Source organism: Streptomyces sp. Da 82-17 (genome assembly GCF_046098215.1).
Classification (GTDB): domain Bacteria; phylum Actinomycetota; class Actinomycetes; order Streptomycetales; family Streptomycetaceae; genus Streptomyces.
This window is the reverse complement of the sequence record NZ_JBJURH010000008.1, coordinates 170,579-284,929: the sequence shown is the minus strand read 5'-3', so window position 1 is coordinate 284,929 and position 114,351 is coordinate 170,579. Positions and strand designations below refer to the sequence as shown.

The 114,351-nt window shown below is 73.1% G+C and carries 93 protein-coding genes, 5 tRNA genes and 3 pseudogenes (1 of these 101 running past the window's edge); 62 read left to right on the top strand and 39 right to left on the bottom strand.

Annotation, left to right across the window (positions count from 1 at the left end; genetic code table 11):
* Window positions 1-753: the 3' portion of a peptidoglycan-binding domain-containing protein gene (locus ACIDOF_RS16790; RefSeq protein ID WP_409006669.1), read on the top strand. The gene continues 231 nt to the left of window position 1, outside the view; 753 of the gene's 984 nt are visible here — the last part of the coding sequence; the start codon falls outside the window, past its left edge; its stop codon occupies window positions 751-753.
* Between the two features lie 176 nt (window positions 754-929).
* On the opposite strand, the gene ACIDOF_RS16785 is transcribed toward ACIDOF_RS16790, so the two are convergent.
* Both ACIDOF_RS16785 and ACIDOF_RS16780 read right to left on the bottom strand, forming a co-directional pair.
* Window positions 930-1,607, bottom strand: a complete 678-nt coding sequence (locus tag ACIDOF_RS16785; RefSeq protein WP_409006668.1) for an HAD-IA family hydrolase — start codon at window positions 1,605-1,607, stop codon at window positions 930-932.
* A gap of 260 nt (window positions 1,608-1,867) precedes the next feature.
* Window positions 1,868-2,449, bottom strand: a complete 582-nt coding sequence (locus ACIDOF_RS16780) for a TMEM165/GDT1 family protein (protein ID WP_409006667.1) — start codon at window positions 2,447-2,449, stop codon at window positions 1,868-1,870.
* Window positions 2,450-2,843: 394 nt separating this feature from the next.
* Between ACIDOF_RS16780 and ACIDOF_RS16775 the strand changes: the two genes are divergently transcribed.
* The 4 genes from ACIDOF_RS16775 (at window position 2,844) to ACIDOF_RS16760 (ending at window position 8,187) form a co-directional block, all read left to right on the top strand.
* Window positions 2,844-3,530: an HNH endonuclease family protein gene (locus tag ACIDOF_RS16775; RefSeq protein WP_409006666.1), complete on the top strand. Its 687-nt coding sequence runs from the start codon at window positions 2,844-2,846 to the stop codon at window positions 3,528-3,530.
* A 74-nt stretch (window positions 3,531-3,604) separates the two neighbouring features.
* Complete coding sequence (locus ACIDOF_RS16770) at window positions 3,605-5,308, top strand: alkaline phosphatase D family protein (protein WP_409006665.1); 1,704 nt, start codon at window positions 3,605-3,607, stop codon at window positions 5,306-5,308.
* A gap of 216 nt (window positions 5,309-5,524) precedes the next feature.
* The gene (locus ACIDOF_RS16765; protein ID WP_409006664.1) at window positions 5,525-7,684 is read left to right on the top strand and encodes an FAD/NAD(P)-binding protein; all 2,160 of its coding nucleotides are present in this window, start codon (window positions 5,525-5,527) and stop codon (window positions 7,682-7,684) included.
* 62 nt (window positions 7,685-7,746) lie between these two features.
* Window positions 7,747-8,187 (top strand): DoxX family protein, encoded by a 441-nt coding sequence (locus ACIDOF_RS16760; protein ID WP_409006663.1) that lies wholly within the window; start codon window positions 7,747-7,749, stop codon window positions 8,185-8,187.
* Here ACIDOF_RS16760 and ACIDOF_RS16755 read toward each other — a convergent pair.
* Complete coding sequence (locus ACIDOF_RS16755; RefSeq protein ID WP_409006662.1) at window positions 8,174-8,725, bottom strand: superoxide dismutase family protein; 552 nt, start codon at window positions 8,723-8,725, stop codon at window positions 8,174-8,176. The two genes, ACIDOF_RS16760 and ACIDOF_RS16755, sit on opposite strands and share 14 nt — an antisense overlap.
* A gap of 278 nt (window positions 8,726-9,003) precedes the next feature.
* Between ACIDOF_RS16755 and ACIDOF_RS16750 the strand changes: the two genes are divergently transcribed.
* Entirely contained in the window at window positions 9,004-9,636 is a 633-nt protein-coding gene (locus ACIDOF_RS16750; RefSeq protein WP_409006661.1) for a DedA family protein, read from the top strand.
* Between the two features lie 63 nt (window positions 9,637-9,699).
* Here ACIDOF_RS16750 and ACIDOF_RS16745 read toward each other — a convergent pair whose 3' ends face one another.
* Window positions 9,700-9,945, bottom strand: coding sequence for a DUF2277 domain-containing protein (locus ACIDOF_RS16745; RefSeq protein WP_409006660.1), 246 nt, complete (start codon window positions 9,943-9,945; stop codon window positions 9,700-9,702).
* Window positions 9,946-10,050: 105 nt separating this feature from the next.
* On the opposite strand from ACIDOF_RS16745, the gene ACIDOF_RS16740 reads away from it, so the two are divergent.
* Window positions 10,051-10,413 carry a hypothetical protein gene (locus ACIDOF_RS16740; protein ID WP_409006659.1) on the top strand — a complete coding sequence of 121 codons (363 nt, stop codon included), beginning with the start codon at window positions 10,051-10,053 and terminating at the stop codon, window positions 10,411-10,413.
* A 16-nt stretch (window positions 10,414-10,429) separates the two neighbouring features.
* Here ACIDOF_RS16740 and ACIDOF_RS16735 read toward each other — a convergent pair whose 3' ends face one another.
* Complete coding sequence (locus ACIDOF_RS16735; RefSeq protein WP_409006658.1) at window positions 10,430-10,975, bottom strand: PadR family transcriptional regulator; 546 nt, start codon at window positions 10,973-10,975, stop codon at window positions 10,430-10,432.
* Window positions 10,976-11,099: 124 nt separating this feature from the next.
* Window positions 11,100-13,160 carry an FAD-dependent oxidoreductase gene (locus tag ACIDOF_RS16730; protein WP_409006657.1) on the bottom strand — a complete coding sequence of 687 codons (2,061 nt, stop codon included), beginning with the start codon at window positions 13,158-13,160 and terminating at the stop codon, window positions 11,100-11,102.
* A 281-nt stretch (window positions 13,161-13,441) separates the two neighbouring features.
* Here ACIDOF_RS16730 and ACIDOF_RS16725 point away from each other — a divergent pair.
* Window positions 13,442-13,516 (top strand) — tRNA-Trp (locus ACIDOF_RS16725).
* A 109-nt stretch (window positions 13,517-13,625) separates the two neighbouring features.
* On the opposite strand, the gene ACIDOF_RS16720 is transcribed toward ACIDOF_RS16725, so the two are convergent.
* Window positions 13,626-13,697: transfer RNA gene (locus ACIDOF_RS16720), tRNA-Val, on the bottom strand.
* A gap of 176 nt (window positions 13,698-13,873) precedes the next feature.
* On the opposite strand from ACIDOF_RS16720, the gene ACIDOF_RS16715 reads away from it, so the two are divergent.
* From ACIDOF_RS16715 to ACIDOF_RS16700, 4 genes are all read left to right on the top strand, one after another.
* On the top strand, window positions 13,874-15,277 hold the full coding sequence (locus tag ACIDOF_RS16715) for a hypothetical protein (RefSeq protein WP_409006656.1): 1,404 nt from the start codon (window positions 13,874-13,876) through the stop codon (window positions 15,275-15,277).
* A 159-nt stretch (window positions 15,278-15,436) separates the two neighbouring features.
* Window positions 15,437-15,994, top strand: a complete 558-nt coding sequence (locus ACIDOF_RS16710) for a DUF4383 domain-containing protein (RefSeq protein WP_409006655.1) — start codon at window positions 15,437-15,439, stop codon at window positions 15,992-15,994.
* 41 nt (window positions 15,995-16,035) lie between these two features.
* Window positions 16,036-16,257 carry an FmdB family zinc ribbon protein gene (locus ACIDOF_RS16705; protein WP_409006654.1) on the top strand — a complete coding sequence of 74 codons (222 nt, stop codon included), beginning with the start codon at window positions 16,036-16,038 and terminating at the stop codon, window positions 16,255-16,257.
* Between the two features lie 68 nt (window positions 16,258-16,325).
* Window positions 16,326-17,018, top strand: a complete 693-nt coding sequence (locus ACIDOF_RS16700) for a DedA family protein (protein ID WP_409006653.1) — start codon at window positions 16,326-16,328, stop codon at window positions 17,016-17,018.
* On the opposite strand, the gene ACIDOF_RS16695 is transcribed toward ACIDOF_RS16700, so the two are convergent.
* The 3 genes from ACIDOF_RS16695 to ACIDOF_RS16685 are packed head-to-tail and all read right to left on the bottom strand — an operon-like array spanning window position 16,930 to window position 21,490.
* Window positions 16,930-17,748: an HAD family hydrolase gene (locus tag ACIDOF_RS16695; RefSeq protein WP_409006652.1), complete on the bottom strand. Its 819-nt coding sequence runs from the start codon at window positions 17,746-17,748 to the stop codon at window positions 16,930-16,932. The genes ACIDOF_RS16700 and ACIDOF_RS16695 overlap by 89 nt on opposite strands.
* Entirely contained in the window at window positions 17,745-20,267 is a 2,523-nt protein-coding gene (locus ACIDOF_RS16690) for a phosphoribosyltransferase (protein ID WP_409006651.1), read from the bottom strand. The genes ACIDOF_RS16695 and ACIDOF_RS16690 overlap by 4 nt, the downstream gene beginning before the upstream one ends.
* Before the next feature lie 47 nt (window positions 20,268-20,314).
* On the bottom strand, window positions 20,315-21,490 hold the full coding sequence (locus ACIDOF_RS16685) for an HpcH/HpaI aldolase/citrate lyase family protein (RefSeq protein ID WP_409006650.1): 1,176 nt from the start codon (window positions 21,488-21,490) through the stop codon (window positions 20,315-20,317).
* A gap of 186 nt (window positions 21,491-21,676) precedes the next feature.
* Between ACIDOF_RS16685 and ACIDOF_RS16680 the strand changes: the two genes are divergently transcribed.
* Window positions 21,677-22,549, top strand: a complete 873-nt coding sequence (locus ACIDOF_RS16680; protein ID WP_409006649.1) for a TerD family protein — start codon at window positions 21,677-21,679, stop codon at window positions 22,547-22,549.
* 28 nt (window positions 22,550-22,577) lie between these two features.
* Here the strand turns inward: ACIDOF_RS16680 and ACIDOF_RS16675 are convergent, their stop codons facing one another.
* The 6 genes from ACIDOF_RS16675 to ACIDOF_RS16650 all read right to left on the bottom strand — a co-directional run bounded on the left by ACIDOF_RS16675 (window position 22,578) and on the right by ACIDOF_RS16650 (window position 27,052).
* Window positions 22,578-23,324: a Tellurium resistance gene (locus ACIDOF_RS16675; protein WP_409006648.1), complete on the bottom strand. Its 747-nt coding sequence runs from the start codon at window positions 23,322-23,324 to the stop codon at window positions 22,578-22,580.
* 104 nt (window positions 23,325-23,428) lie between these two features.
* Complete coding sequence (locus ACIDOF_RS16670; RefSeq protein WP_409006647.1) at window positions 23,429-24,577, bottom strand: DUF475 domain-containing protein; 1,149 nt, start codon at window positions 24,575-24,577, stop codon at window positions 23,429-23,431.
* Between the two features lie 76 nt (window positions 24,578-24,653).
* A complete protein-coding gene (locus ACIDOF_RS16665; RefSeq protein WP_409006646.1) occupies window positions 24,654-25,229 on the bottom strand; it encodes a TerD family protein in 576 nt (191 codons plus the stop codon).
* Window positions 25,230-25,319: 90 nt separating this feature from the next.
* Window positions 25,320-25,895, bottom strand: coding sequence for a TerD family protein (locus ACIDOF_RS16660; RefSeq protein WP_409006645.1), 576 nt, complete (start codon window positions 25,893-25,895; stop codon window positions 25,320-25,322).
* A 132-nt stretch (window positions 25,896-26,027) separates the two neighbouring features.
* Window positions 26,028-26,495, bottom strand: a complete 468-nt coding sequence (locus tag ACIDOF_RS16655; RefSeq protein WP_409006644.1) for a peroxiredoxin — start codon at window positions 26,493-26,495, stop codon at window positions 26,028-26,030.
* A 116-nt stretch (window positions 26,496-26,611) separates the two neighbouring features.
* A complete protein-coding gene (locus tag ACIDOF_RS16650; protein ID WP_282516175.1) occupies window positions 26,612-27,052 on the bottom strand; it encodes a DUF3052 domain-containing protein in 441 nt (146 codons plus the stop codon).
* Between the two features lie 379 nt (window positions 27,053-27,431).
* On the opposite strand from ACIDOF_RS16650, the gene aceE reads away from it, so the two are divergent.
* Both aceE and ACIDOF_RS16640 read left to right on the top strand, forming a co-directional pair.
* Complete coding sequence (gene aceE, locus ACIDOF_RS16645; protein ID WP_409006643.1) at window positions 27,432-30,164, top strand: pyruvate dehydrogenase (acetyl-transferring), homodimeric type; 2,733 nt, start codon at window positions 27,432-27,434, stop codon at window positions 30,162-30,164.
* Window positions 30,165-30,235: 71 nt separating this feature from the next.
* Window positions 30,236-31,048 (top strand): potassium channel family protein, encoded by an 813-nt coding sequence (locus tag ACIDOF_RS16640; protein ID WP_409006642.1) that lies wholly within the window; start codon window positions 30,236-30,238, stop codon window positions 31,046-31,048.
* Here ACIDOF_RS16640 and ACIDOF_RS16635 read toward each other — a convergent pair.
* Both ACIDOF_RS16635 and ACIDOF_RS16630 read right to left on the bottom strand, forming a co-directional pair.
* Window positions 31,029-31,421 carry a peptidase inhibitor family I36 protein gene (locus ACIDOF_RS16635; protein WP_409006641.1) on the bottom strand — a complete coding sequence of 131 codons (393 nt, stop codon included), beginning with the start codon at window positions 31,419-31,421 and terminating at the stop codon, window positions 31,029-31,031. The two genes, ACIDOF_RS16640 and ACIDOF_RS16635, sit on opposite strands and share 20 nt — an antisense overlap.
* 181 nt (window positions 31,422-31,602) lie before the next feature.
* Complete coding sequence (locus ACIDOF_RS16630; protein ID WP_409006640.1) at window positions 31,603-33,228, bottom strand: MFS transporter; 1,626 nt, start codon at window positions 33,226-33,228, stop codon at window positions 31,603-31,605.
* A 152-nt stretch (window positions 33,229-33,380) separates the two neighbouring features.
* Between ACIDOF_RS16630 and ACIDOF_RS16625 the strand changes: the two genes are divergently transcribed.
* The 8 genes and pseudogenes from ACIDOF_RS16625 to ACIDOF_RS16590 all read left to right on the top strand — a co-directional run bounded on the left by ACIDOF_RS16625 (window position 33,381) and on the right by ACIDOF_RS16590 (window position 41,775).
* Entirely contained in the window at window positions 33,381-34,052 is a 672-nt protein-coding gene (locus ACIDOF_RS16625) for a TetR family transcriptional regulator (protein WP_409006639.1), read from the top strand.
* A gap of 187 nt (window positions 34,053-34,239) precedes the next feature.
* Window positions 34,240-35,451: an alpha/beta hydrolase gene (locus tag ACIDOF_RS16620; protein ID WP_409006638.1), complete on the top strand. Its 1,212-nt coding sequence runs from the start codon at window positions 34,240-34,242 to the stop codon at window positions 35,449-35,451.
* 85 nt (window positions 35,452-35,536) lie between these two features.
* The gene (locus tag ACIDOF_RS16615) at window positions 35,537-36,391 is read left to right on the top strand and encodes a DUF4429 domain-containing protein (RefSeq protein ID WP_409006637.1); all 855 of its coding nucleotides are present in this window, start codon (window positions 35,537-35,539) and stop codon (window positions 36,389-36,391) included.
* Between the two features lie 177 nt (window positions 36,392-36,568).
* Window positions 36,569-37,864: a sensor histidine kinase gene (locus ACIDOF_RS16610; protein ID WP_409006636.1), complete on the top strand. Its 1,296-nt coding sequence runs from the start codon at window positions 36,569-36,571 to the stop codon at window positions 37,862-37,864.
* Window positions 37,861-38,541, top strand: a complete 681-nt coding sequence (locus ACIDOF_RS16605; protein ID WP_409006635.1) for a response regulator — start codon at window positions 37,861-37,863, stop codon at window positions 38,539-38,541. Before ACIDOF_RS16610 ends, ACIDOF_RS16605 begins: the two co-directional genes overlap by 4 nt.
* A gap of 197 nt (window positions 38,542-38,738) precedes the next feature.
* A pseudogene (locus ACIDOF_RS16600) lies at window positions 38,739-39,440 on the top strand (alpha/beta hydrolase); the annotation flags it as partial.
* Window positions 39,441-39,842: 402 nt separating this feature from the next.
* Window positions 39,843-40,424, top strand: a pseudogene (locus ACIDOF_RS16595) (alpha/beta hydrolase); the annotation flags it as partial.
* A 25-nt stretch (window positions 40,425-40,449) separates the two neighbouring features.
* Window positions 40,450-41,775 carry an acyltransferase family protein gene (locus ACIDOF_RS16590; protein ID WP_409006634.1) on the top strand — a complete coding sequence of 442 codons (1,326 nt, stop codon included), beginning with the start codon at window positions 40,450-40,452 and terminating at the stop codon, window positions 41,773-41,775.
* Window positions 41,776-41,822: 47 nt separating this feature from the next.
* Here ACIDOF_RS16590 and ACIDOF_RS16585 read toward each other — a convergent pair whose 3' ends face one another.
* Window positions 41,823-42,857 (bottom strand): aldo/keto reductase, encoded by a 1,035-nt coding sequence (locus tag ACIDOF_RS16585; RefSeq protein WP_409006633.1) that lies wholly within the window; start codon window positions 42,855-42,857, stop codon window positions 41,823-41,825.
* Window positions 42,857-43,357, bottom strand: coding sequence for a MerR family transcriptional regulator (locus tag ACIDOF_RS16580; protein ID WP_409006632.1), 501 nt, complete (start codon window positions 43,355-43,357; stop codon window positions 42,857-42,859). Before ACIDOF_RS16580 ends, ACIDOF_RS16585 begins: the two co-directional genes overlap by 1 nt.
* A gap of 95 nt (window positions 43,358-43,452) precedes the next feature.
* Here ACIDOF_RS16580 and ACIDOF_RS16575 point away from each other — a divergent pair, with 95 nt between their 5' ends.
* Together ACIDOF_RS16575 and ACIDOF_RS16570 are read left to right on the top strand one after the other, a co-directional pair.
* Complete coding sequence (locus ACIDOF_RS16575) at window positions 43,453-43,935, top strand: GNAT family N-acetyltransferase (protein WP_409006631.1); 483 nt, start codon at window positions 43,453-43,455, stop codon at window positions 43,933-43,935.
* 348 nt (window positions 43,936-44,283) lie between these two features.
* Entirely contained in the window at window positions 44,284-45,099 is an 816-nt protein-coding gene (locus ACIDOF_RS16570; protein WP_409006630.1) for a serine hydrolase domain-containing protein, read from the top strand.
* A gap of 67 nt (window positions 45,100-45,166) precedes the next feature.
* Here the strand turns inward: ACIDOF_RS16570 and ACIDOF_RS16565 are convergent, their stop codons facing one another.
* On the bottom strand, window positions 45,167-45,841 hold the full coding sequence (locus tag ACIDOF_RS16565) for a pirin family protein (RefSeq protein WP_409006754.1): 675 nt from the start codon (window positions 45,839-45,841) through the stop codon (window positions 45,167-45,169).
* Window positions 45,842-45,902: 61 nt separating this feature from the next.
* Between ACIDOF_RS16565 and ACIDOF_RS16560 the strand changes: the two genes are divergently transcribed.
* The 5 genes from ACIDOF_RS16560 (at window position 45,903) to fabF (ending at window position 50,834) form a co-directional block, all read left to right on the top strand.
* Window positions 45,903-47,102 carry a PucR family transcriptional regulator gene (locus ACIDOF_RS16560; RefSeq protein ID WP_409006629.1) on the top strand — a complete coding sequence of 400 codons (1,200 nt, stop codon included), beginning with the start codon at window positions 45,903-45,905 and terminating at the stop codon, window positions 47,100-47,102.
* A gap of 89 nt (window positions 47,103-47,191) precedes the next feature.
* On the top strand, window positions 47,192-48,112 hold the full coding sequence (locus tag ACIDOF_RS16555; protein ID WP_409006628.1) for an ACP S-malonyltransferase: 921 nt from the start codon (window positions 47,192-47,194) through the stop codon (window positions 48,110-48,112).
* A gap of 17 nt (window positions 48,113-48,129) precedes the next feature.
* Window positions 48,130-49,161, top strand: a complete 1,032-nt coding sequence (locus ACIDOF_RS16550) for a ketoacyl-ACP synthase III (protein ID WP_409006627.1) — start codon at window positions 48,130-48,132, stop codon at window positions 49,159-49,161.
* Window positions 49,162-49,253: 92 nt separating this feature from the next.
* Window positions 49,254-49,502 carry an acyl carrier protein gene (locus ACIDOF_RS16545; protein ID WP_409006626.1) on the top strand — a complete coding sequence of 83 codons (249 nt, stop codon included), beginning with the start codon at window positions 49,254-49,256 and terminating at the stop codon, window positions 49,500-49,502.
* Between the two features lie 69 nt (window positions 49,503-49,571).
* Window positions 49,572-50,834 (top strand): beta-ketoacyl-ACP synthase II, encoded by a 1,263-nt coding sequence (fabF, locus tag ACIDOF_RS16540; protein ID WP_409006625.1) that lies wholly within the window; start codon window positions 49,572-49,574, stop codon window positions 50,832-50,834.
* A 61-nt stretch (window positions 50,835-50,895) separates the two neighbouring features.
* Here fabF and ACIDOF_RS16535 read toward each other — a convergent pair whose 3' ends face one another.
* Window positions 50,896-51,390 (bottom strand): DUF3145 domain-containing protein, encoded by a 495-nt coding sequence (locus tag ACIDOF_RS16535; RefSeq protein WP_409006624.1) that lies wholly within the window; start codon window positions 51,388-51,390, stop codon window positions 50,896-50,898.
* Between the two features lie 273 nt (window positions 51,391-51,663).
* Here ACIDOF_RS16535 and ACIDOF_RS16530 point away from each other — a divergent pair, with 273 nt between their 5' ends.
* Window positions 51,664-52,608 carry an SGNH/GDSL hydrolase family protein gene (locus tag ACIDOF_RS16530; protein ID WP_409006623.1) on the top strand — a complete coding sequence of 315 codons (945 nt, stop codon included), beginning with the start codon at window positions 51,664-51,666 and terminating at the stop codon, window positions 52,606-52,608.
* Window positions 52,609-52,677: 69 nt separating this feature from the next.
* Window positions 52,678-53,940, top strand: coding sequence for a pyroglutamyl peptidase (locus ACIDOF_RS16525; RefSeq protein ID WP_409006622.1), 1,263 nt, complete (start codon window positions 52,678-52,680; stop codon window positions 53,938-53,940).
* Between the two features lie 23 nt (window positions 53,941-53,963).
* Here the strand turns inward: ACIDOF_RS16525 and ACIDOF_RS16520 are convergent, their stop codons facing one another.
* A complete protein-coding gene (locus ACIDOF_RS16520) occupies window positions 53,964-54,827 on the bottom strand; it encodes an EI24 domain-containing protein (protein WP_409006753.1) in 864 nt (287 codons plus the stop codon).
* Between the two features lie 205 nt (window positions 54,828-55,032).
* Between ACIDOF_RS16520 and ACIDOF_RS16515 the strand changes: the two genes are divergently transcribed.
* A complete protein-coding gene (locus ACIDOF_RS16515; RefSeq protein WP_409006621.1) occupies window positions 55,033-57,411 on the top strand; it encodes a M14 family zinc carboxypeptidase in 2,379 nt (792 codons plus the stop codon).
* A gap of 104 nt (window positions 57,412-57,515) precedes the next feature.
* On the opposite strand, the gene ACIDOF_RS16510 is transcribed toward ACIDOF_RS16515, so the two are convergent.
* Both ACIDOF_RS16510 and ACIDOF_RS16505 read right to left on the bottom strand, forming a co-directional pair.
* A complete protein-coding gene (locus ACIDOF_RS16510; protein ID WP_409006620.1) occupies window positions 57,516-57,941 on the bottom strand; it encodes an organic hydroperoxide resistance protein in 426 nt (141 codons plus the stop codon).
* A gap of 71 nt (window positions 57,942-58,012) precedes the next feature.
* Complete coding sequence (locus tag ACIDOF_RS16505; protein WP_409006619.1) at window positions 58,013-59,032, bottom strand: NADP-dependent oxidoreductase; 1,020 nt, start codon at window positions 59,030-59,032, stop codon at window positions 58,013-58,015.
* Between the two features lie 133 nt (window positions 59,033-59,165).
* On the opposite strand from ACIDOF_RS16505, the gene ACIDOF_RS16500 reads away from it, so the two are divergent.
* The gene (locus ACIDOF_RS16500; RefSeq protein WP_409006618.1) at window positions 59,166-59,603 is read left to right on the top strand and encodes a MarR family winged helix-turn-helix transcriptional regulator; all 438 of its coding nucleotides are present in this window, start codon (window positions 59,166-59,168) and stop codon (window positions 59,601-59,603) included.
* 18 nt (window positions 59,604-59,621) lie between these two features.
* Here the strand turns inward: ACIDOF_RS16500 and ACIDOF_RS16495 are convergent, their stop codons facing one another.
* From ACIDOF_RS16495 to ACIDOF_RS16485, 3 genes are all read right to left on the bottom strand, one after another.
* Window positions 59,622-60,278 (bottom strand): hypothetical protein, encoded by a 657-nt coding sequence (locus ACIDOF_RS16495; RefSeq protein WP_409006617.1) that lies wholly within the window; start codon window positions 60,276-60,278, stop codon window positions 59,622-59,624.
* A 68-nt stretch (window positions 60,279-60,346) separates the two neighbouring features.
* Window positions 60,347-61,630 carry a helix-turn-helix domain-containing protein gene (locus ACIDOF_RS16490; RefSeq protein ID WP_409006616.1) on the bottom strand — a complete coding sequence of 428 codons (1,284 nt, stop codon included), beginning with the start codon at window positions 61,628-61,630 and terminating at the stop codon, window positions 60,347-60,349.
* A gap of 5 nt (window positions 61,631-61,635) precedes the next feature.
* The gene (locus ACIDOF_RS16485) at window positions 61,636-61,788 is read right to left on the bottom strand and encodes a hypothetical protein (protein ID WP_409006615.1); all 153 of its coding nucleotides are present in this window, start codon (window positions 61,786-61,788) and stop codon (window positions 61,636-61,638) included.
* Between the two features lie 274 nt (window positions 61,789-62,062).
* On the opposite strand from ACIDOF_RS16485, the gene ACIDOF_RS16480 reads away from it, so the two are divergent.
* The 15 genes and pseudogenes from ACIDOF_RS16480 (at window position 62,063) to ACIDOF_RS16410 (ending at window position 85,409) form a co-directional block, all read left to right on the top strand.
* The gene (locus tag ACIDOF_RS16480) at window positions 62,063-63,022 is read left to right on the top strand and encodes a DUF3068 domain-containing protein (protein ID WP_409006614.1); all 960 of its coding nucleotides are present in this window, start codon (window positions 62,063-62,065) and stop codon (window positions 63,020-63,022) included.
* Between the two features lie 312 nt (window positions 63,023-63,334).
* On the top strand, window positions 63,335-64,501 hold the full coding sequence (locus tag ACIDOF_RS16475; protein WP_409006613.1) for a glycosyltransferase family 4 protein: 1,167 nt from the start codon (window positions 63,335-63,337) through the stop codon (window positions 64,499-64,501).
* A 98-nt stretch (window positions 64,502-64,599) separates the two neighbouring features.
* Window positions 64,600-65,322, top strand: a complete 723-nt coding sequence (locus ACIDOF_RS16470) for a class I SAM-dependent methyltransferase (protein WP_409006752.1) — start codon at window positions 64,600-64,602, stop codon at window positions 65,320-65,322.
* On the top strand, window positions 65,319-69,713 hold the full coding sequence (locus tag ACIDOF_RS16465; RefSeq protein ID WP_409006612.1) for an alpha-(1->3)-arabinofuranosyltransferase: 4,395 nt from the start codon (window positions 65,319-65,321) through the stop codon (window positions 69,711-69,713). The genes ACIDOF_RS16470 and ACIDOF_RS16465 overlap by 4 nt, the downstream gene beginning before the upstream one ends.
* Window positions 69,714-69,894: 181 nt before the next feature.
* Window positions 69,895-71,247, top strand: coding sequence for a condensation protein (locus ACIDOF_RS16460; RefSeq protein ID WP_409006611.1), 1,353 nt, complete (start codon window positions 69,895-69,897; stop codon window positions 71,245-71,247).
* Entirely contained in the window at window positions 71,244-71,978 is a 735-nt protein-coding gene (locus tag ACIDOF_RS16455; protein ID WP_409006610.1) for a class I SAM-dependent methyltransferase, read from the top strand. Before ACIDOF_RS16460 ends, ACIDOF_RS16455 begins: the two co-directional genes overlap by 4 nt.
* A gap of 1 nt (window position 71,979) precedes the next feature.
* Window positions 71,980-72,897 (top strand): annotated as a pseudogene (locus tag ACIDOF_RS16450) (hypothetical protein); the annotation flags it as partial.
* A 494-nt stretch (window positions 72,898-73,391) separates the two neighbouring features.
* Window positions 73,392-73,631 carry a Trm112 family protein gene (locus ACIDOF_RS16445; RefSeq protein ID WP_409006609.1) on the top strand — a complete coding sequence of 80 codons (240 nt, stop codon included), beginning with the start codon at window positions 73,392-73,394 and terminating at the stop codon, window positions 73,629-73,631.
* The gene (locus tag ACIDOF_RS16440) at window positions 73,628-74,449 is read left to right on the top strand and encodes an FkbM family methyltransferase (RefSeq protein WP_409006608.1); all 822 of its coding nucleotides are present in this window, start codon (window positions 73,628-73,630) and stop codon (window positions 74,447-74,449) included. The genes ACIDOF_RS16445 and ACIDOF_RS16440 overlap by 4 nt, the downstream gene beginning before the upstream one ends.
* Window positions 74,450-74,531: 82 nt before the next feature.
* Window positions 74,532-75,146 (top strand): hypothetical protein, encoded by a 615-nt coding sequence (locus ACIDOF_RS16435; protein WP_409006607.1) that lies wholly within the window; start codon window positions 74,532-74,534, stop codon window positions 75,144-75,146.
* Window positions 75,147-75,281: 135 nt separating this feature from the next.
* Window positions 75,282-76,784 carry an acyl-CoA synthetase gene (locus ACIDOF_RS16430; RefSeq protein ID WP_409006606.1) on the top strand — a complete coding sequence of 501 codons (1,503 nt, stop codon included), beginning with the start codon at window positions 75,282-75,284 and terminating at the stop codon, window positions 76,782-76,784.
* A 424-nt stretch (window positions 76,785-77,208) separates the two neighbouring features.
* Window positions 77,209-77,598, top strand: coding sequence for a CU044_2847 family protein (locus ACIDOF_RS16425; RefSeq protein WP_409006605.1), 390 nt, complete (start codon window positions 77,209-77,211; stop codon window positions 77,596-77,598).
* Window positions 77,595-79,337 (top strand): trypsin-like peptidase domain-containing protein, encoded by a 1,743-nt coding sequence (locus ACIDOF_RS16420; protein WP_409006604.1) that lies wholly within the window; start codon window positions 77,595-77,597, stop codon window positions 79,335-79,337. The genes ACIDOF_RS16425 and ACIDOF_RS16420 overlap by 4 nt, the downstream gene beginning before the upstream one ends.
* A 59-nt stretch (window positions 79,338-79,396) precedes the next feature.
* Window positions 79,397-80,440: an AAA family ATPase gene (locus ACIDOF_RS16415; protein WP_409006603.1), complete on the top strand. Its 1,044-nt coding sequence runs from the start codon at window positions 79,397-79,399 to the stop codon at window positions 80,438-80,440.
* The gene (locus tag ACIDOF_RS16410) at window positions 80,430-85,409 is read left to right on the top strand and encodes an SAV_2336 N-terminal domain-related protein (protein WP_409006602.1); all 4,980 of its coding nucleotides are present in this window, start codon (window positions 80,430-80,432) and stop codon (window positions 85,407-85,409) included. The genes ACIDOF_RS16415 and ACIDOF_RS16410 overlap by 11 nt, the downstream gene beginning before the upstream one ends.
* Before the next feature lie 44 nt (window positions 85,410-85,453).
* Here ACIDOF_RS16410 and ACIDOF_RS16405 read toward each other — a convergent pair whose 3' ends face one another.
* Entirely contained in the window at window positions 85,454-86,743 is a 1,290-nt protein-coding gene (locus tag ACIDOF_RS16405; protein WP_409006751.1) for an MFS transporter, read from the bottom strand.
* A gap of 79 nt (window positions 86,744-86,822) precedes the next feature.
* Complete coding sequence (locus tag ACIDOF_RS16400; protein ID WP_409006601.1) at window positions 86,823-88,340, bottom strand: helix-turn-helix domain-containing protein; 1,518 nt, start codon at window positions 88,338-88,340, stop codon at window positions 86,823-86,825.
* Window positions 88,341-88,867: 527 nt separating this feature from the next.
* Between ACIDOF_RS16400 and ACIDOF_RS16395 the strand changes: the two genes are divergently transcribed.
* From ACIDOF_RS16395 to ACIDOF_RS16360, 8 genes are all read left to right on the top strand, one after another.
* Window positions 88,868-89,905: a rod shape-determining protein gene (locus ACIDOF_RS16395; protein ID WP_409006600.1), complete on the top strand. Its 1,038-nt coding sequence runs from the start codon at window positions 88,868-88,870 to the stop codon at window positions 89,903-89,905.
* A 19-nt stretch (window positions 89,906-89,924) separates the two neighbouring features.
* A complete protein-coding gene (locus tag ACIDOF_RS16390; RefSeq protein WP_409006750.1) occupies window positions 89,925-90,176 on the top strand; it encodes a CBU_0592 family membrane protein in 252 nt (83 codons plus the stop codon).
* Window positions 90,177-90,726: 550 nt separating this feature from the next.
* On the top strand, window positions 90,727-92,226 hold the full coding sequence (locus tag ACIDOF_RS16385; RefSeq protein ID WP_409006749.1) for a GAF domain-containing protein: 1,500 nt from the start codon (window positions 90,727-90,729) through the stop codon (window positions 92,224-92,226).
* 148 nt (window positions 92,227-92,374) lie between these two features.
* Complete coding sequence (locus tag ACIDOF_RS16380) at window positions 92,375-93,109, top strand: D-Ala-D-Ala carboxypeptidase family metallohydrolase (protein ID WP_409006599.1); 735 nt, start codon at window positions 92,375-92,377, stop codon at window positions 93,107-93,109.
* 173 nt (window positions 93,110-93,282) lie between these two features.
* Window positions 93,283-94,347 (top strand): class I SAM-dependent methyltransferase, encoded by a 1,065-nt coding sequence (locus ACIDOF_RS16375; RefSeq protein WP_409006598.1) that lies wholly within the window; start codon window positions 93,283-93,285, stop codon window positions 94,345-94,347.
* 37 nt (window positions 94,348-94,384) lie between these two features.
* A complete protein-coding gene (locus tag ACIDOF_RS16370; protein WP_409006597.1) occupies window positions 94,385-97,192 on the top strand; it encodes a SpoIIE family protein phosphatase in 2,808 nt (935 codons plus the stop codon).
* A gap of 52 nt (window positions 97,193-97,244) precedes the next feature.
* Window positions 97,245-97,433: a hypothetical protein gene (locus ACIDOF_RS16365; protein ID WP_409006596.1), complete on the top strand. Its 189-nt coding sequence runs from the start codon at window positions 97,245-97,247 to the stop codon at window positions 97,431-97,433.
* Window positions 97,434-97,521: 88 nt separating this feature from the next.
* Window positions 97,522-97,710, top strand: coding sequence for a DUF6381 family protein (locus tag ACIDOF_RS16360; RefSeq protein WP_409006595.1), 189 nt, complete (start codon window positions 97,522-97,524; stop codon window positions 97,708-97,710).
* Between the two features lie 24 nt (window positions 97,711-97,734).
* Here the strand turns inward: ACIDOF_RS16360 and ACIDOF_RS16355 are convergent, their stop codons facing one another.
* Window positions 97,735-98,559: an HAD family acid phosphatase gene (locus tag ACIDOF_RS16355; protein WP_409006594.1), complete on the bottom strand. Its 825-nt coding sequence runs from the start codon at window positions 98,557-98,559 to the stop codon at window positions 97,735-97,737.
* Between the two features lie 296 nt (window positions 98,560-98,855).
* On the opposite strand from ACIDOF_RS16355, the gene ACIDOF_RS16350 reads away from it, so the two are divergent.
* On the top strand, window positions 98,856-99,818 hold the full coding sequence (locus ACIDOF_RS16350; protein WP_409006593.1) for a hypothetical protein: 963 nt from the start codon (window positions 98,856-98,858) through the stop codon (window positions 99,816-99,818).
* A gap of 58 nt (window positions 99,819-99,876) precedes the next feature.
* On the opposite strand, the gene ACIDOF_RS16345 is transcribed toward ACIDOF_RS16350, so the two are convergent.
* The 3 genes from ACIDOF_RS16345 to ACIDOF_RS16335 form a co-directional block, all read right to left on the bottom strand.
* A tRNA-Ile gene (locus ACIDOF_RS16345) sits at window positions 99,877-99,953 on the bottom strand.
* Window positions 99,954-100,120: 167 nt separating this feature from the next.
* Window positions 100,121-100,193: transfer RNA gene (locus tag ACIDOF_RS16340), tRNA-Asn, on the bottom strand.
* A gap of 5 nt (window positions 100,194-100,198) precedes the next feature.
* A tRNA-Asn gene (locus ACIDOF_RS16335) sits at window positions 100,199-100,271 on the bottom strand.
* A 146-nt stretch (window positions 100,272-100,417) separates the two neighbouring features.
* Here ACIDOF_RS16335 and ACIDOF_RS16330 point away from each other — a divergent pair.
* The 4 genes from ACIDOF_RS16330 to ACIDOF_RS16315 all read left to right on the top strand — a co-directional run bounded on the left by ACIDOF_RS16330 (window position 100,418) and on the right by ACIDOF_RS16315 (window position 106,019).
* Window positions 100,418-100,720, top strand: coding sequence for a YtxH domain-containing protein (locus tag ACIDOF_RS16330; protein WP_409006592.1), 303 nt, complete (start codon window positions 100,418-100,420; stop codon window positions 100,718-100,720).
* A gap of 90 nt (window positions 100,721-100,810) precedes the next feature.
* Window positions 100,811-102,247 carry an FGGY family carbohydrate kinase gene (locus ACIDOF_RS16325; protein WP_409006591.1) on the top strand — a complete coding sequence of 479 codons (1,437 nt, stop codon included), beginning with the start codon at window positions 100,811-100,813 and terminating at the stop codon, window positions 102,245-102,247.
* A gap of 110 nt (window positions 102,248-102,357) precedes the next feature.
* The gene (locus ACIDOF_RS16320) at window positions 102,358-104,091 is read left to right on the top strand and encodes an ABC transporter ATP-binding protein (protein WP_409006590.1); all 1,734 of its coding nucleotides are present in this window, start codon (window positions 102,358-102,360) and stop codon (window positions 104,089-104,091) included.
* A complete protein-coding gene (locus ACIDOF_RS16315; protein ID WP_409006589.1) occupies window positions 104,091-106,019 on the top strand; it encodes an ABC transporter ATP-binding protein in 1,929 nt (642 codons plus the stop codon). The genes ACIDOF_RS16320 and ACIDOF_RS16315 overlap by 1 nt, the downstream gene beginning before the upstream one ends.
* Before the next feature lie 13 nt (window positions 106,020-106,032).
* Here ACIDOF_RS16315 and ACIDOF_RS16310 read toward each other — a convergent pair whose 3' ends face one another.
* The 5 genes from ACIDOF_RS16310 to ACIDOF_RS16290 all read right to left on the bottom strand — a co-directional run bounded on the left by ACIDOF_RS16310 (window position 106,033) and on the right by ACIDOF_RS16290 (window position 113,245).
* The gene (locus tag ACIDOF_RS16310) at window positions 106,033-107,196 is read right to left on the bottom strand and encodes an RNA polymerase sigma factor (RefSeq protein WP_409006588.1); all 1,164 of its coding nucleotides are present in this window, start codon (window positions 107,194-107,196) and stop codon (window positions 106,033-106,035) included.
* 299 nt (window positions 107,197-107,495) lie between these two features.
* Window positions 107,496-109,397 (bottom strand): DNA primase, encoded by a 1,902-nt coding sequence (gene dnaG / locus ACIDOF_RS16305; protein ID WP_409006587.1) that lies wholly within the window; start codon window positions 109,395-109,397, stop codon window positions 107,496-107,498.
* A gap of 70 nt (window positions 109,398-109,467) precedes the next feature.
* A complete protein-coding gene (locus ACIDOF_RS16300; protein WP_409006586.1) occupies window positions 109,468-110,733 on the bottom strand; it encodes an NAD(P)/FAD-dependent oxidoreductase in 1,266 nt (421 codons plus the stop codon).
* 160 nt (window positions 110,734-110,893) lie between these two features.
* On the bottom strand, window positions 110,894-112,237 hold the full coding sequence (locus ACIDOF_RS16295; protein WP_409006585.1) for a deoxyguanosinetriphosphate triphosphohydrolase: 1,344 nt from the start codon (window positions 112,235-112,237) through the stop codon (window positions 110,894-110,896).
* 66 nt (window positions 112,238-112,303) lie between these two features.
* The gene (locus ACIDOF_RS16290) at window positions 112,304-113,245 is read right to left on the bottom strand and encodes a sirohydrochlorin chelatase (protein WP_409006584.1); all 942 of its coding nucleotides are present in this window, start codon (window positions 113,243-113,245) and stop codon (window positions 112,304-112,306) included.
* Between the last annotated feature and the right edge of the window lie 1,106 nt (window positions 113,246-114,351).

Here is a 114,351-nt window from a genome sequence, read left to right as displayed (position 1 = left end):
AAAACGCCCACTGCGGAGACCGCGACAGCCCCTTTGCTCCCGCCCGAGGGCCCGATGCTCCCGCCCAAGGGCCCGATGCTCCCGCCCGAGGAGCCGAATTCAGCCACAGCACCGCCCCTCCCCGAGACCAAAACACCCCACCGCCCCGCCGGAAAACACCACCGCCCGCGCCGGAAAACGCTCCTCGCCGCCACAGCGGCAGCCCTCACCGTGACAGCGGTGGCGGCAACAGCGACCACCCTGTTCTCGGACGCACCGGAGCACGAGTACGCGCTCCCCGACCACCCCACGACGGCCCCGACAACGGCCCGTACGGCGACACAGCCCACCAGCCGTACGCCGTCGCCGTCCCGGTCGCCGAAAGCGGTGGCCGAGGCGTCGCGGTCGGGGGCGGAGCGGCCCACCCGCTCGGGCACGCCGACCCGTACCGCGCCGGTCACGCCGGAGCCGCCGACCGCGTCCGCGACGGGCTCGATCGGCACGCCGAGGTCACCGCGGCCGCCGGTGCTGCGGGAGGGCGACGAGGGCCCCGAGGTGCGCGAACTCCAGAACCGGCTGAGCCAGCGCTACTTCTACGCGGGTCCGGAGCACGGCAGGTACGACGTACTGGTGGAGGACGCGGTGGCGCGCTACCAGTACGCGGAGGGGATCACGGGCGACCCGCAGGGCGTGTACGGGCCGGCCACCCGCAGGGCCCTGGAGGCGGAGACGCGGGAGCCGGACGGGACGCCGAGCGCGACCGCGTCACGCTGACGCCCCCGGCCTCAGCCCCGCTGAATGTGCCTCCCTGTCGAGGCGTCGAGGGAAAGCCGGGACTCCGCGTCGAGGGAACCCGTAACTCCCCCGTCGAGCGAAAGCCGGGACTCCCCGCCCAGGGAACCCGGACCTCCCGTCGCAGGACCCCGAACTCCCCGTACAGGGAAGGAAGTTCAGCCCGCCAGAACCCGCACCTGCAGCGTCCCCGAGCCGTCCCCCGTCGCCTCGACCTCGATCTGGTCGAGATCCAGGACGTGGGCGTCCGGGCCGAACGCGGCGGCGCGGGGGCCGACGCCGACGACGCGCATGCCGGCGGCGCGGCCCGCGGCGATCCCGGCCTCGGAGTCCTCGAAGACGATGCAGTCGGCGGGCTCGACGCCGAGTTCGGCGGCGCCCTTCAGGAAGCCCTCCGGGTCCGGCTTGCTCGCGCCCACGCACTCGGCGGTGACCTGGATCAGCGGCATGTCGAGCCCGGCGGCGCCCATGCGGGCCTTGGCGAGCGCGGCGTCGGCCGAGGTGACCAGGGCGTGCGGCAGGCCGGTGAGGGAGGCCATGAACGCGGGGGCGCCGCCGATCGGGACGACGCCCTCGACGTCGGCGGTCTCCTGGGCGAGCATCTCGCGGTTCTCGGCGTGGTTCTCGGCCATGGGGCGGTCGGGCAGGAGCACCGCCATGGAGGCGTAGCCCTGGCGGCCGTGGACGACCTTGATGACCTCGTCGAAGTCGAGGCCGTGCCGCTCGGACCAGCGGCGCCAGCAGCGCTCCACCACGGCGTCGGAGTTGACCAGCGTGCCGTCCATGTCGAGCAGGAGTGCGCGGGCGGTCAGAACGGTGGCAGGCGTGGCCGTCATCGGCAGGCTCCTGGACGGGCGTGGGGAAGCCCGAGGGGCGCGGAGCCCCACGGGCCGGAAGGTCCAAAGGGTCCCGCCCGCCGGTCAGGGAGAACAGGCGGGAACCACTTTGTTCCACCAACATACAAAACGAGGGCGGCCCTACGCCACCGCCCTGCCCGATTCCGGCCCGCACGCCCCGCCCGGGCGCAGCCCACAACCTCGCCCGAAGCCCCGACGGCAGCGACGTCCGCGCAGGTCAGCGCGTCAAGAACGACGGCTTACGGTGCCACGGCCTCGTACAGGCTGAACCCCGCGAGGGCGAGCATCACGATCGCGGCGACCTTGGTGACGAACCGCAGCGGCACGCGCTTCAGGACGGCCTGGCCGCCGACGATGCCGAGGCCCGCGACCGTCCAGAGCGCGAGCACCGCGCCGAGGCCGACCGAGAGCGGGTCGTCGTAGCGGGCGGCGAGGTTGGCCGTCATGATCTGCGTCAGATCGCCGAACTCGGCGACGAGGACCACCATGAAGCCCGCGCGCGAGACCTTCCAGAAGCCCTGGTTCTCGGGCTGCCTGAGGCGCTCCTCGTCCTCGTCGCGCTTCATCAGGAGGATCAGCGCGCCGCCGAGGAAGAGCACCCCGGTCAGCGCCTGGAGGATGCGGTTGGGCAGCAGAGTGAGGACGCTGCCTGCGGCGATGGCGAGCGCGACGTGCACGAGGAACGCGGCGGCGACCCCGGCGAAGACGTACGAGGCGCGGTAGCGCGTGCCGAGCACGAACCCGGCGAGCGCCGTCTTGTCGGGGAGCTCGGCGAGGAGGACGACGCCGAACACGAGCGCCGTGACACTGAAGCTGATCAAGGGTTCCTCAATCGGTCGGGCCGAAGGTCTCGCCCACGGCGGCCGGCCGGGCCGCTCCCCTTCCGCACCTCCAGCCTACGGGACCCCCTGCCGCCCCCTCCCGCACGGGACGCCACACAGGAAGCCGGACAGGAAGCCGCGCCGGACGCCGAGCCGGACCCCGCGGCCGAACCCGGGCCGAACCCCGGGCCGACAACGCCCGCTTCCCACCGCAATATCCGGATAAGGCTCAACTCCCTTACGGGCACGCCACGGTGACGATTCGGCAGAACTCTTGATGTGTGCGCGCCATTGACGGGACCCTGTCATCCGGCGCTCACCCCACGGAAACCCCGGAGCGCCACCATGACTTGGCCCGGAACGGCCAACTACCCCCCACCCCAAGGGAGTTCGCATGTCAGGTGTCTACGCGCGTCGACGCACCGCCGCGCACCGCAGCCCTCTCCTCAGCCCCCGCCGCATCGCCGTGCTGGCCTCGGCCGCGGCCCTCGTCGCCGGCACCGCGCTGCTGTCCGGCACCCCCGCGCAGGCCGCCCCGCCCACCCCGGTCGACGCGGCGACGGCCCGTACGTACCTCGGTGAGCTGACCGAGCGGGCCGAGGGCTCGTCGGACGGCTACAGCCGCGAGAAGTTCCCGCACTGGAGCACCCAGGAAGGCGCCTGCAACACGCGCGAGGTCGTCCTGAAGCGCGACGGCGAGAACGTCGAGCAGGACTCCAGCTGCGCGGCCACGTCCGGGAGTTGGTTCTCGGAGTACGACGGCGCGACCTGGACCGCCGCGTCCGACGTCGACATCGACCACGTCGTCCCGCTCTCCGAGGCCTGGAAGTCCGGGGCGAGCTCCTGGACGACCGACCAGCGGGAGGGCTTCGCCAACGACCTGACCCGGCCGCAGCTGATCGCCGTCACGGACAACGTCAACCAGTCCAAGGGCGACCAGGACCCCGCGGAGTGGCTGCCTCCGGAGTCCTCGTACCACTGCATGTACGCCCGGATGTGGGTGGACGTGAAGCACCACTACGACATGACCGTGGACTCCGCGGAGAAGCAGGCCCTGGAGGGCATCCTCAACGGTTGCTGAGCTGCAACAGCCGGAACCTGTCCACTCCCCTCCGTCGTTCCGTACCGTACGGGGCGACGGAGGAGAGTGATCGAATGGCCGAGCTGCGCCTGGGACCGCTGCTGCGGTACGTGGACGGGGAGACGGCGACCGTCTGGGTCGAGTCGGACCGCCCGTGCACGGCCGAGGTGCGCTGCGCCGACGGCGCGAAGGGCTCGACGCCCACGTTCCGCGTGGCCGGGCACGACTACGCGCTGATCCCGGTCGAGGGCCTCGCGCCGGGCACGGAGACGGCGTACGAGGTGCTGCTCGACGGCGAGCGCGTGTGGCCGCTGCCGGACTCGCCGTTCCCGCCGTCCACGATCCGCACGCCCGCCGACCCGGCCGACGAGGTGCGGGTCTCCTTCGGCTCCTGCCGCTGGGCGATCTCCCCGACCGGCGAGAAGGACCCGATGGGCCCGGACGCCCTCGACACCCTCGCCGTCCGGCTCGCCGCCGACCCGCGGGCCGAGCGCCCCGACGTCCTGGTGCTGCTCGGCGACCAGGTGTACGCGGACATGACGTCCCCGGCGACCAAGCGGTGGCTGGCCGAGCGCCGCGACCTGAGCGAACCCCCGGGCGACCAGGTGGCGGACTACGAGGAGTACGCCCACCTCTACGACGAGTCCTGGCTCGACCCGGAGGTGCGCTGGCTGCTCTCCACGGTGCCCAGCTGCATGATCTTCGACGACCACGACGTGATCGACGACTGGAACACCAGCGCCGCCTGGCTCGCCGAGATGCGCGCCACCCCGTGGTGGAACGAACGCCTCCTGAGCGGCCTGATGTCGTACTGGGTCTACCAGCACCTGGGCAACCTCCCGCCCGCCGACCTGGAGACCGACCCCGTGTACGCGGAGGTCCGCGCGAGCGCCGACGGCACCGACGCGCTGCGCGCCTTCGCGGCCCGCGCGGACCAGGACCCGCCCACCCGTCTCCCGGCCACCGCCCCTCAACGACAGCGCTCCGCGCCGGCCCCCTCTGAATGCCGCTGGAGCTACCGCCGCGACTTCGGCCGCGTCCGCCTGCTGATGGTCGACACCCGGGCCGCGCGGGTCCTGGACGAGTCGCGGCGCGCGATGCTCGACGAGGCGGAGGCCCGCTGGCTGCGCGAGCAGGCCCTGGACGAGCCGGGCTCCTACGACCACCTGCTGCTCGGCACGTCCCTGCCGTGGCTGCTGCCGCACCTCGTGCACGACGCGGAGGGCTGGAACGCGGCGCTCGCGCGCGGCGAACGCGGCCCGCGCTGGGCCAGGTTCGCGGAGGACCTGCGGCGCCGCAGCGACCTGGAGCACTGGCCGGCGTTCCCCGAGTCGTTCGCCGCACTGACCGACCTGATCGCGGAGGCGGGCCGCGGCCCGGACGCCCCGGCGTCGATCTGCGTGCTCTCCGGCGACGTGCACCACGCGTACGTGGCGGAGCCGACGTGGCCGCGCGGCGACGGTCCGCGCTCCGACGTGCGGGTGCTCCAGCTGACCTGCTCGCCGATGCACAACTCCATCCACGTGGCGATACGGCTCGGCTTCCGCTTCGGCTGGAGCCGGGCCGGGCGCGCGCTCGGCCGCCGCTTCGCCCGGCACGGCCGGACGGCCCGCGCGAAGGTCGACTGGCGCCGGACGGGCGGCCCGTGGTTCGGCAACCACCTCATGACGCTGACGCTGCGCGGCCGCCGGGGCGCCCTGGCCCTCGACCGGGCCCGCGCGGGGCGGGACGGCTCGGCGCGACTGGAGCGGGTGCGGGACTCGGTCATCTCCGGGTGACCGGCGCGGGGTTCACGCCCGGGACCGTCACCGGGTGACGGCCCCAGGTTCGCGGGCCGTGATGCCGCCGTACCCAGGTGTGACGTGAGGGGCGTGATCCGGCCCACAACGGCGGGGGTTGGCTCGTCCAGGGGTTCGACAGATCCCGATCCGGCGGCATGATGAGCCGGACCATCCGCTTCCAGCACTCCGGTCACGCCGAACGCCCCGGCAGCGATGGTCACAGGAGCCTCATATCGCCCATCCGCCCCGGGAGTTGCACCTTTGTCCGCGACCGCACATCTCTCCGTCGCCGTCGTCGGCGCGGGGCCGCGTGGCACCAGCGTCCTGGAACGGCTGTGCGCGTCCGCCCCGGAACTCCTGCCTCCGGACGCCCGGCTCACGGTGCACATGGTGGACCCGGCGCCGCCCGGCGCGGGCCAGGTGTGGCGGACCGCACAGTCGGACGAGCTCCTGATGAACACCGTCGCCTCCCAGGTCACCCTCTTCACCGACCAGAGCGTGACCTGCGAGGGCCCGATACGCCCGGGGCCAAGCCTGCACGCATGGGCATCCGGAGGCCGGGGCGCAGGGGCGGACGCGCACCCTGAGGCGCCGGACTCGGCGGAGCTCGGCCCCGACGCCTACCCGACCCGCGCCGAGTACGGCCGCTACCTGGAGTGGGTCTTCGCCGAGGTGCTGCGGCGGGCCCCCGGGCAGATCCGGGTCGAGGTGCACCGGGCCCGCGCGGTCCGGCTGACGGACGAGACGGCTCCGGCGGACGCCCCGCTCGTCCCCCGCCAACGCCCCGAGCCCGCGCCCCGCCCCGGCGCCTTCGGTCCTGCATCCCGCCCCGCCGACCTCGCGTCCGGCCCCGACGTCGCCCACCCCGCGCCGCGCTCCGCCGCCCAGCGCCTCACCCTCGACGACGGCACCGAACTCGTCGGCCTGCACGCCGTCGTCCTCGCCCAGGGGCACCTTCCGGCGACCGGCGGCCCGGCGCAGCAGCGGCTCGCGGACCACGCCGCGCGCCACGGACTGCGCTACGTCCCGCCGGCCAACCCGGCCGACCTGGACCTCTCGTCCGTCGAGCCCGGCTCGCCCGTCCTGCTGCGCGGACTCGGCCTCAACTTCTTCGACCACATGGCCCTGCTGACCTCGGGCCGCGGCGGCCGTTTCGTCCCCGGCCCGGAGGGCGGCCTCGCGTATCTCCCGTCGGGCCGTGAACCGCGGCTGTACGCGGGCTCGCGGCGCGGCGTCCCGTACCAGGCGCGCGGCGACAACGAGAAGGGCGCGTACGGCAGGCACGAGCCGATGGTGCTCACCGGGACCGTGATCGAGGGCTTCCGGAAGCGCGCGGCGGACGGCGATCCGCCGGACTTCCTCGACGAGATCTGGCCGCTGGTCGCCAAGGAGGTCGAGACCGTCCACTACGAGGCGCGGCTCCGCGCCGACGGACGCCCCACCGAGCCGTTCCGCGAGCGGTTCCTCGCCACCGCGCACGGCTCGCCCCAAGAGGCCGACGTCCTCGACGAGTTCGGTTTCCCGCCCGCCGCCCGCTGGTCCTGGTCCCGCATCGCCGAGCCGTACGAGGGCGTGGAGTTCGCGGGTCCGGAGCACTTCCGCGGCTGGCTCCTGGGGCAGCTGCGCGAGGACGCCGCGCAGGCCGCGCTCGGCAATGTGTCGGGCCCGGTCAAGGCCGCCCTCGACGTGCTGCGGGACCTGCGCAACGAGCTGCGGCTCGTCGTGGACCACCGGGGCATCGGGGGCCGTTCGCGGCGGGAGCATCTGGACCGCTGGTACACGCCGCTGAACGCGTTCCTGTCGATCGGGCCGCCGCGCCGCCGGATCGAGGAGATGACGGCGCTGGTCGAGGCGGGCGTGCTCGACGTGGTCGGCCCGCGCATGGAGGTGCGCGCCGGGGCGGACGGGTTCACGGCGCACTCCCCCGACGTGCCGGGTTCCGAGGTGTGCGCGGGGACGCTGATCGAGGCGCGGCTGCCGGAGGTGGATCTGCGGCGCACCGGGGACGCGCTGCTGGCGGAGCTGCTCGCGTCCGGTGGCTGTCGGCCGCATGTGGTGGACGACCACGAGACGGGCGGCCTCGATGTGACGCCGAGCCCGTACCTGGTGGTGGACGCGCTCGGCCGGGCGCACCCGGCACGTTTCGCGCTCGGCGTCCCCACGGAAGGAGTGCACTGGGTGACGGCCGCCGGAGCACGCCCCGGCGTCGACTCGGTGACCCTCTCGGACGCGGACGCGGTGGCGCGAGCGGTGCTGCGTACGGCCTCCGGCGCGGCGCCGGGAGCCGGGCGCGCGGCGAGGTCGGGAGCGGAAGCGGAGGCGGGACCGGGGCGCGAAGGACGACCGAATGTTGAACTTGCAAGTATTGATTAGGTCTGCCTAACCTGTGGCCTCCGATCGGTTGCCGTCCCCCGACCGAACGAAGGAGTCCCCCCATGAACGAACGCCTCAACAGCGCACAGCCGTACGCCCTGGGGCTTTTCCGCATCGTGATCGGCCTGCTGTTCGCCTGCCACGGCGTCTCGAAGCTCTTCGGCGTCCTCGGCGGCGAGACCACGGCCCCCCTCAGCTGGCCCAGCGGCTTCTCCGCGCTGATCGAGGTCGTCTGCGGCGGCCTCGTCCTGATCGGCCTCGGCACCCGCGCGGCCGCGTTCCTCGCCTCGGGCTCGATGGCGTACGCCTACTTCACCGTGCACCAGCCGATGGGCCTGTGGCCGCTGGAGAACAGCGGTGAGAGCGCCGCGCTGTTCTGCTGGGCGTTCCTGCTCCTCGTCTTCACCGGCTCCGGGGCCTTCGGCCTGGACCGGCTCGTCGGCCGCAGCACCGCCGCGGCCGACAGGTCCGGCCGGACCGAGGCCGACCTCACGCCCGCGTAGGTGCGAACGGGACGCTGAAGCACGCCAACCGGTCGCCCGCTCCGCCGTGTTCGGCGTGCAGCACGACCGAGGCGGCCTCTCCGGCACGGAAGTTCCAGCCGTGCCGGGAGGCCGCCGCCCCCGTTCCGCTCCGGTTCGTGGTGAAGTCGAGCCACACCTCGTTGCGCGGGTTCACGTACGCCGGGTTCGTGGACGGCTGCACCGGGTCCTTGCGGTGCTGGTAGTGGCCGCCCGCATCCGTGGGCTGCGCGCCGCACGGCTTCTGGTGCACATGCACGCCGTACGGCCGGTCCGGCTTCAGGCCGTCGACCTTGAGCGTGACCACGTTGCCCGTCGGCCCCGTCACCTGCGTCACCTCGATGTGCGCGCCCGCCGGCACGAGACTCATGTCGTACGTCTTCGCGTCGGACGCGATGAACGCGTTCGGCGGCGCGAAGTCCGCTGCGGCGCGCACCATGTGACTTTCGCCCGGCACCGGGCCGCCGCCCGCCATCAGCACCGCCGCCGCGCTCGCCGCGGCGACCATCCCTGCCACCATCGCCCTCTTCCTCACCCTCACCGTGCGCCCTCGGCCCCTCGGGCCCGTACTTCTCGTTCGTACGGGAACGGGGCGCCGGGTGTCGCACCGGAAGCGGCACGCGGGTGAACGGGCGTGAGGGTGTGCGAGGCCTGTGCGAAGCGGTTGGGGCGCACCCGCCGGACTCCTCCCGAAGTGCCGGGCGTACGCTGTACAGCTGTCTGACAGGCCGCCCCTGCCGCTCCCCGCGACACGACGGTCGCAGCTCTGTGCAGGAACCGGGGAGTCAGGGAGTAAGGGTGCTCGACAGTGTGGGGCTGCTGACCGGCAGTCCCTGGATCTACGCCATCGTGGCCGCCTCCATCGTCCTCGACGTCTTCCTTCCGCTGCTGCCCAGCGGGCTTCTGGTGGTCACCGCGGCCACCGCCACCGCAGGATCCGGCGCCGCGGGTGCCGCGGGCGCCGCAGCGGCCGACCGCATGGCCCATCAGGTTCCCGACCTGCTGCTGCTCGGCGGCTGCGCGGCCCTGGCGTCGGTGCTCGGCGATCTCGCCGCGTACCGCCTGGCGTGGCGCGGGGGCGCTCGTCTGGACCGCGCGATCGCCCGCTCACGCCGCCTCACCGTCGCGCAGGAACGGCTCGGCGCCGCGCTCGCGCGGGGCGGCGGCGCGCTCGTGGTCGTCGCACGCTTCGCTCCCGCCGGGCGCTCGGTGGTCTCGCTCGGCGCGGGCGCGGCGCATCGCGCGATCCGCGAGTTCCTGCCCTGGTCGCTCACGGCCGGGGTGGCGTGGGCCGCGTACAGCGTGGGGCTCGGGTACTTCGGCGGGCACTGGTTCGGCGCGGGCTGGCTCGCCACGGGCGTCTCGCTGCTCGCCCTGTTCGCGGCGGGCACCGGCGCGGGCTACCTGATGCGGCGCCCGCGCACGCGCTGAGCCGGTCGCGACCGCCGCCTGCTGCTCCTGGGCGGCAGCTGCCCACTCCCGGGCTGTCGCCGCCTACTCCTGGGCGGCCGCCGCCGCGGGCTGCGGCTTCTGGCCGCGCACGACCAGATCGTCCAGAAGCTCCTGGGTCGCCCGGGCCACCGCGTCCACGGCCCGGTCGAACACTTCTCTGTTGTGGGCGGCGGGCGCGCGGAAGCCGGAGACCTTGCGGACGTACTGCAGGGCGGCGGCGCGCACTTCGTCTTGGGTGGCCTCTTCGGGGATGGCCGGCGGACGGAGGGTCTTGATGCTTCGGCACATACGAACAGTCTGCAGCAACGGACCCCCATCGAGGAACACACGTTCGGGTGAGCTTGCCGCGATGAATCTCGCTTCCGCAATTCGAACAGGCGTAGCATTGCGGTCGTGGCTGAGACCTTTGAATTCCCCGAAGACCTCCTCGCAGGTCAGGAGGAGCTGCATCAGGTCCGGGCCGAGCTTCTGGCTCTGCTCAAGCGGCTCCCCTGGTCGGTCACGCCCCTCGACGGCTTCAGTGACATAGCCGGCTGGCGCAAGGTGGAGCGTCCCGCCTCCCCGGGCTGGAGCGCCGACGAGCAGGCGGAGGTGGAGAAACTCCGGCAGCGGGAACGGGAGTTGGCGGTGTTCGTCACCTGCCATCGGTACTGGAGCGAGTTCTCCGGCCCCGAGCTGGTGGACCACCGCATGCGCCTGAAGCACGTCAAGGGCGGCGAGTACGGCCGGCACGCCCAGGAGGGCATACGGGACTGACGGTCCGACGACCCCGTCAGTCCTGCTCGGGCAGGTTCTCCATGGCGTCGAGCGCCTCGGTGATCCAGCCGATCCAGAACGTCTCCAGCTCGATCCCGCCGCGCAGCACCAGATGCCGCAGCCGGTCCTGCGCCCCGTCCCGCCCGGCCGGGAAGTCCCGCTCCTCGATCTGCTCGTACTCCCTCAACTGCTCCTCGTGCAGGGCGAGATGGCGGCGCAACTCGTCCTCGAGCCCCTGCGGGCCGACAACCGCGGCAGCCCGCATGCGCAGCAGCAGCGCCGAGCGGACGGGCTTCGGGTCCTCCTCCTTGGCGACCCACGCGGTGAGTTCGTCGCGGCCGGCGGGCAGCACCTCGTACTCCTTGCGCTGCCCCCGGGTCGGCCGGCCCGCGGGCAGGGCGCGGATCAGCCCGGCGACCTCCAGCTTGCCGAGCTCGCGGTAGATCTGCTGATGCGTCGCGGACCAGAAGTAGCCGATGGACTTGTCGAAACGGCGGGTCAGTTCGAGACCGGAAGAGGGCTTCTCCAGAAGGGCGGTGAGAATGGCGTACGGGAGGGACATGCCCCGCATCCTATGGAGGCGGCCGACCCGCCGGACGGTGCCGGCCTGCCGGACGGGACCGGCCCGCTCCGCGCACGCACGGAGGCCGGCCCAGCCGGTGGACCGGCCGGGGCCGGCCTGGCTCTCAGATCTGCGCGGCCAGCTCCGTGCCCTGCTTGATCGCACGCTTCGCGTCCAGCTCCGCCGCCACGTCCGCACCACCGATGACGTGCACGGACTGCCCGGCCGCGAGCAGCGCGTCGTACAGCTCGCGGCGCGGCTCCTGACCGGCGCAGAGGACCACGGTGTCCACGTCGAGGACCTGCGTGGCGCCGTCGACGCCGATGTGCAGGCCCGCGTCGTCGATCCGCTCGTACGACACCCCGGCGACCATCGTGACGCCGCGGTGGCGCAGTTCGGTGCGGTGGATCCAGCCGGTGGTCTTGCCGAGCCCGGCGCCGACCTTGCTGGCCTTGCGCTGCAGCAGGTGCACCTGGCGCGGCGGCGCGGGCCGCTCGGGCGCGCGCAGCCCGCCCCGGTCGCGGTAGTCCATGTCGACGCCCCACTGCTCGAAGTACGTCGCCGGGTTCAGGCTCGCCTGCTCCCCGCTGTCGGTGAGGAACTCCGCCACGTCGAAGCCGATGCCGCCCGCGCCGACGATCGCGACGCGCTCGCCGACCTCGGCCCCGTCCCGCAGCACGTCCAGATAGCTGACCACCCGCGGGTGGTCGACGCCGGGGATCTCGGGCGTGCGCGGGCTGACGCCGGTCGCGATCACGATCTCGTCGTACGCGGGACCGTGCGCGCCGGACGTCAGCTCCTCGGCGGTGACGGGGGTGTTCAACCGGACGTCCACGCCCCGGAGTTCGAGCTGCGTGCGGAAGTAGCGGATCGTCTCGTCGAACTCCTCCTTGCCCGGGACCTTGCGGGCCAGGTTGAGCTGCCCGCCGATCCGGTCGGCGGCGTCGAAGAGGGTGACGTCGTGCCCGCGCTCGGCGGCCGACACGGCGAAGGCGAGCCCGGCGGGCCCGGCGCCGACCACGCCGATGCGCTTGCGGCGGCGGATCTCCGTGATCGGTTCGAGGACCAGCTCGGTCTCGTGGCAGGCCCGCGGGTTCACCAGGCAGGAGGTGATCTGCAGGTTGAAGGTGTGGTCCAGGCAGGCCTGGTTGCAGCCGATGCAGGTGTTGATGGCCTCGGCGCGGTCCTCGCGGGCCTTGGCCACGAACTCCGGGTCGGCGAGGAACGGCCGGGCGAGCGAGACCAGGTCGGCGTGCCCGTCGGCGAGCAACTGCTCGGCGACCTCGGGGGTGTTGATGCGGTTGCTGGTCACCAGCGGCACGGACACGGCGCCCATGACCTTCTTGGTCACCCAGGCGTACGCGCCGCGCGGCACGGAGGTCGCGATGGTCGGGATGCGCGCCTCGTGCCAGCCGATGCCGGTGTTGATGATGGTGGCGCCCGCGGCCTCGATCTCCTTGGCGAGGGCGACGACCTCGTCGAACGTCGAGCCGCCCGGCACGAGGTCGAGCATGGAGAGCCGGTAGATCAGGATGAAGTCGGGCCCGACCCGCTCCCTGGTCCGCCGCACGATCTCGACGGGGAACCGGATCCGGTTCTCGTACGAGCCGCCCCAGCGGTCGGTGCGGCGGTTGGTGGCGGCGACGATGAACTCGTTGAGGAGATAGCCCTCCGAGCCCATGATCTCGACGCCGTCGTACCCGGCCTGCTTGGCGAGCTCGGCGGCGCGCACGAAGTCCTCGACGGTCTGCTCGACCTCGTCCCCCGTCAGCTCGTTCGGCACGAAGGGGCTGATCGGCGCCTGGATCGGGCTCGGCGCGACCAGGTCCTCGTGGTAGGCGTACCGCCCGAAGTGCAGGATCTGCATGGCGATCCGGCCGCCCGCGGCGTGCACGGCCTCGGTCACGACGGCGTGCTGCGCGACCTCGTCGGCCGTGGTCATCTTGGCCCCGCCCGCCCACGGCCGGCCCGCCTCGTTCGGGGCGATGCCGCCGGTCACGATGAGCCCGGCGCCGCCCTTGGCCCGCTCCGCGTAGAACGCCGCCATCCGCTCGAAGCCACGCTCGGCCTCCTCGAGGCCGACGTGCATCGAGCCCATGATCACGCGGTTCGGCAGGGTCGTGAACCCGAGGTCGAGGGGCTGCAGCAGGTGCGGATACGGGCTGGAGCTGGGGCTCGGGCTCATCGGGGGCCTCCTGGTGGGGATGCGGTCGAGCTTGTTGTAACCCACCGGGAGAGGGTTGTGCAACAAGTTGCATAAGACTGTGGCGCACCCGTCAGTACGCCCTCCCGGGACCCAGCCGCCCGCAGCCGACCCCGACACGAACCCGCGCCCGCAAACCCCGTACGGGCAAAGGAAGTTCAGGGAAGGTCAGGGGAGGTCAGGGAAGTTCAGGGAAGGTCAGCGGCAGGGAAGCGGGAGACCGGGCGGACAGCACGGCCGCATGATCGCTAGGATCCCGGCGGGCGGGTGTAGCGCAGAGGTCGACGCGCGCGGTCTCCAAAACCGCGAGGACGCCGGTTCGAATCCGGCCGCCCACCCACTCCACGCCCCGGCGCCTCCCCCCCCCGGCGCGGCCCCGGAACTGCGAGAAGCCCCGCACCGTTGACAGTGCGGGGCTTCCTCCAGGTCGTTCCAGGTTCTACCCGGTGGGCGCGGACGGTTTCGAACCGCCGACATTCGCCTTGTAAGGGCGACGCTCTACCCCTGAGCTACGCGCCCTGGACACGAGTCGACAGCCTACCCTGCCGACGGCGGTGCCCTGCAAACCCGTATGCGAGGCACGTGCGGGCAAACTGAACGGCCCGTGTGTTCGTCTTCATCGGGTGGGAGAATGGCGGCCCGGCCTCGGCCGGGTCGAGTCCCAGGCCGGGCGGACGACAGCACGGGAGTGAGAAGTGACGGCGACACCACCGCGGCCGTACGCGCAGCAGGTCACTCCTCGCCCCCCGGCCCGCCCGCGCCGGCGGGCCGGAGCGCTGCGCGACGCGGTCGGACTGGCGCTGCTGCCGCTGCCGTTGCTCGCCGCCGCCCTTCCGGCCGCCTTCGCCGGAGGCGGGACGCGGCGCTGGTTCGGCGGCCGGGGCGAGAGCGCGCGGGCCGAGGCGCAGGCCGCCAAGGACGCCGCGGCGGCCGCGTTCTACGAACTGGACACCGCCCAGCGGGATCTGCGGATCTCCATCGAGACCATCACGGCCGTCGACAGCTCCCCCGGCGCCCGCCGCGTCGCCGCCGACTTCGAGGCGCTCGGCCGCCGCATCGACGAGGTCAGCCACCGCTACATCACGGCGGTCGACGCCCACGACCTGGACCGGGACGACCTGGACGCCTCGGTCGCGAGCCGCGCCAGGGGCGAACTGACCGGCGCCCGGGACGAGTTGGTTCGCGTCAAGCAGGAGCTCGACCGGTTCGGGCAGAGCCTCGGCCCGCTGCTCGACAAGGCGGAGACGCAACTGGCCCGGCTCGCACCGGCCGTCGAGCGGGCCCGGCAGGCGCTGCTCGCCGCCAGCACGGCTCTCGACGCGGTGCGCGGCTCGGGCCTGCGCGCCGACGACCTGGCGGCCCGGCTCGCCGCGCTCGGCCCGGAGCTGACCAAGCTCAACCAGGGCGCGGGCCGGCACGGCGTGCCCGAGACGCTGCAGCGCGCCGACCGGGTGCTGCGGGACGCCGAGGCCGTGCGCGCCGAGGCAGAGCGGCTGCCCGAGCGGGCGGCGGAGACGGACCGGCGCCTGGTGTCCCTCCGCACCCGCGCGCAGGCGCTGACGACGCGGTCCGCGCAGGTCGAGCCGGTGCTGAGCGAGTTGCGGCGGCGGTTCACGGCGGCCTGCTGGCAGGACCTGCAGTCGGTGCCGGACCAGGCCGCCGACGCCGTGAAGCAGGCCGAGCTGAAGCTGGCCGAGGCCCGCAGGGCGCGGGACGAGCAGCGCTGGCCGGACGCCACCGCCCTGCTGAGCACGGTGCGGGCGCTCCTCAACTCCACCGACGAGGCGGTCTCCGCGGCGGGCGAGCGGCTGCGGCGCCTCAACGCCGTCGCGAAGGACCCGCAGGACGAGATCGAGCGGACCCGCTTCGCGATCCGGGACGCGCAGCGCCTCGCCATGGCCGGCCGCAGCACGCCCGACCCGCGGCACGCCCGCCCCCTGGACGACGCGGTCGTACGCCTGGACCGCGCCGTCGCCACGCTCGACGAGGGCCGCCACCCCGACTACTGGCACTTCCTGACGGAGACGGAAGCGGTACGGAACACGGTGGCCGGTGTCGTCGCGCAGATCCGGCAGGAGCGGGGCGGCGCGGGCGCGTAGGCGCAGCGCAGTGGCGGGTGCACCTGCGATGTGGCATCAGCGGCGGCTGAGGCGGATGCTGGTAGGAGGCGGGTGCTCATCCGCGCCCGCGACCGGTCTCCGGACGGAGCGGGGCCTCCGTACGGAGTGAGGGCCTCCGTACACCCAAGGGAGGCGGACATGGCCACGCACGCAGTGCTCCACCCCACCCGGCGGCGGATCAGGCTGGACGAGCACCTTCCCGTCGACCACCGTCTGAGCAAGGTCTACCGGGTCGGCGCGGGCCTCACCGGGCTCGTCCTGCTCGCGTTCGGCATCCTCGGCCTGATCGACAAGGTCGGGTTCTTCGACACCCGGGGCGACACGGTCGCCGGCCTCAACACCAACGGCGCGCTGAGCGTGCTGTCGATCTGCGTGGGGCTGCTGCTCTTCGCGGGCATGGTGATCGGCGGCAACTTCGCCTCGACGCTCAACATGATCGTGGGCGTCGCGTTCATCCTCAGCGGGTTCGCGAACCTCGCGCTGCTCGACACGAGCCTCAATTTCCTGGCGTTCCGGATCCAGAACGTCCTCTTCAGCTTCGTGGTCGGGATCATGCTGATGGTCTTCGGCATGTACGGGCGCGTGGGCAGCGCCCTCCCGCACGACAACCCGTACTGGCGGGCCCGGCACCCGGAACAGGCCGAGCGGGAGGAGCGCGCGGTCGCCCAGGCCGAGCTGAGCCGGGGCAAGAGCTGAACAGACTCACTCCGGGGAAAGCGCAGCGCTAACCTTTCCCCATGCCTCGCTATGAATTCCGCTGCCGGACCTGCGGTGACACCTTCGAGCTCAGCCGCCCCATGGCCGAGTCCTCCGACCCCGCCGCCTGCCCCGTCGGGCACGACGACACGGTGAAGCTGCTTTCGACCGTCGCCGTCGGCGGAACGGCCTCGTCCGGCCCGGCGCCCGCCCCCGCGTCCGGCGGCGGTGGCGGCTGCTGCGGCGGAGGCTGCTGCGGCTGACGCCCACGGGGAAGCAGCCCGGGAGCGACTTCAGCTCCCCTTCAGCCTCCGCTCCCTAGCCTGCCCGCATGATCGAGAGCACCGCGCCAGGCTGGATCGACGCCCTCATGGGCACCCTCGGAGCACCCGGGGCCGGACTCGCCGTCGCCCTGGAGAACCTGTTCCCGCCGCTGCCCAGCGAGGTGATCCTGCCGCTCGCCGGGTTCGCGTCGAGCACCGGGCAGATGAACCTCGCGGCCGCCCTGTTCTGGACGACCGCGGGTTCGGTGCTCGGCGCGCTCGCGCTGTACGGCGTCGGCGCGCTGCTCGGCCGGGACCGTACGGTCGCCGTCGCCGCGAAGCTGCCGCTGGTCAAGGTCGCCGACATCGAGCGGACCGAGCAGTGGTTCGCCCGGCACGGCACGAAAGCCGTGTTCTTCGGCCGGATGATCCCGGTCTTCCGCAGCCTGATCTCCGTGCCCGCGGGCGTGGAGCGGATGCCACTGCCCACGTTCCTGTGGCTGACGACGCTCGGCAGCGCGATCTGGAACACCCTGTTCGTCCTCGCCGGCTACCTCCTCGGCGAGAACTGGACGAAGGTGGCCGAGTACGTCTCCACGTACTCGACCGTCGTCCTCGGCGGAGCCGCCGCGGCCGTCGTGCTCTTCGTGGTGCTCCGGATCGTGCGGGCCGTCAGACCGTCCGGCCGGGACCTGCCGCGTACAGGAACTCCCGCAGGATCCGCTCCCCCGCCGCGATCCCGCGCTCGGGCAGAACGGTGAGGTTCGGCGCCGTCAGGCCGGAGTCGGCGAGCTCGCCGTGGCCCGGGCGCCAGGCGCGGTCGGCGGCGAGGAGCAGGTCCGCGTCGAGGAGCGAGTCGCCCGCGGCGAGGGTGAGGCCGGCTCCGGTGCGGCGGGCCACCTCCTGCATGGCGGCGCTCTTCGTCAGCGGCTTCGGCACCGCGTAGATCTTCCGGCCCTGCAGCGACACGGTCCAGCCGCGCTCCTCCGCCCAGGCCGACAGCTCCTTGACCCAGCCGTCGGGCAGCAGCGCCCGCTCGACGACCAGATACGCGAACAGGTCCTCGGCGACCCGCTCCTTCAGCAGCCACGACGCGTCGGCACTGGCCACCAGGTGGGCGCGGACCTCGTCGAGCGAGGCGCACTCGGCGGCCAGGCGGGCGGCGACCTGCCGCTGCCAGTCCTTGTCCGAGGCGCCGTCGACGAGGATGTGGCCGCCGTTGGCGCAGATCGCGAACCGCGGGGCGCGGCCCGGCAGGTTGATGCGCTGGTACTGCGCGCGGGTGCGTGTCGTCGTCGGTACGAACACGGTGCGGCGGGACAACTCGGCGAGGAGCTCGGCCGCGTCCTCCGTGACGAACGACAGCGGCTTGCCTTCGTACAGCTCGACGCAGAGCAGGCGGGGGGCCTCCGCGTCGGGCATCGGGAGTTGCAGGGCCGCCGCGGAGTAGATGAGCGTGCGGTCGAGGTCGCTGGCGACGAGGGTGCTCACTTGCCGGTCACCGCCTTGCCGTCGGCGCCGGTCGCGCCCCGCGTGTACTGGGGGTGGATCAACCCGACGCAGCTGTACGGGAGTCCGTCCACCTCCTCGACGTCGACGCCGCGCTGTTCGGCCAGCAGGCGGACGTGGTCGAGGTCGGCGCCCGCGCCGCGCTGGGCGAGGATCTTCCACGGGACGCGGCGGAGCAGCACCCGGGTGGTCTCGCCGACGCCCGGCTTGACCAGGTTCACGTCGTTGATGCCGTACTCCGTGCTGATCCGTTCGACGGCGGCCCAGCCTTCCCAGGTGGGCGCGCGGTCGGCCATGAGCACCTCCTCGACCTGGGCGTCCACGGCCTCGACGACCTCGTCGAAGCGGGCGGCGACGGTGTCGAGGAAGTGGCCGGAGACATCGGTTCCGGCGAGGTCGCGGTAGAACTTCGCGCCGTGGAAGTCGTCCGGCCCGACCAGGTCGGCGCGGAGCACGGTGCGCGATATGAGCCCGGACACGGTGGAGTTGAGGCAGGCCGAGGGGATGAGGAAGTCCTCGCGGGTGCCGTAGGTGCGGACGCAGGAGCCGGGGTCGGCGAGCACGGCGATCTCCGGGTCGAAGCCCTTGGCCCCGCCGCCGTCCTCGAAGTCCCGTACGGCCTGGGCGAGTTCGCGGGTGATGGCGCCCTTGCCGGTCCAGCCGTCGACGAAGACGACGTCGGCCGGGTCGTGGTGGGCGGCGAGCCAGCGCAGGGCGTTGGCGTCGATGCCGCGGCCGCGCACGATCGACACCGCGTAGTGCGGCAGGTCGAGGCCGTGCCGGTGCTGCGCCCAGCGCCGCATCAGGACGCCGACGGGCGTGCCGGCGCGGGCGAGGGACACCAGGACGGGCCGCTGCGACCGCTCGGCGAGGACGGTCTCGGTGACGACGCCGACGGCCTGTGCGATGCGCGCGGCGGACGTCTCCAGGGCGGCCTTGAACAGCTGCTGGTACTGCTCGCTCGGCTGGTACTCGACCGGCAGCGACTCGGCGTAGTGCGCGCCGCCGCTCTGGATGGCCTCCTCGCGCTCCTCGGTGGGCGCTTCGAGCCGTACGTCGGACAGGTCCTGGAGCAGCCAGCCGACCTCGTCCGGTGCGTACGAGGAGAAGGCGGGGCCGCGCAGGGGTTCGGGCAGCATGCTGGGGTTTTCCTGCCGTTCGGAGGCGTCTTCGGAAGCCTCTGCGGGGGCGCCCCCGACGGCTTGCGCGCCGGGGGCGTGGGACGGGACGACCGCGAGCAGGACGTGCTCGGCGTGCCGGGCGAGCTGCGCCAACAGGCCGTCGGGGGCGTGCAGTTGCGGGGTGTCGGCGGCGGAGTCGACGACGGCGACGACGGTGTCGAAGCCGCCGCCCGCGACGTTGTACGCGTACCGGTCGCCGGGCCCGTCCGCCGGGTCGTCGTGCGCCGGGAAGACGAGGCGGCTGCGGATCGCGTAGCCGGGGTCGTCCACGGCGAGGACGGGCGAGCGGGTGGTCGTGGAGTACCGGACCTCGGCGCCCTGTCCGGCGAGCCGCTCCTCCAGGCCGACGGCGAGGCGCAGCGGCGCGTACATCAACTCCTCGAAGCCGAGGACGAGGACGCGGCGGGCGTCTGTGGGCAGCGCGGCGGCGAGCTGCTCGACCAGGGCGGGCGCGGCGGCCTCCAGGCGGTCGCGGTGCGCGGCGGTGAAGCCGTGCCGCCCGCCGTCGGGCACCCCGGCCGGCCAGTCCAGCCCGACGCGCACCGGCCGCCGCCCGTCCCGTTGGACCGGCACGGCCACCTGGGCCGGCTCGTGCTCGGCGACCAGCTGCTGCCCGCGTTCGAGGACGCCCTCGGGCAGCCGTACGGTCCCGGAGGCGAGGGCGATCAGGTCGACGCGGGCGTCGATCTCGGCGGCGAACTCGTCGAGCCTGCCCCGGTCGGCGGGCGAGCGCATGTCGACCAGGGCGACGATCACGTACCGGCGGCGCGGGTAGCGCTCGTGCAGGGCGCGGATGGTGTTGAGGACGGTGTTGCCGGTGGAGAACTCGTCGTCGACGAGGACCAGCGGGCCGTCCCCGGCGAGGAGTTCGGGGTCCTCGGGGAGCAGCAGATGCGAGGTGGCGTGCGAGTGCGACTCCTCGAAGCCGCCGGCCCGCGCGACGCCGGGCACGGGCCGCCGGGTGGAGTGCAGATACGGGGCGAGGGCGAGGCCGTCGGCGACGGAGTGCCCGAGTCCGGTGGCGGTCTCCGCGTACCCGAGGACGATCGAGCGGCGCGCCTCGTCGTCGCCGAGCAGCTCACGGACGCGTACGCCGAGGTCGTGCCCGGAGCGCCAGACCACGGCGGGCGACTGCGGGACGTGCTTGCCGAGCACGTGGGAGACGAGCAGGTGGGCCCGCTTCGGATTGCGGCGCAGCGCGAGCCCGAGGAGTTCCCTCAGCCGCTCGTCGCCGTCCAGTTCGACCCCGAGCCGCTCGGCGACCCACTCTCCCGACCACACCACGTTGTTCGTGTCCCTCTTGTCGCTTGCGTACGTCACGTTCGTCCCTGCTCGTGCTCTCTGCCGGTGCTCTTCGCCGGGCTCGTTCAGGTGGCGGGGAGGCCCGCGGTGAGCAGTTCCACGAAGCCGACGTCCTCGTTGGCGACGCCGAAGGCCTTGGCGCGCTGCAGGGTCCGCTCGGCCCAGGCGCGGTGCGGCTTCACCTCGTTCATCTTGTTCGTGTAGGTGGAGCGCAGAACTCCGCCGCCGCCGCGCTCGGGCCGCAGGATGTCCTGGGCGTCGCTGAACTCCTCGTGGCTGACGACGGAGAGGGCGTGCACGGGCAGGACGTGCGAGGGGTGGATGCAGGTCTTGCCGAGCAGTCCGTTGGCGCGGTCGAGGCCGATCTCGCGGAGCAGCCCGTCCATGTCGTGCTCGATGAGCGCGGCCCGCAGCTCCTCGGCACGGCCGGAGAACGGGCTGGCGCGCAGCTGCGGCTTGAACATCCGCTCCTGGGCCCGGAAGTACTCCCAGACGGGCCCGGTCACGGTGAACCCGGTGCCGTCGGCGCGGCCCAGGACGTTGACGACGTCGGCGATGACGGAGGCGACGATCTGCACGTCGTACGCGGTCATGTCGGGCTGGCGGCGCAGTCCGTACGCGGAGCAGAAGTCGGTGACGCCGAGGCGCAGGGCGAGGACGCGCTCCCGGTACTTGTCGACGGTGCGGGCGATGCCGATGAGCGTCTCGGCGCGGCTCTCCAGGTGCAGCAGCTCGGGCGACTCCAGGACGGGCATCGCGAAGAGCCGGCGTCCGCAGGCGGCCTCGGCGGCGCTGAGCGCCTCCAGGAAGGGCACGCCGCGCTCCTCGGTGAACTTCGGCAGGACGAAGCCGGAGAGGATGCGGACGGCGGGGCCGAGCCGGCGGACGAGATCGGTGATCTGGGCGGCGTGCCGGACGCGTATGAAGAGCAGCGGCAGCCGGCCGTCGTCGGCGGGGTCGCCGGCGGCGAGGGCGGCCAGCTGGGCGACGAGGTTCTCCTCGGCGGCGACGACGTCCGCGTCGTCGATGGAGTCCTCCAGGCACAGCACCATCGAGGCCACGCCCCGCCCCGCCTGCTTGCCGATGTCCTCGGCGAGGCGGGGCCGGGTCGCCGGCGAGTACAGCGTGGCGCCGAGGGCGACCGACAGGAGCGAGGCCGGGGAGTCCGCGGTGAAGTCACAGGGTTCCGTGTGGAACAAACGCTTCCGGATCTCAGGCGCGATGTGCCCGAAATGACGCATGAGACTCCCCGTTATAGACAACCAGCCGACAAGATGTGGCCGGTAATAGTACGTAAACGAGCATGTCAGGGGTTCCCTGCTCGCATGAAATTCCGGTAACCCCCTCATGTCTCGCGCGAGCGGAGCGCGCCCCGCCGACGCCCCCCGCGTTGTCCGCGCACCGGCCGGGAAGGCAGGATGACCCGCATGACGCACGCGATGTTGAAGGGGTCGAACGTCCCGCTGGAGGCCACGGCCGTGCGGGCCGTGCTGCGCTGGACCCCCGGTCCGGCCGGCTCGGGAGCCCCTGACATCGACGTTTCGGCGCTGCTCCTCGGCGCCGACGGCCGGGTCCGGTCCGACGAGGACTTCGTCTTCTACAACCAGCCCCGGCACCCCTCCGGCACGGTCTGGCGCCTCGGCAAGAAGCGCGTCGCCGACGGACTGACCGATTCCGTCCAGGCCGACCTCGCCGGAGTCGAGTCCGAGGTCGACCGCATCCTGATCGTGGCATCGGCGGACGGCGTCCCCTTCGAGCACGTACGCGGACTGCGCATCTCGCTGTACGACGCGGCGGCGCCCCAGGACGGCGACCCGTACGCGTACTTCGACGTGAAGCCCGAGACCGGCGCCGAGACCGCGCTGATCGCCGGCGAGCTCTACCGCCGCGGCGACACCTGGAAGTTCCGCGCGCTCGGCGAGGGCTACTCCAACGGCCTGGTCGGCCTCGCCACCGACTTCGGGATCTCCGTCGACGAGTCCGAGGCCGAGGCCGCGCAGCCCGGCGCCGACCCCGAGGCCGCGACCCAGCACACCGCCCTCCCCCCGACCACGGCCCCGCCCGCCCCGACGGCGGCCCCCGCCCCGGGATACGGCTATCCGCAGCCGCCGAGCCATCCCCCGGCCGCGGCCCCGCCGGGGTACGGCTACCCGCAGCCGGTCTCGGCCCCGCAGGGCGGGTACGGCTATCCGCAGCCCGCCGCCGCACAGCAGGGCGGGTACGGCTACCCGCAGCCGGCCGCCGCACCCGACCCGAACTTCACGCTGCCCCCGCAGGGCCCGCAGTTCCTGGGCCGCTGACACCGGCCCGGCGGCGCACTTGTCGGCCTTACTTGTCGGCCTTCGCCTTGTAGCCCCGCCCCCACTGCAGGCCCCAGCCGTACAGCCGGTCCAGCTCCGCCTGGAAGCCGTACACGAACTTCACCTCGCGGCGCACGACCAGCTCGCCCTTGACGTTCTCCACCGAGATCACCGCGCAGGACCGGGCCTGCGGGGCGTGCTCGTCCAGCTCGATCTCGATCCGCGGGCCGTTGCCCGGATAGAGCGTGAGCTTGGCGTGCGTACGGTCGAAGGCCGGGGTCTGGTCGTAGATGTAGACGAAGAACAGCAGGCGCTTGATGGACTCGCGGTAGTCGAGGTTGACGTACAGCGTCTCGCCCGACGCCGAGCCGAAGCGGTCGTCCCCGCTGAGCTTCACGTACGGCGGCGCGTTCAGGTCGCCGTAGAAGCTGCCCAGGGGCTGGACGACGCCCTTCGCGCCGTCGGTCATCTCGTACAGGCAGCCCAGGTCCAGGTCCACATTGACCATGCCCTGGGTGTGGGCCTGCACCACATCGGGCTGGAACATCTTCAGCGGCTGCCTGAGCATCCCGCGTCCGCTCCGCTTCGACCGCCCCTCGATGTCCGACGTGCGCATCCGCCAGGACAGGTTGACGCGCAGGTTGCCGGTGGCCGCGCCCTGTTTGGTGAGGGACACGGACGGACGGCGCTTGGTGAGTTCGATGGAGTTCGTCGCCGCGTTCCCCGACTCGAACTGCGTGTTGCGGCCTCTCCACAGCCCTTCCCAGAAGGACATCCCGCCCCCCAACTCTCGATGGCTCGTCTGCATGACAGCGGGGCGGTCCGAGGCTCCGCACCTCGTGACCGCCCCGCTAGAGCGTTCCCTCAACCTGCTCCGGGTCACACCCCGGAGGAGACCTCGGTCTTCTCGTCGGAACTCGGGCCGTCGCCCTCGGCGGCCGCGAGCCGCCTGTTGCGCCGCACCGAGGACCAGAACGACCAGGCGATCAGGATGACGCCGATGGAGCCGGTGATGACCTCGGGGATCTCGTGCTGGATCGTGACGAGCAGGATCAGCGCGAGGGCGCCGATCGCGTAGTGCGCGCCGTGCTCCAGGTAGACGTAGTCGTCGAGGGTGCCCTCGCGGACCAGGTAGACCGTCAGCGAACGGACGTACATGGCGCCGATGCCGAGGCCGAGCGCCATCAGGACGATGTCGTTGGTGACCGCGAAGGCGCCGATCACGCCGTCGAAGGAGAACGAGGCGTCCAGGACCTCGAGGTAGAGGAACATGAAGAACGCGGCCTTGCCGGCGAGGACGACGGCCGACTTCGGCTTGCCCTCACGCGCGGCGCGCTCCTCCTCCTCGTGCTCGCGCTCCTCCTCTTCCTCCAGCTTGTTCTCGAAGTAGCCGGAGAGACCGCCGACGACGAGGTACGTGATCAGACCGGCGATGCCGGAGATCAGCACCGTCTGGGCCTTGTCGACGTGGGCGCCGCCGTGCTGGTGGGCCTGGGTCGCGAAGGTCATCGAGGTGACGAGCAGGACGATGAGCGCGATGCAGACCGACAGCATGTCGACCTTGCCGAGCTTGGCGAGCGGGCGCTCCAGCCAGCCGAGCCACTTGATGTCGCGGTCCTCGAAGATGAAGTCGAGGAAGATCATCAGCAGGAACATGCCACCGAACGCGGCGATCGACGGGTGCGCGTCGGTCACCAGCTGCTGGTACATGTCCTTGTCCGTCATCGCCAGGTCGACGGCCTCGATGGGCCCGATCTTGGCGCTGATGGCGACGATGACGACGGGGAAGACCAGCCGCATGCCGAAGACGGCGATCAGAATGCCGACCGTGAGGAAGATCTTCTGCCAGAAGGCATTCATCTTCTTCAGGATTCCGGCGTTGACCACCGCGTTGTCGAAGGACAGCGAGATCTCGAGGATCGACAGGATCGCCACGATCCCGAACGCCTGCCACCCCCCGATGAACACCGCTGCGACCAGGCCGAGCGCGGTGACCGCGAACGACCAGCCGAAGGTTCTCAATACCACTGGCTACCCAATCGTTGTGTACGGGGCGTACCCGCGCCCGCGACGAGTACGGGGCTCCCCCGAGCCGTGCGCGGCTTTACGAAACGTTGACCCCGAAGTCTAGAGCGATGCCCCGAAGTCCCGACGCGTACCCCTGCCCAACGGCACGGAACTTCCATTCCTCGCCGTATCGGTACACCTCGCCGAAGATCATCGCGGTTTCCGTGGACGCGTCCTCGGAGAGGTCGTACCGCGCGAGCTCCTGGCCGTCGGCCTGGTTGACGACGCGGATGAACGCGTTGCTCACCTGGCCGAAGGTCTGGCCCCGGTTGTCCGCCTCGTGGATGGAGACCGGAAAGACGATCTTGTCCACTTCCGCGGGGACCTTGGAGAGGTCCACGAGAAGCGATTCGTCGTCGCCGTCGCCCTCGCCGGTGAGGTTGTCCCCGGTGTGCTCGACCGAGCCGTCGGGGCTCGTGAGCTGGTTGTAGAACACGAACCACTCGTCACCGAGCACCCGCCCGGACTTGCAGAGCAGCGCGCTCGCGTCGAGGTCGAAGGGGGCTCCGGTGGTGGAACGCGCGTCCCAGCCGAGGCCGACAAGGACCTGCGTCAGGTTCGGTGCTGCTTTGGAGAGGGAGACATTGCCTCCCTTGGCGAGCGTGACGCCCATGTTCGTGGTCCTCCCCTGGTGGTGGTGCGGTTGTCCAGCGCGACCGGCGCCGCACTGAGTGTGCGGCGCCGGGCGTGGGTGGTGCGTGGCTCAGACGTTCACGCCGAAGTCCTGCGCGATGCCGCGCAGGCCCGAGGCGTAACCCTGGCCGATGGCGCGGAACTTCCACTCCGCGCCGTGGCGGTACAGCTCGCCGAAGACCATCGCGGTCTCCGTCGAGGCGTCCTCGGAGAGGTCGTACCGCGCGATCTCGGCGCCGCCGGCCTGGTTCACGACGCGGATGAACGCGTTGCGGACCTGGCCGAAGGACTGCTGGCGGTTCTCGGCGTCGTAGATCGAGACCGGGAACACGATCTTGGCGACCTCGGCGGGGACGCCCGCGAGGTTGACCTTGATCTGCTCGTCGTCGCCCTCGCCCTCACCGGTGGTGTTGTCACCGGTGTGCTCGACCGAGCCGTCGGGGCTCTTGAGGTTGTTGAAGAAGACGAAGTTGGCGTCGCTGGCGACCTTGCCGTCCTCCTGCGTGAGGATGGCGCTGGCGTCGAGGTCGAAGTCCGTACCGGTGGTGGTACGGATGTCCCAGCCGAGGCCGATCGTGACGGCCGTGAGGCCGGGGGCCTCCTTGGTCAGCGAGACGTTGCCGCCCTTGCTGAGGCTGACTCCCACGAGTCCTCCCAATTGGTGTACAGGGGCAGCGCCCCCGTCGTGCGTTGGCATCGGATCAACGACTGGATCCTAGTGACCGGTTCCCGCATCAAACAGGCTATTCGCCCCAGGATCGCGTGGTCGTCGGGCTGTTCAGAGGCTGCCGAGGGCCGTGACGTACTCGTTCAGGTCACGGGCGTCGGGCAGGGCGTTGACGACGGTCCAGCGGACCACGCCCTCCTTGTCGATGATGAAGGTGCCGCGCACGGCGCAGCCCTTCTCCTCGTCGAAGACGCCGTAGGCGCGCGAGGCCTCGCCGTGCGGCCAGAAGTCGGAGAGCAGCGGGTACTCGAGGCCCTCCTGCTCGGCGAAGACGCGCAGCGAGAAGGGCGAGTCGTTGGAGACGGCGAGCAGCTGCACGTCGTCGTTGACGAACTTCGGCAGCTCGTCCCGCAGGGCGCACAGCTCGCCGGTGCAGACGCCGGTGAAGGCGAACGGGTAGAAGAGCAGCACGACGTTCTTCTCACCGCGGAAGTCCGAGAGCCGCACAGTCTCGCCGTGCTGGTTCTTGAGCTCGAAGTCCGGGGCCTTGGTGCCGTTCGAGATGCCGGCGAGTGCCATGAAGACGGATCCCTCCGTAGGGCTGTTCAGGTGGTGCCACCCTAACGAGCCCGGCGGGACACGCGTGAACCCCCGCCGACCGGTGGCCGACGGGGGTTCGAAGGCTGCGTGAAGAGTCAGCGCTTCCCGGACTTCGCCGCCTTGGGGGTGGCGAGCCGGCTGCCCGACCAGTCCTTGCCGACGCTGACGCTCTTGCTCGCGGTCAGGCCGGCGGTGGTGGCCGCGTCGCTGATCTCGCTCGGCTCGACATATCCGTCGCGGCCGGTCTTCGGGGTCAGCAGCAGGATCGGGCCGCCTTCCTCGATGTACGCGATGGCGTCCACGAGGGCGTCCGTCAGGTCCCCGTCGTCGTCGCGGAACCAGAGCACCACGGCATCGGCCACATCGTCGTAGTCCTCGTCGACGAGCTCGCCATCGTCGCCGATGGTCTGTTCAATGGCCTCGCGGAGCTCCATGTCGACGTCATCGTCGTAGCCGATCTCCTGGACCACCTGCCCGGACTGGAAGCCCAGCCTCTCGGCCAGGCTCGTCTCCGCGTGGTCCGCGGTCGCGCTCACGGATTGCCTCCTGATCATGTTTGGAAGTTGTTCTCGGCCGCACGCATACGTGGGCCACTGGCCGTAGTCCACACGTGCGGGGCGGATCGCGCAAGTACCCGGCCGTCGAGACCGCCGAAACGGTGACGTTCCCGGCGGTGCCGTCTCGGCGCTTTGCGCGCTTTGCCGGGTATCCGTTGTTCACCCCAGGCCATTCTGGCCTGTTTTGCCGGTCCTGTGGTAATCGCGGCTGAAGCGGACCCACCCTGGTTACCTAACGGTACAGATGACGTTTGCGCGACCGAGGTGGACGATGGGGACGACAATCGACGGCGTAACCACAGCTCCACAGCCCCCACGGCTCCCCGACACCGAGCAAGACCGACAGCGAAGGAACAGCGTGGCTTCCGGATCCGATCGCAACCCGATCATCATTGGCGGCCTGCCCAGCCAGGTCCCGGACTTCGATCCCGAAGAGACTCAGGAGTGGCTCGACTCGCTGGACGCGGCGGTCGACGAGCGCGGCCGCGAGCGCGCCCGCTACCTGATGCTCCGGCTCATCGAGCGGGCCCGTGAGAAGCGCGTCGCCGTGCCCGAGATGCGCAGCACCGACTACGTCAACACGATCGCCACCAAGGACGAGCCGTTCTTCCCCGGCAACGAGGAGATCGAGCGCAAGGTCCTGAACGCGACCCGGTGGAACGCGGCCGTGATGGTCTCGCGCGCCCAGCGCCCCGGCATCGGCGTCGGCGGCCACATCGCGACGTTCGCGTCCTCCGCCTCGCTCTACGACGTGGGCTTCAACCACTTCTTCCGCGGCAAGGACGAGGGCGACGGCGGCGACCAGATCTTCTTCCAGGGCCACGCCTCGCCCGGCATCTACGCCCGCGCGTTCCTCCTGGACCGGCTCAGCGAGGACCAGCTGGACGGCTTCCGGCAGGAGAAGTCCAAGGCGCCGAACGGCCTGTCCTCGTACCCGCACCCGCGGCTCATGCCGGACTTCTGGGAGTTCCCGACCGTGTCGATGGGCCTCGGCCCGCTCGGCGCGATCTTCCAGGCGCGGATGAACCGGTACATGGAGGCGCGCGGCATCGCCGACACCTCCAAATCGCATGTGTGGGCGTTCCTCGGCGACGGCGAGATGGACGAGCCGGAGTCGCTCGGCCAGCTGTCCATCGCCGCGCGCGAGGGCCTCGACAACCTGACCTTCGTCGTCAACTGCAACCTGCAGCGGCTCGACGGCCCGGTGCGCGGCAACGGCAAGATCATCCAGGAGCTGGAGTCGCAGTTCCGGGGCGCCGGATGGAACGTCATCAAGCTGGTGTGGGACCGGAGTTGGGACCCGCTGCTCGCCCAGGACCGGGACGGCATCCTGGTCAACAGGCTGAACACGACGCCCGACGGCCAGTTCCAGACGTACGCCACGGAGACCGGTGCGTACATCCGGGAGCACTTCTTCGGGGACGACCACCGGCTGCGGGCCATGGTCGAGGGCATGACCGACGACCAGATCCTGCACCTGGGGCGCGGCGGGCACGACCACAAGAAGATCTTCGCGGCGTTCTCGGCGGCCAAGGCGCACAAGGGCCAGCCGACGGTGATCCTGGCGCAGACGGTCAAGGGCTGGACGCTCGGCCCGAACTTCGAGGGCCGCAACGCCACGCACCAGATGAAGAAGCTGACGGTCGACGACCTCAAGGGCTTCCGGGACCGGCTGCACCTGCCGATCACCGACAAGCAGCTGGAGGACGGCGTTCCGCCCTACTACCACCCGGGCCGGAACTCCGAGGAGATCCAGTACATGCACGACCGCCGCAAGAGCCTGGGCGGTTATGTGCCGACCCGGGTCGTGCGCGCGAAGCCGCTGCAGCTGCCGGAGGACAAGACGTACGCGGCCGCGAAGAAGGGCTCGGGGCAGCAGTCGATCGCCACCACCATGGCGTTCGTCCGCATCCTCAAGGACCTGATGCGGGACAAGGAGATCGGCAAGCGCTTCGTGCTGATCGCGCCGGACGAGTACCGCACGTTCGGCATGGACGCGTTCTTCCCGAGCGCGAAGATCTACAACCCGCTCGGCCAGCAGTACGAGGCGGTCGACCGTGACCTGCTGCTCGCGTACAAGGAGTCGCCGACGGGGCAGATGCTGCACGACGGCATCTCCGAGGCGGGCTGCACGGCCTCGCTGATCGCCGCGGGCTCGGCGTACGCGACGCATGGCGAGCCGCTCATCCCGGTGTACGTCTTCTACTCGATGTTCGGCTTCCAGCGGACCGGCGACCAGTTCTGGCAGATGGCCGACCAGCTGGCCCGCGGCTTCGTCCTCGGCGCCACCGCGGGCCGCACGACGCTGACCGGCGAGGGCCTCCAACACGCCGACGGGCACTCGCAGTTGCTGGCCTCGACCAACCCGGGCTGCATCGCGTACGACCCGGCGTTCGGGTACGAGATCGCGCACATCGTGCAGGACGGCCTGCGCCGGATGTACGGACCGGAGGCCGAGGACGTCTTCTACTACCTGACGGTCTACAACGAGCCGATCCAGCACCCGGCCGAGCCGGACGACGTGGACGTCGAGGGCATCCTCAAGGGCATCCACCTCCTCAAGCGCGGCGAGTCCGGCTCGATCCCGGCGCAGATCATGGCGTCCGGCGTCGCCGTGCCGTGGGCGGTCGAGGCGCAGAAGATCCTCGCCGAGGAGTGGAACGTCAAGGCGGACGTCTGGTCGGCGACCTCCTGGAACGAGCTGCGGCGCGAGGCCGTCGAGGTGGAGCGGCACAACCTGCTGCACCCGGAGGAGGAGCAGCGCACGCCGTACGTGACACAGAAGCTGGGCGGCGCCGAGGGGCCGTTCGTGGCGGTCTCGGACTGGATGCGCTCGGTGCCGGACCAGATCTCGCGCTGGGTGCCGGGGCGGTACACCTCCCTCGGTGCGGACGGCTTCGGCTTCGCGGACACGCGGGGCGCGGCCCGCCGGTACTTCCACATCGACGCGCAGTCGATCGTGCTCGCCGTGCTGACCGAGCTGGCCCAGGACGGCAAGGTGGACCGCTCGGTCCTGAAGCAGGCCGTCGACCGCTACCAGCTGCTCGACGTGGCGGCGGCCGACCCGGGCGCCGCGGGCGGCGACGCCTAACAGACCCCGCTTCCCGAGGGCGGTGGGACCGCACGGTCCCGCCGCCCTTATGCGTTTCTTACGATGCGGGCATGAAGGAACAGCCGGCCCGGATCCGTTGGGAGCACCGCACGCAGCGGCCCCTCCTCGCCCTCGCGGTGCTCTTCGCCGCGGCCTACGCGGTGCCGATCGTGCTGCCCGACGCGGCGCCCGCGGTGAAGCAGGCGTGCGCGGCCGTGGAGTGGGGCGTATGGGCCGCCTTCGCCGCGGACTATCTCGTACGGCTCGTGCTGGCCGAGGAGAAGCGGGACTTCGTACGGCGGCACTGGCTGGATCTGGCGGCCGTGCTGCTTCCGTTGCTGCGGCCGTTGCAGCTGCTGCGGGTCGTGGCGACGCTGCTGCTGATCGGGCGGCGGGCGCGGATGGCCTCGCAGATCAAGCTGACCACGTATGTGGCGGGAGCCGTGACCGGGCTGCTGATGTTCGGTTCGCTCGCCGTGCTCGCCGTGGAGCGGGAGTCGCCGGACGGGAACATCAAGACGCTCGGGGACGCGCTGTGGTGGTCGTTCACGACGATGACGACGGTCGGCTACGGCGACCACTCCCCGACGACCGGGCTCGGGCGGGTGCTCGCCGTGGGCCTGATGCTGTCCGGGATCGCCCTGCTCGGTGTGGTGACCGCCAACATCGCCGCCTGGTTCATCAACCGCTTCGACTCGGACGACGCGGAGGAGCGCCGGCAGACCGCGGCCATCGAGGCGCTGACGGACGAGGTCCGGGCGCTGCGGGCGCAGGTGGCGGCGCTGTCGGCGGGCGCGCCGGGCACGGTGCCCGCCGCGCCCGGCACGGTCGACGGGGACGCCGGCCCCGCCCCCGCCTCGCCGCTCAGTGCTCCCAGATCTTGAACGCCCGTACGCGATAGGGCGATCGGGGTGCGTACGTGCCGTCGCCCGGGTACGTCTGGAACTCGCCGGTCTCCGCGCAGTGGGCGGACTGGTAGACGGTCACCGGGCGGCCGGTGCGGTTGGCGAGGGACTGGGCCGAGGTGCCCTCGGGGAGGGCGACGCAGCTCTCGATGTCGGTGCCGGACAGTTCGTGGACCTGCCGCTTCCCCTTGAACTCGGCGTCCTTCCACAGGCACAGCTCGCCGGGCCCGCAGTCGGCGGACGCGGGCGGCGCGGCGCTTCCCGTACGGGCCGCGGTCGCCGTGGGTGCGGCGAGCAGGGCGAGGGCGAGCAGCGAGGTGGTCAGGGCGGGCAGCGTGATGGTCGTGCGCATGGTGGTGAACCCCCGTGTGGTGCTGATCAGTTGACTGCACTCTCGCCCGGAACGACCGCCTCCAGGAAGCCCGTGCGGGGTCGGCCATCCTGATAGGGGAAAGTCCCGCCGAAGAGCTCTTCGGCGGGACTTTCGGGTGCGCGGGGCGCGTACGGGGGGCGCACTCCCCTGCCCGTGCGCGTCAGATGTGGACGGCTCCGCCGCCCGCCTCCGCGTTGGCGCCGCGCTTGGTGAGCAGGGCCACCACGGCGGCCACCGCGGCGACGACACCGGCGGTGACGAACGCGAGGTGCATGCCGGACAGGAACGTCTCCTGGACGACCTTGCCGATCTGCTCGATCACGGGCTGCGGGGTCTGCGCCTTCTCCAGGGCCTCGGTCGGCACGAATCCGACCTCGGCGGCCGCGTCCAGGCCGGGGGCGGGCTCGCCGGGCAGCCCCGACTCGGCCCACTTGTCGGGCAGGACGGAGGCCGTCCTGCTGGACATGACCGCGCCGAGCACGGCCGTGCCGAGGGCGCCGCCGACCTGCATGGCGGCCTGCTGCAGACCGCCCGCGACGCCGGAGAGCTCCATCGGGGCGTTGCCGACGATGACCTCGGTGGCGCCGACCATCACGGGGGCAAGGCCGAGGCCGAGCAGCGCGAACCACAGGGACATCGTCCACGTACCGGTACCGGCCGACAGCGTGGTCATGCCGAACATCGCGGCCGCCGTCAGGACCATGCCGCCGACCAGCGGGACGCGCGGGCCGAACTTGGTGATGAGGGCGCCGGCGACGGGCGAGGAGACGATCATCATGGCCGTCAGCGGCAGCAGGTGCAGTCCGCTCTCGACTGGGGTCTGGTGGTGCACGCCCTGCAGGTAGAACGTCACGAAGAACAGGCCGCCCATGAAGGCGAAGGCCATGAGCACCATGAGGACGGTGCCCGCGGAGAGCGGCACGGAGCGGAACATCCCGAGCGGGACCAGCGGCTCCTTGACCTTGGTCTCCCAGACGGCGAAGAGCACGAAGCACAGGACGGCCGCGCCCAGGAAGATCCAGGTCTTGGCGCCGCCCCAGCCCCAGGACTCACCGGCCTTGATGATGGCCCAGATCAGGAAGAACATCGCGCCGGACAGCAGCACGATGCCGGGGACGTCGAAGGAGCGCGGCGCGTTCTCGGCGCGGTGGTCCTTGAGGACCCACAGGCCGAAGAGCAGCGCGATCACGCCGACGGGCACGTTGATGTAGAACACCGACTGCCAGCTGACGTGCTCGACGAGGAAGCCGCCGAGGATCGGGCCGCCCGCGGTGGAGGCGCCGATGACCATGCCCCAGATGCCGATGGCCATGTTGAGCTTCTCGGCCGGGAAGGTGGCGCGCAGCAGACCGAGCGCCGCCGGCATCAGCAGGGCGCCGAAGAGGCCCTGCAGGACGCGGAAGACGACCACGAAGGTGACGCTCTCGGACAGGCCGATGGCGCCGGACGCGGCGGCGAAGCCGACGACGCCTATGAGGAAGGTCTGCCGGTGGCCGAAGCGGTCGCCGAGCTTGCCTGCGGTGATCAGGGCGACGGCCAGCGCGAGCAGATAGCCGTTGGTGATCCACTGGACGTCCGCGAGCGAGGCGCCCAGGTCCTTCTGGATGGCCGGGTTGGCAATGGCCACGATGGTGCCGTCGAGGGCCACCATCATCACGCCGATCGCGACGGCGAACAGCGTCAGCCAGGGGTGGCCGCGCAAGCCCTTGGCCTGGGCCGGAGCGGGAGCGCCCCCCGGCCGCTCCGGCGCTTTGTCCGCCTTGTCGACGGTGGTCTGACTAGTCATGCGTTCGAGGCTAATGACAGCCGCTGACAGTTGACAAACTGATTCACAAGTCGGTAACTGTCACGTTGCTCACAGGTATCGTGAGCTGCACGAACCGGCCGTACCGACCGGCCGTACGAACCGGCTGCCGACCGGTGGAAAGAGGCCCCTGATTGACCCCGCCCAAGCCCGAGCCCACGCCTGAGCCCAAGCCCGAGCCGACGGGCCTGCGCGAGCGCAAGAAGCGCCGCACCCGCGACGCCCTGCTGCGCGCCGCCCTCGAACTGTTCACGTCCAAGGGGTACGAGCAGACCACCGTCGACGAGATCGTGGACGCCGTCGACGTCTCGCAGCGCACCTTCTTCCGGTACTTCGCCGGCAAGGAGGAGGCCGTCTTCGCCGTACAGGAGATGGTGGAGGGGCAGTTCGTGGAGCAGCTGCGGGCGCGGCCCGCGGACGAGCCGCCGCTGCGGGCGCTGCGCGGGGCCGTGCTCGACGCGTGGAACACGATCGGTGACAGCATCGAGCAGGTCGTCCCGGTCGAACTGCACATGCGCACCTTCCAGTTGATCGAGTCGACGCCCGCGCTGCTCGCCGTCGAGATGCGCCGCTCCATCGAGATGGAGGAGGAGGTCGCGCGGATCATCGCGCGGCGTGAGGGCCTCGACGTGGACACCGACCCGCGCCCGCGCGTGGCCGTGGCCGCGTTCAGCGGGGTGATGCGGATGACCGGGCGGCTGTGGGGCGCGGGCGAGGACCTCAGCGTCGAGTCGATGCGCGCGGTCACGGAGGAGCAGCTCGACCAGCTGGTGCCGGCGCTCGCCGGGGACTGGCGCGCGGCCTGACCCGCCGGGGCCGACGGAGCGTACGAACACAGCGGCAGACGGTGAACTCCCGTGCCCCGCAAGCGCATACGGAGCGTAGTGGAGCCGTACCCCTTGCGCCCCCTTTGATATGAATCACGTACCGCGAAACGTGATGTGCCCCACCCTCTTCCCGGTCGGCGGCGACGTTCTCCTAGGGTGTCCCGGAGTGACTTCCTTCGACTCGTCCCCCACCTTGAACGTCTGGCGTGCCCTGCTCGCGCTCGCGGTCGTGTTCGTCATGCTGGCGACCACCGGCTGGAGCGCCGTGCGGCACGACCGGGGCGCGTCGACCCCGCTCGAACTCGCCCTCTCCGCCTGGAAGCGCGGCGGCATCGACGGCCACAAGCTGCCCGACCCGCACGCCCCGGCGGCCCGCATCGGGCACTTCTTCGACACGCTCACCGGCTCCCAGAAGCTCCGGCTCGCCCGCAGTCATCCGCTCGCCGTGGGCAACATGACGGGTGCGCCGGTGTGGCTGCGGTACGCCGCCAACCGGGTCGCCATCGACCGGGCGCGCGACGTCGAGCAGCAGCGCATGCACGACAAGCGCCTCTCCGCCTCCGGCCGGTACGAGGCGGGTCGGCGCATGCACCGCTTCGACTCCCTGATGGAGCCGAAGCGGCAGATCCTCGCCTTCGACCCGACCGGCCCCGGCCGCGTCGCGGAGGTGCTCGGCGACCTCGACCGCGCCGAGCGCGTCTCCGTCGTCGTGCCCGGCGTCGACACCAACCTGCTCACCTTCCAGAAGACGTACGGCCGCTACACCGCCCCGCGCGGCATGGCCAACGCCCTCTACCGCGAGCAGCACGAGCGCAGCCCGAAGACCCGCAGCGCGGTCATCGCCTGGGCCGACTACACCGCGCCGGTCGGCGTCGGCATGGACGCGGCCACCGCGAAGCGCGCCGAGGACGGCTCGGTCCGCCTCGACTCCCTCGTCCGTACGCTGCCCGGGGACTCGAAGGTCGCCCTGTACTGCCACAGCTACGGCTCGGTGGTGTGCGGGGTGGCCGCGCGGAAGCTGCCGTCGCGGGTCACCGACATAGCGGTCGCCGGCAGCCCCGGGATGCGCGCCGGGAGCGTCGGCGGGCTGCACACCGGGGCCCGGGTCTGGGCGATGCGGGACTCCGACGACTGGATCGGCGACATCCCGCACATGGAGGTCGGCGGCCTCGGTCACGGCGCCGACCCGGTCTCGCGGGGCTTCGGCGCACGCGTCATGTCCGCCGAGGGCGCCGTCGGGCACACCGGCTACTTCCACCCGGGCACGGAGAGCCTGCGCAACTTCGCCCGCATCGGCGTCGGCCAGTACGGGGCGGTCAGCTGTGCCGACGGTGGCGAGAAGTGCCGGAACACTTCTTCCGGTTCCGCTTCCGCCTGACGCGCGTAGAGATCCGTCGACCTGGCACTGCGCGGGAGGGCTTCGCGGGTGGGCTTCGGACCGCATGGCGCTTACGATGAGCCGCATGGGTGACGTACTGGCCGGATTTCATGCCGCCTGGGAGTTCGACTCGGACTCCGTGCTCATCCGCTTCGAACGGGGGATCAGGACGCCGAAGCTGTTCCAGGCGCTCGGTGAACGACGCATTCCCCACGAGGCGTTGGCGGCGGTGACCCTGACCCCGGGCAAACGCGGGACGGTGGTGCTGCACGCCGTTCCCAGACCCGGCGCGGATCCGCTGATGGCGGCCGCGGCCGGACAGCTCAAGGACAGCAGCGACCCCTATCGCCTGGTGCTGCCCGCCGAGCGCGAGACCCTCGCCGAGTACTACGCGGACGAGCTCCGCCCCCTCCTCGGCCCCGCGTCCGACGCCGAGGAGTTCCTCGTGCCCCCGCCGGAGGGCCCGCTCCAGTTCAAGGCGTACGACGGGAAGGCGTCCTTCGACGGCCGGACGGTGTCGTACCGCTGGTTCTGGACGGGGGCCTCGTCGGCCAAGTGGAAGGCGGGCGACCAGCGTTTCCCGGTGGGCGACCTCGCGGACGTCGAGTGGCGCTCGCCCGAGGTGTTCGACGGCCACCTGCGGCTGCTGCGCCGCACCCCGGCCGCCGCGCAACCCGCACAGGCCGACCAGGACCCGGCGGCGGTGGTGTTCGGCCTCGGGTACGGGCCGGTCCACGAGTCCCTGCCGTTCGCCGCGGCGGTCCTCGCGGCGGTCCGCAGCAGCGGCCCGTCGGCGGATTCCACCCCCCGCACCCCGGCCCGGCGCGACCCTGCGGACATCGCCGACCGCATCCGCCACCTCGGCGAACTCCACCAGGCGGGGCTGCTCACGGACGCGGAATTCACGTCGAAGAAGGCGGAGTTGCTGGCGGAGTTGTGAGTTTCCGGGCGCCCCAAAGGGTCGCGGGGCTGTGGCATATGCGGCTCCGCCGCAGGGGCGCGACCAACCACGACGGCGCGGCAGCCGAAAGACCGGCGTCATACCCCGGTAGCACTCGGCGGACCACTCCTCGGTATGACGCAGGTGACGGCCGCCGCTGCCTACGCTGAAGCCGTCATGGAAACCTCCTCGAAAACCCTGCGCGACGGCCTGCGGGACGGGCTCCGGGAGCTCGGGGCCGCGCTCACCACGCCCGCCGCCTCCGGCGAGGCCCCGCTCGCGGGGGCGAGCAAGGCGTGGGTGCGGTACCTGCCGTACGCCGTCGTGCTCGCCTTCGTCGCCTCACTGCTGCCCGTCACCGTCACCGTCCTCGTCAACGACTACCGCCTGGGCGGGGCGCTCGCCGGAGCGCTCGCCACCGCCCAGACCGCACCGCTGCTGCTCGCCGTCACGCGCCCGCTGCCCGCCTGGTGGATCGTGGGCACGGCGGACGTCCTCGGCGCGCTCGCGCTGCTCGGCGCGGACGGCACGCCGGGCCGCTCCTGGCCGTGGACGCCCATGGTGGTCGTCGGCTATCTGCTCCTGACGGTGCTGCTCGGCCTGCGTGAGTCCCGGCGCACCCTCGTCGCCGTGTGGCTGGCGACCGGCGTCGCGGGCTTCGTCTTCGAGTTGCTCTCGCAGGACCGCAGCGACGGCGTGCACCTGCTGCTGTTCGTGCTGTCCGGAGTCACCCTGGTCCTCACGTACGCGCTGCGCGCCCGTGGGGAGGCGCAGCGGCGACTCGTCGTGCAGGAGACGATCAGCGAGGCCGAACGGGCACAGCGCACCCTCCTGGAGGAACGGGCCCGGATCGCAAGGGAGTTGCACGATGTGGTCGCCCACCACATGTCCGTCATCACGGTCCAGGCGGACTCCGCGCCGTACCGCATCGACGGCCTGCCCGACGCCGCGCGGGAGGAGTTCGCGGCGATCGCGGGCAGCGCACGCGAGTCGCTCACCGAGATGCGGCGGCTGCTCACGGTGCTGCGCAGCGAGGAGACGAAGGGCGAGCTCGCCCCGCAGCCCGGCCTCGACCGGCTGCAGCAGCTGGTCGAGGCGACCGTACGGGCAGGCGTGCACACGGAGTTGACGTACTCGCCGGAGCCCGGCGCGGTGCCGCAGGCCGTCCAGCTGTCGGCGTACCGGATCGTGCAGGAGGCCCTGGCCAACGTCGTGCGGCACTCGCCCAGCAGCGCCCGCACGGAAGTGTCGGTGCGGGTCGTCGGCGGCGATCTGGTCGTCCTCGTCCTCAACGGCCCGCCGCTCGAACCGACGCCGCCCCTGGAGCACGGCGGCACGGGACACGGCCTGGTCGGCATGCGCGAGCGCGTACGGTTGGCCGGCGGCACGCTCGACGCCGGGCCGCTGGACAGAGGCGGTTTCCGCGTCGAGGCCCGGCTTCCCCTGCGTACGAAAGGTGCGGACAGACCGTGACGATCCGTGTGCTCATCGTCGACGACCAGGCCATGGTGCGGGCCGGATTCGCCGCGCTGCTCGCCGCGCAGAGCGACATCGACGTGGTCGGGGAGGCCAGCGACGGCCGGCAGGGCGTGGAAGTCAGCCGCTCCACGCACCCCGACGTGGTCCTGATGGACGTGCGCATGCCGGAGATGGACGGCCTGGCGGCGGCCCGCGCGCTGCTCGACCCTCCGCGGGGCGTGGTGCACCGACCGAAGGTCCTGATGCTGACGACGTTCGACGTGGACGACTACGTGTACGAGGCGCTGCGCGCCGGCGCCTCCGGGTTCCTGCTGAAGGACGCGCCGCCCGCCGACCTGATCGCCGCGGTCCGCGTGGTCGCCTCCGGGGACGCGCTGCTCGCACCGTCCGTGACACGACGCCTGATCGCGGACTTCGCCAGACAGAAGCCGACCCGCGCGAAGGACCTCTCCCTCGGCCTCAACGGACTGACGCCGCGCGAGACCGAAGTGCTCGAACTGATCGCGCGCGGCCTCTCCAACCAGGAGATCGCCGGGCGGCTCGTGCTCGCCGAGCAGACCGTGAAGACGCACATCGGCCGCGTCCTCGCCAAGCTCGACCTGCGCGACCGCGCCCAGGCGGTGATCTTCGCGTACGAGTCGGGGCTCGTGTCGCCGGGCGAGGCGGGCTGAACGGAGGGGCGCGGCGCGCCTCGCAGCACCCCCTCGCGCCACCCCCTACTGGGGTAGCACCCCGCGCACTCCCTCCAACACCTCGGTATCACCCCGGAGTTGGCCCCTCGGTGTGACGCCTCGGCCGAGGCCGCCTTCCTACCTTCCCTCCCGTCAGCGAGACGGACGTACGGGACGTACGGGAAGAGGAGACGGCCATGGCCGAGGAAGCGAAAGGGCCGCAGGGGCCGAGGGGGGCGAGGGAGCAGAGGCGGCCGAAGCGGGGGCGGCGCGGGCCGCGGACACTGCTCGCGGCACTACTCACGGCGACGGTCGTGGCGGGCAGTGCGGGCTGGGCCGTCGGTTCCGAGCAACAGGCCGTCACCGGCCCGGTTCCCGGCGTCGGCCCCTGGCGCGCCGACCGGTCCCCCGACCTGCACGGCCGCCCGCTGCCCGACCCGGCGACCGCAAGTCCCGCCGAGGTCGCCCGTTTCTTCGCCGGTCTGACCGGGCGGCAGCGCGAGGCCCTCGTCGAGCGGCACGCCCTCGTGGTCGGCAACCTCGACGGCGCCCCGCCCGCCCTGCGGTACGCGGCCAACTCCCGGGCGCTGCAAGCGGCACGCGCCGAGGAGCTGGCCCGCGCCGCCGACCCGGAGCTGCCCGGCCAGGACCGAGCGGCCGCCCGCGCCCGCGCCGAGCGGTACGCCGAACTGGGCGCACCCGGCCGGCAGATCCTCGCCTTCGACCCGCGCGGCCGGGGCCAAGTCGCAGAGGTCTACGGGGACTTGGCGCACGCGGACCACGTCGCCGTGATCGTGCCGGGCTCGGACATCGACCTGAACACCTTCGACCGCACGAAGGACCGCTACGGCACGCCCAGCGGCATGGGCCGGGCCCTGTACGCGGCCACGACCGAGGGCGGCACCCTCGACCGAGGCACGGCCGACCGCGCCTCTGACGAACACGGCACCGCCCACCGCACCACCACCGACCGGACCACCACCGACCGCGGCACCCCCGACGGTGTCACCACCACCCACCGCAGCACTCCCGAGTCCAGCGCCGCCGACCCCACCGCCACCAACCGCACCACCGCCGGGCACACGCCCACCGCCACGAACCCCACCACCGCCGGGCGCACGCCCACCAACCGGACCGCCACCCACCGCACCACCGCCGGGCGCACGCCCACCGCCACCAACCGCACCACCGCCGGGCCCAAGCCCACCGCCACCAACCACACCACCGCCGGGCCCAAGCCCACCGCCACCAACCGCACCACCGCCGGGCGCACGCCCACCAACCGCCCCGCCCCCGAGCGCGGCGCCGCCCACCGCACCACAACCCACCACGGCACCCCCGACGACGCCGCCACCGCCAGCCGCCCCTCCACAAGTCACAGCACCCCCACCCCCCACACCGCAGTGATCGCCTGGGCCGGGTACACCACTCCCGTCGGGCTCGGGCCGGATGCTGCGACCGGGCGGCTTGCCGAGGCGGGGGCGCCGCGGCTGGTTCGGCTCGTGCAGGGCGTGGTCGCGGCGGGCGGGCCGCGACCGGCGCTGTTCTGCCACAGCTACGGCTCGGTGGTGTGCGGCCTCGCCGCGCCCGAGGTGCCCGCCGCCGACCTGGTCGTGGCCGGCTCCCCCGGCATGCGCGTGGACCGGGCCGCCGACCTGCGCACCGGGGCCCGCGTGTGGGCCGCGAAGGACCCGGACGACTGGATCGACGACGTCCCGCACGTCCAGCTCCTCGGCCTCGGCCACGGCGCCGACCCCACCGACCCGGCCTTCGGCGCCCGCCCCGTGCCCGCCGCGCGCGCCGAGGGCCACACCGGCTACTTCGTGCCCGGAACGGACTCGCTCCGCGCCTTCGCCGCCATCGCCCGCGGCGCCTCCCGCTGAGACCTCACACCCAGGACGTGCCGTCATGACGTACACCGAACTTGCCCGTTCCACAACGAAGTTGAGGCAGCCGCACCTGCGCGGCCGCCGTCCCGCCGAGCGGCTGCGTTCCGCCCGTCGCACCCTGGCCCGTACGACCGCGGCGGTCGACGCGCGGACGCCCGCGCACCGGGACCGGGCCGTCGACGGTCTGCGGGCGCTCGCGCTGCTCGCCGTGCCGACCGGGCACTGGCTGCTCGGCGGGTTCACGCGCGACACCGACGGCGCGCTGCACAACGCCAGCCCGCTGTCCGCGCTCGGCGGGCTCGCGCCGCTGAGCTGGTTCCTGCAGCTGCTCGGGATCTTCTTCCTGGTCGGCGGCTACGCCTCGGTCCTCTCGTACCGGCGGGCCCGCGAGCGCGGCGGGTCGACGGCCGGCTGGCTGCGCGGACGGGTGGCGCGGCTCGGGCGGCCGGTGCTCGGGGTGACGGCGGTGTGGGCGCTGCTCGTCCCGCTGCTGTCGGCGCTCGGCGTGCCGGGCGACTCGCTGCGCACCGGCGCGACCCTCGTCGTCCAACCGCTGTGGTTCGTGGGCGTCTACACGGTGATCACCGCGCTCACCCCGCTCTGTGTGCGCGCCGCGGAACGCCTCGGCGCCTGGTCGGCGGCCCCGCTCGTGGCGACGGTCGCGGCCGTCGACTTCCTGCGGTACGGGCCGTACGCGGAGGCGATGCCGTCGTGGCTGAGCGTCCTGAACATCCTGCCGGGGTGGCTGTTCGCGTACCAACTGGGCGTCGCCTGGGGCGAGAAGAGGCTCGGCAGGCGCGGCGCGTGGCTGCTGCTCGCGGGCGGTACGGCGCTGTTCGCGGCGCTGCTGCTCGCCTTCCACTACCCGGCGTCCATGGTGGGCGTGCCGGGTGAGGCGCGCACCAACTCGCATCCGCCGTCGCTGCTGGTGCTCGCGCTGGCGGCGGCGCAGAGCGGTGCGGCGATCCTGCTGCGGGACCGGATCGGCGCGCTGCTGCGCAGGCCTGCGGTGTGGGCGCCGGTGGTGGTGGTCAACCTGTCGGCGATGACGATCCTGTGCTGGCACCAGACGGCGATGTTCGCGACGGCGGTCACGGGCGCGCGGTTCGGGGCGGTGCCGGGTCTGACGACAGCGCCGGACTCGTTCGCGTGGGTGGCGGCGCGGGCGCTCTGGCTCCCGGTCTTCGCGCTGCTGCTGCTCGCGATCGCCCGGTACGCACGCCACTTCGAGCGGCCTTGGCGTACGGGCACGGGCACGGGCACGCAGGCCGCGGCCCGGCTCCGGGGCGCGGTCGCGGGGCTGCTGGCCGTCGGGTTCGCGGGGTTCGCGCTGGGGTGGGGGTAGGCGGCGCCGGCGCCGGAAGGCCCGCGCCGGTGCCGCCCGCGTTTCGGCTACTCCCGCCCGGCCGACGTGAACGCCATGTTGGCGTACCGGCCGCCCGCGACCTGCCCGGCGATCGGGTCGAGGAGCTCCAACTCGCCCTCGGTCAGCACCAGTCGGGTCGCCGCGGTGTTCTCCTCCAGACGGCTGCGCCGACGCGTGCCGGGAATCGGGACGACCGGCAGACCGTGCACGTCGGCCTGCCGCTGGGCCCAGGCCAGCGCGATCTGCCCGAGGGTCGCGCCGCGGGACTCGGCGAGCTTCCGCACGGGCTCCAGGAGCGCGGCGTTCGCGACGGCGTTGTCACCGCTGAAGCGGGGCATCGTACGGCGGAAGTCGTCCGCGCCGAGCTCGGCGGTCGCGTCCTTGAACGCGCCGGTGAGGAAGCCGCGGCCGAGCGGCGAGTACGGCACGAACGCGGTGCCGAGACGAGCCGCGGTGGGCACGACGTTGGCCTCCACGTCCCGGCTGAACAGCGACCACTCCGACTGCACGGCGGCGATCGGGTGCACGGCGTGCGCGGCCTCCAGCTCGGGCCCGGTGACCTCGCTGAGCCCCAGGTGCTTCACCTTGCCCTCGGCGACCAGCTCGGCCATGACGCCGACGGTCTCCTCGATGGGCACGTTCACATCGCGCCGGTGCATGTAGTAGAGGTCGATGACGTCGACGCCGAGGCGCCGCAGGCTGCCCTCGACGCAACTGCGGATGTACGCCGGGTCGTTGTTGATGCCGCGCTTCTCCGGGTCGTCCTTGTCGAGGACGATGCCGAACTTGGTGGCGAGGACGATCTCGTCGCGGTGCGCCTGCACGAACGGGGCGATGAACTTCTCGTTCTCGCCGTGCCCGTACATGTCGGCGGTGTCGTACAGGGTGACGCCGAGTTCGAGGGCCCGCTCCAGGGTGGCGCGCGCCTCGTCGGGATCGGTGGTCTCGCCGTACGCGAAGCTCATGCCCATGCAGCCGAGGCCCTGGACGCCGACCTCGGGTCCGTCGCTGCCGAGGCGGGTGGTGCTGATCTTCTCCGTGCTGCTGTTCTCCGAGCTCATCAGGCCCAGGCCCTCTCCGACGCCCGCCGGGCGTCCGCGTAAAAGTCGATCTTGTGGTTGAGGACGGCGAGGGTGCCCTGGAGTTCGGCGATGCGGTCGACGACATCGCGCCGCGTCTGCTCCAGGAGCGCCTGCCGCTCCTCGAAGGTGTGGTCGCCCTGCCGCACCAGCTCGGCGTAACGGACCATGTCCGCGACCGGCATGCCGGTGAGGCGCAGCTTGCCGACGAGGGAGAGCCAGTCCAAGTCCCGGTTGGTGAACCGGCGTTGGCCGGTGTGCGAACGGTCCACGTGCGGCATCAGACCGATCCGCTCGTACCAGCGCAGGGTGTGCGCGCTGAGGCCGGTGTGCGCGGCGACCTCGCTGATCGTGTACCGGTCCCGGCCGTCCGGCCGCGGGTGCTCCGGGTCGGCGCCGGCACACCGCTCGACCGTCTCCGGCGTCGTGGGTACGGGGGTCTGCTCAGCGGGGGTCAGAGGAGTGCTCTCCATCACCGTCATGCCCCCACGCTAGGACCTTGGAGTGCGCTCCAAGCAAGCGGAATCGGAGCGAAATCCGGAGGAGATCCTGCTGCCCGCTCACTACGCTCCGCGCCATGAGTCTCGTACGCCGTGCCACGCCCGAGGACGCCGAGGAGCTGATCCGGCTCCGCAAGATCATGCTGGACTCGTTGAAACCCAGCGACGACGTCGGCTGGCAGGCCGCGACGGTACGCCGCCTCCGTACCGAACTGGCCCGCCCCGACGGCGACTTGGCGGCGACGGTCGTCGACGATCCGACGACCCCCGGCCGCCTCGCCGCCTGCGCGACCGGCAAGATCGAGTACCGCCTCGGCTCCCCGGACAACCCCGACGGCGCGATCGGATACGTCTTCAACGTCTGCACCGACCCCGCCCGACGCCGCGAGGGCCACTCCCGCGCCTGCATGCGCGCCCTCCTCGACTGGTACCGCACCCGAGGAATCCGCAAGATCGACCTCACGTCCTCCCCCGAGGCGGAGTCCCTCTACACCTCCCTCGGCTTCCACCACATGCCCGAACCGGCCATGCGGTTGCTGCTGCCGGGCACCGGGACGTGAGCGAGGGCCTCGCCCTGCCGGAGGGGTCCTGGTGGGACTGGGAGGTGCTCAGCTGGAACCCGGGCTGCCTCCGCCTGGCCGCGGGGTACGGTGCCACTCCGCCCCACCGAGCAAACCCAGCCCGTCCGGCGTTTGAGGACGAGCCCGGAGGGCGACGATCCAGCCCGTCCGGCGCCTGAGGACGAGCCCGGAGGGCGACGATCCAGCCCGTCCGGCGCTTGAGGACGAGCCCGGAGGGCGACGATCCAGCCCGTCCGGCACCTGAGGACGAGGCCGCAGGCCGATGGGCGGGGCGCACGTCGAGGGTGCCGGGGCGTCCGCCTGGACCCACCCCGTACGCTCATCCCCATGCAGAGCCTCGCGCAGATCGAGAACTGGCCGGTCACCACCGCGGCAGCGGCCGTCGTGCGGGCGGACGGCAGCGTCGCCGGGTCGTACGGCCCCACCGCGCACCGCTTCCCGCTGGCCTCCGTGACGAAGCCGATCGCGGCGTACGCGGCGCTCGTCGCGTACGAGGAAGGCGCGATCGAGCTCGACGAGCCGGCCGGGCCCGAGGGTTCGACGGTGCGGCATCTGCTCGCGCACACCAGCGGCCTGGCTTTCGACGAGCACAAGGTGATGGCCCCGGCCGGCACCCGGCGGCTCTACTCCAACGCCGGTTTCGAGGTGCTCGGCGACCACATCGCGAAGGCCGCCGACATGCCGTTCGCGGAGTACGCCCGGCAGGCGGTCCTCGAACCGCTCGGCATGACCGCCACCACCCTCGACGGCTCGCCCGCCAAGGACGGCGTGTCCACCGTGGACGACCTGGTGCGGTTCGCCGCGGAGGTGCAGGCGCCGCGGCTGCTCGACGCCCGTACCGTCGTCGAGGCGATGTCCGTCGTACACCCCGGGCTCTCCGGCATCCTGCCGGGCTACGGCCACCAGAAGCCCAACGACTGGGGCCTCGGCTTCGAGATCCGCGGCGCCAAGTCCCCGCACTGGACGGGCAGTTCGTCCTCGCCGCGGACGTTCGGGCACTTCGGCCAGTCCGGCACGTTCCTGTGGATCGACCCCGACGCGGGCGCCGCCTGCGTGGCCCTCGCCGACCGTGCCTTCGGTCAGTGGGCGATCGACGCCTGGCCCCCGCTCACGGACGCGGTCCTGGCCGAGCTCAAGGGCTAGGTCCTGTCTTCAATCTCCCGTCGTTCGCCCGGACGCCGCGGGGCAGACGGGAGATTGAAGACAGGGCCTAAGGCGCGGGCGGTGTCCACGGGGCCGGGAGTTCCCAGACCAGGACCTCCGCCGTCGACCGGCCCGCCAGCTCCAGGCCCGACTCCCCCGTCAGCCGCACCGCGTCCCCCGGCCCCAACTCCACGCCCCCGAGGGCCACTTCACCCCGGGTGACGTGCACGTACGCGTACTCCGCGTCCGGCACCGCCGTCCGCTCGCCCGGGCCGAGCCGCCGCACGTGCAGCATCGCGCCGGCCTCGGCGACCTCGTACGGCGTCGAGTCGGCTATCCCGTGGACCACCTCGTACGACGGGTCGCCGCCGGGCTGCAGCGGGGCCAGCCACATCTGCACGAACACCAGCGGCTCGGTGCCCGCGTTGCGCTCCACGTGCCGGACGCCGCCGCCCGCGCTGAGCCGCTGCACGTCACCGGGCCGGACGACGGACTCGTGGCCCTCCGAGTCCCGGTGCGTGAGCTCGCCGCGGACGACCCATGTGACGATCTCGGTGTGGCTGTGCGGGTGCTCGTCGAAGCCGGCGCCCGGCCCGAGCCGCTCCTCGTTGCAGGCGATGATCGCGCCGAAGCGCAGGTTGTCGGGGTCGTAGTGCGGTCCGAAGGAGAAGGCGTGCCACGACTCGATACCGGTCTCCGGGTCGCCTCCGGGATAGCGCTCGTCGGCGCGCCGTACGTCCATCACGCCCCCCACGGTAGACCCGGCACTCCGTCGACCCGCCCGGATAAGGCAGTCTTGTCCCGTGCCCGAACCCGTAGACGAATCTCCGCAGCCGCCCTCCCCGCATCCGCATGCCGCGACGCTCAAGCGCCTCGAGCAGTCCTCCGGCAGCCTCGCCGCGCAGGCGATCGCGCGCATGGACGAGACGCTGCCGTGGTACCGCGCGATGCCGCCGGAGAACCGGTCCTGGATCGGCCTGGTCGCGCAGGCCGGTATCGCCGCGTTCACCGAGTGGTTCCGGCACCCCGACGCCCCGCAGGCCATCTCCACGGACGTCTTCGGCACGGCGCCCCGCGAGCTGACGCGGGCGATCACCCTGCGCCAGACCGTGGAGATGGTGCGGACGACGATCGAGGTCATGGAGTCCGCGATCGACGAGGTCGCGGCCCCCGGCGACGAGTCGGTGCTCCGCGAGGCCCTGCTCGTCTACGCCCGCGAGATCGCCTTCGCCACCGCGCAGGTGTACGCGCAGGCCGCCGAGGCCCGCGGCGCCTGGGACGCCCGCCTCGAATCCCTGGTCGTGAACGCGGTCCTGTCCGGCGAGGCCGACGAGGGCGCCGTCAGCCGCGCCGCCGCCCTCGGCTGGAACTCGCCGGAGCACGTCTGCGTCGTCCTCGGCACCGCGCCCGACGGCGACAGCGAACTCACCGTCGAGGCCATCCGCCGCGCCTCCCGGCACGCCAAGCTGCAGGTCCTGACGGGGGTGCTCGGCGACCGGCTCGTCGTCATCGCGGGCGGCAGCGACAACCCGCTGTCGGTCGCCAAGGCCCTGATCGGCCCGTACGCGGCGGGGCCCGTGGTCGCCGGGCCCGTGGTCCCCGACCTGCTCGCCGCGACCCGGTCGGCGCAGGCCGCGGCCGCCGGGCTCAAGGCCTGCTCGGCGTGGCAGGACGCGCCGCGCCCGGTGCTCGCGGACGATCTCCTGCCGGAGCGCGCGATCGCCGGAGACCCGGCCGCGCGCGAGCAGTTGGTGGAGGAGATCTACAGACCGCTGGAGGAGGCGGGCTCCGCGCTCCTGGAGACCTTGAGCGTCTACCTGGAGCAGGCCAGCAGTCTTGAGGGCGCCGCGCGGATGCTGTTCGTCCACCCCAACACCGTGCGCTACCGGCTGCGACGTGTGACTGACGTCACCGGCTGGTCGCCGTCCGATGTCCGTTCGGCCTTCACGCTGCGGATCGCGCTGATCCTGGGGCGTCTGGTCGACGGGGATCCCCAGTCCTAGACTTTTGTCGGGGGTCGACAATTCCCCTGACTGTTCTTCGTCCCTGTCCCCACGGGCGGTTGCCGCCGTCCACAAGAGAGAGTGTGAGAGTGCTCGTACTCGTCGCTCCCGGCCAAGGCGCCCAGACGCCCGGCTTCCTGACCCCCTGGCTCGAACTCCCCGGCGCCGCCGACCGGCTCGCCGCCTGGTCCGACGCCATCGGTCTCGACCTCGCCCACTACGGCACGCAGGCCGACGCCGACGCCATCCGTGACACCGCGGTCGCGCAGCCGCTGCTCGTCGCCGCGGGGCTGCTCTCCGCCGCCGCGCTCGGCGAGACCGCGCCGGACGCGGTCGCCGGACACAGCGTCGGCGAGATCACCGCGGCCGCGCTCGCGGGCGTCCTCGACGACACCGCGGCCCTGCAGCTCGTGCGCAAGCGCGGCCTCGCCATGGCGGACGCCGCGGCCATCACGCAGACCGGCATGTCGGCGCTGCTCGGCGGCGAACCCGACGCCGTGCTGCCGCACCTGGAGAAGCTCGGCCTGACCCCGGCCAACGTGAACGGCGCCGGCCAGATCGTCGCCGCCGGCACGATGGAGCAGCTCGCCGCGCTCGCCGAGGACAAGCCGGAGGGCACCCGCCGCGTGGTGCCGCTGCAGGTCGCCGGCGCGTTCCACACCGAGCACATGGGCCCCGCGGTCGCCGCCCTCGACGAGGCCGCGAAGGAGCTGACCCCGGCCGACCCGAAGGTCCGGTACGTCTCGAACAAGGACGGCCGGGCCGTGGACTCCGGCGCCGAGGTGATCGCGCGCCTGGTCGGCCAGGTCGCCAACCCGGTCCGCTGGGACCTGTGCATGGAGACGTTCAAGGAGCTCGGCGTGACCGCGCTCGTCGAGCTGTGCCCCGGCGGCACCCTCACCGGGCTGGCCAAGCGCGCCCTGCCCGGCGTGAAGACGCTCGCCCTGAAGACCCCCGACGACCTCGACGCGGCCCGCGCCCTGATCGCCGAACATTCGCAGACGGCCTGAGTAGGAGCCCCGAGAGCATGTCGAAGATCAAGCCAAGCAAGGGTGCACCGTACGCGCGCATTCTCGGCGTCGGCGGCTACCGTCCGACCCGGGTCGTGCCCAACGAGGTGATCCTGGAGAAGATCGACTCGTCCGACGAGTGGATCCGCTCCCGCTCCGGCATCGCGACCCGGCACTGGGCGAACGACGAGGAGACCGTCGCCGCCATGTCGATCGAGGCGTCCGGCAAGGCGATCGCCGACGCCGGGCTCACCGCCGACAAGATCGGCGCCGTGATCGTCTCGACCGTCTCGCACTTCAAGCAGACCCCCGCCATCGCCACGGAGATCGCCGACAAGCTCGGCACCGAGAAGGCCGCCGCCTTCGACATCTCCGCGGGCTGCGCCGGCTTCGGGTACGGGCTGACCCTGGCGAAGGGCCTGGTCACCGAGGGCTCCGCCGAGTACGTCCTGGTGATCGGCGTGGAGCGGCTCAGCGACCTGACCGACCTGGAGGACCGGGCCACGGCCTTCCTGTTCGGTGACGGCGCCGGCGCCGTCGTCGTGGGCCCGTCCGACGAGCCGCACATCGGCCCGACGGTCTGGGGCTCGGAGGGCGACAAGTCCGAGACCATCAAGCAGACCGTGCCGTGGACCGACTTCAACATCGGCGACGTGTCGAAGCTGCCCGTGGACGACTCGGGCAACCTCAAGTTCCCTGCGATCACGCAGGAGGGCCAGGCGGTGTTCCGCTGGGCCGTGTTCGAGATGGCGAAGGTCGCCAAGGAGGCGCTCGACGCCGCCGGCCTGAGCCCGGACGACCTGGACGTCTTCATTCCGCACCAGGCCAACATGCGGATCATCGACTCGATGGTGAAGACACTGAAGCTGCCGGAGCACGTCACGGTCGCCCGTGACGTGGAGACCACCGGCAACACCTCGGCCGCCTCGATCCCGCTCGCGATGGAGCGGCTCCTGGCGACCGGCGAGGCGAAGAGCGGCGACACCGCGCTGGTCATCGGCTTCGGGGCGGGTCTCGTGTACGCCGCCACGGTCGTTACCCTCCCCTAGGCACCGTACGGGGCCCTCGCAGAGACCTCCGGTCCGAGCGAGGCGTCCCGGCCGATGCCGCTAACCATCTGATACATACGAAGGAGCGCCACATGGCCGCCACTCAGGAAGAGATCGTTGCCGGTCTCGCGGAGATCGTGAACGAGATCGCCGGCATCCCCACCGAGGACGTCCAGACGGACAAGTCCTTCACCGATGACCTGGACGTCGACTCGCTGTCCATGGTCGAGGTCGTCGTCGCCGCCGAGGAGCGCTTCGACGTGAAGATCCCCGACGACGACGTCAAGAACCTCAAGACGGTCGGCGACGCCACCGACTACATCCTGAAGCACCAGAGCTGACCCTCTGCTCGCTCAACGCCACCCGGCGGTGGCGCCGTTGTATCCCTATTACGTGGAGAAAGAATCCCTGTGAACTCGACCAATCGCACCGTGGTCGTCACCGGTATCGGCGCAACCACACCGCTGGGTGGCGATGCGGCTTCTACCTGGGAGGGCCTGATCGCGGGCCGTTCCGGCATCTCCCTGCTGGAGCAGGAGTGGGCCGCCGAACTGCCGGTCCGGATCGCCGGCCAGGTCGCCGTGGAGCCGACCGAGATCATTCCGCGCCCGCAGGCCCGGAAGCTGGACCGCTCAGCGCAGTTCGCGCTGATCGCCGCCCGTGAGGCCTGGCAGGACGCGGGCCTGACCGGCGCCGCCGGCGAGGAGTCGGGCATCGACCCGAACCGCCTGGGCGCCGTCATCGCCTCCGGCATCGGCGGCGTCACGACGCTCCTCGACCAGTACGACGTGCTGAAGGAGAAGGGCGTACGCCGGGTCTCCCCGCACACCGTGCCGATGCTCATGCCCAACTCCCCCGCGGCGAACGTCGGCATCGAGCTGAACGCCCGCGCCGGTGTGCACACCCCGGTGTCGGCGTGCGCGTCCGGCGCCGAGGCCATCGGGTACGCGATCGAGATGATCCGTACCGGCCGCGCCGACATCGTGATCGCCGGTGGCACCGAGGCCGCCATCCACCCGCTGCCGATGGTCGCGTTCGGCAACATGATGGCGATGTCCAAGAACAACGACGACCCGCAGGGCGCCTCGCGTCCCTACGACGTCGACCGCAACGGATTCGTGCTCGGCGAGGGCTCCGGCGTGATCGTCCTGGAGTCCGAGGAGCACGCGAAGGCCCGCGGCGCGAAGATCTACGTCGAGGCCGTCGGCCAGGGCATCTCCGCCGACGCCCACCACATCACGCAGCCCGAGCCGTCCGGCACGGGTATCGCGCAGGCGGTGCAGAACCTCCTCGACACCACGGGTCTGAAGCCGGCCGAGATCGTGCACGCCAACGCGCACGCCACGTCGACCCCGCAGGGCGACATCGGTGAGCTGCGCGCGCTGCGCAAGGTCCTCGGCGACGACCTGGACCATGTGGCGGTGTCCGCGACGAAGTCGATGACCGGTCACCTCCTCGGCGGCGCCGGCGGTGTGGAGACCGTGGCCACGGTCCTCGCGCTGAAGAACCGGGTCGCCCCGCCCACGATCAACATCGACAACCTCGACCCGGAGGCGGAGGCCGACATCGTGCGCGGCGAGGCGCGTCCGCTCCCCGAGGGCACCATCGCCGCGCTGAACGACTCGTTCGGCTTCGGCGGCCACAACGTGGTGCTGGCGTTCCGCACGGTCTGAGTGCCGTACACACACTGAAGGCCCGCTCGGAACTCCCGAGCGGGCCTTCGGCGTACGGCCGTCACACCACCTGGTGGAGCCAGCGCACCGGGGCGCCCTCTCCCGCGTACCGGAAGGGTTCCAGTTCGTCGTCCCAGGGCTTGCCGAGGAGGCCGGTGAGTTCGGACTCGAGGTCGCTCTCGCCGCGTTGCGAGCGGGCGAGGGCGGCGCGCAGTCGGTCCTCGGGGATCAGGATGTCGCCGTGGATGCCGGTGACGGCGTGGAAGATGCCGAGGTCGGGGGTGGCGCTGTACCGCTCGCCCTCCGTGCCGGCGCCGGGTTCGGCGGTGACCTCGAAGCGCAGCATCTGCCAACCGCGCAGTGCGGAGGCGAGTTTGGCGGCGGTGCCGGGCTCGGCCTGCCAGGAGAATTCGGATCTCCACGTGCCGGGGGCGGCGGGCTGCCGGATCCAGTCGAGGTTCACACGCCCGCCGAGTACGCCCGCGACCGCCCATTCGATGTGCGGGCACAGCGCGCGCGGAGCGGAGTGCACGTACAGAACTCCACGTGTCGTCACCGGACCTCCAGTGTGGGTCGAGGTTCGCCTTCCCCAGCGGCCTCGCGCCCGTGCCGAGCAATGCTGACCGAACGTAGCCAATGACGACCAATTCGGACAGATCTGACGTGATGTAATTTACCGGAACCGAGACAGCGGCCTGCCTCTGGGTCGACTGTGGCAAAGCTACCGTGCGGCAGTGGCCCGAGTGTGACGTACCGTCGGTCCCGGTGCGGGGAATCGTTCAGCATTCACCCGGCAGGGCGCTACAGCTGTCATGGAGGGGACGTCAGGATGCGGGAGTTCGGTTTCGTCCGTCCTCTTCGTCGCGGGGCCGCGGGGGTGGTGGCGGCGGTGTCGCTCGCTTCCGCGTCGCTGGGCCTGGCGGCCTGCAGCGCCTCGGAGGGTTCGGGTTCGGCTCCGGCGCCGAAGAGTTCGGCGGTACGCGGCAGCAAGCCGGCGGCGCGGCCGGAGCGGCCGGAGCCGGTGTGGGACACCTCGCCGAAGTCGGTGGCGGCGGTGGGCGATTCGATCACGCGTGGTTTCGACGCCTGTCAGGTGTTGTCGGACTGCCCGGAGGCCTCGTGGGCGACGGGCACGGACGACCGGGTGCGTTCGCTGGCGGTGCGGTTGCTCGGCAAGGAGGCGGCGGCGACGCACAGTTGGAACTTCGCGAGCAGTGGCGCGCGGATGGCCGACCTGCCGGAGCAGATGGAGCGGGCGGCGGCCGAGTCCCCGGACCTGGTGACGGTGCTCGTGGGGGCGAACGACGTGTGCCGGGCGTCGGTGGCCGCGATGACGCCGGTCGCCGAGTTCCGCGCGGACTTCGCCGAGGCGCTGCGCACGCTGCGCGCAAAGCGGCCGAAGACGCAGGTGTACGTGGCGAGTGTGCCGGACCTGAAGCGGTTGTGGTCGCAGGGGCGGGGCAGCGCGACGGCCAAGCAGGTGTGGAGCCTGGGCATCTGCCCGACGATGCTGGGCGAGCCGGACGCCGTCGACGCGCGGTCGGTGGAGCGCAGGGACGCGGCGTACGAGCGGGTGGTGGCGTACAACGAGGCGTTGGCGGGGGTGTGCGCGAAGGACGAGCGGTGCCGGTACGACGGCGGGGCGGTCTTCGACTACCGCTTCGGCACGGGGCAGTTGAGCCGCTGGGACTTCTTCCACCCGGGCAGGAGCGGGCAGGCACGGCTGGCGGAGCTGGCCTTCGAGAAGGTGACGGCGGACCGGGGACGGTCCTGAACGGGCGCACGCGCGGCGGGAGTTGGGCCATACTTCCGGGACCGTTCGGCGGCTCGTGGAAGGACCCCTGTGTCAGTCATACGCGTGCGGCTCTGCGCCGCTGTACTCGCTCTCTGCTCCCCTCTCGCCCTCGGCGCCGCGCCCGCCCCGGACGCACCGGCCCCGGACACGTACGCCGGGGAGGGGCCCACCGTGGAGGAGTTGCGCCTCGACCGTGCCGCGCCGCAGGAGATCCTGCGGCGCAGCGGGTTCGCCGACGTGGCCCCGGATTTCGCGCGGGCGCTGCGCGCGGCGGACTCGTACGCGGAGGCCCGGCAGGTCGTCGTACGCCACGGGTCGCGGCTGTGGGAGCGGGCCGTGGCGCGGGTGCAGGGGCGGGCGCCGGTGGCGGACGGGGAGTTGAGCCGGGACGACGACCGGCCGCTGTACTGGGCGCGGCTCGGCATGACGCGTGAACTGCGCGCCTGGGACGCCGAGTTCGGCCCGACCGGGGCGCAGCGCGCGGAGTTGCTGGCCGCGTTGGAGCGGGCCTCGCGCGGGCAGGACGACATCCGCTGGCCGGACGACGGCGGGCGCAGGGTGCTGCTCACCGGCTTCGACCCGTTCACCCTCGACCGGGACGTGCGGATCAGCAACCCTTCGGGGGCGGCGGCCCTCGCGCTGGACGGCACCTATGTCCGTACGGCGGACGGGCGGCGGGCGCGCGTCGAGGTGGCCGTGTTCCCGGTGCGCTGGCAGGACTTCGCGGACGGCGCGGTGGAGCGTGCCCTGCGCCCGCAGCTGCCGCGCGTGGACGCGTTCACGACGGTCAGCCAGGGCCGGGTGGGCCGCTTCGACGTGGAGCGGTTCAACGGGGCCTGGCGGGGTGGCTTCCCGGACAACCTGAACGTCTCGCGCACGGAGACGGTCCCGGTCGCCGACCCGGACTCGCAGCCGCAGTGGACGCGTACGACGCTGCCGTACGAGCGGATCGTGGCGGCGGAGACCGGGCCGTTCCCGGTGTACGACAACACCGAGGTGACGGAGATCCCGGCCGGGGCGACCGAGCCGGTGAAGCGGGCCGACGGTCCGACCGAGGGCTCGACGGCGCGCGCGGGCGGGGGCGGCGACTACCTGTCGAACGAGATCGCGTACCGGGCGACGCTGCTGCGCGACCGGCTCGGCCTGGACGCGCTGCCCGGCGGCCATGTGCACACGCCGGTGCTGCAGTTCGGCGCGGGCAACACGGACCCGGCGACCGGCACGGTCACGGACCCGCAGTTCGTGCGGAACCGGCTTGCGATCGTGGGGCAGGTGCGGCAGATCGTGGCCGTGGCGGCGGCCAGGCGCTGAGCCGCGGGGCCGGCGGGCCTTCGCTACTGCGCGTACGGGTTGCCGGGCATCGGCTGCGGCGGCTGCCCGTACGGGCCGGAGGCCTGTCCGCTGTGCGGGGCGGGGGTCTGCGGGGGCGACTGCGGCTGCTGCTGCGGGAGTTCGTTCTCGCGGCGCAGGTCGCGCACCATCAGCGTCGCGCCCGCGACCGCGCCCGGCATCAGGAACACCGCGACGAACGGGACCAGGAACGCCAAGGCGAGCGGCACGCCGAAGCCCCAGGTCGTCATGCGGTGGGCGCGCAACAGGGCGAGCTGCTCGCGGACTTCGACGCGGCGGCGCTGCAGGGCGACCGAGGTGAGCTCCTGGGTGAGGAAGAAGCCGGTCACGCAGAAGCCGATCGCCGGGACCACGGTCTGCCCGAGCACCGGAATGAAGCCGAGGAAGAACAGCAGCACCGCCCACAGCAGGGCGCGGACCAGGATGCGCAGGCTGTCCCGGGCCGAGATCCACAGCTCGCGCAGCAGCGGCAGGCCCGACTCGGGCGCGGTGCCGTCGGGCGACTCGGACTTGTCGACCTGCTCGGACAGCGACTCGTAGAAGGGCTGGCCGACCAGGAGGGTCACGGCGGTGAACGTGATCACGGCGAGGAAGAGGCCGAGGGCGAACAGCAGGACCGTGAGGAAGCCGCGGAACAGGCCGATCCACGGGGACGACCAGTCGTCGGCGAACGGCGTGGCCCAGGCGATGAGGTCGTCGGCGCCGAAGGCGAGGCCGACCAGCGCGCCCGCGTACAGGACGAGGGTGATCAGGCCCGGGATCAGCCCGAAGCCGAACCAGCGCCCGTGGCCCGCGACCCAGCGCTGGCCCTTCGCGAGATATCCAAAACCGGTCCCCAGATCACGCATGGCCATGTCCGCCACCCTAACCGGGGCAGGTCGGCGTCCGGTCGGCGCGGTGCAACAGCACGGTCACGGGAGAAAACGGCGGCGAGGGAGCGGCTCCGCGAAAAAATCGGTGGCCAACGCACCCTTGTTGGCGGCGAGTTGTATCCGGTAGACCTCGCGTACTGATCTTCCTGGCCGAAACGGTTCGGGACATTTGGAGGTACGTGTGGGCATACCGAGACCGGTCCTCATCACCCTTGCCACCGCGACGAGCGCCGTACTGCTCGCGCCCCTCGGCGCCAGCGCCGACCCCGGCGGGCCCGCAGGGGCCGTGCGCGACAGCGGTGCGCGCACCGACGGCCGGGCCGCGCAGTCGCCCGCCTCCGCCACCGAACGCGCCCTGCGCGCGGCCCAGTCGGAGCTCGGCCGGTCGGGCGGCACCGCCGGCTATCCGCGCGAGCAGGTGCTTGAGGCCCAGCCGGAGAACCCCGGCGACAAGTCGATCAAGCTGGGCCTCACCCCGTACCACTCCATAGCCCCGCAGCTGAACGAGCTGCAGAAGCTGGGGGACCGGGTCAGCGTCGAGGTGCACGGGGAGTCCTCGAAGGGGCATCCGCTGTATCTCGTCACCGTGACGTCCCCCGAGTCGGCGGAGAAGGCGCGGGAGCAGGAGCGGATGCGGGAGCTGATCGAGCGCTCGCCCGCGCAGGCGGCCAAGGACCCGCAGATCAAGGCCCGTTACAAGACGCCGGTGTTCGTCAACAACAACATCCACGGCAACGAGTGGGAGGGCACGGACGCCGCCCTCGACCTCATCGAGGAGCTCGCCACCTCCAAGAGCGAGCGGACCGAGCGGCTCCTCGACACCTCGCGCGTCTACTTCAACGTGACGGCCAACCCGGACGGCCGGATCGCCGGAACCCGCGCCAACGGCAACGGCTTCGACCTGAACCGGGACTTCGTCACCGCGTCCCAGCCGGAGACCCGGGCGATGCGGCAGATCGCGATCGACAAGCAGCCGGCCGTGATGATCGACCTGCACGGGTACGTGAACGGCACGCTGATCGAACCGACCACTCCCCCGCACGGCGAGAACTACGAGTACGACCTGTTCCTGAAGAATTCCTACGCCAACGCGCTCGGTATGGAGAAGGCCGTCAACGGCCTCGGCTACACCGAGAAGGACGGCGTGCAGCCCGCCGTGATCCCGTTCCGGGACCAGGAGGAGGGCTGGGACGACTGGCCGCCGATCTTCACGCCGCAGTACATGCCGTTCCACGGCGCGGTCGCCTCGCACACCATCGAGTTCCCGATGCGGGTCAACAACGCCGACTACAACGCGCTGCCGGTGGCCGAGCTGCGCCGCCGTTCCGCGATCAACGTGGACATCGCGGGCGCGGCGATGCGCGCGACCCTCGACTTCGCGCGGGACCGGCGCGGTTCGCTGATCGCCGACCAGATCGAGACGTTCCGGCGTGCGGCGGCGGGCGAGAAGCAGGTGGAGGTCTCCGAGGAGACGGTGCCGGGCGTCCCGGGCATCGGTCCCGAGGACGTGTACACGACTCGGTTCCCGCGCGCGTACGTCATCCCGGCGGGCGCGGACCAGCGCTCGGGCACGGCGGCGGCCCGCCTGGTGAACCATCTGCTCGCCAACGACGTGCGGGTGGAGCGGGCGAGTGAGGCGTTCCGGCTGAACGGGCGGGCGTACGCGGCCGGTTCGTATCTGGTGGACCTGCACCAGTCGAAGCGCGGCATGGCGAACGTGCTGCTCGCGGACGGCTCGGACATCAGCGACAAGGTGTCGACGATGTACGACATCTCCGGCTGGAGTCTCGGTCTGCTGTGGGGTGCGGACGTGCGGGCGGTGCCGGAGGGCACGAGCCTCGGCATGAAGCGCGCCGCGGTGCGCTCGGCCGCGACGGCCGCCCCGGACCGGACCCTCGGCTCCCCCGAGGCGATCGCCGCGGCGAACGAGCGGGACCGTACGAAGGTCGCGGCGGCGGTGACGCCGGGTGAGCTGTTCGCGCTGCGGGAGATGGGCTTCGACGTGACGCCGGTGTCGACGGCGGTCCTCAACGAGGGCTTCGACTGGTCGGGCACGGACGCCCTGGTCGTCTCGTCCGGGCTCGCGCACGACAAGCTGAACGCGGCGGCGCGGAAGGCGTTCGACGGTTTCCTCGCGGACGGCGGCCGGGTCGTGGGGCGCGGTGCGCAGGGCGCGGCGTTCAACGCGTCGGCGAAGCTGCTCGACGTGACGGCGGTCGAGGGCAACGAGGCGGCCAACGGCGTGGTGCGGGTGCGGAACGAGGGCCCGCTCACGGAGGGCGCGCCGGCGCACAGCTTCGTGTACTCGCCGATGTGGTTCACCGGCCTGGGCTCGGGCGTCCGCGTCGAGCAGTCGTACGCCACCGGGAACCCGCTGGTCTCCGGTCACTGGCGGGCGGCCGACAACGGCAAGGGCGGTCCGGGCGACGCCGCGGGCCGGGCGTCCGTGGTCAGCGGGAGCGCGGGCGGCGGCGAGGTCGTGCTGCTCGGCACGGAGCCGATGTTCCGGGCGCATCCGAAGGGTCTGTACGCCCAGGTCGGCCGGGCGCTGCTCGGCTGATCGCGGCCGGTCCCCCGGCACGTGCCGAGGGCCGCGCTCCGGATTCCGGAGTGCGGCCCTCGGGCTGTTCACGGCCCGTCGTCGGACGGGGTGCGTGCGGTGGCTCAGGCGACGGCGAGGGTGACCTCGATGTTGCCGCGGGTGGCCTTGGAGTACGGGCACACCTGGTGGGCCTTCTCGAGCAGGGACTGGGCGGTGGCCGCGTCCACGGTCGGGATGGAGCCCTTGATGGCGACGATGATGCCGAAGCCGTCGTCGTTGGAGCCGATGCCGACCTCGGCGGTCACGAGCGAGCCCGTGATGTCGACCTTCTCGTTGCGGGCGACGACGCCGAGGGCGCCCTGGAAGCACGCCGCGTAACCGGCGGCGAAGAGCTGCTCGGGGTTGGTGCCCTCGCCGGAGCCGCCCATCTCCTTGGGCGGGTTGACGACGACGTCGAGCTTGCCGTCGTCGGCGGCGACGCGGCCGTCACGGCCGCCTTCCGCGGTGGCGACAGCGGTGTACTTCACGTCGGACTGCTGGATGGCCATGTGCTTGTTTCCTCCATCGTTGCGCCGCGCCGGGCTCGCGCCCACGACCCGGAACGGTCACGCCCTGAACCTTAACGGGTCGGGTTGACGACCATCTTTCCGGTGTTGGCACCGCGCAGGACGCCGAGGAACGCGTCCACGCCGTTCTCGATGCCTTCGACGACGGTCTCGTCGTACTTGAGCTCGCCGGACGCGATCCACGAGGCGACGTCCTGGACGAACTGGGGCTGGAGGTCGTTGTGGTCGGCGACGAGCATGCCCTGGAGCCGCAGCCGCTTGCCGATGATCATCGCCATGTTGCGCGGGCCCGGGGTGGGCTCGGTGTCGTTGTAGCCGGCGATCATGCCGCAGATCGTGACGCGGCCGTGCACGTTGAGGCGGCTGATGGCGGCCTCCAGGTGGTCGCCGCCGACGTTGTCGAAGTAGACGTCGATGCCGTCGGGGGCGGCCTCCTTCAGCTGCTGGGCGACCGGGCCCTTCTTGTAGTTGAAGGCGGCGTCGAAGCCGTACTCCTCGACGAGGCGCTTGACCTTGTCGTCGGAGCCGGCCGAGCCGATGACCCGGGAGGCGCCCTTGATGCGGGCGATCTGGCCGACCTGGCTGCCCACGGCACCGGCGGCGCCGGACACGAAGACCGCGTCGCCCTCCTTGAACGAGGCGACCTCCAGGAGCCCGGCGTACGCGGTGAGGCCCGGCATGCCGAGGACGCCGAGGTAGGCGGAGAGCGGGGCGAGGGAGGCGTCGACCTTCTTGGCGTGCTTCGCCGGCACGTCCGCGTAGTCGCGCCAGCCGAGGCCGTGCAGGACGTGGTCGCCGACGGCGAAGGCCGGGTCGTTGGAGGCGACGACCTCGCCGACCGCGCCGCCGTCCATGGGCTGGTCCAGCTGGAACGGCGGGATGTACGACTTCACGTCGTTCATGCGGCCGCGCATGTACGGGTCGACGGAGAAGTGCAGGTTCTTCACGAGGATGCGGCCCTCGGCCGGGGCGGCCAGGGGCACCTCGCGCAGCTCGAAGTCGGAGTGCTCGGGCCAGCCGTGCGGGCGGGCGACGAGGTGCCAGGCGCGGGCGGCGGAAGGCAGTGCGGACATGGGGCGGCCTCCAGATACGTGCGGGGGGGCGGCCGGGGCGGCTCGGCTCACCGGCGGCCAATTACTTAAGAACCTCAAACAACCATGCTCCTGCATATTTCATGTTGTCAAGTAAATGGGTACGCTGGTTCCCATGGCCACTTCCCGCACGCCCCGCACCGACCCGCTGACCCTCGAGGTCGTCGAGCTGATCGGCTCCGTCGTGAACCGCTACCACGACGCGTACGAGCGGGCCGCGGCCAAGCACTCCCTGACCGGCGCCCAGGCCCGGGTCCTCGGGCTGCTCTCGCTCGAACCGATGCCGATGCGGCGGATCGCGCAGAAGCTGAAGTGCGAGCCGTCCAACATCACGGGCATCGTCGACCGCCTGGAGTCCCGCGGTCTCGTCGAGCGCCGCCCCGACCCGGCCGACCGGCGCGTGAAGCTGGCCGCACCCACCGAGGAGGGCGCGCGCACGGCCCGCGAACTGCGCGACGGGCTCGACGACTTCGCGCGCGAACCCCTCGGGTCGCTCTCGCGGGAGCAGCGGGTGTCCCTGCGGGACCTGTTGCAGCAGATGCTGGAGGCGTGAGCCGAGCACACCTCCGGCTTACGTGCACCACCACAGGAACCGGTCGCACGTCTCCGTCGGCGTGGGCTCCGGGTCCGAGGGCCGAGTGGTCGACGGGGGCGGCGTGGGGCGCTGGCTCGGCGGGCGCTGCGTGTCGGCCGGGCGGGAACTCGGCTCCTGCTCCGGGGAGTCGGTGGCCCGGTCCGGCTTGTCGGTCTTCTTCGGCGCCGTCGTCGTGGGCGTGGCCGCCGGGGCGGTCGTGGCCGGTGCGGTGGTCGACGGTTCGCGGTCGCTGCGGTCGGCGCGGCCGGTCTCCGCGGCGGTCTGCGTGGGCTGGACGGCGTCCGTGCCCTCCGGGGCGTCCGGCCGGGCCGGGGCCGCGCGGTCCTCGGGCTGGTCCCCGCCGAGCTGGGCGGCGCCCACTCCCCCGGCGACGAGCAGGAACCCGGCGCCGACGACGAGGGCACGGGTACGACGGCGGCGCCGCTCGGTGTCCCGGCGGCGGGCGCGGCCCGCGGCGCGGCGGGACCGGCGCGGCTCGTCGGGCTCGGCGCCGCCCTGCGCCCCGGGTCCGGCGGCCGCCTCGACGGCCGCCATCTCCTCGGCGTACCGACGGCAGGCCTCGGCGGGCGTGCCGCAGCCCGGGCACGTGAGCGCGCCGTTGAGGTGCCGGCCGCACGGGTGGCAGTAGTCCATAAGTTCGGGAGGCTAGAGGCGACCCCGTAACGGATGAGGCAGACGGTGTGAAGGTTGTGTGCCGAGTCCTATGCGGCGCCCTCGGCCCGCGGGCCGGAGATGCCGCCTCTGAGGCGTTGTGCCCGAAGGACCAGTTCCAGTTCGAAGCGGCGGTCCGGGTCGTCGATCTCGTCGCCCCACAGCTCCCGGATCTGCCGCAGCCGGTAGCGGACGGTCTGCGGATGGACGCCGAGGCGGGCCGCGACCTCCGGGGCGCCACCGCGGGTCTCCAGCCAGGCGAGCAGGGTCTCGGCGAGACGGCGGCCGTGGGCGGGGCCGCACTCCGCGAGCGGGGCGAGGGTGCGCCGGGCCAGGTCGTTGATCAGCTCCTCGGGCTGCAGCAGGACGAGCGCCTCGGTGTGCTCGGCGCAGAACAGCACCTCGCCGCCGGGCAGCAGTCCGCGTTCCATCAGGCGGACCGCGGCCTCCGCCCAGCGCAGCGACTTGGCGGCGTCGAGGAGCGGCACGGGCGGGCCGATCGCCCCGGCCCAGCCGGTCATGGCCCGGCGCAGGAGTTCGGGCCGGCCGGCCGCGTCCGGTTCGGGCACGACCATGCAGGGCTGTTCGGTCTCCATGTCGAGCAGCACGTCCGGGCCGACGGCGGGCGCGACGGCCTCGCGGGCGGGCCGCAGCAGCACGCCGACGGCGACGCGTTCGGGCAGCGGCCAGCTCACACGGGCGGCGCGCTCGGCGATCGCCTCGAGTACATGCTGCGGCCCGGAGGGCCTCGTCGAGGGGTGGCGGTCGGGCGACGGGTGGGCCGTACGGTCGGTGCGGTGCTCGGCCAGCAGGAGTTCCATCAACTTCCGCTGCAGGCGCAGCCGTTCGCCGGCCTGCCGGGCCGCGGCCTCGGCGTAGCCGCGCACGGACTGGTCGACGAGGCCGTCCAGGTACTCGAAGCCCGCCTCGGCCAGCTCGTACATGGCCGGGGGCGGGATCTCGACGAGCTGGCCGATCTCGGCGAGGCGGCGCCAGGCCAGGCGGACGCCCAGGCGGTAGATGGCCTGCAGGGAGTCGAGGCTGCGGCCGTGCAGGCCCTCGCCGCGGCCGAACTCCTGGAAGACCTCCGGGTGGTAGCGGGGGCGGTCCTCGGTGTGCGCGATCTGCTGGACGAAGACTTCGAGGGCGCGGCGGATGCCGACGAGCGCCATGGGTTCGCCCGCCTCGTTGAGGACGACGGGCAGATGCGGGTACTCGCGGCGGATCTCGCGCAGGATGTCGTCGGCGAGGCGCGGCACCTCGTCCATGGCGAGGGTGGCGAACTGGGTCATCTTCAGCCGCGGCACCACCCGCCAGGCGGAGCGTGCGCTCATCGTGGTCAACGTCCCTGCTGCGCCTGCTCGTAGCTGATCAGGGGTGTGTTGGGCTGCTCCGGTGTGGCGCCCAGGAGGGCGACGACGCCGACGGCGGCGCCCACGGCGAGCGCGGCGGCGCAGAGCGCGGTCAGTGCTGCTGCGAGAAGTCGGTTCATGGCAGGGTCAGCCTCTCTCTCGGCGACACCACCCGGCTCGAAAGCCGTCCCCCTGCGCCGGTCCCCTCCGGCGACTGCCCAGTGTCCAGGGTCCATTGACAGTGCGTCAAGAGTGGGCCTACGGTCCCGGGCCAGACGCCTGCGCTCTTCCGCCCCGCCGACCAACGGGGCCCGCTCCACGTTTCGTGTGCCACGTCACACGCCTTCACCCGCTGCCGCTCCCGCCGCGCCCGCGCGCCGGTCGAGCGGCCTCCCGAACTCCTGGAGTGCCCGGATGCGCCGTACCGCCTCGCCTCTCTCGCTGGTCCTGTTCGGGGCCGGCGTCTTCCTGCTCGTCCTCGCCCCGCTGCTCGCCTGGTACGTGGAGCCGCGGGCCAAGCGCACCCCGCTCGACATCGACACGGTCACCGTCTTCGAGGGCAGGGGCGCCTACTTCGACACCGACAAGGTCAAGACCGTCGAGGGCGCCGACCTGACCGTGACCCGGCAGGTGCGCGGCGACGTCGCCGACAGCAGCGACGAGCACGCCGTGTGGGACGTGTCCACCTCGGTCGACCCGGACAAGTCGCTGCCCGCGGCCGACCCGCACGACTCGCTGCAGTGGACCACCGAGCGCTGGGTCACCGACCGCAGGACCAACGCGCCCGTGCACTGCTGCGACGAGCAGCCCTACTTCGAGGGCGAGGCCTACCTGAAGTTCCCGTTCGACGTTCAGGAGCGCACGTACCGCTGGTGGGACAACACCCTCGGCGCGACCGTGCCGTTGAAGTTCAGCGGCACGAAGAAGGTGCAGGGCTACGAGGGGCTGCGGTTCACCGGCTCCGTGAAGGCCACGAAGACCGGCACGCGGCAGGTGCCGGGCCGGCTCGTCGGGTCGAAGGCGAGCCAGGTGCTGGCCGAGGAGTGGTACGCGAACCACGGCGTGGAGCTGGTCGCCGACCGGCGCACCGGGCGGATCGTGTACGCGCAGATCGGGCCCCGCAAGACGCTCCGCAAGCCCGGCTCGGACAAGGACGCCGTGGTGCTCCTGGACAGCCGGAAGATCGCGTTCACCGAGAAGACCCAGAAGGCGCAGGTGGCGCTCGCTCGGAACGACAGCGGCCGGCTCCAACTGCTCGGCGAGACCGTCCCGTTGGGGGCCGCGGCCCTCGGCCTGCTCCTCGCGGCGACCGGCGGCCTCATGGTCGTACGCGGGCGGGTGCGTCCCCAGGGCGCGGGCGAAGTGTCGGACTGAATGCCTGGATTCCCGCACGAAGTGATGACCGGGCGGCGGGAACCGGGCCCGAAATTGTCACCTCGGTGAGTAGCCGCATCGAACGCCGGGGCGAAAACTGTCGACCCCCACCCACCGAACACACCGAACGGACACAGCGACACCACAGAGATCAGGCGATCGGCACAACCTCCGTACGGCCCTCGTACGGATCCCCAGAGCAAGTCCCCGGCACCACCGCGCACGACCACCCGCACCGCGCACCACCCCGCCCCCGTGCGGTCCCGCTCACCCCCACATTCGTTCCGCACCCCGAGACGAGTTGGAGCACGGATGCCCCAGCACGTACCTCCCACGCTGCACGCCCCGGACCCGGTCGAGGAGGCTCCGGCACCGCTGACCGCACCACCACCCGGCGACCGGTCCCCGCACCCGCGCCGGATCGTGTTCCTGTCCCGCCGCGACCTCGGCAACCCGGCCGCGGGCGGCTCCGAACTCCTCGTCGACCAGCTCGCCGGGGGTCTCACCCGCCACGGCCACCAGGTCACGCTGCTCTGCGGCGGCCCTGCCGCGTACCGCGACTACCGCGTGGTCTCGGCGGGCGGCGACCTCGGGCACTACCTGCGGGCGCGCTCCGCCTTCGGGCGGCAGGTCGGCGACTGCGATCTGCTCGTCGAGGTCTGCAACGGCATGCCGTACCTGGCGCCGCTGTGGCATCGCGGGCCGACGCTGTGCCTGGTCAACCACGTCCACACCGAGCTGTGGGGCATGCGCTACCCCGGCCCCGCGGCCCGGCTCGGCCGGCGCCTGGAGCACTGGGCGCTGTCGGGGGCGCAACGCGGCAACCTGCTCGTCGCCGTGTCCCCGTCGACGGCCGACGCGCTGCGCGACATCGGCGTGCCGGGCGACCGGATCCGCGTCGTGCACAACGGCGTCGACGACCCGGGCCCGCTCGAACCGCGCTCCGAGGAACCGCTGTTCCTCGCCATGGGCCGGCTCGTCGAGTACAAGCGCATCGACCTGCTGCTGCGGCTCTGGGAACGGGTGCGGCCCGTGACCGGCGGCCGGCTCGTGATCGTCGGCGACGGTCCCGAGCGCGGCCGGCTCGAACAACTCGCCGGTCCCGGCGTGGAGTTCGCGGGCCATGTGTCCGAGGCCGAGAAGCACCGGCTGCTGTGCGCGTCCTGGCTGCTGCTCCACCCCTCCGCCGTGGAGGGCTGGGGCCTGGTCGTCACGGAGGCCGCGACCCGCGGCACCCCGGCGATCGGCTTCGACGTGCCGGGCCTGCGCGACTCCGTCGAGGACGGCGTGACGGGCGTCCTCGCGCGCGGCGAGTCCTCGTTCGCCGCGGCCTGGTGCTCCCTCGCGCTGTCCGCCGAGCGGCGTACGGCGATGGGCAAGGCGGCCGCGAGCCGGGCGGCGGACTACCGCTGGGCGAACACGGTGAGCCGCTTCCGTGAGGTGGCGGTCGAGGCTGTCGAGGCGCGGAGGGACAGGTGACCGCCGACCACCGCACCGGTCCGGGGGCTCCGCCCCCAGGCGCCCCCGATCGCCCTTCGGGCTCGTCCTCAAGCGCCGGACGGGCTGATTTTCCCCCACTGAAGGACCCGTCCTTCAAAAGGTCCCTCACCCTCTTCCGTGCCTTCCTGCGCGAGCAGCAGGACCCCGAGCGCGCCTACACCCTTCTCGCCCGGGACGCCGCCGATCAGGTCGAGGCGGTGGACGGGCCGCTCGACGGGCGGACCGTCGTCGACGTCGGCGGCGGGGCCGGGTACTTCACCGCGGAGTTCCGGCGGCGCGGCGCGCAGGCGTACCTCTTCGAGCCGGACGCCGGGGAGCTGGGCGCACAGCCCGCTCCCGGGACCGTGCGCGCGGACGGGTATCTGCTGCCGCTCGCGGACGGTGTCGCGGACGTCGCGTTCTCCTCGAACGTCCTGGAGCACGTCGACGACCCGGCGACGTTCCTCAGCGAGCTGGTGCGCGTGACGCGGCCCGGCGGGCTGATCTACGTGTCGTTCACCAACTGGTGGTCGCCGTGGGGCGGCCACGAGTGGGCGCCCTGGCACTACCTGGGCGCCGACCGCGCCGTGGCCCGCTACCGGCGGCGCACCGGCGGCCCGCCCAAGCACACCCTCGGCGAGAACCTGTTCGCCGTGCACGTCGGGCCGACGCTCCGGCAGGTGCGGGCCCGCGACGACGTGCGTGTCCTGTCGGCCAGGTCCCGCTACTGGCCGTTCCTCGCGGAGGCCGTGCCGAAGGTGCCGGTGCTCCGCGAGTTCGCCACCTGGAACCTTCTTCTCCTTCTCCGGCGGTGTCCATGACCAGCACGGTCCAGGCTCCACAGCTGCCTCCCCAGGCGCCCCGACCCACCCCGGGCGCCCCGCCGGCGCCGCCCGCGGGGCCACGGTCCAGGTGGTGGCTCGTCGGCTTCTGGGCCGTGGCGTTCGTCCTGTTCGTCGCGGCGGCCCCGGGCCGGATGACGTTCGAGACGAAGCTGGGCGTGGCCACCGACCCGTGGCGGTTCCTCGGCGACCTGGGCCGGTTGTGGCAGGACGAGGCCGGGTTCGGCGGGATCTTCAACCAGTACGTGGGGTACGCGTTCCCGTCGCTGCCGTTCTACGGGCTCGCGGACCTCGTCCAGTTGCCGGTGTGGCTGGCGGAGCGGCTGTGGATGTCGCTGATCGTCGCCACCGCGTTCTGGGGTGCACTGCGGCTCGCCGAGCGGCTCGGCGTCGGCTCGTCGAAGTCCCGGCTGCTCGCGGCGACGGCGTACGCGCTGTGGCCGACGTACACCGTGGTCGTCGGCTCGACGTCGGCGGCGGCGCTGCCGGGTGCCGTGCTGCCGTGGGTGCTGCTGCCGTTGGCGAACCACGCGGTGAGCGCGCGGGTCGCGGCGCTCAGGTCGGCGGTGGCCATCCCGTTCATGGGCGGCGTGAACGCGGCGTCGGTGCTCGCCTCGCTGCTCCCGGTCGGTCTGTTCCTGCTGTCCCGGCCGGGCGGCGCCCGCAAGCGGAAGCTGATCGCCTGGTGGGTGCCGGGCGTGCTGCTCGCCACGGCCTGGTGGGTGGTGCCGCTGCTGCTGCTCGGCATGTACGGCGAGAACTTCCTCGCGTACGTGGAGACTTCGCAGACCACGACCGACACCATGTCCGCGACGGAGACGCTGCGCGGCGCCGGCAACTGGGTGGCGTATCTGCACTTCGGCGAGGCCTGGCTGCCCGCCGGCTGGACCGTCGCCACGGCCTGGCTCGCGGTCGTCGGCTCCGGGTTCGCGGCGGCGCTCGGCCTGGCCGGGCTGGCGCGGCGCGACCTGCCGGAGCGGCGCTGGCTGGTCCTGACCGTGCTGTCGGTCGCGCTCATCACCCTTGCCGGGTACGGCGGTTCGTTCGGGGCGCCGTTCCACGGGACCGTGCAGGCACTGCTCGACGGGGCGCTCGTGCCGTTCCGGAACATCTACAAGTTCCAGTCGGGCCTGGCGCTCGCCCTCGTCCTGGGGCTCGCGCACCTGGTCGGCGTGGCCGCGGTCGCGCGCGGGGCCCGGCCGCTGCGCGCGCGCCGCTTCGCCCCGCTGATCGCCGCCGCCCTGGTCCTGCCCGGCCTGGTCCTGCCGTACGTGAACGGCTCGATCCTGCAGCCCGGCGCGTTCAAGGACCTGCCGAACCACTGGAAGTCCACGGCGAGCTGGCTGGAGAAGCACGCGCCGGACTCGCGCGCCCTGGTCGTGCCCGCCACCGCGCACGGCATCTACACCTGGGGCTCGCCCATCGACCAGCCCCTCGACGTGCTCGCCGGGTCCCGCTGGGCGCAGCGCGACTACGTGCCGTTCGGCGCGCCCGGCAACCGACGCGCCCTGGACGCCGTCGAGCAGGCCCTGCAGACCGGCGGCCAAGTCCCGGGGCTGCAGGACTACTTGGGACGCGCGGGCCTGCACTACGTGGTGGTCCGCAACGACCTCGACCCGGACCAGATCGGGTACGTGCCGACGGCCACCGTGAAGCGCACCCTGGAGGCGTCCGGATACGAGCGGGTCACCGGCTTCGGGCCGCAGACCACCGGCGGCCGGATCGCCGACGACACCCCGATCCAGGTCGAGGGCCTCTACCCGCGCAGCCGGGCCGTGGAGATCTACCGGCCCGCGGACGCGCAGGAGCCCGGGCGGGCGGGCCTGAAGCCGGTCGCGGACACCGCCGTCGTCAGCGGCGGCCCCGAGTCGCTGCTGCCGCTCTCCGCCGACCCGTCGATGCGGAACCGGCCCGCCGTGCTCACCGGCGACCACCACCCGGGCCTCGGCAAGGCCCCGCTGCAGGCGGTCGGGGACGGGCTGCGCCGGGCCGACACCCGGTTCGGGCTGGTCAACGCCAACACGTCGTACCCGTACACCCCCGACGAGCGGAACCACAGCGGGAGCGTGCAGGACGCCGGGAAGGAGCCAAAGCAGATCCTGCCGACCGAGGGCGTGCGGCATCAGACGACGGCCGCGCTGCGCGGCGCGAAGTCGGTGACCGCGTCGTCGTCCGGGAACTGGCTGTTCCACCTGCCGCAGTACGACCCGGTGAACGCCTTCGACGGCTCGCCGGACACCGGCTGGGCCGAGGGCAGCGCGGGCTCCCCGGAGGGCGAGTGGCTGCGCGTCGCGTTCGACGAGGCCGTCGACGTGCCCGGGCGGCTCGCGGTGACGCCGCTGCCGCAGAACGGGGTGCGGCCCGCGCCGACGAAGGTGCGGGTGGAGACCGAACAGGGCGCCGAGGTCAGCCAGTTGCAGCCGAACGGGCAGCGGCAAAGGATCAACGCCCCGGCGGGCAGCAGCAGTTGGCTGAAGGTGACGATCCTCGCGACGCAGGGCTCGCGGCCCGGCCTGTCCGGGGCGGGCTTCGCGGAGATCTCCGTGCCCGACGTGCAGGTCACGCGGATGCTCAGCCTGCCCGCCGACGCGCGGGACGCCGACGCGGACGCCACCCGCTTCGCCCTGCACCGGAACGCCGACCCGGGCGGACTCAACCCGTCCGGCACGGAGAACGGCCTGCACCGCCGCATCACCACGGGCACGCCCGGCGCGTACGAGGTGAAGGCGAGCGCGGTCGCGATCCCCGGCCGGGAACTGGACGAGCTGCTCTACAAGGTGGCGCCCGAACAGAAGAAGCAGCTGAAGGCGAGCGCCGGCTCGACCGCGCGGATGGGCGCGAACATCTCGCCGCGCAACCTCACCGACGGCGACCTGACGACGGCGTGGATCGCCGGCGGCAGCGGCAGGCAGTCGGTGATCCATCTGCGCTGGCCGGACAAGAAGCCGGTCGACGAGATCGTGCTCGCGGCGGCCGGCGGCCTCTCGTCGCGGCCCACGAAGGTGGAGATCAGCTCGCCGGACGGGGCGACGGTCGCCGGGGTCGACGAGAACGGGCAGGCCCGCTTCGACCCGATCACCACCGACCGGCTCGACATCACGGTCACCGAGACGGCCCCGCTGACCCTCTACAACCCGGTCGCCGACGACAAGCTGCAACTGCCGGTCGGCCTGACCGAGGTGTACGTACCGGCCCTGGAGGAGTACCGCACCAAGCAGCCCGACGCCGACCGGACGTTCCGGCTCCGGTGCGGGGAGGGGCCGGTCCTTTCCGTCGACGGCACGTACCACGCGACGTCCGCGAAGGGCACGGTCCGCGACCTCGTGGAGCGGAGGCCGATCGAGGTGACGCTGTGCGCGGGCGACGAGAAGGACGGCAGCGTCGACCTGGCGAGCGGCACGCACCGCGTCGAGGCCGGGGACGCCGGGCCGCTCGCGATCACCGACGTGACGCTCACCCGCGGCACGGTCGCCGAACCGTCGGCCGCCCCACGGGACGTGCGGGTCCGCGACTGGTCGGGCGACCGCCGCACCCTGACGGTCGGCGCGGGCGAGGCCTCGTACCTGACGACGTACGAGAACGTCAACGAGGGCTGGACGGCCACCCTGGACGGCGAGGAGCTGACGTCCGTGCGGCTCGACGGCTGGCAGCAGGGCTGGCTGGTGCCGGAGGGCGCCGGGGGCTCGGTGGAGCTGGAGTTCGAGCCCGCGGGCACGTACCGGGCGGGCATCGCAGGCGGCGCCGTGGGCGTGCTGCTGCTCGTCGGCCTGGTGCTGTTCCGGCGCCGGGCGGCCGACCCGGACGGCGGCGCCGTCACGGCACCTCCGGCGCCGGGGCTGCTGCTCGGCACGGTCGCCCTGACCCTGGTGGGCGTGGTGATCGCGGGGCCGTTCGCGCTGCTCGTGCCGGTGCTCGCGGTTCTCGCGTGGTGGCGGCGCGCGCTGCTCGTGCCGATCGCCTTCCTCGCGATGGCGGCGGCGGGCGTCACGGCGGCCCTGGACGCGGGCTCGACCCCGTCGGCCGGGGTGGGCGCGTTCTCGCCGACGGCCCAACTCCTCGCTTTGACCGGCCTGTTCGCGGCCCTCGTCTCCGTACGGGAGCGGACCGGGCGGCACCGGGACGACGGCGGGCGGCCGGACGGGCCCGAGCCGGGGCCGGGCGGAGGGGACACGGCCGCCATGCCGCCGCTGCCCCAACGCCACCGCACCCCGGACCCGACGACCCCGGCCCTGGGCACCCCCACGTCCGGCCCGACCCTGTCGGCCCGCGCCCCCTCGACGGCCCAGCCCGCCCCGCCGACGGGCCCCGTCACCCCGCGCAGACCCCGACTCCGGCCGACACCGCCCGGCGAGCAGGGGGAGGCGCGATGACCCCATCGGCACCCGAGCCGGGAACGGGGGCGAGCGCCCCGCGGCGCTCGTCCCAGGCAGGGCCGCCGTCGGGCGACCCGCGCCTCCCGAACGTCTCCCGCCCGACACCAGCGCCCCCAACTCCGCCGCCCGCACCGCCAGTTGGAGCACAGGCACCGGAACATCTCCCCCGGGAGGACCGATGACCGCCGTCGAACGGCCCCCCGTACCGCCCGAGCCGCCCGAGCCCGCCGCAGCGCCCGTACCTCCCGTACCGCCGCCCGCCACGCCCCGGCGCGTGCCCTTCCCCGTCGTGGACGAGATCGCTCGGCACTGTCTGCAGGACGCGGAGCCGGAGACCGTGCACATCGAGGTGCATCTGCCGGGGGTCGTGGACGAGGAGCGGCTGACGCGGGCGTTCAACGAGGCGCTGCTGCGGCATCCGCGGATCCTGATGCGCGAGGCGCCCGGCGGGCCCGGACGGCTGCGGTACGTCTGGGAGTTGACGGCCGCGCCGGACGTGCCCGTGGTGGCGTTCCCCGAGGGCGGGCCGGGCGCCCTTGAGGCCGCCCGGCGGCGGGCGCTCGCCGAGGCCCCGCCCCTGGACGCCTCGCCCCCGGTCCGGCTCGACGTCGTACGGGACCCCGAACGGCCGGGCGGCTGCGTGCTGTTCCTCGTCGTCAACCACACCGCCCTGGACGGCCCGGCCTGCCTGCGCGTCCTCGCCACCGCGGCCGAGCTGTACGGCGGCCGGGACAACGCGCCCGCCCCCGCCCCGGTCCGCGCCGCCGACGGGCCGGAGCGGGACGCCGTGCCCATGCCGGGCGGGTTCGCGCGGCCCGCGCACGTCGCGCCCGGCCGGCACCGCGAGCCGCACCCCGGCAACGGCATGCTCGTCGCCGAACTGCCCGTGCCGAAACGGCCGAAGGGCGCCCCGTACACCGTCAACGACCAGCTGATGGTGGCGACGGCGCTGATGATCGCCCGCTGGAACCGGGACCGCGGCCGGGCGCCGCGGCCGATGCGGATCACCATGCCCGTGGACGACCGGCCGCGCGGCGCGGACATGCCCATCGGCAACGGCACCCGCCTCGTCGAAGTCCCGTTCACCGCCGCCGAGCTGGACGAACGGCGGATCGGCGAGCTGCTCCGTACGACCGCGTTGCGCACCCGCGCGCTCAAGGCCCTGGACCGGCCGCAGCTCGGGCACGGGGCGGCGCTGCTCACCGCGCCCGTCCTGCCCGTCGGCGTGCGGGCCGCGCTGACCCGGGCGCTGCGCCGGGCCGCCGGGCCGTGGACGTCGACGACGCTGCTCAGCAACATCGGCCGCATCCCGTACGCCCTGGACTTCGGGGACGCGGGCCGGGCGCACGCCGTGTGGTTCTCCGCCCCCGCCCGGCTGCCGCGCGGCCTGACCGTGACGACCGCGTCCACCGCCGGCCGGCTGCACCTCGCCCTGCGCTGGTCGCGGACGCTGCTCGGCCCGGACGACGGGGCGCGCCTGCGGGACCTGTTCGAGCAGTACCTGCACGCGACCGAGGAGGCAGCCCCGTGAGCACCGCCGACACCCCGCCCGCCGGGCTGCGCGACTTCTACGAGAACCCGGCCGTGCCGGTCGCCTCCGGGGACGCCCGCAGCCTCCGCCAGGCCCGCATGCTCGCCGACGCGCTCGGCCCGGCCGGAGCCCACCCCTCCGTCGTCCTCGACGTGGGCTGCGGGGACGGCACGGCGGCCCGCGCGGCGGCCCCGCTGCTCGCCGGGCACCGGGTGATCGGCGTGGACTGGTCGCAGGACGCGCTGCGCCGCGCCCGCACGCACCTGTCGGACGTGCTGCGCGGCGAACTCACCGACGGCGGGCTCCCGTTGGCGACGGGCAGCGTGGACGCGGTGCTGTTCAGCGAGGTGATCGAGCATCTCGTCGACCCCGACAGCGCGCTCGACGAGCTGCGCCGGGTGCTCCGGCCGGGCGGGCATCTGATGCTGTCCACGCCCAACCTGGCCGCCTGGTACAACCGCGCGCTGCTGCTCGCCGGGGTGCAGCCGGTGTTCTCCGAGGTGAGCCTGCGCGGCATCCACGGCCGGCCGGGCAGCGAGGTCGTCGGCCATCTGCGGCTCTACACGGCCCGCGCCCTGCGGGAGTTCCTCACCGCCTCAGGCTTCCGGGTCGTACGGATCGCGGGTGCGCCGTTCCACGGGGTGCCGCGCCCGCTGCGGGCCCTGGACCGGCTCGCCTGCGCCCGGCCGAGCGCCGCGTCGATCCTGCTCGCCCACGCCGTCAGGACCTGACATGTGGTGGGGTGTCGCCTCGGCCCTGCTCGCGAACGCGCTGTCCAGCCTCGGCTTCGTCCTGGAGAAGCGGGCCCTCGGCAGGCTGCCGTCGCTGTCGACGCGGCGGCCGCTGGCGCTGCTCCGGCACGTCCTCGGCAGCCCGCTGTGGATCGGCGGCGCGCTCGCGCTCCTCGCCGGGTTCGCCGCCCAACTGGCGGTCTACCGGACGCTGCCGATCGCCGCCGCGCAGGGCCTGTTCGTCTCCGGCCTGGTCCTGCTCGTGCTGTTCTCCTCCCTCCTCCTCGGCGAGCAGACCTCGGGCCGGGAGAAGTACGCGCTCGCCGCGATCCTCGTGGCCCTGCTCATGGTCGTGCTCTCCCTGAAGGAGGGCGCGGACACCATCAGCCTGCACGCCCCGGCCCACCTGGTCCTCCTGGTCTGCGTCCCGTCCCTCGCGGTCGGCGTCTGGCTGTACGCGGCGGCCGAGCGACGCGCCCGCCGACTGCACCGGCTGCCGACCAACGGCGCGGCGTACGGGGTGGCGGTGGGGCTGCTGTACGGGGTGAGCTCGCTCGCCATCAAGGGCATCTCCAGCGCGCCGACGACCTGGACGGCGGCCGGACTCGCGGACACGGCACGGGAGTTGCTGACATCCCCGTACCCGTACCTCCTCCTCTTCACCTTCCCGTTCGGCCTGGTGATGTCGCAGGCGGCGCTGCAGCGTTCGCGGGCGTCGCTGATCGTGCCGGTCTGTACGACGGTGACGTCGCTGTTCACGGCGGTGCTCGGCACGCTGGCGTTCGGCGAGACGCTGCCCGACGACCCGGTACGGCTCGCCCTGCGGCTCGGCGGCACGCTGCTCGCCGTGACGGTCCTCCTCGCCCTGCCCCGGCACGACGCGACACCCCCGCCGTCAGCGGACGACGCCCGCCCTCCGCACCCGGACGCGGCCCCCGGCCCGCGCCCACCGGCGCGGGCAACCACCCGACGCCCGCTCCCCGGCTCGGCCCCCGGTCCCCCCGGCCCCCGCCCACCCCTGCGCGCCACGGCCCGGCACCCGCACGCGACGACGCAACCGGACGCGGACGCGGACGGGAACCTGACCTCGGGTGGCTCGCCCCAAGCCCCGCCCGCCCCATGGCCCGAGCAACGGACCGCTGCCCATCGCCCGTCTGCCGACGCCAACTCGGGCACAACCCCAGGCGCAGGCACAGGCGCAGGCACGGGCGCAGGCACAGGCACGGGCACGGGCGGGGGGTCGGGCGCGGGGTTCAGTCCCTCGGCGTCCGCGCCCCGCCCTCCGCTGCCCAGGCGGACGCCCTCACCTCCGGCCGGCCCCGGGGCCGTATCTGAGGCGCCGCACTCCGACCGCAGAACGTCACCGGGCCGCACCGCCCAACCCCCCACCCCCAACGAGGAGTTGAACCCGACATGACCCCCGACGACCCGCTGCTGAAGATCCTCGCCTGCCCGCTCGACAAGGGGCCCCTGCACCTCCTCGGCGCGGACGAGGCGCTCTACAACCCGCGGCTGCGCCGCCGCTACCCCGTGCTCGACGGCATTCCCCAGCTCCTGCCGTCCTCCGGTGAACAGGTGCCGGAGGAGGAGCACGAGCGGCTGCTGAAGCTGCTGGAACCCGCGGCCTCCGGGGAAGGGGGCGGGTCGTCATGACCGTCGCCGCACGCATCGGGCCGCTGCTGCCCGCCCGGCTCGTCGGCGCCGTGGCGCACGCCCTGTACCCGCGGTTCGAGCCGGAGTTGGCGCGGCTCGGCGACTTCTGCCCGGCCGACTGCGACACCGCGCTCGACGTCGGCGGCTGGTACGGGCCCTGGTCCCGGCGGCTCGCCGGCCGCGCCCGGCGGGTGATCGCCGTCGAGCCGGTGCCGCACCTGGCCCGCGCCCTGGACGCGGCGACGCCCGCCAACGTCCGCGTCGTCCGGGCCGCCGCCACCGACCGGCCCGGAACGGCCCGCCTCTGGCTGCCGCACGACGACCGGGCCGCGCGCGGCGACCGCGGGGTGTCGTCGCTGGTGCGCCGGGACATCCACGACCGCGCCCTGGACGTGCCGTGCCTGCCGCTCGACGGCCTCGGCCTCGACGGGACGGGCCGCCGGGTGGACTTCGTGAAGATCGACGTCGACGGCAACGAACTGCCCGTGCTGCGCGGCGCCGCCGAGCTCCTGGAGCGCGACCACCCCGCGCTGCTCGTCGAGTTGGAGGCCCGCATCCAGCCCGCCGCCCCGGTCGTCGAGCTGCTCGCCGCGCACGGCTACCGCGGCTGGGTCCTCCCCGGCCGCTCCTGGGTCCCCCTCGACGACTTCGACCTCGCGGCCCACCAGCACCGCACCGCCCACGTCGTCCACCGCGGCCTCCTCCGCCGCGCCCTGCCCTTCAAGGGCCCGCGCTACGTCAACTCGGTGCTGTTCCTGGCGGGCGGACGTCGACCGGGCGAGGCGGCGGTACGCGGCCACGGGGCGCACGCGAGATAGGCACGCCGAGGCGAGCGGGCCCCACGAGCACCCGGCGCCCCTGCCTCGTACGACCACCCCGCTGCCCGCCCCGTACGCCACCATGGGACGCATGCCGGACCGCTCCTCCCCCGCCGCCTCGCACCCCTTCGGCCCCCGGGACTTTCAGCTCGTTCTGCTGCGCCGTATGGCCGACCACAATTCCGGTCTCGTCGAGGACGCGCGGCGGGTGCTCGGGGTCACGGTCGCCGAGATGCGGGAGGCCAACCGCCGCTGGCAGGCGATGGTCCGCTCGACGCGGGCCCGGTCGGCCGTGTCCCGGTACCGGTCGGTGCTCGGCACGCCGGAGGCGCGGCTGCGGCGCGCGCTCGGGGATCTGGAGTGCGCGGCGCTGCTGTGGCCGGTGCCGCTCTGGCCCGACCTGCGGTTCGAGGTGCTGCTCGCCCCGAACGGCGCGGTCTGGAACGAGTGGTTGGTCCGCGCCCCCGGCGCCCCGGCCCCGCGCCTGCGTACCCGCGCCGACCTCACCCCCTGGTCGTGCACCGTCGACGAGGCCGCGCGGGCCTTCCCGCCGGCCCGCCCGCTGGAGGGCTCGGCGCCGACGCGCTGGGGTCTGCTGCTCTCCGTGCCGGACGAGGAGGGTGGCCGGCCCCGGCCTGTGGCGGCCGAGTTCACCTGGGGTCTGCTGCAGCGCGTGGGGCTGCCCGGACGGGAGTGAACCCTCTGCGCGGCGGGCCCCGGAGTCGTGCTGCGCCGCTGGTGGGACAGGTCACCCCCAGGGGTTGCGTGGGCGGGGTCGGCTCGGGTAGCCAGACCGTCAGTGCCACGGACGAACAGCAAGGAGTCAGGACGCGTGAGCTCTCCCCATCCGGCGCTCTTCCCGGACCTCGTCGCGGGGGCCGAGCACCCCGCGCTGCGCTTCGGCGAGCGCTGTCTGACGTACTCGGAACTCGCGTCCGCCGCAGGGGCCTTGGCCCGTACGCTGGGCGGCGCGCCGTCCGGCCGGGTCGCGGTGTGGGCCACGCCGAGCCTGGAGACCGCGGTCGGCGTCCTGGCCGCGCTGCTCGCCGGGGTGCCCGCGGTGCCGCTGAACCCGAAGGTCGGGGCGCGCGAGCTGGAGCACATCGTGGCCGACAGCGCGCCGACGGCGGTGCTCGCGGCGCCGGACGACGAACTGCCGCCCGCGCTGGCCGAGTTGGACCGTATCGGCGTACGGCCCGAGGCGCGGGCCGCCGAGGCGCCCGGCTCCGACGTCCCCGCCGGGGCGGGCGCGGGCGCGCCCGTCCTGCCGCCCGAGCCGGACCCGGACTCGCCCGCGTTCGTCGTCTACACCTCCGGTACGACGGGCCCGCCGAAGGGCGCCGTGCTGCCGCGCCGGGCGCTGTCCGCGACGCTCGACGCGCTCGCCGAGGCCTGGCAGTGGACCGCCGACGACGTACTCGTACACGGACTGCCGCTGTTCCACGTGCACGGCCTGATCCTCGGCGTGCTCGGGCCGCTGCGGCGCGGCGGGGAGGTGCGGCACCTGGGCCGGTTCTCGACGGAGGGCGTGACGCGTGAACTCGCCGCCGGGGCCACCATGTTGTTCGGCGTGCCGACGATGTACCACCGCATCGCCGAGGCCCTGCCCGGCGACCGCGCCCTCGCCAAGGCCCTGTCCGGGGCCCGCCTGCTGGTCTCCGGCTCGGCCGCGCTTCCCGTGCACGACCACGACCGCATCACGGCCGCGACGGGCTGCCGGGTCATCGAGCGGTACGGCATGACGGAGACCCTGATGAACACCAGCGTGCGGGCCGACGCCGAGCCGCGCGCCGGGACGGTGGGCGTGCCGCTGCGCGGGGTCGAGCTGCGCATCGTCGACGAGTCGGGGGCGCCGACGGCCGCGCCGGACGAGGTCGGCGAGATCCAGGTGCGCGGGCCGAACCTGTTCACCGAGTACCTGAACCGGCCGGACGCGACGGACGCGGCGTTCACGTCCGACGGCTGGTTCCGCACGGGCGACATGGCGGTGCGGGACCCGGACGGGTACGTGCGGATCGTGGGCCGCAAGGCGACGGACCTGATCAAGAGCGGCGGGTACAAGATCGGCGCGGGCGAGATCGAGAACGCGCTCCTCGACCACCCCGGCGTCCGCGAGGCGGCGGTCACGGGCGAGCCCGACCCGGACCTCGGCGAGCGGGTCGTCGCATGGATCGTCCCGTACGACCCGGCGCGTCCGCCCGGCGCGACGGAGCTGTCCGACCATGTGGCCGCGCAGCTCTCGCCCCACAAACGCCCGCGCGTGGTGCGGTACTTGGCGGAGCTCCCGCGCAACGACATGGGGAAGATCATGAAGCGCGCCCTGCCCGAGAGCTGAGCCTGGCCGGTTCCTTGTGACCTGATCTGGTTGCCCGTGGAAACGAACAAGGGAGCAGGTGTTCCCTTGAACAGGTGGTCGTCGCGTCTGGGATTGCATCGGACCCAAGTGACCAACGATGCTTACGGAGCGCAAGCAACGGGCTGCAGACCGTGATTGCGAGTCCCGAGCGTATGAGTCCCTCATGCGCGCACAGCACGTATCACAAGGAGAAGCACCACCATGAACTTCCTCACCGACCTCCTCGCCGGCGTCGTCCACTTCGTTGGCTGGCTGGTCTGACGCAGAGCGAAGTACGCCGCGGCGCCGTCTCCCCTCGTCCCAGGGGGAGGCGGCGCCGCCGCGTTGTCGGGCCCAACTCGCGTCCGCAACAATGTGGTTGATCCACGCAGCACGCGACATAGGGACTACGGGGGCACGGCGCATGGACAACCTGGTGCAGTTCGACGCGGCCGACGGCGCGCGGGTCGTCGTCGCCGTCGCCGAGGACGAGCCGGTCGGCGGCGCCCGGCTCGCGGCCCGCGGCGAGGGCGGCGCGGTCCAGGCGTCCCGTACGTTCGAGAGCTCCCTGGAGAGCGCACGCGCGGCCGCGGAGTCCGCGCTGCGGGTGTTCCGGGACGGCAGCCTCCGCCCGGACGCCGTGGAGATCGAGTTCGGCGTGAAGCTGACCGCCGAGGCGGGCGCGGTGATCGCCAAGTCGGCCGTCGAGGGGCACCTGTTGGTCAAGCTGTCCTGGTCCCCGCAGCAGCAGGACCAGCGGCCGGAGCCCCAGCCGACCCGAGAGGCCCGGCAGCCTGAGCGACCGGGCGCATGAGCGGCGCCTCCTGGCACGCCCGCGTCGCCTGCGGAGGCGAACTCGGCGGCGGCTTCCTCGTCTCCGAGCGGCACGTCGTGACCTGCGCCCACGTCGTCGCCGAGCACGCCCCCGCCGACGGCGTGCCCATCACCGTCACCTTCCCGGACTGCGCCGGGCTCGGCACGTTCGCCGCGACCGTCGTCGCGCACGGCGGCTGGGCGGGCGGCACCCTCGACCCCGGCGACCTGGCCGTGCTCGCCCTGGACCGGCCCGCCCCGGTGAAGCCCGCCGAGTTCGCGCCGCCCGCCGCCGCGTACGGCACGCCCGCCCCGAAGCTCGTCGTGCACGGTTTCCCGCTGCACTACGACGAGGGCAGGATCGCCGAATGCCGGGCCACCGCCGACCAGTTGATCGCCGGCGAGTGGGTGCAGCTGGAGGCGTGGAGCCCGCACGGCCAGCCGCTCGCGCCGGGCTTCAGCGGCGCAGCCGTCGTCCGCGCGGACACCCTGCAGGTCGTCGGCATGGCCGTGGCCGCCGACCGGGACCCGAAGGCGCGCGGCGGCCGGATGCTGCCCGCGACCGCGCTCGCCCGGCACTGGCCGCCGCTCGGCGACCTGATCCCCACGGGGCGGTACCAGGCGGAGGACAAGGAGCAGTTGCGGGCCCTGATCGCCCGTGCCGAGGCGGCGGGCGCCGAGTGCCGCCCCGAGCAGCTCTACCGGGACGCGGTCGGCCGCCTGGGCCCGCCGCTGCCGCCGCTCGGCTTCGACTCGCTGTGGGCGGCGGCCTGGTACGTGCTCGCGGAGGTGCCGGACCCGGAGGCCGCGGCCCGGTTCGCGGCCCGGCTCGCGGACTTCGCCGACGGCGACGCGGACGCGCGGGACCGGCTGCGCCGCTGGGCGGTGTCGCGCGTGCCCCGCACGGCGCCCGCGGCGCCCGGCCCGGCCGCGGAAGGGCCGTCGCGGCCCTGGGAGTCCGTCCTCGTCGAGATCGACCACAGCGGCGCCGACCAGAACCGCTTCATCGTCTCGGTCTCCCTCTGCCGGGGCGGCGAACGGCACCCCGTCGGCGAGCGTTCCCTGCCGCGCGCCGACGTCCGGTCGTACGCCCTGGAGCGGATCGGGGAGGCGTACCGGCTGATCGCGCCCGGCGCGGACGAGCTGATCGCGTTCGCGCTGCCGAAGAAGTGGATCAACCAGCCGGTGCACGCCTGGGAGCGCAGCAAGGACGATCCGACGCCGCTCGGCTGGTTCGCGCCGGTCGTCGTCCTCGACCTGGCGCGGCGCCGGGACGCGATGCTGCAGCACCGGCTGCACCAGTCGTGGCGCGCCCTGGACGCGCAGCCGGGCAGCGTGCTGCACCGGGTGGAGTGCGGCAGCGACCAGGCGCAGGTGCCGCTCACCCAGGCCCTGCGACGCCGCCCCGCCCTGCTCGGCTTCGCCGCCCCGCCGAAGGCGCCGCGCGCCAAGCAGCAGTTGAAGGCGGGCCTGAACGCGCCGGTGCCGGTCATCCTGTGGCCGCACTCCGGCTGCAAGGGCGACCACGACGCCGGCGGCGGCCCGTGCCCGGGCGACTCGTTCCTGGACGCGCTCGACAGCTATCTGGAGAGTCGCGCGCCCGCTGAACTCCCGTACGAAGTCTGGCAGTTGCGGCAGGATCCTGAGCAGGAGTGGGCCCGGGACCTGACGCTGCTCTGGGAGGATCCGCGCTGCTTCCCGGACCCGGCCGCCGGCTTCGGCCGCTCACCGGTCGGCTGACGCCCCGCCGCACGCACCGGGCGCAGGCCCGCCGACCGCATCACGAAGGAGAAGCCCGCATGTCCCAGTGGCCCGTCTACACCGGCGCCGCCGAGCCGCACGACGGCATCGACGCACTGCCCGCTCCACCGCCCTGGCGGGCCTTCGACGGCGGCGGCGCGAGCCCCCTCGACCCGCCCGCCGACATCGCGGCGGCCTCCCCGGACGGCGCCCACCGCGCACAGACGTACCAGCCGACGGACGACTCGGTGCAGCTGGTCAACGCGGCCCTGTACCTGCGCCGCCCGCTCCTGGTGACGGGCCCGCCGGGCAGCGGCAAGTCGTCCCTCGCGTACGCCGTGGCAAGGGAGTTGAAGCTGGGCCCGGTGCTGCGCTGGAACATCACCAGCCGCTCCACGCTCGCCGACGGCCTGTACCAGTACGACCCGCTGTCCCGGCTGTACGCGGCCGGGCGGGCCGCCGCCCAGGAACTGCCGACGGGCGGCGAGCTCCAGGACCACCTGCGCCTCGGCCCGCTCGGCACGTCCCTGCTCCCGTACCGGCGGCCGCGCGTCCTGCTGATCGACGAGATCGACAAGAGCGATCTGGACCTGCCCAACGACCTGTTGAACATCCTGGAGGAGGGCCAGTACGAGATTCCGGAGCTGCTGCGCGCCGCCCGCACCACGCCCGAGGCGCACGTGATGGTCGACGGCTCCGACGAGCGGGTGCCCGTGACGGGCGGCCGGGTGCGCTGCCACGCCTTCCCGTTCGTGGTCCTGACCAGCAACGGCGAGCGCGAGTTCCCGCCCGCGTTCCTGCGCCGCTGCGTCACGCTGCGCCTGCACCGGCCCGCCGAGGAGCACCTGGAGGCGATCGTCCGCGCCCACCTGGGCGAGCCGGACGCGTACGCCCGCACCCTGATCGCCCGCTTCCTGGAGCGCGGCAACAGCGGCGAACTCGCCACCGACCAGCTGCTCAACGCGATCTACCTGACGGGCGCCGCGGGCCTCGCCGCCGAGTCCCGGGACGCGCTCGCCGAACAGCTGATGCCGTATCTGAGCCGCCTCGGGGGCGCGAACGGAGGCGGCGCGCACGGCGCGCAGGAGCCGGATGTCTTCTGACCGCCTCCCCGAGCCGTCCGGCCGTACGGGCGCGCCCGTCACCCGCCTCGCCGAGCTGCTCGCCGAGGCGGGCGACACGGCACGCCCCGGCCCCCGCGAGCTGGCCGAACTGCTGTGGCTGGCCGGCCGGTTGGGGGGCGCACCGGACGCCGACCGGCCCCCGGAGCCCGCACCGCCCGTACCGCCGGACGACGCCCCGCGCACCACGCCTCCCCCACACCCCGCCCCGCCCCCGCCGCCGGAGCCCGACCCCGCGCCTCCCCCGCACGCCCCGGAGCCGGAGCCGGAGTGCGGCGAGGACGAGCGGGTCCCCCTGCACCTGCCCGCACCCCCCTCCGGCGCGGACGGGCCCCGCCACGGCGGCGGCCACCGCACCCTGCACGTACCGGCGCCCCCGATGCTCGCGCGCCCCCTGACGCTGCAGCGCGCCCTGCGCCCGCTGAAGCGCACCGTGGCCGCCCCGTCCGGGCACGTCCTCGACGAGCGGGCCACCGCGCACCGCATCGCCACCCTCGGCGGCCATCCCGCCTGGTGGCTGCCGGTCCTCCGCCCGGCCCCGGAGCGCTGGCTGCGCCTGGACCTCGTGCACGACACCGGCCCGACGATGCCGGTCTGGCGGCCCCTCGTCCGCGAACTGCGGGACGCGCTCGCCGATTCGGGCATCTTCCGCACGGTCGCCGTGCACCGCGCGGGCCCCGACGGCCGCGTCCAGCACTCCGGCGTCCCGGCCCCCGCCGACGGCCGCACGGTCACGCTCGTCGTCAGCGACTGCACGGGCCCGCAGTGGCGGCCGGGCCCGGCGGGCACCCGCTGGTACGCGCAGCTGCGCCGCTGGGCCGCGCGCATGCCGCTCGCCGTGGTCCAGCCACTGCCGGAGCACCTGTGGCGCACGACGGCCCTGCCGACCACCCCCGGCCTCCTCACGTCCCCGTCCCCGGCGGCCCCGAACGCGTCCCTGGACTTCGAGTCGTACGACGGCGATCCCCGGCCGGACGGCGCGCTGCTGCCCCTTCCGGTTCTGGAGCCGACGGCGGACTGGCTGGGCCACTGGGCGGAACTGGTCGCCGACCCGGGCGGGCGTCAACTGCCGGGCGCGGTCGGGTGGTTGGGGGCGCGTCCGGCCCCGGCCGGGCGGGCCGGGCCGGTGTCCCCCGTCGACCTCTCCGCCACCGACCTGGTCCTCCGCTTCCGCTCGCAGGCCTCGCCGGAGGCGTTCCGGCTCGCCGGACATCTGGCCGTGGGCCGGCCCGAACTGCCGGTGATGCGGCTCGTGCAGGCGGCGATCGAGCCGGACCCGCGGCCGCAGCACCTCGCCGAGGTCGTCCTCAGCGGCCTCCTCCACACCCCGGACGGGTCGGCCCCGGGGGCGTACGCGTTCCGGCCCGGCGTACGGGAGCTGCTGCTCAACACCCTGCCGCGCTCGGCGCAGGGGCGTACGGAGCAACTGCTCGCCCGCGCCGGGCAGTTGATCGAGGCGCGGGCGGGGGTCGCGGCGCCGGAGTTCACGGCGAGCACGCCGGGCGGCGACGAACCGGCCCCGCCGGACGGCCCGATCGCGACGGTGGCCCCGGAGACCGTGCGACGTCTCGGCGCCCCGCCCGCGTCCCCGCTGATCGGCGGCCGCTACCGCCTCGGCCGGGTGCTGGGCCGGGGCGGCGTCCACTGGTCGGCGACGGACGAGCGGACGGGCGAACCCGTGGTCGTCCACCGCGCCGCCGCCGACGTCTCCGGCTGGCCCGGCGCGTTCCCCGAACACCCCAACCTGGCCCGGGTGTTGGACGTGTGCACGCACCGGGGCGACCCGTACCTGGTCGTCGAGTACGTGCAGGGGCCCAGCCTGGCCGCGTACCGCACCCACGCCCGGGAAGCCCAGGACATGGCGACCGGCCTGATCGACGCGGTGCGGACGCTGCACGAGGCGGGGATCGTGCACGGGCGGCTCGTCGCCGAGAACATCCTGGTCGCGCCCGACGGCACCCCGAAGATCGGCGGCTTCGCCCTGCGCGCCGGCGGCCGCGGGAGCCGCGAGGAGGACCTGCGGACACTCGGCGGCATCCTGCTCGACCTGGCGTACACGCAGCGCTGGGACCGGGACGTCGAACTCCCGTTGGGCTTCCGCGAGTTGCTGACCGACCTGCAGTCCGGCGCGGGCCCCGGCTGGCCGACCCGCCTCCCCGAGCCGTACCGCCCGCTCGGCCCCCTGGGCCTGACGATGTGGCGGGCGCGGCATGCGGGGACAGGTCAGGAGGTGGTGGTCCAGCACTTCGCGGGGGTGGCCGCGGACGACCCGGACTTCGCGGACCGCGTCCGCCGCCTCGGCGCCCTCCGGCACGAGAATCTCGTACGCGTCCTGGACAGCGGCCCCACGGACCAGGGGGCGTTCCTGGTCACGGAGCGGGTCACGGGGGTGAACCTGCGGGAGTTCCTGAAGGAGTTCGCGCCCGAGGACCGGGGGCTGGAACAGGAGCGGTTTCTGCGCCTCGCCCGTCAACTCGGCTCGGGAGTCGAAGCGTTGCGGGGCGAGGGGCTCGAACACGGCGACCTCCTCGCCTCGCACGTCCTGATCACCGAGGACGACCGGCTGGTGCTGTGCGGGTTCGGGTCCGGACGGGGCCCGGACGACGACCTGCGCAAGCTCGGCGAGCACGTGTGGGAACTGTCGACGCGAGTCGACCTGCCCGAGGCCCGGCGCCGTGAACTCTCCGTGCTCGTCAACCGCTTGATGGAGTACGACGGCAGCGCTCTGCCGGCGCTGTCGCGCCTTCAGCTGACTGCCGCCCGCCCGCCCCGCCTCTACCGCCTCTTCGGCCCGCCCCGGTACCAGGAGGACCGGCGGGTGACGACCGTCGGCGTGCCGGGGTCTGCGGAGAGCGCCGTCTTCGCCGAGCTGGCCCTCAGCCGCAAGGAGCCCGTCGCGTTCGGCGAGGAACTCCGCGAGGCCGTCGCATTCGTATGGGACGAGCTGGGCCCCGACGTGGCTGCGGCCGACGAGGGCGGGCAGCGGCTGTTCCTCCGGTTCCGGGACGGGGACACCACGGACGTCCTGCAGGTGGAGAGCCTCCTCAAGCAGGCCCTCCGCGCCCGCGAAGCGCGCCGCCCCGCCGACGCCCTGCGCCTCCTCGACGACGCCCACGCCCTCTTGGACGGCGAGCCGCTGCCCGACGTCCCCGGGGACCGCGCGGCGGAGGCGCGGGCACGCATGCGGGACCTGGCCCTGAAGCTCCGCCTCACCCGCGCCGAACTCCTCCACGCCACCGGCAACTTCAGGCGCGCCGCCGACGACCTCCTGGACCTCCTGCACGCACACCCCGGCCACCCGGACGCCGTCCGCCTGCGCATGAACGCGCTGCGCAACCTGGGCCGCCGCGAGGAAGCGCTCGCCACGTACGAGGCGTACGAGCGGCAGCTCGGCTCGCCCAGAGAGGTCGACCCGGCGATCCGGCGTCTCGCGCGGGAGATCGAGGTGATCGCCGAGCGGACCGAGGCGCGCCTGCGCGTCGACCTGCCGGGCCCGCCGTACGACGCGGACACCCTCGCCACCCTCGGCAGCGTGCTCCGGCAGTCGCTGCAGGAGAACCGCCCGAGGCCGGGCAGGGCCGTGCTGCACCCGACGGCGGACGGCTACGAGGTGGTCGTCACGGCGGTCGAGCCGCACGCGTACCTCTTCGACTGGGCCGTCGGCCACCTCGGCGACGTCCTCGACCGCGTCCCCCGATCCGTGTTCCTCCGCGCCCTGCTCGGGCTCGGCCCCGAGGGCCTGGACGAGGTCTGGGAACGTCAGGTCCGGGCGCCGCTCGCGCTCGCCGTCTCCCCCGAGCTGTACGACCGCCTGGTCGTGCGGGACCGGCTCGCGGACGCGCGCCTGTTCCGCCCGCTGGCGTCGGCCGACGGCACCGGCACGCTCGCCCGGTACTGCACCTGGCAGGCGCCGGAGCTCTCGCCCCGCCTGGAGCAGCGCACCCTCTCCCTGCCCAGCCGGTACCCGAAACGGCCCTTCACGGCCGACGTCGAGTTCAGCTGGACCTGCACCGGCCCGCAACTCCCGGACGGGCAGGAGGCCGAGACGCTCGTCGACGTCTTCCGCGACGCCGCCTCCCGCATCACCCGGCAGTACGCCCCGGAGGCGACCGCGACCGCCCTGCACGCGCTCCGCAAAGGCCTCCGCTCACCGAGGTCGCCCCGGATCACAGCCCAGCACGGCATCCTCCGCCTCGTCAACGAACCGCCCGTCGAGCGGAAGATCCGGCGCGGCCTGGCCCTGCGCCCCTTCCCCGACGGCATCCACCCCCTCACCGAAGCCACCACCGTCCTCGTCGCCTTCGACGGCCCCCTCGCCCACCTCTACCCGGACGAGCGGTCCGCCGCCCAGGCCTCCCGGGACCTGCTCGCCGTCGTCGCCGAACACCGGGACGTGGACGGCGCGTTGGCGGGCGAGCCCGTCGTCCGGCACCTGCGCGAGACCGGCGTGCACCCCCTCGACGTGCTCCGCACCTACGCCGGCCATCCCCTCGGCGACGACCTGCGCCGCCGCCTCGACGACATCGAGCTCCGGGCCGTACGCAGCGCCCGGCGCAACCCGCACGGCGCCGCCCTGCTCGCCGAGCTGCACCGGTCCCGGCGCGGCGTCGCGATCGTCTCCGACACGTCGGCCGCCGCCCTGCGGACCTGGCTGCGGCGCAACGGCGACGTCCCCGTCGGCGGCGGCGCCCACGGCCGTACGGCCCGGCTCGACCGGCTGATGCCCGACCCGGACTGTCTGCGCCGCGCGCTCGACGCGCTCGACAACCCGCTGCGCACGGCCACGGTGATCGGCGCGTCCGTCGCCGAGTTCGAGGCCGCCCAGGAGCTCGGCCTGCACTTCGTCGCGTACGCGCGCGGGGCGCGGGAGCGGCGCGGGTTCCGGGAGGCGGGCTGCGAGGTGGTCGTCGAATCGATGGAGGCCCTGCTCGGCTTCACCGACCGGTCCTAGCTTCACCGATCGGTCCTAGCTTCACCGACCGGCCCTGGGGGCGGTCACGCCTCCGGCGACCGCGCGTCGTACCGGGCGAAGCCGCGCCACTTCAGCGCGAGCAGGCCCACCGCGAGCACGCACGCCGCCCCGCCGCCGGTGATGGCCAGTTGGGGCGAGGTCAGGTCGGCGACCGAGCCCGCGAGGAAGTCGCCGAGGCGCGGTCCGCCCGCGACGACGACGATGAACACGCCCTGGAGCCGCCCCCGCATCTCGTCGGGCGTGGCCGCCTGCAGCATCGTCGACCGGAACACCATGGACACGGTGTCGGCGCACCCGGCGAGGGCGAGGAAGAACATGCCGAGCCACAGGTTGCGGGTGAGCCCGAAGACGGCGACGGCCGCGCCCCACGACGCGACCGCGAGGAGGATCGCAAGGCCGTGCCTCCGGATCCGCCCGAGCCAGCCGGAGAACACGCTGCCGAGCAGGGCGCCCACCGCGGGCGCGGCGACGAGCATGCCCGCGGTCTTCGCGTCCCCGGCGAACCACAGCACGGCCACGGCCGGGAACAGGGCGCGCGGGTGGGCGAGGACCATCGCGCACATGTCGGTGAAGAACGTCATGCGGATGTTGGGCCGGGTCGCGAGGAAGCGCAGCCCGTCCACGACGGAGGCCCGCTTGGCGGCGCCCGCGCCCCGCTCCGGCTTCATCGACGGCAGCCGCCACATCGCGTACAGGCCGACGGTGAAGGTGACGGCGTCGATCAGGTACGCGGCCTGGTAGCCCCACAGGCCGACGACGAGCCCGCCGAGCATCGGCCCGAACATGGTGCCCGACGTGGTCGTCATCGAGCCGAGCGCGTTGGCGGCCGGCAGCTGCTCGGGCGGCAGGAGCCGGGGGATCATCGACGTACGGGCCGGGGAGTTGAGCGCCCCGCACACCGCCTGCAGCGCGACGATCGAGTAGAGCAGCCACACCTCGTGGAACCCGGCGAGCGCCGCGCCCGCGAGGACGAGGCTCAGCAGGAACAGCCCGAAGGAGCTGGCGAGCCCGAGCTTGCGCCGGTCCACGGTGTCGGCGATGGCGCCGCCGTACAGGCCGAAGACGACCAGCGGTACGAGCGAGAAGAGACCGACGAGGCCGACGGCGAAGCTGGAGTGCGTGATGTCGTACACCTGCAGCGAGATCGCGAGGGCCGTCATGGCCTGGCCGAGCCAGGAGACGGTGTTGCCGATCCACAGGCGCCGGTAGTCGGGGGAGGTCCGCAGCGGTGTGAGGTCGGCGAGGATGCGCCGCCGGGCGACCGCCGGCTTCCCCGCGGCCCCCGCCCCGCCGTCCCCCGTCGGGTTCGTTATGCCCGTCTGCTCACTGTTCGCCGAAGTCTCGCTGGTCACACGGGATGCTAACGCGCGCCCCCGTACGCGCGTACGGCGCTCAGCACCGCCCCCGGTAGGCGATCCGCGGCAGCGGCGCCGGGTCGGGGCTGAGGGCGCGGCTGCGGAGGTAGGCGAGCGCCGCGTCCACCCGCGCGGACCGCAGCGACTCGTGGCCCGGCACCAGCATCCGCAGCTCGTCGGCGGCGGCCGCGAAGTCGCCGGAGCCGAGCCGCTGGTGGGCGAGTTCGATCCGGATGAGGGCGCGGGAGCGCTGCTCGTGCGGCGAGCGCAGGGACAGCGAGAGTTCGAGCGCGGACACGGACCGGCGCAGGTCGCCCTCGGCCCGGTGCATCCGGGCGACCTGGTAGAGCAGCGCGCCGAGCGAGTACGAGCCGTTCTCGTCGTCCTCGCCCCGGTCGATCCAGTACTCCGCGCCGTCCATGTCCTTCACGGCGCCCGCCCCGTCCCCGGTGACGGCGCGGGCCACGGAGCGCTGGGTGAGCAGGAACGCCCGGGTGCCCGCGCCGGCCCCGTCGAAGCCCTGGTCGACGGCGGCCTCGGCGAGCGCCAACGCCTCGGTGGTGCGGCCCAGTTCGAGGGCGAGCACGCTCATGTCGCGCAGCGCCGCCGCCCGCAGCACCGGCCGTCCGGCCTCGGCGGCGAGCGCGGCGGACAGTTCGAGAGCACGCTGCGCCGCCCCGTGCCCGAGGTCGTCGGCCCAGGCGCGGCCGAGCATCCGGCAGAGCCGCGCGGCCTCGGCCCGGTCGGCCCCGGACAGCTCCCCGACGACGAGCTCCCGCACGGCCCGGCCGCCGCTGCGCTCGAGGACGTCGAGGGCGGCGTGCACGAGCACCCCATCCCGCCCGCTCCCGTCGCCCCGCCCGGCGGGCAGGTCGGCGTGCGGCACGGGCAACTGCGGTGCCCGGTAGGGCAGTTCGCGCAGTCGCCGCAGCTGCCTCGGGTCGCGGTGCTCCAGGACCAGGTCGGCGAGCTCACGCCGGGCCTCCCCCGCGCGCCCCCACGCGCAGCGGCCCGGCTCGCCCGCTCCCCCGGCCCCGCCCGGCCGCGCGTCCGCCGCGTCGCCGGGCCCCGGCTGCACGGGCAGCGACCGCGCCCCGGCGCCCCGCGTCCCGGCGCCCCGCACCCCGCCGCGCACGAGCCGCATCGCGGTCCCGCCCCGGCCCGCGCCGTGCGCCGGACCGCCGTACGCGCCGTGGAACCCGTACGTCGTCCCGTACGCCCCGTCCCCGTACGTCGTCCCGTACGTCCCGTCCCCGTACGGCGATCCGTGCGCCGCCGCCTCGCCGCGGGCCGCGCCGACCGCGCCGAAGCCCAGTTCCTCGACCGTGACGAGCCGGCCGAGGCGCTTGGCGAAGGCGCGGACGAGCAGGTCGCGCGCCGAGGGCCGGGGCCGGGTGCCGGCCAGCCAGTGCGAGACGTTGGACCGGTCGTACGAGACCCGGACTCCGGCCTGCCGGCCCGCGGCGTTCACCGCCCGGGCCAGCTCGGCCCCGCTCCACTGGGCCTCCTCCAGGCGTTCCCGCAGTCGGTCGTTGGGTGTTCTCCGCGCCCCCATGGCCGCGCCCCTCCTCGAATGGCGTGCGCGGGCCGTGTGTCGGCACGGCCCGTTCGGCGGTCCCGCCCCGCCGCCCCATGCATGGCGGGGCGGGACCGCCTCCCTTCCTCTCCCCCCAGGTCCCCGACCACCGCCCCCACGACAGCGGCCGAAGCCCCGGCCCGGCCAGGTCGCGCCTCCCAAAGCGGCGACCCGGCCGGAGGTGCCTTCCGAGCACCGGGAGGGAGATTTCCATTCGCACCGTGACCGCAACAACACAGCATGTGACCGACTTTCAACATCAACGGCCAAAAAGCAGCGGACCGTAAACGCTTTCCCCAAGGGATGACAGGGAGCCGCCGGATCGATCACGTACGCGAATGGCCGAAGAGCAACCCTTGCCACGCGCCCGTCACATGCGTCCCAGCCGAACCACCCGTACAGAGGCACCCCGCCCGGACCTTCTCGACAGGCGGGATCCGCCCGGCCGCCGGACGATGCCAGGAGACAACCACCGACCTGGTCCTGCGCTCTCGGGAGGAACTGCCATGACCGTCAGCCTTGAGCAGCTGCACCGCTGCCACTTCGGCGTAGACCTCGGCGCCGCTCGCACCCGCGTGTACGTGAAGGGCGCGGGCCTCGTCGTCGACGAGCCGAGCGTCGCCGCCGTCAACACCAGGACCGGGGCGCTGATCGCGGTCGGTGAGCTCGCGGAGCGCATGACGGGCCGTACGCCGGGCTACATCCGGGTGGTCCGCCCGGTCTCCGGCGGCACCGTCGTCGACATCGACATGGCGCAGCGGATGCTCAGCCACCTCCTCGACGACAAGCTGCGCCGCACCCTGCGCCGCAAGCCCCGGCTGCGCGCGGCGGCCTGCGTGCCGCACGACGCGGATCCGCTCGCGCAGCGCGCGGCCACCGAGACGCTGATCGGGCTCGGGGCGCGCCGGGTCGAGCTGGTGGACACGCTGATCGCGGCGGCGGTGGGCTGCGGGCTTCCGGTGGAGCAACCGGAGGCCACGATGATCCTGGTGTGCGGGGCGGCCACCACGCAGGTCGCGGTGCTCTCGATGGGCGCGATCGTGACGGCCGAGCGGATCCCGGTCGGCGGCGACGCCATCGACGACGCGATCGTCCAACACCTGCGCCACCAGCACGAGTTGATGCTGCCCAGCCAGTCGGTACGGCCGCTGCAGCTCGCCCTCAGCGGGAACGGCCTGACCACACAGGGCCCGGAGTCCACCGAGATCCACGGCCGGGACGTCGCGACCGGCCTGGCCCGCTCCGTGCACGTGCAGACCTCGGCGGTCCGCGAGGCCATCCACACCCCGCTGACCGCCGTGCTCGACGGCCTCGGCAAGGTGCTCCGCAACTGCCCGCCCGACCTGGTCGCCGACCTCGCCGACCGGGGCATCATGATGGTCGGCGGCAGCGCCCTGCTCCCCGGCCTCGACCAGATGCTCCGTACGGCGACGGGGATGCCGGTGCACATCGCCGAGCGCCCGGACACCTGCGCGGTACGGGGCCTCGGCGAGATGCTCGAGGGCAAGATCGAGCCGATGCGCCTCGACCCGCTCGCCGAGTGAGCAGGACTCCCCCGTGTCCATGTCCCTGCAGCTCGTCGGCGCGCTGCTCATCCTGGCGTCGTTCGTGCTCGCCCAGACCGGCCGACTCGCCTTCGGCTCGGCCCGCTACCTGTGGCTGAACTTCATCGGCTCCTCGCTCCTCGCCATCGACGCGGTCGCCGAGGAGCAGTGGGGCTTCGCCCTGCTGGAGGGCGCCTGGGGCCTCTACTCGCTGCTCGGTCTGGTGGACTGGGCCCGTGGACGCCCGATGAGCGGCAGCGAGCCCGCGTAGGCCGAGGAACGCGCCGGCAGCGAGCCCGCATAGGCCGAGGGACGCGGCAGAGACCGAGGGAAGCGGCGGCAGCGAGCCCGCGCGACCAGCCGGACGAGGCGGCAGCGAGACCGCGTGTCCAGCCCGGACGCGGCGGCCGGAAAGGAGGGGCACGGTCATGACACCGCAGCCACACGACACGGGGCAGCAGCCGACCGCCTCCGACCGACCCTCGCACGACACCGGCCAGCCGCCCGCCTCTGCCGACCAGCCGCCGACCGCCTCTGACCGGCCCCCGCATGACACCGGGCTGCGGCCTGCCGCCTCCGACCAGCCACCCGCCGCGTCCACCCCGCCCTCGCACACAACCGACCGCCCGAAAGCCGACACCCCGCACGCGGACCGACCCGACCCGCGCAGGGACCGACCCGACCTACACGCGGACCGACCCAGCCCGCACGCGGACCGACCCAACCCGCACGCGGACCACCCCGACCCGCACCCCTCAGCCCCCACCCCTCCCCCGGAACCCCCCACCGTTCCCCGAGAGCCCCTTCTCCTCGAAGCGGTCCTGAGCGTCGGCGCCGATCTCGAACTGCGGGCCACGCTGCAGCACTTGGTGGATGCCGCGACCCGTCTCACCGGCGCCCGGTACGGGGCGCTCGGGGTCGTCGACCCGGACCGGAGCGGAGGGCCCCGGCTCACCGAGTTGTTCACCGTCGGCCTGGACGACGAGGCCAGGGCCCGGATCGGGCGGCTGCCGTGCGGGGACAAGGGCCTGCTCGGCGTACTCCTGCGGGACCCGCGCCCGCTGCGCGTCGACGATCTGGCGGCCGACCCGCGCTCGGGCGGCGTGCCGCCGGGGCATCCGCCGATGCACAGCTTCATCGGCGTACCCGTGCTCGTACGCGACGAGGTGTTCGGCGACCTGTTCCTGACCGAGAAGCGCGGCGGGCCGTTCACGGAGGAGGACGAGCGGCTGGTCCGGATCCTCGCCGCGCAGGCGGGCATCGCGATCGGGAACGCGCTGCTCTTCGAGAACGCCCGGCAGCGGGAGCGCTGGATCGAGGGCGCGGCCGCCGTCACCACGGCCCTGCTCAGCGGCGAGCGCAGCGAGGAGCCGCTGACGGTGGTCGCCGAGCAGGCCCGCCGGCTCGCGGACGCCGCCGCGGGCGTGATCCTGCAGCCCACCGACGAGGGCGGCATGGAGATCGTCACGGCGTCCACGCACGGCGATCCGGCGGACCTGGTCGGCACGACGATCGCCCCGGGCAGCCCGGTCCTCGCTCAACTCCTGGGCGGGGAACCGGTGTTCGTCGCCGACTCGGCGACCGATCCGCGGATGACGACCGAGGTGCGGAGCCGTTTCGGCCCGAGCATGCTGCTCCCGCTGCAGAGCGGCGGCCGTCTCATCGGCACGCTCGCCCTGCCCCGCACCCGTGGCGCCCGCGACTACACGCCGGTCGAGCGGCAGCTCGCCGGGCAGTTCGCCTCGCAGGCCGCGCTCGCCCTGGTGCTCGCCGACGCCCGGCGCAGCCGCGAGCGGCTCGCGGTGTTCGAGGACCGCGACCGGATCGCCCGCGACCTGCACGACCTGGTGGTCCAGCGGCTCTTCGCCACCGGCATGATGCTGGAGTCCACGCAGCGCAGGGCCCGCGCCCCGGAGGTCGGCACGGCCATCGGCAAGGCCGTCGACGAACTGGAGTCGACGATCCAGGACGTGCGTACGGCGATCTTCGCGCTGCAGCAGCCGCCCGCGGACGCGCCGACGGGCGTGCGCGGCACGGTCCTGAAGGAGGCGGCGGGCGCGGCGGCCGTGCTCGGCGTCTCCCCGTCGACGCAGTTCCGGGGCGCCGTCGACGCCCGGGTCCCGGAGCCGGTGGCGGTGCAGCTGGTCGCCGCGCTGCGCCGGGCGCTGGCCGCGACGGCCCGCCGCCCCGGGGTGTCCGAGATCCGTGTGACGGTCGACGCGGAGGCCCGACTCCCGGACGGGCGCCCGGGGTTGCGGCTCACGGTCACCGACGACGGCGGCCCGGACGGCACCACGACCACGTCCCAGTGGCCGCTCTGACCGACACCCGGGTCGCCGCGCGATGAACTCTCGGCCCCGCCCCCTCCCGACCGTTGACGCGCGTAGCTGACCGGCCCCACTCTTGGGTCGACTCCCGGGGCGGCCGCCGCTGGGGCGGTGCACCCGGTTCGACGGTCGGGAGGCCGAGATGCTCAGACGCACGGCACGTACGCTCGGGTTATTTGTCATGGCCATGGCCTGCGCCTTCCTCGGGGTGAGCGCCACCGCGGGCACCGCCCAGGCCGACACCTGCTACACCTGGAACCGCACCCTGTCCCAGGGCGCCTCCGGCAGCGACGTCACACAGCTGCAGATCCGCGTCGCCGGCTGGGTCACCTCCGGCGAGCGCCTCTCGTACGACGGCCAGTACGGCGCCCGCACCGCCGCGGCCGTGAAGAAGTTCCAGTCCGCGTACGGCCTCGCCGCCGACGGCGTCGCGGGCCCGGCCACGTTCAACAAGATCTACGCGCTCCAGGACGCGGACTGCACCCCCATCCACTTCACGTACGCCGAGCTCAACAAGTGCAACTCCGACTGGTCCGGCGGCGCGGTCCCGGCGGCCACCGCCAAGGCCAACGCCCTGAAGACGATGTGGAAGCTGGAGGCCATGCGGCACGCCCTCGGCGACGTCCCGATCACGATCTCCAGCGGCTTCCGCTCGTACGCCTGCAACAGCGCGGTCGGCGGCTCCGCCTCCAGTCGGCACCTGTACGGGGACGCCGCCGACCTGACCGGGTCGCCGACGCTCTGCCGCCTCGCCCAGCAGTCCCGCACACACGGCTTCTCGGAGATCCTCGGCCCCGGCTACCCGGGCCACAACGACCACACGCACGTGGCCTTCGACCCGAGCCCGTACTGGTCGGCGCCCAGCTGCGGCATCTGACCGCGGGGCCGACGGCAACTCCCCTCCACCGAGGGGCAGTTGCCGCCGGTCCGCTCGGGAGGCGAGTGGGCCGGTCCGGCGTAGCATGGTGTGCAACGACACGCACTCCCGGCCGGTCTGCGGCTCGGCGGGCGGCCTGACCCCTCTCCGACCTGTACGGGAAGGAGAAGGCCATGACCACCGAAGCCCTCGACCGCGCCAGGCAGGAGGAGTTCGCCGGCCGCATGGTGCAGGTCCTCAACGACGCCTGCCTCGGCTATCTGTGCAGCCTCGGCCACCGCACCGGCCTGTTCGACGCACTGGCCGGCCTCCCGCCCGCCACCAGCGAGCAGATCGCCACGACCACCGGCCTGAACGAGCGGTACGTACGGGAGTGGCTGGGCGGCATGACCGTCGGCGGCATCGTCGAGTACGCCCCCGAGGACGGCACGTACCGCCTGCCGCCCGAGCACGCCGCCGCGCTCACCCGCGCCGCGGGCCCGGACAACATCGCGTCGTTCCTGCAGGACCTGGCCCTGATCGGCAACGTCGAGGACGAGGTCGTCGAGGCCTTCCGCAAGGGCGGCGGCGTCCCCTACTCCTCGTACCCGCGCTTCCAGGAGCTCCAGGCCGAGGAGACCGCGCGGGTGTACGACGCGGCCCTCGTCGACGCCGTGATCCCGCTGGTCCCCGGCCTCACCGAACGGCTGCGCGCCGGGATCGACTGCCTGGACATCGGCACCGGGCAGGGCCACGCGGTCAACCTCCTCGCGCAGGCCTTCCCGCAGAGCCGGTTCCGGGGCCTCGACATCTCGGAGACCGGCATCGCGGCGGCCCGGCGCGAGGCCGCGGAGCTGGGCCTCGGCAACGCCCGCTTCGACCTCGGCGACTCCGCCACGCTGACCGGGGCGTACGACCTGATCACCGCGTTCGACGTGATCCACGACCTGGCCCGGCCCGCCGAGACCCTGCGCGCGGTCGCGGGCGCGCTGCGGGACGACGGGACGTTCCTGATGGGCGACATCGACGCGTCCAGCAACCTGGAGGAGAACGTCGGCCACCTGCTCGGCCCCACCCTCTACACGTTCTCCGTCTTCTACTGCATGACCGTCTCGCTCGGCGAGGGCGGCGCCGGCCTCGGCACGGTGTGGGGCCGCCAGCGGGCCCGCCGGATGCTCGCCGACGCGGGCTTCTCCGACGTCACGGAACAGCACGTCGAGGGCGACATCCTGAACGTCTACTACGTGGCACGGAAGTAACGGGCCAATACCGGAGATACCGGGCAACACTGGAGACATGGAAGCCCGCGGACGCTTCCGACGGACCTCGGAGCCCTCCCGCCGCGGCGCCCGACGCCGCCGCGGCGGACCACCCGGCCGCAACGCACGCCGCCTGCGGTCGCTCCTGAACGTGCGCACCGTCGCCGGCCAGGTCTTCCTGCTGCAGCTGGTGATCGTGCTGCTGCTCGTCGCCGCCGCCGTCACCGCCCTGGTCGTCCAGGCCCGCCGGGGCACGACCGACGCGGCCCGCCACCGCACCCTCGCCGTCGCGCAGAGCTTCGCCAACGCCCCCGGCACGCTCGAAGCCCTCGACGACCGCGACCCCACCGCCGTGCTCCAGCCCCGCGCCGAGGCCGCCCGCGAAGGCTCCGGCACCGACTACGTGGTGGTCTGGAACACCGACGGCATCCGGTACACCCACCCCGACCCGGCGCTCATCGGCCGGCACGTCATCGGACCCGTGGAGGAGGTGCTCGCCGCCGCCCGGGACGGCCGCCCGCACACCGACACGTTCCAGGCCAGCACCGGCCCCACCGTGAACTCGGCCGCCCCGGTCACCCGCCCCGACGGCTCCCTCGCCGGGGTCGTCTCCGTCGGCATCACCGTGAAGCGGGTCGAGGACGTCGTCGGCGCCCAGCTGCCGCTGCTGTTCGGCGGCGCCGCGGGCGCCCTGGTCCTGTCGGCGGGCGGCTCGCTCCTGGTCAGCCGCCGCCTGCGCCGCCAGACCCACGGCCTCGGCCCGGCCGAGATGACCCGCATGTACGAGCACCACGACGCCGTCCTGCACTCCGTACGGGAAGGCGTCCTGATCGTCGGCGGCGACGGCCGGCTGCTCCTCGCCAACGACGAGGCCCGCCGCCTCCTCACCCTCCCCCCGGACGCCGAACACCGCCCCGTCACCGCCCTCGGCCTGGACCCCGACATGGCCGGACTCCTCACCTCCGGGCGGGCCGCCACCGACGAGGTGCACCTGGCCGGGGACCGGCTGCTCGCCGTCAGCCTGCGGCCCGTCGGCCGGCGCGGCGGCCCGGCCGGCAGCGTCGCCACCCTCCGCGACACGACCGAACTGCGCGCCCTCGCCGGCCGCGCCGAGACCGCCCGCGAACGCCTGCGGCTCCTCTACGACGCGGGCGCCCGGCTCGGCACCACCCTCGACGTGGTGCGCACCGCCCAGGAACTCGCCGAGGCCGCCACGCCCCGCTTCGCCGACTACGCGACCGTCGAACTCCTCGAACCGGTGCTGCGCGGCGACGAACCGGACGGCACCGGCACGGTGATGTGCCGCGTCGCCTTCCGCGGCCGCCGCGCCGACCCGCCGTTCATCGCCGTCGGCGAACGCATCCCGTGGCGGCCCGACAACCCGGTGGCCGTGGCCCTCGCGGAGGGGCACTCCGTACTCGAACCCGACCTCGCCGCGTTCGACGCCTGGCGCACCCAGAACCCCGAACGCACCCAGCGGATCCTGGACTTCGGCGTGCACTCGCTGATCTCCGTGCCACTGCGGGCCCGCGGCGTGCTCCTCGGCCTCGCCAACTTCTGGCGCTCCGAGCAGGCGCCGTTCTCGGCGGACGACCTGACGTTCGCCGAGGAGCTGGCGACGCGCGCCGCGGTCGCCGTGGACAACGCCCGCCGCTACACCCACGAGCACTCGACGGCCGTCGCACTGCAGCGCAGCCTGCTGCCGCGCTCCCTCGCCGAGCAGTCGGCCGTCGAGGTCGCGCACCGCTATCTGCCTGCCAAGGCGGGCGTGGGCGGCGACTGGTTCGACGTGATCCCGCTGCCCGGCGCCCGCGTAGCCCTCGTCGTCGGCGACGTCGTCGGCCACGGACTGCACGCCGCCGCCACCATGGGCCGCCTGCGCACCGCCGTCCACAACTTCTCCGCCCTCGACCTGCCGCCCGACGAACTCCTCGGCCACCTCGACGAGTTGGTCGCCCGCATCGACGCCGACGAGTCCGACCCGGCAGCCGACGGCCAGGCCGCGATCACCGGCGCGACCTGCCTGTACGCGGTCTACGACCCGGCCTCCGGCGCGTGCGCCCTGGCCCGCGCAGGCCATCCGGGCCCGGCCCTGGTGCGCGTCGACGGCACGGTCACGTTCCCCGACGTCCCGGTCTCCCCGCCGCTCGGCCTCGGCGCCGGCCTGCCCTTCGAGTCGGCCCGGCTCACCCTCGCGGCGGGCGACCGGCTCGTGCTGTTCACCGACGGCCTCGTCGAGCACCGCGACCGCGACCTGGACACAGGCCTCGCGTTGCTGCGTACGACCCTCGCCGGGGCGCCCGGCACACCCGAGGAGACCTGCACGGCCGTCCTCGACGCGCTGCTCCCGCCACACCCCGACGACGACGTCGCCCTGCTCGTCGCCCGCGCCCGCCTCCTCGACCCGGAGCGGATCGCCGAATGGGACGTGCCGAGCGACCCCGCCGAGGTGAGCCGGGTCCGCAAGGACGTCGCCCAACGGCTGCAGGACTGGGACCTGGACGAGGCCGCGTTCACGACCGAGCTGGTGGTGAGCGAACTCGTCACCAACGCCATCCGCTACGGCATCCCCCCGGTCCGGCTGCGCCTGCTGCACGACCGCGGCAACCTGATCTGCGAAGTGTCCGACGGCTCCAGCACGTCCCCGCACCTGCGCCGCGCCGCCACCACCGACGAGGGCGGGCGCGGCCTGTTCCTGGTGGCACAGTTCGCCCGCCGCTGGGGCACCCGCTACACGGCCCGCGGCAAGGTCATCTGGACCGAGCAGTCCGTCCACCCGGACGGCCCGGCCGACGAGCCGAGCCCGGAGTCGCTGCTGGCCCAGTGGGACGACGAGAACTTCTGAACGCACCGGGAGCGCACCGGGAGCATCCTGGAATGACAGGAAGGAGCCAGCCATGGGCATGAAGGACCAGCCCCAGGAGAAGGCCGGGCAGCAGGAGCGGCAGCAGCAGCAGCAGCCGCGGGAGCAGACCCGGCAGAAGCCGAGGGAGCAGCCCCGGGACCGCGGCCCCCAGCAGAACGAGGACGTCCCCCGCGACATGCAGGAAGAGGTGGACCGCTTCAACCAGGACTACGACATCTGACCGCCCCGGGGCGCGGGCCCGGCGTGCCGAGACCGCCGAACCTTGTTTCGCTGGAACGTAGTGCCCCTTCACGAAGCGAGGTCCGGCCATGGGATCCGACGAGACGCGGGAACGGCTTCAGCACATGCGCGAGAAGGCCCGCGAACTGGAAGAAGCCGCCAAGCAAGCCTCAGACCCGCAGGAGCGTCGCCGCCTGGAGCAGAAGTCCCACGACCTCCGCTCCCGCTCCGAACAGGAGAGCGCCATGCGCGCGGGCGACATCTACCCCGAGGAGTAGCGGACAGCCGCAGACCTCGCCCGCCTACTCGACGAAGTAGGTGGGGTTGGGGAGCTTGTACGTCTTGTCGGCGTAGCCTCCCTCCAGGTCGGAGCGCTGGTCGCCGAAGCTGCCGATGATGTCGTAGCCGGTGGACTCGATGTGCTTCCGGGTGCCCGCCTTGTACTGCACGGTGGTGCAGTTCCAGGCCTCGGGGGTGGCGCAGTCGCGCAGGTAGGACGGCGGGTTCGCCTTGTTCTTGAAGAAGGCGTGACCGGCGTCCAGCTCGGTGCCGACCCCGACCCTGGTCAGGTTCTCCACCGCGGCGTCCCGCCGCTCCTCGCCGAGCCCGGTGAGGAAGAAGACCTCCACGCCCCGGTCTTCGGCGAAGTCGATCAGCTCGGGCACCCCGAACACGGCCGGGCGATCGGCCTGTTCGACGTACTCGTTCCATGTGGTGTTGTCGTACGTGAAGTTGGTGCGCTTCTCGTAGTCGATGCTGAGCAGCACCGTGTCGTCGATGTCGAGGACGATCGCGGGCCTGTCGCCCTTCGCCCCGGTGGACGTGGCCGCCTTGCGCTCGATGTCGCGCTTGGCGCGGGCGAGCACGTCGGCGACGTCGTGGGCGTAGTCGCTGTCCGGGGACGCCCGGTAGACGCCGTCGTCGTCCCGGGTGACGCCGTAGTAGGCGTCGATCTCGCCGACGAGCTGCCCGATGTTGTGGGGTTCGTCGCCGCTCTTCGCCTCCACGGTCCTGGAAGCGGACGCCTCGGTGGTGGTTCCGGCGGTGGCGACGCCGGTACCCCACAGGGCCCCGCCGGCCAGAACACCGGCGGTGGCAATGCCCGCGACTCTGAAGGTCTTTCGCATGGGTGACATCTCCTGATTCGGCCTGCGCGGCCATGGGGGCAGGGGCGACCGACACGGCAGGGGACGGCCTCCGCAGCAGGTCGCCCCATGTCTACGCGCGTCGCGCACGCGGAGACAAGACCCCGTACCGAACTATTGCCGTGCCGCCCACCCGCCACTGGGAGGCATCCGTGCCGGCCTCCTTGCCACGGGCCCGCCGGGCCGCTACGTTCCGGCCCACCCGAATCATCTACGCGCGTCGCAGCGCACGGCATCGCACCGCGTCGCGTCGCGTCCCCGGCGAGAGGTGCATGAGCATGCGCAAGGCCGTACTGACCGCAGTCGCCCTGCTCGGCGCGGGAGCCGCCGTGGCGGCCACCACGAGCGCGACCGCGGCCCGGACCGAGGACGCGCCCGCCCCGGCGGCCGGCCGCTGGCAGCAGATCGGCCACGACATGCGAAGCGGCATCAGCGGACTGGCCGTCACCTCGCGCTCGGGCGGCACCTACCGCGCGCTGATCGCCCGGGACAACAAGCGCCCCGGCGAGAACCGCGTCGCCCGGCTCACCTACCACCCGGGCGAGCCCGCACGCACCCCCGCCGCGCAGCCGCTCGAGTGGCGGGGCTCCGCCGAACCGAACGACCTGGAGGCACTGGAGGCGGTGCCGGGCGCGCCCGGCGAGTACCTGGCCGTGGCGAGCCGCGGCCTCGTCTACCGCCTGCAGGTCACGGCCGACGGGGACGCGGTCGAGGTCCGCGACCTCTCGCCGCTCCCCGCCATCGGCCAGGGCGACAACTTCGAGAGCTTCACGCTCGCTTCCCGGCACGGCAGGCTGGCAGCGGCCTGGGCCGACCGGGGCGAGGGCGCCGACCGCCCGGCGACGCTGTACACCGCGCCGCTGTCGTTCAACAAGTACGGCGAGACGGTGTTCGGCGCCGTGACGAAGGCCACCACCTACCGCGCGCCGTACCCGACGGGAGACGTCCGGCACGTCGCCGACCTCACCGTCACCGACTCGGGCCGCCTGCTCGTCGCTTCGGCCTCGGACGCGGGCGACGACGGCCCGTTCGACTCGGCGGTGACCGACGCGGGCACCCTGTCGCTCGACGCCACCGGCGAGGTCCGACTCTCCCTGGCCGAAACCCCCGAGGTCGTAAGGAAGTTCCAGGGCCGCAAGATCGAGGCCGTGGAGTGCGTACCCGGCTCCGACACCGCGCTCCTCGGCACGGACGACGAGAACACGGGCGGCGCGGTCACGACTGCCCGCATCTGCGACTGAGCGAGCACAAACAAAAACACCCGCCCCCCACGTCTCCGTAGGCAAGGACAGGTGCGCTTGGTGGGGCGGGTGGGACTCGAACCCACGGCCGACGGATTATGAGTCCGCTGCTCTAACCGGCTGAGCTACCGCCCCAAAGCGGCGTGTCGCGTACACATGTACGCGCCGTCTGCCGCAGCATAGCCGCTCATACGATCTCCTGCGTCCGATGGTCGGCTCTGCACGACCATGAGGACTGTGCTGGTGAGCACATGGTTCCGCCGCACATGAAAAAGGACCCCCTGGGGGGTCCTTTTTCGTTGCTCTCCCGACTGGACTCGAACCAGTAACCTGCCGGTTAACAGCCGGCTGCTCTGCCAATTGAGCTACAGGAGACCGAGCTCCCCCGACTGGACTCGAACCAGTAACCTGCCGGTTAACAGCCGGCTGCTCTGCCAATTGAGCTACAGGGGATCGTCCCGCTGCAACGACGTCACCTGCCTGGGGATTCCCGGGCGGCGCGCGTTCGCTGCGACACATACATTAGCGCAAGCAGGGGGGTGCTCCGCCAATCGGTATCGGGTAGGCGCCCTGCACCGGACAAGGGAAGGGTGACAGCCATGCGGTACAAGCTCACGTTCGTCGCCGGACTGGCCCTGGGCTACGTGATCGGCACGCGGGCCGGACGCGAGCGTTACGAGCAGTTGAAGAAATCGGCCCGCCAGGTCGCACAGAACCCGGCCGTGCGGAACACGGTGGAGTCGGCGGCCCAGAGCGGCCGTGAAGTCGCGGGCAAGGCCTTCGCCTCGGTGAGCGACAAGGTCGGCGACCGGATGCCGGACTCCGTGGCCACCCGGGTGCGCTCGCTGCGCGAGAAGAGCCGGGCCTCGGAGGACGACGACTGGGGCACCAGCAACACCTAGGACGTATGGACGTACGGGCGCGGGCGCCCCGTCCCCCGGTCGAACTCCGGCGGGACGGGGCGCCCGTGCCGTAGGGCAAAATCTTCTGGCATGGGGATAGTCGCCGGATTGGACAGCTCTACCGAGTCCACACGCATCGTCGTCTGCGACACCGACACCGGTGCCGTGCTCAGGCAGGGGTACGCCCCGCATCCGTTGGAGGGCAGGCCGTCGGACGTCGATCCGCAGGCCTGGCTGTTGTCGCTGGGTGAGGCCGCCGGGGGTGGGCTGCTCGAAGGCGTGCAGGCCATCGGCGTGTCGGCGCAGCAGAACGCGGTCGTCCCGCTGGACGCGCAGGGCGGCACCGTTCGGCCCGCGATGGTCGGCGGGGACAAGCGGGCGCAGGTCGCCGCGGTCGATCTGATCGACGCGCTCGGCGGGCGGCAGGCCTGGGCCGAGGCCGTCGGCGTCGTACCGCAGGCGCCGCAGCCCGTGACGAAGCTGCGCTGGCTGGCGCGGACCGAGCCCGAGGCGGCGCAGCGCACCGCGATGGTGCTGCAGGCGCACGACTGGCTGGTGTGGCAGCTGCTCGGCCGGCCGGCCCGGCGCACCGCGGACCGCGGCGGCGCTTCCGGTACGGGCTACTGGTCGGCGGCGAACGCCTCGTACCGGCCGGATCTGGTGGAGTTGGCGCTCGGGCAGCAGACGGCGCTGCCGGAGGTGCTGGGGCCGTGGGAGGCCGCGGGGACGACGCCGGAGGGGCTGCTGATCTCGGCCGGTACGGGCGAGACGATGGCCGCCGCGTTCGGGCTCGGCATCGGGGTCGGGGACGCCGTGGTGTCGCTCGGGGCGTCCGGGTCCGTGATGGCCGTGCACCACGAGGCGCTCGCCGACCCGCACGGCATGATCACGTCGCTCGCGGACGCGACCGGGATGCATCTGCCGGTGGTCCACACGAGCAATGCCGTACGGGCGCTGCGGGGGACCGCGGAGCTGCTCGGGACGGATCTGGAGGGGCTCTCGCAGCTCGCGACGAAGTCGACGCCGGGCGCGCACGGGCTTGTGCTGCTGCCGTATCTGGAGGGTGAGCGGACGCCTCAACTGCCGCACACGGCCGGTACGTTGAGCGGTCTTCGGCGGGAGTCGATGAAGCCGGAGCACCTGGCGCGGGCGGCGTTCGAGGGCATGCTGTGCTCGCTCGCCGACGCGCTGGACGTGCTGCGCAACCGGGGTGTGGAGGTGCGCCGGGTGTTCCTGCTCGGGCCGGCCGCCGATCTGCCCGCGGTGCAGGCGGCGGCGCCGATGCTGTTCGGCGCGCAGGTCGTCGTCCCGCAGGCCGCGGACTACGCGGCGCTCGGCGCGGCCCGGCAGGCGGCGTGGGCGCTCGGGGTGTCCCAGGGCACGCTCGGCCCGCAGCAGCCGCCGGTCTGGCAGGGCGCGGCCGCGCAGGTCTTCGAGCCGGGCGAGGAGCTGCCCGTCGGCAAGGCCGTGCGGCAGCAGTACGTGGCGGTGCGGGAGCAGACGCATCCCGGGGCGTTCCAGGGCTAGCACCCACCGCCGGCCGGGCTCGACCGTTTCGTAATTCGGTTGAGCTCCGGCCGGTGGAGTGTCGGAGGATGGGGTGAAACGTTGCCTCCGGCTACTGCGATGGGTATCGCGTGCTCATACGACTCCTGCGGAGCCATCTAGCTCCGTACAAGAACTCCATAGCCTTGCTCGTGGCGCTGCAGTTTCTGCAGACCTGCGCCACGCTCTACCTGCCCACCCTGAACGCCGACATCATCGACCGCGGTGTCGTGCGCGGGGACACGGGCTACATCCTCACCTTCGGGGCCCTGATGATCGGGGTGACCGTGGTGCAGGTGCTGTGCAACATCGGCGCCGTCTACTACGGCGCGCGTACGGCGGCCGCGCTCGGGCGGGACGTGCGCGGGGCGGTCTTCGACCGGGTGCAGTCGTTCTCGGCGCGTGAACTCGGCCAGTTCGGGGCGCCGTCGCTGATCACGCGGACCACGAACGACGTCCAGCAGGTGCAGATGCTGGTCCTGATGGCGTTCACGCTGATGGTGTCGGCGCCGATCATGTGCGTCGGCGGCATCGTGATGGCGCTGAGCCTGGACGTGCCGCTGTCGTCGGTGCTGATCGCGGTCGTGCCGGTGCTGGGCATCGCGGTCAGCCTGATCGTGCGGAAGCTGCGGCCGCTGTTCCGCACCATGCAGGAGCGGCTCGACACGGTGAACCGGGTGCTCCGCGAGCAGATCACCGGCAACCGTGTGATCCGGGCGTTCGTGCGGGACGCGTACGAGAAGGAGCGGTTCGAGGGGGCCAACCGGGAGCTGACGGACGTGTCGCTCGGGACGGGGCGGCTGCTCGCGCTGATGTTCCCGATCGTGATGACCGTGGTGAACGTGTCGTCGATCGCGGTGGTCTGGTTCGGTGCGCAGCGGATCGACAGCGGCGGCATGGAGATCGGGGCGCTGACCGCGTTCCTCGCCTATCTGATGCAGATCGTCATGTCCGTGATGATGGCCACCTTCATGTTCATGATGGTGCCGCGCGCGGAGGTGTGCGCCGAGCGCATCGAGGAGGTCCTCGACACCGCGTCCAGCGTCGTCCCGCCCGCCGACCCCGTACGGGAGCTGAAGCGCCACGGCCACCTGGAGGTGCGGGCCGCCGGGTTCGCGTACCCGGGGGCCGAGGAGCCGGTGCTGAAGGCGATCGACCTGGTGGCGCGGCCCGGCGAGACCACGGCGGTGATCGGGTCGACGGGCAGCGGCAAGTCGACGCTGCTCGGCCTCGTACCGCGGTTGTTCGACGCCACCGAGGGCGAGGTGCTCGTGGACGGCGTGGACGTGCGGGAGCTCGACCCGGCGCTGCTCGCGCGGACGGTGGGGCTTGTGCCGCAGAAGCCGTATCTGTTCTCCGGGACCGTCGCGACGAATCTGCGGTACGGCAATCCGGGCGCCACGGACGAGGAGTTGTGGCACGCCCTGGAGGTGGCGCAGGCGAAGGAGTTCGTGCAGAAGTTGGAGAACGGGCTCGACTCCCCCATCGCGCAGGGCGGCACGAACGTGTCCGGCGGACAGCGGCAGCGGCTCGCGATCGCGCGGACCCTTGTGCAGCGGCCGGAGATCTATCTGTTCGACGACTCGTTCTCGGCGCTCGACTACGCGACCGACGCGGCGCTGCGCACGGCCCTCGCGCGGGAGACGGCCGAGGCGACCGTGGTGATCGTCGCCCAGCGGGTGTCGACCATCCGCGAGGCCGACCGGATCGTGGTCCTCGACGAGGGCCGGGTCGTCGGCGCCGGACGCCATCACGAGCTGATGGCCGACAACGAGACCTACCGGGAGATCGTGCTCTCCCAGCTCACGGAAGCGGAGGCAGCCTGATGGCCGGGCCTGGCGGGCGGATGATGGCCGGGGGCGGCCCCGATCAGCGTTCTCTGGATTTCAAGGGCTCGGGCAAGCGCCTGCTCGCCCAGTTCAAGCCGCAGCGCGTGACGATGTACGCGATGCTCGTCGCGGTCTTCTTCAGCGTCGCGCTTTCCGTGGTCGGCCCGAAGATCCTCGGTGAGGCCACCGACCTGATCTTCGCGGGGATCGTCGGGCGCGAGATGCCCGAGGGCGCCACGAAGGAGCAGGTGCTCGACGCGATGCGGGAGCGCGGTGACAACGGTGTCGCCGACATGCTCTCCGGTACGGACTTCACACCCGGCGAGGGCATCGACTTCGCGGCCGTCGGCGAGGTGCTGCTGCTCGCGCTCGGCGTGTTCCTGGCCGCCGGGCTGCTGATGGCGGTGGCGACGCGGCTGGTGAACCGGGCGGTGAACCTGACCGTGTACCGGATGCGCGAGGACATCCAGGCGAAGCTGTCGCGGCTGCCGCTGTCGTACTTCGACAAGCGGCAGCGCGGCGAGGTGCTGAGCCGCGCCACCAACGACATCGACAACATCGGGCAGACGCTGCAGCAGACCCTCGGGCAGCTGGTGAACTCGCTGCTCACCATCGTCGGCGTGCTGGTGATGATGTTCTGGATCTCGCCGCTGCTCGCGCTGGTCGCGCTGATCACGGTGCCGTTGTCGTTCGTCGTCGCGACCCGTGTCGGCAAGCGGTCGCAGCCGCAGTTCGTGCAGCAGTGGCGGTCCACCGGCAAGGTCAACGCGCACGTCGAGGAGATGTACACCGGGCACGCCCTGGTGAAGGTCTTCGGGCGGCAGGAGGAGTCGGCGAAGCTGTTCGCGGAGCACAACGACGCGCTGTACGAGGCGAGTTTCAAGGCCCAGTTCAACAGCGGGATCATGCAGCCGCTGATGTTCTTCATCTCGAACCTGAACTACGTGCTCGTGGCCGTGGTGGGCGGTCTGCGGGTGGCGTCGGGTGCGTTGTCGATCGGTGACGTGCAGGCGTTCATCCAGTACTCGCGGCAGTTCTCGATGCCGCTGACGCAGGTCGCGTCCATGGCCAACCTGGTGCAGTCCGGCGTCGCGTCGGCCGAGCGGATCTTCGAGCTGCTCGACGCGGACGAGCAGGAGGCCGACCCGATCCCCGGCGAACGCCCCGAACGGCTGCGCGGGCGGGTCGAGTTGGAGCATGTGTCCTTCCGGTACGAGGAGGACAAGCCGCTGATCGAGGACCTGTCGCTCACGGTCGAGCCGGGCCACACGGTCGCGATCGTCGGCCCGACGGGCGCGGGCAAGACCACCCTCGTCAACCTGCTGATGCGGTTCTACGAGGTGACGGGCGGGCGGATCACGCTCGACGGGGTCGACGTGGCGAAGATGTCGCGGGACGAACTCCGGTCCGGCATCGGCATGGTGCTGCAGGACACGTGGCTGTTCGGCGGCACGATCGCGGAGAACATCGCGTACGGCGCGGCGAAGGAGGTCAGCCGCGCCGAGATCGAGGAGGCCGCGCGGGCCGCCCACGCCGACCGGTTCATCCGCACGCTGCCCGACGGGTACGACACCGTCCTCGACGACGAGGGCACCGGTGTCAGCGCCGGCGAGAAGCAGCTGATCACCATCGCGCGGGCCTTCCTGTCCGACCCGGTGATCCTGGTCCTCGACGAGGCGACGAGCTCGGTCGACACCCGTACGGAGGTGCTCATCCAGAAGGCGATGGCGCGCCTCGCGCACGGGCGTACGTCGTTCGTGATCGCGCACCGGCTCTCCACGATCCGGGACGCGGACACGATCCTCGTGTTGGAGGACGGCTCGATCGTCGAACAGGGCTCGCACGCGGGGCTGTTGGCCTCGGGTGGGGCGTATGCACGGCTGTACGAGGCGCAGTTCGCGCAGGCGGTGGCGGAGGTGGACTAGCCCCCGCGCACGGTCAGTCCAGGTAGCCCCTCAGCTGGTCCGCGAAGGCGTGGTCGCGGAGGCGGTTGAGGGTCTTGGACTCGATCTGGCGGATGCGTTCGCGGGTGACGCCGAAGATGCGGCCGATCTCCTCCAGCGTGCGGGGCCGCCCGTCCACCAGCCCGTACCGCAGCTGCACCACCTTGCGTTCGCGTTCGCCGAGGGTGGAGAGGACGGCCTCCAGGTGCTGGCGCAGCAGCAGGAACGCCGCGGACTCCACGGGGCTCGCGGCGTCGCCGTCCTCGATGAGGTCGCCCAGGGCCACGTCGTCCTCCTCGCCCACGGGGGCGTGCAGGGAGACGGGTTCCTGGGCGAGGCGCAGCACTTCGCCGACCCGCTCGGGCGGCAGTTCCAGGTGCGCGGCGACCTCTTCGGGCGTGGGCTCGTACCCGCGTTCCTGCAGCATGCGGCGCTGCACGCGGACGACGCGGTTGATCAGCTCGACGACGTGCACGGGCACGCGGATGGTCCGGGCCTGGTCGGCGAGGGCCCGGGACATCGCCTGGCGGATCCACCAGGTGGCGTACGTGGAGAACTTGTAGCCGCGCGCGTAGTCGAACTTCTCGACGGCCCTGATCAGGCCGAGGTTGCCCTCCTGGACGAGGTCGAGCATGGTCAGGCCGCGGCCGACGTACCGTTTGGCGACCGAGACGACGAGGCGCAGGTTGGCCTCGATCAGGCGGCGCTTCGCCATCCGGCCCATGACGACCAACTTGTCCAGGTCCAGGGCGAGTTGGCTGTCCAGGTCGGTGCCGTGGGTGAGTTTCTCCTCGGCGAAGAGGCCGGCCTCGACGCGGCGGGCGAGCTCGACCTCCTCGGCGGCGCTGAGCAGCGGTATGCGTCCGATCTCGCGCAGGTACTGCCGGAACAGGTCGGCGGACGGCCCGCTCGTCTCGGTGCGTACGGCACGCGGCTCGGGCGGTTCGGGCACGTCGGGCGGTTCGGGCACGTCGGGGGGTTCGGGTGCGTCGGGGAGTTCGGCGGCCTCGGGGGGCTCCGCGCTCGGCGGGGGCTGCGGGCTCGGCGGGCTCGGCGGGTTCTCCGGGTGGCGGCCGACCCGGCTCTGCGGCGGCACCGCTTCGATGACGTCCGCGGCGGCGGGGGTGGGTTGCGTCAACGTCTGGGTCCGGGTCTGCACGGGGCGACCTCCAGGGTGATCGCGGCCACGTCGGGAGTGCGCGGCAGCGGTACGGCGGGGGCGGTACCGGCGGCCGCGCCGCGGTCCGTCCCGTCATCGATGAACGGATCCGCGGGATTGCCGGGCCCACGCCCGGTGGGCCGGCCGCGCTCCGAAGACTCAGGCACCGCCCCCAGTGTGGGGTACGACACATCTCCGCGAGGAGAGTCGTGCGGGCACTTTTTGAGTCCGGTGCGTAGCCGCGCAGTTACTCAGGAGTCAACTTCGGGCGCGGCAAGGGGTGTTGGCCGAGGCGGCCGTCACAGCGCGTCCGCGCCGCGCTCCCGCAGGGCTCTGCCGTACTGCTGCAGGACCCACAACTCGTTCTGGGCGGCGGAGAGCTGGGCCGGGTCGGCGTGCGGGCCGAGGCGGGCGAAGCTGCCCTGGAGGTCGCGGATGCGGCGGTCGACGGCGCGGAGCCGGACCTGGACGAGCTGCTCGCCGCCGTACACCTCGTCGACCGTGCGCCGCATGATCGCCTCGACGGCCAGCTCGGTGACCATGGCCCGCACCGTGTCGTCCGGCGCGGCGTCCCGCACGCGCGCGAGGTACCCCGACGGGTCCTGGACGCCCTGCTCGGCGCCGCCCGCGTACGCGATGGCCTCGCGGACCGCGGCGTACGGCGGGGCGGTGAACTCGTCCGCGCCGTACGCGTCGAAGGCCGGGGAGACCAACTGCGGGTGCTGCAGGGCGAGTTTGAGCAGCTCGCGCTCGGTGCGGTGGGCGGGGCTGCGCAGGTTGAGCGCGGGGCCGCCGGCGGGGCGGGGCGCCTCGTCGTACGCCTGCGGGGGGCGTTGCTGCTGCTGCGGGGCGGGGCCGCGACCGCCGCGGTCCCGGGCCCAACGGGCCAGCTGAGCCACGCGCTTGACGACGAACTGGGTGTCGAGGATGCCGAGCATGCCGGCGAGCTCGACGGCCACCTCGTGCTGCGCGCCGCTGTTCTTGATGCGGGCCACGATCGGCGCCGCCTCGTCGAGCGCGGCGGCGCGGCCCGCGGGGGTCTCCAGGTCGTACCGGCTGACGATCTGGCGGAGGGCGAACTCGAAGAGCGGCGTACGCGGTTCGACCAGGTCGGCGACCGCCTCGTCACCCTTGGCGAGGCGCAGCTCGCAGGGGTCCATGCCGTCGGGGGCGATCGCGATGTACGTCTCCGCGGCGAACTTCTGGTCGTCCTCGAAGGCGCGGAGCGCGGCCTTCTGGCCTGCGGCGTCGCCGTCGAAGGTGAAGATCACGCGGGCCGAGCCGTTGTCCATCAGGAGCCGGCGGAGGATCTTGATGTGGTCGCCGCCGAAGGCGGTGCCGCAGGTGGCGATGGCGGTGGTGACGCCGGCGAGGTGGCAGGCCATCACGTCCGTGTACCCCTCGACGACGACCGCGCGGGAGGTCTTGGCGATCTCCTTCTTGGCGAGGTCGATGCCGTAGAGGACCTGGCCCTTCTTGTAGATCGGGGTCTCGGGGGTGTTGAGGTACTTCGGGCCGTTGTCGTCCTCGCGGAGCTTGCGGGCGCCGAAGCCGACGACCTCGCCGGAGATGTCCCGGATCGGCCACATCAGGCGGCCGCGGAAGCGGTCGATGGGGCCGCGGCGGCCCTCCTGGGAGAGGCCGGAGAGGATCAGCTCCTTGTCGGTGAAGCCCTTGCCGCGCAGGAAGCGCGTGAGGTGGTCCCAGCCCGCCGGGCTGTAGCCGACGCCGAAGTGCACGGCCGCGGCCTGGTCGAAGCCGCGCTCGGCGAGGAACTTGCGGCCGATCTCGGCCTCGGCTCCGCCCAGCTGGTCCACGTAGTACTGCGCGGCGATCTTGTGTGCCTCGACCAGGCGGATGCGTTCGCCGCGCTGGTGGGACGGGTTGTACCCGCCCTCCTCGTACCTCAGCGTGATGCCCGCCTGGGCGGCGAGGCGCTCGACCGTCTCCGAGAAGGAGAGGTGGTCGATCTTCATCACGAAGGCGATCGTGTCGCCGCCCTCCTGGCAGCCGAAGCAGTGGAAGAGCCCCTTGCTCGGGCTGACCTGGAAGGACGGTGACTTCTCGTCGTGGAAGGGGCACAGGCCCTTCAGGTTGCCGCCGCCGGCGTTGCGCAGCTGGAGGTACTCGGACACGACGGCGTCGATCGGGACCGCGTCCCGTACCGCCTTCACGTCCTCGTCGTTGATCCGTCCTGCCACGCGTGAATTCTACGGGGCGGCACGGACAACTCGTCCGGGTGGCCGCCCGGCCTGCGGCGGGGCCGTGGGGTCAGCCCTCCAGGAGGGATTCAAGCGGGACCGTCGGGTCGGCGAGGCGCTCCGGGTCGGGGCGGACGCCGGCCTTGATCAGCGTCTGGATCGGCTCCGTCACGTCCCAGACGTTCACGTTCATGCCGGCCAGGACCCGCCCGTCGGACAGCCAGAACGCGATGAACTCCCGCTTCGTGGCGTCCCCGCGGATCAGCACCTGGTCGTAACTGCCGGGCGGCGCCCAGCCGGAGAACTCCATGCCGACGTCGTACTGGTCGGAGAAGAAGTACGGCACCCGGTCGTACGTGACGGACTTGCCGAGCATCGCGCGGGCCGCGGCCGGGCCGCCGTTGAGGGCGTTGGCCCAGTGCTCGACGCGCAGCCGGGTGTCGAACAGCGGGTGGTGGGCGCTGGCCGCGTCGCCCACGGCGAAGATGTCCGGGTCGGAGGTGCGCAGGCTCGCGTCGACCGCGATGCCGCCGCCGTGCGCCCGGTCGGCGAGCTCCAGGCCCGCGGTCTCGGCGAGCGAGGTGCGCGGGGCGGCGCCGATGGCGGCGAGGACGTCGTGCGCGGGGTGCTCGTCGCCGTCGTCGGTGCGGGCGGCGAGGACCATGCCGTCCTGGCCGGTGATCTCGGTGAGGCGGGCGCCGAAGTGGAAGCGGACGCCGTGCTCCTGGTGCAGGTCGGCGAAGAGGCGGCCGATCTCGGGGCCGAGGACGGAGTGCAGCGGCGTGGCCTCGGGCTCGATGACGGTGACCTCCGCGCCGTACTCCCGCGCGGCGGCGGCGACCTCCAGGCCGATCCAGCCGGCGCCGGCGATCACCAGGTGGCCGTTGTCCCGACCGAGGGCGGCGAGGACGCCCTTGAGGCGCTCGGCGTGCGCGATCCGGCGCAGGTGGTGCACGCCCGCGAGGTCGGTGCCGGGGATGTCGAGGCGGCGGGGCTCGGAGCCGGTGGCGAGGAGCAGCTTGTCGTAGCGCACGACGGTGCCGTCGCCGAGGCGGACCGTCTTGTCGCCGCGGTCGACGGCCACGGCGGGCAGGCCGAGGTGCAGCTCGATGTCGTGCTGTGCGTACCACGCGGGTTCGTGCACGAAGACGCTGTCCCGTTCCTCCTTGCCGAGGAGGTAGCCCTTGGACAGCGGGGGTCGTTCGTAGGGGTGCTCGCGCTCGTCACTGATGAGAATCACCCGGCCGGTGAAGCCCTCGGAGCGCAGGGTTTCGGCCGCCTTGGCCCCGGCCAGTCCGCCTCCGACGATGACGAACGTCTGATCCGCGTCGACCACTTGATGCCTCCTCACAACCTTGCCGCCACTTGCGGGCGTCCCGCACGCAGCGTGGCCGCCATCTCGAGCGTCCCGCACGGAGCGTAGTGGGGGAAGGGGCCGTCCCTTCAGTGTCACCCCTGTGTGGCTCGATCACATCAGGTGGGCGCGGCGGACCGGCTCAGGTTCGGCCACCGGTTCCGGCTCCGGCGAGGCGGGCGTGCAGGGTCCGGGCGGAGGCGTCGGTGAGGGCGGCGATCTGGTCGATGACGACCCGCTTCCGCGCGGTGTCGTCCGGCGCCGCGTCGAACAGCGCCCGGAACTGCGGGTCGAGTCCTTCGGGCGCCCGCGCGGTGAGCCCTGCGGCGAGCTCGGCGATGACGATGCGCTGGTTCGCGCGGAGCCGTTCCTGTTCGTCGCGCTGCATCACGTACCGGTCGGCGACGGCTTTGAGGACGGCGCATTCATGGCGGGTTTCGTTCGGTACGACGAGCTCCGCGGCGTACCGGGTCAGGGGCCCGCTGCCGTACCTCGCGCGCGTGGCGCCTTCCGCGGCGAGGCAGAAGCGGCCGATCAGCTGGCTGGTGGCGTCCTTGAGGCGGGCCTGGGCGACCGCGGTGCCGTCGTATCCGTGCGGCCACCACTCCTGGTCGAGGAGCCGGTCGAGGGCGGCGGCGAGTTCGGCCGGGTCGGTGCCGTGCGGTACGTAGCGCTCCAGGGCTACGGCGAAGATCTCCTGCCGTTCGGGCTCGGCGTGCAGGCAGTTGGGGTCGATGTGGCCGGCGTGCAGCCCGTCCTCGACGTCGTGCACGGAGTACGCCACGTCGTCGGACCAGTCCATGACCTGGGCCTCGAAGCAGGTGCGGTGGGCGGGGGCGCCCTCGCGGATCCACTCGAAGACGGGGAGGTCGTCCTCGTAGACGCCGAATTTCGCGGAGCCCGGGTCGGTGGGGTGGTGGCCGCGCGGCCAGGGGTACTTGGTGGCGGCGTCGAGCGCCGCGCGTGTGAGGTTCAGGCCGACGCTGACGGGGCGGCCGGTGGTCGCGTCGTCCACGAAGCGCTTGGGTTCGAGGCGGGTGAGGAGGCGCAGGGAGTGGGCGTTCCCCTCGAATCCGCCGCAGTCCGCCGCGCACTCGTTGAGGGCCTGTTCGCCGTTGTGCCCGAACGGCGGGTGGCCGAGGTCGTGGGAGAGGCAGGCCGTCTCGACCAGGTCCGGGTCGCAGCCGAGGGCGGCGCCGAGCTCGCGGCCGACCTGGGCGCATTCCAGGGAGTGCGTGAGCCGGGTGCGGGGGCTGGCGTCCCAGGCGAGGCTGCGCGTGCCGGGCGTGACGACCTGCGTCTTTCCGGCGAGGCGGCGCAGCGCGGAGGAGTGCAGCACCCGCGCCCGGTCCCGCTGGAACGCGGTCCGCCCGGGCCGTTTGTCGGGCTCGGACACCCACCGGGCGGCGTCCCGCTCCGTGTAACCGGCGCTGTCGGCCGCGCGGTGGGGCTGCTGGGTCTCGTCGGCGCGCTGGGTCGGGGCCATGAGCCGACGGTAACCGCGCGGCGGCACCGGGGGCGCGTTTTCCCTGGACGGGGGGTGCGGGACGGCTTACGCGGAGGCCAGCTGCAACCGCTCCCCCGCCGCACTCCCCGCGCTCCCCGCCCTCGCCCCGAAGGACCGCACCGCGGCCTCGTACCGGAGCAGAAGCAGCTCGGCGACCGCCGGGTGCGTGCCCAGCGGAGCGGAGGCCACTCCGGGCACTCCGGGCGCCGCCGTCGCGGCCTGCGCGGACTGCGCCGCGAACCGCCCCGGCGCGGTGAAGTACGACGCGACGGCGACCCGCCCGCACCCCCGCGCGGCAAGCGCCCGCACCGCCTCGGGCACGGTCGGCGACGCCGCGGACGCGTACGCGGGCACGACCGGAACGCCGAGCCGCTCGGCGAGCGCGGCCGCCGTACCGCGCGTGTCGGCGAGGCCCTCCGGGTCCCGCGACCCGGCCGCGGCGAGCACGACCCCGTACCCGGCGGGCGCCGCTCCCGGCGGGAAGCCGGCCTCGACCAGCCGGTCGTGCAGCGCGTCGACGAGCAGCGGATGCGGCCCGAGCGGCGCGGCGACCCGCGCGTCGAGGTGCGGGGCGGCGGCTGCTGCCGCGGGCAGGTCGTGCTTGACGTGGTAGCCGCGTCCGAGCAGCAGCGGTACGAGGACGGCCCGGCCGGGCGCGAGTCGGGCCAGCGTGTCGGGGAGGAGGGGTTCGTTCAGCTCGATGTGGCCGAGGTGGACGGCCAGTTCGGGCCTGCGTGCGCGTACCGCGTCGAGCAGGGAGCGCACGGTGGCGAGCGTGCGCGGGTCCCGGCTTCCGTGCGCCACCACGACGAGGGCCGGGGGTACGGGGGCAGGGTGCGGGCCGGTCCGCACGTCGCGGCCGACGCGGCGCAGGCGGCTGCCGGCGTCGCTGGTGATGCGGTCGATGAGCTGCGCCGTACTGGCCAGTGGGTCCAGGGTTTCCTTCGGGGGCCCGGGGTGTTCGCCGGGTGTCTCGGTCGGCGTCATGAACCAAGGCTCGCCCGCCGACGTTGCACGGTGATTGCACGACGATGACGGTCGATGTCCCCCGTCTCACGCCCCCGGACCCCCGATTGTCAGTCCCGCGTCGCACACTTGTCCTCGTCGAGCACACGACGAGGACGAAGCGGGGCCCGCACGCAGAGAGCTGACCGAGGGGCGGCGCGCGGGACGAAACGGGGGGCACATGCAGGACGACGACAGGACGGGTTGGGGGCCCGACGAGCCGAGGGGCGCCGGGACGGCTGCCAGGGCGGACGCCGGACCCGCCGAGCGCACGGGGACGGGGTACGACGACGGGGCGGGGGCGGGGCACGACGAGGGGACGGACGCGAGGGCGACCGAGGAGGCGGACGCGAGGCGGGCCGACGGGGCGGGCACGAGGCCGACCGACAAGGCGAACGCGAGGCGCGCCGACAGGGCGGACGCGAGGCCGACCGGCGGTGCGGACGCGAGGCCGACCGACAGGGCGGACGCGAGGCCGACCGGCGGGGCGGACGCCGGACCTGCCGACGGCACGGGGACGGGGTACGACGACGGGGCGGGCGCAAGGCGGGCCGACGGCACAGGCACGGGGCCCGACGACAAGGCGAACGCAAGGCCGACCGACAAGGCGAACGCGAGGCCGACCGACGGCACCGGCACCGGCACCGGTGGCGAGGTGAGCAGCGGCCCGTCCGGCAGGACAGGCACTCGACCCGACGGCAGCTCCGACACGAAGCCGACCGCCGGGCCAGGGGCCGGACCCGTCGACGCCCCCGGGTCGAAACCCGCCGACGAGACGGGCGCCAGCCGCGACCCCAGCGACCACAGGTCAGGCACCGGCCCGGACCACGAGGCGGGCACCGGATCGGCCGGCGACAAGGACACGGCCCAGGACGGCGAGGCAGGCGCCGGGTCGACCGACGGCGACGCGGGCACGACACCGCACGGCAGGACCGCCAGCACCCCCGACGACAACCCGAGCACCGGGCAAGCCGACAGCCACCGGACCGACACCGAGCAAGCCGACCACCACCCGACCGACACCGGACAAGACGACCACCACCCGACCGACACCGGACAAGACGACCACCACCCGACCGACACCGGAC

What these genes read in the sequence shown, in the direction of transcription:
- ACIDOF_RS16785 (WP_409006668.1), bottom strand. Translation starts at nt 1,607, where the DNA reads ATGACGGCCACGCCTGCCACCGTTCTGACCGCCCGCGCACTCCTGCTC.
- ACIDOF_RS16775 (WP_409006666.1), top strand. Translation starts at nt 2,844, where the DNA reads ATGTCAGGTGTCTACGCGCGTCGACGCACCGCCGCGCACCGCAGCCCT.
- ACIDOF_RS16770 (WP_409006665.1), top strand. Translation starts at nt 3,605, where the DNA reads ATGGCCGAGCTGCGCCTGGGACCGCTGCTGCGGTACGTGGACGGGGAG.
- ACIDOF_RS16765 (WP_409006664.1), top strand. Translation starts at nt 5,525, where the DNA reads ATGGTCACAGGAGCCTCATATCGCCCATCCGCCCCGGGAGTTGCACCT.
- ACIDOF_RS16760 (WP_409006663.1), top strand. Translation starts at nt 7,747, where the DNA reads ATGAACGAACGCCTCAACAGCGCACAGCCGTACGCCCTGGGGCTTTTC.
- ACIDOF_RS16755 (WP_409006662.1), bottom strand. Translation starts at nt 8,725, where the DNA reads ATGGTGGCAGGGATGGTCGCCGCGGCGAGCGCGGCGGCGGTGCTGATG.
- ACIDOF_RS16745 (WP_409006660.1), bottom strand. Translation starts at nt 9,945, where the DNA reads ATGTGCCGAAGCATCAAGACCCTCCGTCCGCCGGCCATCCCCGAAGAG.
- ACIDOF_RS16735 (WP_409006658.1), bottom strand. Translation starts at nt 10,975, where the DNA reads ATGTCCCTCCCGTACGCCATTCTCACCGCCCTTCTGGAGAAGCCCTCT.
- ACIDOF_RS16730 (WP_409006657.1), bottom strand. Translation starts at nt 13,160, where the DNA reads ATGAGCCCGAGCCCCAGCTCCAGCCCGTATCCGCACCTGCTGCAGCCC.
- ACIDOF_RS16710 (WP_409006655.1), top strand. Translation starts at nt 15,437, where the DNA reads ATGGCCACGCACGCAGTGCTCCACCCCACCCGGCGGCGGATCAGGCTG.
- ACIDOF_RS16705 (WP_409006654.1), top strand. Translation starts at nt 16,036, where the DNA reads ATGCCTCGCTATGAATTCCGCTGCCGGACCTGCGGTGACACCTTCGAG.
- ACIDOF_RS16700 (WP_409006653.1), top strand. Translation starts at nt 16,326, where the DNA reads ATGATCGAGAGCACCGCGCCAGGCTGGATCGACGCCCTCATGGGCACC.
- ACIDOF_RS16685 (WP_409006650.1), bottom strand. Translation starts at nt 21,490, where the DNA reads ATGCGTCATTTCGGGCACATCGCGCCTGAGATCCGGAAGCGTTTGTTC.
- ACIDOF_RS16680 (WP_409006649.1), top strand. Translation starts at nt 21,677, where the DNA reads ATGACGCACGCGATGTTGAAGGGGTCGAACGTCCCGCTGGAGGCCACG.
- ACIDOF_RS16675 (WP_409006648.1), bottom strand. Translation starts at nt 23,324, where the DNA reads ATGTCCTTCTGGGAAGGGCTGTGGAGAGGCCGCAACACGCAGTTCGAG.
- ACIDOF_RS16665 (WP_409006646.1), bottom strand. Translation starts at nt 25,229, where the DNA reads ATGGGCGTCACGCTCGCCAAGGGAGGCAATGTCTCCCTCTCCAAAGCA.
- ACIDOF_RS16655 (WP_409006644.1), bottom strand. Translation starts at nt 26,495, where the DNA reads ATGGCACTCGCCGGCATCTCGAACGGCACCAAGGCCCCGGACTTCGAG.
- ACIDOF_RS16640 (WP_409006642.1), top strand. Translation starts at nt 30,236, where the DNA reads ATGAAGGAACAGCCGGCCCGGATCCGTTGGGAGCACCGCACGCAGCGG.
- ACIDOF_RS16635 (WP_409006641.1), bottom strand. Translation starts at nt 31,421, where the DNA reads ATGCGCACGACCATCACGCTGCCCGCCCTGACCACCTCGCTGCTCGCC.
- ACIDOF_RS16630 (WP_409006640.1), bottom strand. Translation starts at nt 33,228, where the DNA reads ATGACTAGTCAGACCACCGTCGACAAGGCGGACAAAGCGCCGGAGCGG.
- ACIDOF_RS16615 (WP_409006637.1), top strand. Translation starts at nt 35,537, where the DNA reads ATGGGTGACGTACTGGCCGGATTTCATGCCGCCTGGGAGTTCGACTCG.
- ACIDOF_RS16610 (WP_409006636.1), top strand. Translation starts at nt 36,569, where the DNA reads ATGGAAACCTCCTCGAAAACCCTGCGCGACGGCCTGCGGGACGGGCTC.
- ACIDOF_RS16590 (WP_409006634.1), top strand. Translation starts at nt 40,450, where the DNA reads ATGACGTACACCGAACTTGCCCGTTCCACAACGAAGTTGAGGCAGCCG.
- ACIDOF_RS16585 (WP_409006633.1), bottom strand. Translation starts at nt 42,857, where the DNA reads ATGAGCTCGGAGAACAGCAGCACGGAGAAGATCAGCACCACCCGCCTC.
- ACIDOF_RS16580 (WP_409006632.1), bottom strand. Translation starts at nt 43,357, where the DNA reads ATGACGGTGATGGAGAGCACTCCTCTGACCCCCGCTGAGCAGACCCCC.
- ACIDOF_RS16575 (WP_409006631.1), top strand. Translation starts at nt 43,453, where the DNA reads ATGAGTCTCGTACGCCGTGCCACGCCCGAGGACGCCGAGGAGCTGATC.
- ACIDOF_RS16570 (WP_409006630.1), top strand. Translation starts at nt 44,284, where the DNA reads ATGCAGAGCCTCGCGCAGATCGAGAACTGGCCGGTCACCACCGCGGCA.
- ACIDOF_RS16565 (WP_409006754.1), bottom strand. Translation starts at nt 45,841, where the DNA reads ATGGACGTACGGCGCGCCGACGAGCGCTATCCCGGAGGCGACCCGGAG.
- ACIDOF_RS16550 (WP_409006627.1), top strand. Translation starts at nt 48,130, where the DNA reads ATGTCGAAGATCAAGCCAAGCAAGGGTGCACCGTACGCGCGCATTCTC.
- ACIDOF_RS16545 (WP_409006626.1), top strand. Translation starts at nt 49,254, where the DNA reads ATGGCCGCCACTCAGGAAGAGATCGTTGCCGGTCTCGCGGAGATCGTG.
- ACIDOF_RS16530 (WP_409006623.1), top strand. Translation starts at nt 51,664, where the DNA reads ATGCGGGAGTTCGGTTTCGTCCGTCCTCTTCGTCGCGGGGCCGCGGGG.
- ACIDOF_RS16520 (WP_409006753.1), bottom strand. Translation starts at nt 54,827, where the DNA reads ATGCGTGATCTGGGGACCGGTTTTGGATATCTCGCGAAGGGCCAGCGC.
- ACIDOF_RS16510 (WP_409006620.1), bottom strand. Translation starts at nt 57,941, where the DNA reads ATGGCCATCCAGCAGTCCGACGTGAAGTACACCGCTGTCGCCACCGCG.
- ACIDOF_RS16505 (WP_409006619.1), bottom strand. Translation starts at nt 59,032, where the DNA reads ATGTCCGCACTGCCTTCCGCCGCCCGCGCCTGGCACCTCGTCGCCCGC.
- ACIDOF_RS16500 (WP_409006618.1), top strand. Translation starts at nt 59,166, where the DNA reads ATGGCCACTTCCCGCACGCCCCGCACCGACCCGCTGACCCTCGAGGTC.
- ACIDOF_RS16495 (WP_409006617.1), bottom strand. Translation starts at nt 60,278, where the DNA reads ATGGACTACTGCCACCCGTGCGGCCGGCACCTCAACGGCGCGCTCACG.
- ACIDOF_RS16490 (WP_409006616.1), bottom strand. Translation starts at nt 61,630, where the DNA reads ATGAGCGCACGCTCCGCCTGGCGGGTGGTGCCGCGGCTGAAGATGACC.
- ACIDOF_RS16485 (WP_409006615.1), bottom strand. Translation starts at nt 61,788, where the DNA reads ATGAACCGACTTCTCGCAGCAGCACTGACCGCGCTCTGCGCCGCCGCG.
- ACIDOF_RS16480 (WP_409006614.1), top strand. Translation starts at nt 62,063, where the DNA reads ATGCGCCGTACCGCCTCGCCTCTCTCGCTGGTCCTGTTCGGGGCCGGC.
- ACIDOF_RS16475 (WP_409006613.1), top strand. Translation starts at nt 63,335, where the DNA reads ATGCCCCAGCACGTACCTCCCACGCTGCACGCCCCGGACCCGGTCGAG.
- ACIDOF_RS16465 (WP_409006612.1), top strand. Translation starts at nt 65,319, where the DNA reads ATGACCAGCACGGTCCAGGCTCCACAGCTGCCTCCCCAGGCGCCCCGA.
- ACIDOF_RS16460 (WP_409006611.1), top strand. Translation starts at nt 69,895, where the DNA reads ATGACCGCCGTCGAACGGCCCCCCGTACCGCCCGAGCCGCCCGAGCCC.
- ACIDOF_RS16445 (WP_409006609.1), top strand. Translation starts at nt 73,392, where the DNA reads ATGACCCCCGACGACCCGCTGCTGAAGATCCTCGCCTGCCCGCTCGAC.
- ACIDOF_RS16440 (WP_409006608.1), top strand. Translation starts at nt 73,628, where the DNA reads ATGACCGTCGCCGCACGCATCGGGCCGCTGCTGCCCGCCCGGCTCGTC.
- ACIDOF_RS16435 (WP_409006607.1), top strand. Translation starts at nt 74,532, where the DNA reads ATGGGACGCATGCCGGACCGCTCCTCCCCCGCCGCCTCGCACCCCTTC.
- ACIDOF_RS16425 (WP_409006605.1), top strand. Translation starts at nt 77,209, where the DNA reads ATGGACAACCTGGTGCAGTTCGACGCGGCCGACGGCGCGCGGGTCGTC.
- ACIDOF_RS16420 (WP_409006604.1), top strand. Translation starts at nt 77,595, where the DNA reads ATGAGCGGCGCCTCCTGGCACGCCCGCGTCGCCTGCGGAGGCGAACTC.
- ACIDOF_RS16415 (WP_409006603.1), top strand. Translation starts at nt 79,397, where the DNA reads ATGTCCCAGTGGCCCGTCTACACCGGCGCCGCCGAGCCGCACGACGGC.
- ACIDOF_RS16410 (WP_409006602.1), top strand. Translation starts at nt 80,430, where the DNA reads ATGTCTTCTGACCGCCTCCCCGAGCCGTCCGGCCGTACGGGCGCGCCC.
- ACIDOF_RS16400 (WP_409006601.1), bottom strand. Translation starts at nt 88,340, where the DNA reads ATGGGGGCGCGGAGAACACCCAACGACCGACTGCGGGAACGCCTGGAG.
- ACIDOF_RS16395 (WP_409006600.1), top strand. Translation starts at nt 88,868, where the DNA reads ATGACCGTCAGCCTTGAGCAGCTGCACCGCTGCCACTTCGGCGTAGAC.
- ACIDOF_RS16390 (WP_409006750.1), top strand. Translation starts at nt 89,925, where the DNA reads ATGTCCCTGCAGCTCGTCGGCGCGCTGCTCATCCTGGCGTCGTTCGTG.
- ACIDOF_RS16380 (WP_409006599.1), top strand. Translation starts at nt 92,375, where the DNA reads ATGCTCAGACGCACGGCACGTACGCTCGGGTTATTTGTCATGGCCATG.
- ACIDOF_RS16375 (WP_409006598.1), top strand. Translation starts at nt 93,283, where the DNA reads ATGACCACCGAAGCCCTCGACCGCGCCAGGCAGGAGGAGTTCGCCGGC.
- ACIDOF_RS16370 (WP_409006597.1), top strand. Translation starts at nt 94,385, where the DNA reads ATGGAAGCCCGCGGACGCTTCCGACGGACCTCGGAGCCCTCCCGCCGC.
- ACIDOF_RS16365 (WP_409006596.1), top strand. Translation starts at nt 97,245, where the DNA reads ATGGGCATGAAGGACCAGCCCCAGGAGAAGGCCGGGCAGCAGGAGCGG.
- ACIDOF_RS16360 (WP_409006595.1), top strand. Translation starts at nt 97,522, where the DNA reads ATGGGATCCGACGAGACGCGGGAACGGCTTCAGCACATGCGCGAGAAG.
- ACIDOF_RS16355 (WP_409006594.1), bottom strand. Translation starts at nt 98,559, where the DNA reads ATGCGAAAGACCTTCAGAGTCGCGGGCATTGCCACCGCCGGTGTTCTG.
- ACIDOF_RS16350 (WP_409006593.1), top strand. Translation starts at nt 98,856, where the DNA reads ATGCGCAAGGCCGTACTGACCGCAGTCGCCCTGCTCGGCGCGGGAGCC.
- ACIDOF_RS16330 (WP_409006592.1), top strand. Translation starts at nt 100,418, where the DNA reads ATGCGGTACAAGCTCACGTTCGTCGCCGGACTGGCCCTGGGCTACGTG.
- ACIDOF_RS16325 (WP_409006591.1), top strand. Translation starts at nt 100,811, where the DNA reads ATGGGGATAGTCGCCGGATTGGACAGCTCTACCGAGTCCACACGCATC.
- ACIDOF_RS16315 (WP_409006589.1), top strand. Translation starts at nt 104,091, where the DNA reads ATGGCCGGGCCTGGCGGGCGGATGATGGCCGGGGGCGGCCCCGATCAG.
- ACIDOF_RS16295 (WP_409006585.1), bottom strand. Translation starts at nt 112,237, where the DNA reads ATGGCCCCGACCCAGCGCGCCGACGAGACCCAGCAGCCCCACCGCGCG.
- ACIDOF_RS16290 (WP_409006584.1), bottom strand. Translation starts at nt 113,245, where the DNA reads ATGACGCCGACCGAGACACCCGGCGAACACCCCGGGCCCCCGAAGGAA.